The sequence below is a fragment of the Nocardiopsis baichengensis YIM 90130 genome (genome assembly GCF_000341205.1).
GTDB lineage: Bacteria > Actinomycetota > Actinomycetes > Streptosporangiales > Streptosporangiaceae > Nocardiopsis_A > Nocardiopsis_A halophila.
This window is the reverse complement of record NZ_ANAS01000005.1, coordinates 394,803-506,329: the sequence shown is the minus strand read 5'-3', so window position 1 is coordinate 506,329 and position 111,527 is coordinate 394,803. Positions and strand designations below refer to the sequence as shown.

110 protein-coding genes (1 of these 110 only partly in view) are annotated in these 111,527 nt (G+C 73.9%); 59 read left to right on the top strand and 51 right to left on the bottom strand.

Annotation, left to right across the window (positions count from 1 at the left end; all coding sequences use genetic code 11):
- On the bottom strand, positions 1-1,554 hold the 5' portion of the coding sequence (locus tag C892_RS0105915; protein ID WP_017556471.1) for a cation:proton antiporter domain-containing protein. The gene continues 459 nt to the left of window position 1, outside the view; the window shows 1,554 of its 2,013 coding nt (coding positions 1-1,554); it begins with the start codon at positions 1,552-1,554; the stop codon falls past the left edge of the window.
- A gap of 120 nt (positions 1,555-1,674) precedes the next feature.
- Here C892_RS0105915 and C892_RS0105910 point away from each other — a divergent pair, with 120 nt between their 5' ends.
- A complete protein-coding gene (locus tag C892_RS0105910; RefSeq protein ID WP_017539839.1) occupies positions 1,675-2,148 on the top strand; it encodes a DUF4442 domain-containing protein in 474 nt (157 codons plus the stop codon).
- Positions 2,149-2,292: 144 nt separating this feature from the next.
- Positions 2,293-3,468: a DNA polymerase III subunit beta gene (gene dnaN, locus C892_RS0105905; protein WP_026124159.1), complete on the top strand. Its 1,176-nt coding sequence runs from the start codon at positions 2,293-2,295 to the stop codon at positions 3,466-3,468.
- A gap of 230 nt (positions 3,469-3,698) precedes the next feature.
- Here dnaN and rpmB read toward each other — a convergent pair whose 3' ends face one another.
- The 4 genes from rpmB to C892_RS0105885 all read right to left on the bottom strand — a co-directional run bounded on the left by rpmB (position 3,699) and on the right by C892_RS0105885 (position 6,603).
- On the bottom strand, positions 3,699-3,923 hold the full coding sequence (gene rpmB / locus C892_RS0105900; protein ID WP_017539837.1) for a 50S ribosomal protein L28: 225 nt from the start codon (positions 3,921-3,923) through the stop codon (positions 3,699-3,701).
- A gap of 569 nt (positions 3,924-4,492) precedes the next feature.
- On the bottom strand, positions 4,493-4,918 hold the full coding sequence (locus C892_RS0105895; RefSeq protein WP_017556469.1) for a PPOX class F420-dependent oxidoreductase: 426 nt from the start codon (positions 4,916-4,918) through the stop codon (positions 4,493-4,495).
- Positions 4,919-5,175: 257 nt separating this feature from the next.
- Entirely contained in the window at positions 5,176-5,985 is an 810-nt protein-coding gene (locus tag C892_RS0105890) for a DUF2786 domain-containing protein (protein ID WP_051060484.1), read from the bottom strand.
- 204 nt (positions 5,986-6,189) lie between these two features.
- Positions 6,190-6,603 (bottom strand): hypothetical protein, encoded by a 414-nt coding sequence (locus C892_RS0105885; protein WP_017556468.1) that lies wholly within the window; start codon positions 6,601-6,603, stop codon positions 6,190-6,192.
- A gap of 234 nt (positions 6,604-6,837) precedes the next feature.
- Here C892_RS0105885 and C892_RS0105880 point away from each other — a divergent pair, with 234 nt between their 5' ends.
- A complete protein-coding gene (locus C892_RS0105880) occupies positions 6,838-7,644 on the top strand; it encodes a PhzF family protein (RefSeq protein WP_017556467.1) in 807 nt (268 codons plus the stop codon).
- Here the strand turns inward: C892_RS0105880 and C892_RS32555 are convergent.
- Positions 7,621-8,481 (bottom strand): NUDIX hydrolase, encoded by an 861-nt coding sequence (locus C892_RS32555; protein ID WP_017556466.1) that lies wholly within the window; start codon positions 8,479-8,481, stop codon positions 7,621-7,623. The two genes, C892_RS0105880 and C892_RS32555, sit on opposite strands and share 24 nt — an antisense overlap.
- A gap of 132 nt (positions 8,482-8,613) precedes the next feature.
- Here C892_RS32555 and C892_RS0105870 point away from each other — a divergent pair, with 132 nt between their 5' ends.
- Positions 8,614-9,957: a hypothetical protein gene (locus C892_RS0105870; RefSeq protein ID WP_017556465.1), complete on the top strand. Its 1,344-nt coding sequence runs from the start codon at positions 8,614-8,616 to the stop codon at positions 9,955-9,957.
- Between the two features lie 18 nt (positions 9,958-9,975).
- Here the strand turns inward: C892_RS0105870 and C892_RS0105865 are convergent, their stop codons facing one another.
- The 4 genes from C892_RS0105865 to C892_RS0105850 form a co-directional block, all read right to left on the bottom strand.
- On the bottom strand, positions 9,976-10,638 hold the full coding sequence (locus tag C892_RS0105865) for a GntR family transcriptional regulator (protein WP_026124157.1): 663 nt from the start codon (positions 10,636-10,638) through the stop codon (positions 9,976-9,978).
- Positions 10,639-10,732: 94 nt separating this feature from the next.
- Positions 10,733-11,476 (bottom strand): maleate cis-trans isomerase family protein, encoded by a 744-nt coding sequence (locus tag C892_RS0105860; protein ID WP_017539827.1) that lies wholly within the window; start codon positions 11,474-11,476, stop codon positions 10,733-10,735.
- Complete coding sequence (locus C892_RS0105855; RefSeq protein WP_017556464.1) at positions 11,473-12,435, bottom strand: maleate cis-trans isomerase family protein; 963 nt, start codon at positions 12,433-12,435, stop codon at positions 11,473-11,475. The genes C892_RS0105860 and C892_RS0105855 overlap by 4 nt, the downstream gene beginning before the upstream one ends.
- A gap of 77 nt (positions 12,436-12,512) precedes the next feature.
- Positions 12,513-12,995 (bottom strand): DUF3830 family protein, encoded by a 483-nt coding sequence (locus C892_RS0105850; RefSeq protein WP_204366442.1) that lies wholly within the window; start codon positions 12,993-12,995, stop codon positions 12,513-12,515.
- A 332-nt stretch (positions 12,996-13,327) separates the two neighbouring features.
- Between C892_RS0105850 and C892_RS0105845 the strand changes: the two genes are divergently transcribed.
- From C892_RS0105845 to C892_RS0105830, 4 genes are all read left to right on the top strand, one after another.
- A complete protein-coding gene (locus C892_RS0105845; RefSeq protein ID WP_017556463.1) occupies positions 13,328-14,332 on the top strand; it encodes a D-2-hydroxyacid dehydrogenase in 1,005 nt (334 codons plus the stop codon).
- 29 nt (positions 14,333-14,361) lie between these two features.
- Positions 14,362-15,789, top strand: a complete 1,428-nt coding sequence (locus tag C892_RS0105840; RefSeq protein ID WP_017556462.1) for an amidase — start codon at positions 14,362-14,364, stop codon at positions 15,787-15,789.
- 273 nt (positions 15,790-16,062) lie between these two features.
- Positions 16,063-16,737 carry a response regulator gene (locus tag C892_RS0105835; RefSeq protein WP_017539822.1) on the top strand — a complete coding sequence of 225 codons (675 nt, stop codon included), beginning with the start codon at positions 16,063-16,065 and terminating at the stop codon, positions 16,735-16,737.
- 53 nt (positions 16,738-16,790) lie between these two features.
- On the top strand, positions 16,791-17,150 hold the full coding sequence (locus C892_RS0105830; RefSeq protein ID WP_017556461.1) for a VOC family protein: 360 nt from the start codon (positions 16,791-16,793) through the stop codon (positions 17,148-17,150).
- Here C892_RS0105830 and C892_RS0105825 read toward each other — a convergent pair.
- Positions 17,090-18,865: a sensor histidine kinase gene (locus C892_RS0105825; protein WP_017556460.1), complete on the bottom strand. Its 1,776-nt coding sequence runs from the start codon at positions 18,863-18,865 to the stop codon at positions 17,090-17,092. The two genes, C892_RS0105830 and C892_RS0105825, sit on opposite strands and share 61 nt — an antisense overlap.
- Positions 18,866-19,116: 251 nt before the next feature.
- Here C892_RS0105825 and C892_RS0105820 point away from each other — a divergent pair, with 251 nt between their 5' ends.
- The gene (locus C892_RS0105820; RefSeq protein WP_026124156.1) at positions 19,117-20,304 is read left to right on the top strand and encodes a hypothetical protein; all 1,188 of its coding nucleotides are present in this window, start codon (positions 19,117-19,119) and stop codon (positions 20,302-20,304) included.
- Between the two features lie 359 nt (positions 20,305-20,663).
- A complete protein-coding gene (locus C892_RS0105815; RefSeq protein ID WP_017539818.1) occupies positions 20,664-21,566 on the top strand; it encodes a hypothetical protein in 903 nt (300 codons plus the stop codon).
- A 459-nt stretch (positions 21,567-22,025) separates the two neighbouring features.
- On the opposite strand, the gene C892_RS0105810 is transcribed toward C892_RS0105815, so the two are convergent.
- The 11 genes from C892_RS0105810 to C892_RS0105760 form a co-directional block, all read right to left on the bottom strand.
- Positions 22,026-23,354 carry a L,D-transpeptidase gene (locus C892_RS0105810; RefSeq protein ID WP_017556459.1) on the bottom strand — a complete coding sequence of 443 codons (1,329 nt, stop codon included), beginning with the start codon at positions 23,352-23,354 and terminating at the stop codon, positions 22,026-22,028.
- 198 nt (positions 23,355-23,552) lie between these two features.
- Positions 23,553-24,896: an LCP family protein gene (locus C892_RS0105805; RefSeq protein WP_017556458.1), complete on the bottom strand. Its 1,344-nt coding sequence runs from the start codon at positions 24,894-24,896 to the stop codon at positions 23,553-23,555.
- A gap of 284 nt (positions 24,897-25,180) precedes the next feature.
- Complete coding sequence (locus tag C892_RS0105800) at positions 25,181-25,420, bottom strand: GlsB/YeaQ/YmgE family stress response membrane protein (protein ID WP_040685311.1); 240 nt, start codon at positions 25,418-25,420, stop codon at positions 25,181-25,183.
- Positions 25,421-25,809: 389 nt separating this feature from the next.
- The gene (locus C892_RS0105795; protein WP_017556456.1) at positions 25,810-26,820 is read right to left on the bottom strand and encodes an ArsR/SmtB family transcription factor; all 1,011 of its coding nucleotides are present in this window, start codon (positions 26,818-26,820) and stop codon (positions 25,810-25,812) included.
- A gap of 140 nt (positions 26,821-26,960) precedes the next feature.
- A complete protein-coding gene (locus C892_RS28630) occupies positions 26,961-27,698 on the bottom strand; it encodes a hypothetical protein (RefSeq protein WP_040685271.1) in 738 nt (245 codons plus the stop codon).
- A 172-nt stretch (positions 27,699-27,870) separates the two neighbouring features.
- Positions 27,871-29,460, bottom strand: a complete 1,590-nt coding sequence (locus C892_RS0105785) for a monocarboxylic acid transporter (protein WP_017556455.1) — start codon at positions 29,458-29,460, stop codon at positions 27,871-27,873.
- A complete protein-coding gene (locus C892_RS0105780; protein ID WP_017556454.1) occupies positions 29,457-29,837 on the bottom strand; it encodes a DUF485 domain-containing protein in 381 nt (126 codons plus the stop codon). The genes C892_RS0105785 and C892_RS0105780 overlap by 4 nt, the downstream gene beginning before the upstream one ends.
- A 166-nt stretch (positions 29,838-30,003) precedes the next feature.
- Positions 30,004-31,689, bottom strand: coding sequence for a sodium/solute symporter (locus tag C892_RS0105775; RefSeq protein ID WP_017556453.1), 1,686 nt, complete (start codon positions 31,687-31,689; stop codon positions 30,004-30,006).
- Positions 31,689-32,039: a hypothetical protein gene (locus C892_RS0105770; protein WP_017539810.1), complete on the bottom strand. Its 351-nt coding sequence runs from the start codon at positions 32,037-32,039 to the stop codon at positions 31,689-31,691. The genes C892_RS0105775 and C892_RS0105770 overlap by 1 nt, the downstream gene beginning before the upstream one ends.
- Positions 32,039-32,851 (bottom strand): LytR/AlgR family response regulator transcription factor, encoded by an 813-nt coding sequence (locus C892_RS0105765; protein WP_017556452.1) that lies wholly within the window; start codon positions 32,849-32,851, stop codon positions 32,039-32,041. Before C892_RS0105765 ends, C892_RS0105770 begins: the two co-directional genes overlap by 1 nt.
- Positions 32,848-33,894, bottom strand: coding sequence for a sensor histidine kinase (locus C892_RS0105760; protein WP_017539808.1), 1,047 nt, complete (start codon positions 33,892-33,894; stop codon positions 32,848-32,850). The genes C892_RS0105765 and C892_RS0105760 overlap by 4 nt, the downstream gene beginning before the upstream one ends.
- A gap of 91 nt (positions 33,895-33,985) precedes the next feature.
- Between C892_RS0105760 and C892_RS0105755 the strand changes: the two genes are divergently transcribed.
- The 8 genes from C892_RS0105755 to C892_RS0105720 all read left to right on the top strand — a co-directional run bounded on the left by C892_RS0105755 (position 33,986) and on the right by C892_RS0105720 (position 40,676).
- On the top strand, positions 33,986-34,477 hold the full coding sequence (locus tag C892_RS0105755) for a GNAT family N-acetyltransferase (RefSeq protein WP_017556451.1): 492 nt from the start codon (positions 33,986-33,988) through the stop codon (positions 34,475-34,477).
- A 220-nt stretch (positions 34,478-34,697) separates the two neighbouring features.
- A complete protein-coding gene (locus C892_RS0105750) occupies positions 34,698-35,459 on the top strand; it encodes a DeoR/GlpR family DNA-binding transcription regulator (protein WP_017539806.1) in 762 nt (253 codons plus the stop codon).
- Positions 35,456-36,403 (top strand): 1-phosphofructokinase family hexose kinase, encoded by a 948-nt coding sequence (locus tag C892_RS0105745; protein ID WP_017556450.1) that lies wholly within the window; start codon positions 35,456-35,458, stop codon positions 36,401-36,403. The genes C892_RS0105750 and C892_RS0105745 overlap by 4 nt, the downstream gene beginning before the upstream one ends.
- 3 nt (positions 36,404-36,406) lie before the next feature.
- Entirely contained in the window at positions 36,407-36,952 is a 546-nt protein-coding gene (locus C892_RS0105740; protein ID WP_017556449.1) for a PTS sugar transporter subunit IIA, read from the top strand.
- Complete coding sequence (locus C892_RS0105735) at positions 36,949-38,442, top strand: PTS fructose transporter subunit IIC (protein WP_017556448.1); 1,494 nt, start codon at positions 36,949-36,951, stop codon at positions 38,440-38,442. Before C892_RS0105740 ends, C892_RS0105735 begins: the two co-directional genes overlap by 4 nt.
- 187 nt (positions 38,443-38,629) lie before the next feature.
- Positions 38,630-38,914 carry an HPr family phosphocarrier protein gene (locus tag C892_RS0105730; RefSeq protein ID WP_017539803.1) on the top strand — a complete coding sequence of 95 codons (285 nt, stop codon included), beginning with the start codon at positions 38,630-38,632 and terminating at the stop codon, positions 38,912-38,914.
- Between the two features lie 93 nt (positions 38,915-39,007).
- The gene (locus tag C892_RS0105725) at positions 39,008-39,775 is read left to right on the top strand and encodes a sporulation protein (protein WP_017556447.1); all 768 of its coding nucleotides are present in this window, start codon (positions 39,008-39,010) and stop codon (positions 39,773-39,775) included.
- Between the two features lie 100 nt (positions 39,776-39,875).
- On the top strand, positions 39,876-40,676 hold the full coding sequence (locus C892_RS0105720) for a sporulation protein (protein WP_017556446.1): 801 nt from the start codon (positions 39,876-39,878) through the stop codon (positions 40,674-40,676).
- A 54-nt stretch (positions 40,677-40,730) separates the two neighbouring features.
- Here C892_RS0105720 and C892_RS0105715 read toward each other — a convergent pair whose 3' ends face one another.
- On the bottom strand, positions 40,731-44,411 hold the full coding sequence (locus C892_RS0105715) for an AAA family ATPase (RefSeq protein ID WP_017556445.1): 3,681 nt from the start codon (positions 44,409-44,411) through the stop codon (positions 40,731-40,733).
- 167 nt (positions 44,412-44,578) lie between these two features.
- On the opposite strand from C892_RS0105715, the gene C892_RS0105710 reads away from it, so the two are divergent.
- The 3 genes from C892_RS0105710 to C892_RS0105700 all read left to right on the top strand — a co-directional run bounded on the left by C892_RS0105710 (position 44,579) and on the right by C892_RS0105700 (position 45,811).
- Positions 44,579-45,178, top strand: coding sequence for a DUF2975 domain-containing protein (locus tag C892_RS0105710; RefSeq protein WP_026124154.1), 600 nt, complete (start codon positions 44,579-44,581; stop codon positions 45,176-45,178).
- Position 45,179: 1 nt separating this feature from the next.
- Positions 45,180-45,401 (top strand): helix-turn-helix domain-containing protein, encoded by a 222-nt coding sequence (locus C892_RS0105705; RefSeq protein ID WP_017539799.1) that lies wholly within the window; start codon positions 45,180-45,182, stop codon positions 45,399-45,401.
- Between the two features lie 155 nt (positions 45,402-45,556).
- Positions 45,557-45,811, top strand: a complete 255-nt coding sequence (locus C892_RS0105700) for a hypothetical protein (RefSeq protein ID WP_017556443.1) — start codon at positions 45,557-45,559, stop codon at positions 45,809-45,811.
- 88 nt (positions 45,812-45,899) lie between these two features.
- Here C892_RS0105700 and serB read toward each other — a convergent pair whose 3' ends face one another.
- From serB to C892_RS0105685, 3 genes are all read right to left on the bottom strand, one after another.
- A complete protein-coding gene (gene serB, locus C892_RS0105695; RefSeq protein WP_026124153.1) occupies positions 45,900-47,138 on the bottom strand; it encodes a phosphoserine phosphatase SerB in 1,239 nt (412 codons plus the stop codon).
- A 122-nt stretch (positions 47,139-47,260) separates the two neighbouring features.
- Positions 47,261-47,869 (bottom strand): DUF1707 SHOCT-like domain-containing protein, encoded by a 609-nt coding sequence (locus C892_RS0105690; RefSeq protein WP_017556441.1) that lies wholly within the window; start codon positions 47,867-47,869, stop codon positions 47,261-47,263.
- Positions 47,870-47,934: 65 nt separating this feature from the next.
- Complete coding sequence (locus tag C892_RS0105685; protein WP_017556440.1) at positions 47,935-48,552, bottom strand: DUF1707 SHOCT-like domain-containing protein; 618 nt, start codon at positions 48,550-48,552, stop codon at positions 47,935-47,937.
- A 137-nt stretch (positions 48,553-48,689) separates the two neighbouring features.
- Here C892_RS0105685 and C892_RS0105680 point away from each other — a divergent pair, with 137 nt between their 5' ends.
- Together C892_RS0105680 and C892_RS0105675 are read left to right on the top strand one after the other, a co-directional pair.
- Positions 48,690-49,475: an ABC transporter ATP-binding protein gene (locus C892_RS0105680; RefSeq protein ID WP_017539794.1), complete on the top strand. Its 786-nt coding sequence runs from the start codon at positions 48,690-48,692 to the stop codon at positions 49,473-49,475.
- A 242-nt stretch (positions 49,476-49,717) separates the two neighbouring features.
- Entirely contained in the window at positions 49,718-50,668 is a 951-nt protein-coding gene (locus C892_RS0105675; RefSeq protein ID WP_017539793.1) for an SPFH domain-containing protein, read from the top strand.
- 166 nt (positions 50,669-50,834) lie between these two features.
- Here the strand turns inward: C892_RS0105675 and C892_RS0105670 are convergent, their stop codons facing one another.
- Positions 50,835-51,128, bottom strand: coding sequence for a WhiB family transcriptional regulator (locus C892_RS0105670; protein WP_017539792.1), 294 nt, complete (start codon positions 51,126-51,128; stop codon positions 50,835-50,837).
- Between the two features lie 490 nt (positions 51,129-51,618).
- Here C892_RS0105670 and C892_RS0105665 point away from each other — a divergent pair, with 490 nt between their 5' ends.
- Positions 51,619-52,374: a sulfite exporter TauE/SafE family protein gene (locus tag C892_RS0105665; RefSeq protein ID WP_017556439.1), complete on the top strand. Its 756-nt coding sequence runs from the start codon at positions 51,619-51,621 to the stop codon at positions 52,372-52,374.
- Between the two features lie 45 nt (positions 52,375-52,419).
- On the opposite strand, the gene C892_RS0105660 is transcribed toward C892_RS0105665, so the two are convergent.
- On the bottom strand, positions 52,420-53,046 hold the full coding sequence (locus C892_RS0105660) for an HD domain-containing protein (RefSeq protein ID WP_026124152.1): 627 nt from the start codon (positions 53,044-53,046) through the stop codon (positions 52,420-52,422).
- Positions 53,047-53,171: 125 nt separating this feature from the next.
- Here C892_RS0105660 and C892_RS0105655 point away from each other — a divergent pair, with 125 nt between their 5' ends.
- Both C892_RS0105655 and C892_RS0105650 read left to right on the top strand, forming a co-directional pair.
- Complete coding sequence (locus tag C892_RS0105655) at positions 53,172-54,551, top strand: FAD-dependent oxidoreductase (RefSeq protein WP_026124151.1); 1,380 nt, start codon at positions 53,172-53,174, stop codon at positions 54,549-54,551.
- A gap of 118 nt (positions 54,552-54,669) precedes the next feature.
- Positions 54,670-55,302: a VOC family protein gene (locus tag C892_RS0105650; RefSeq protein WP_017556437.1), complete on the top strand. Its 633-nt coding sequence runs from the start codon at positions 54,670-54,672 to the stop codon at positions 55,300-55,302.
- A gap of 33 nt (positions 55,303-55,335) precedes the next feature.
- On the opposite strand, the gene C892_RS0105645 is transcribed toward C892_RS0105650, so the two are convergent.
- Together C892_RS0105645 and C892_RS0105640 are read right to left on the bottom strand one after the other, a co-directional pair.
- Positions 55,336-56,211 carry an alpha/beta hydrolase family protein gene (locus C892_RS0105645; protein ID WP_017556436.1) on the bottom strand — a complete coding sequence of 292 codons (876 nt, stop codon included), beginning with the start codon at positions 56,209-56,211 and terminating at the stop codon, positions 55,336-55,338.
- 16 nt (positions 56,212-56,227) lie between these two features.
- A complete protein-coding gene (locus C892_RS0105640) occupies positions 56,228-56,794 on the bottom strand; it encodes a TetR/AcrR family transcriptional regulator (RefSeq protein ID WP_017539786.1) in 567 nt (188 codons plus the stop codon).
- 232 nt (positions 56,795-57,026) lie between these two features.
- On the opposite strand from C892_RS0105640, the gene C892_RS0105635 reads away from it, so the two are divergent.
- Both C892_RS0105635 and C892_RS0105630 read left to right on the top strand, forming a co-directional pair.
- Complete coding sequence (locus tag C892_RS0105635) at positions 57,027-58,415, top strand: GH1 family beta-glucosidase (protein ID WP_017556435.1); 1,389 nt, start codon at positions 57,027-57,029, stop codon at positions 58,413-58,415.
- On the top strand, positions 58,379-59,977 hold the full coding sequence (locus C892_RS0105630) for an aldehyde dehydrogenase (NADP(+)) (RefSeq protein WP_275041810.1): 1,599 nt from the start codon (positions 58,379-58,381) through the stop codon (positions 59,975-59,977). Before C892_RS0105635 ends, C892_RS0105630 begins: the two co-directional genes overlap by 37 nt.
- A 226-nt stretch (positions 59,978-60,203) precedes the next feature.
- Here C892_RS0105630 and C892_RS0105625 read toward each other — a convergent pair whose 3' ends face one another.
- Both C892_RS0105625 and C892_RS0105620 read right to left on the bottom strand, forming a co-directional pair.
- Positions 60,204-60,518, bottom strand: a complete 315-nt coding sequence (locus C892_RS0105625) for a nucleoside triphosphate pyrophosphohydrolase (RefSeq protein ID WP_239647270.1) — start codon at positions 60,516-60,518, stop codon at positions 60,204-60,206.
- A gap of 784 nt (positions 60,519-61,302) precedes the next feature.
- Positions 61,303-61,818, bottom strand: coding sequence for an ATP-binding protein (locus tag C892_RS0105620; protein WP_017556433.1), 516 nt, complete (start codon positions 61,816-61,818; stop codon positions 61,303-61,305).
- A gap of 192 nt (positions 61,819-62,010) precedes the next feature.
- Here C892_RS0105620 and C892_RS0105615 point away from each other — a divergent pair, with 192 nt between their 5' ends.
- The 5 genes from C892_RS0105615 to C892_RS0105595 all read left to right on the top strand — a co-directional run bounded on the left by C892_RS0105615 (position 62,011) and on the right by C892_RS0105595 (position 66,267).
- The gene (locus C892_RS0105615; protein WP_017556432.1) at positions 62,011-62,844 is read left to right on the top strand and encodes a helix-turn-helix domain-containing protein; all 834 of its coding nucleotides are present in this window, start codon (positions 62,011-62,013) and stop codon (positions 62,842-62,844) included.
- 27 nt (positions 62,845-62,871) lie between these two features.
- Positions 62,872-63,063, top strand: a complete 192-nt coding sequence (locus tag C892_RS0105610) for a DUF397 domain-containing protein (protein ID WP_017556431.1) — start codon at positions 62,872-62,874, stop codon at positions 63,061-63,063.
- A 150-nt stretch (positions 63,064-63,213) separates the two neighbouring features.
- The gene (locus C892_RS0105605) at positions 63,214-64,218 is read left to right on the top strand and encodes a protein-L-isoaspartate O-methyltransferase family protein (protein WP_017556430.1); all 1,005 of its coding nucleotides are present in this window, start codon (positions 63,214-63,216) and stop codon (positions 64,216-64,218) included.
- Between the two features lie 124 nt (positions 64,219-64,342).
- On the top strand, positions 64,343-64,990 hold the full coding sequence (locus tag C892_RS0105600; protein WP_017556429.1) for a dihydrofolate reductase family protein: 648 nt from the start codon (positions 64,343-64,345) through the stop codon (positions 64,988-64,990).
- A gap of 332 nt (positions 64,991-65,322) precedes the next feature.
- The gene (locus C892_RS0105595) at positions 65,323-66,267 is read left to right on the top strand and encodes a fatty acid desaturase family protein (RefSeq protein WP_017556428.1); all 945 of its coding nucleotides are present in this window, start codon (positions 65,323-65,325) and stop codon (positions 66,265-66,267) included.
- A 48-nt stretch (positions 66,268-66,315) separates the two neighbouring features.
- Here C892_RS0105595 and C892_RS0105590 read toward each other — a convergent pair whose 3' ends face one another.
- From C892_RS0105590 to C892_RS0105575, 4 genes are all read right to left on the bottom strand, one after another.
- Complete coding sequence (locus C892_RS0105590; protein WP_017556427.1) at positions 66,316-67,509, bottom strand: iron-containing alcohol dehydrogenase; 1,194 nt, start codon at positions 67,507-67,509, stop codon at positions 66,316-66,318.
- Positions 67,506-67,733 carry a hypothetical protein gene (locus C892_RS0105585; RefSeq protein ID WP_017556426.1) on the bottom strand — a complete coding sequence of 76 codons (228 nt, stop codon included), beginning with the start codon at positions 67,731-67,733 and terminating at the stop codon, positions 67,506-67,508. The genes C892_RS0105590 and C892_RS0105585 overlap by 4 nt, the downstream gene beginning before the upstream one ends.
- A gap of 73 nt (positions 67,734-67,806) precedes the next feature.
- Positions 67,807-68,982 (bottom strand): hypothetical protein, encoded by a 1,176-nt coding sequence (locus C892_RS0105580; protein WP_017556425.1) that lies wholly within the window; start codon positions 68,980-68,982, stop codon positions 67,807-67,809.
- Positions 68,983-69,216: 234 nt separating this feature from the next.
- Positions 69,217-69,813: a dihydrofolate reductase family protein gene (locus C892_RS0105575; protein ID WP_017556424.1), complete on the bottom strand. Its 597-nt coding sequence runs from the start codon at positions 69,811-69,813 to the stop codon at positions 69,217-69,219.
- A gap of 184 nt (positions 69,814-69,997) precedes the next feature.
- Between C892_RS0105575 and C892_RS0105570 the strand changes: the two genes are divergently transcribed.
- The gene (locus C892_RS0105570; protein ID WP_017556423.1) at positions 69,998-70,612 is read left to right on the top strand and encodes a dihydrofolate reductase family protein; all 615 of its coding nucleotides are present in this window, start codon (positions 69,998-70,000) and stop codon (positions 70,610-70,612) included.
- Positions 70,613-70,710: 98 nt separating this feature from the next.
- Here the strand turns inward: C892_RS0105570 and C892_RS0105565 are convergent, their stop codons facing one another.
- The gene (locus C892_RS0105565; RefSeq protein WP_017556422.1) at positions 70,711-72,093 is read right to left on the bottom strand and encodes a choice-of-anchor A family protein; all 1,383 of its coding nucleotides are present in this window, start codon (positions 72,091-72,093) and stop codon (positions 70,711-70,713) included.
- 586 nt (positions 72,094-72,679) lie between these two features.
- Between C892_RS0105565 and add the strand changes: the two genes are divergently transcribed.
- Positions 72,680-73,738, top strand: a complete 1,059-nt coding sequence (gene add / locus C892_RS0105560; RefSeq protein WP_017556421.1) for an adenosine deaminase — start codon at positions 72,680-72,682, stop codon at positions 73,736-73,738.
- Between the two features lie 35 nt (positions 73,739-73,773).
- On the opposite strand, the gene C892_RS0105555 is transcribed toward add, so the two are convergent.
- The gene (locus C892_RS0105555; protein ID WP_017556420.1) at positions 73,774-74,859 is read right to left on the bottom strand and encodes a CapA family protein; all 1,086 of its coding nucleotides are present in this window, start codon (positions 74,857-74,859) and stop codon (positions 73,774-73,776) included.
- 311 nt (positions 74,860-75,170) lie between these two features.
- Between C892_RS0105555 and C892_RS0105550 the strand changes: the two genes are divergently transcribed.
- From C892_RS0105550 to C892_RS0105535, 4 genes are all read left to right on the top strand, one after another.
- On the top strand, positions 75,171-75,626 hold the full coding sequence (locus C892_RS0105550) for a Fur family transcriptional regulator (protein WP_051060482.1): 456 nt from the start codon (positions 75,171-75,173) through the stop codon (positions 75,624-75,626).
- Between the two features lie 82 nt (positions 75,627-75,708).
- Positions 75,709-77,157 carry a catalase gene (locus C892_RS0105545; RefSeq protein WP_017556418.1) on the top strand — a complete coding sequence of 483 codons (1,449 nt, stop codon included), beginning with the start codon at positions 75,709-75,711 and terminating at the stop codon, positions 77,155-77,157.
- A gap of 537 nt (positions 77,158-77,694) precedes the next feature.
- Positions 77,695-78,816, top strand: a complete 1,122-nt coding sequence (locus C892_RS0105540) for a chaplin family protein (protein ID WP_017556417.1) — start codon at positions 77,695-77,697, stop codon at positions 78,814-78,816.
- A gap of 121 nt (positions 78,817-78,937) precedes the next feature.
- Positions 78,938-79,816 carry an SURF1 family cytochrome oxidase biogenesis protein gene (locus C892_RS0105535; protein ID WP_338040831.1) on the top strand — a complete coding sequence of 293 codons (879 nt, stop codon included), beginning with the start codon at positions 78,938-78,940 and terminating at the stop codon, positions 79,814-79,816.
- A gap of 24 nt (positions 79,817-79,840) precedes the next feature.
- On the opposite strand, the gene C892_RS0105530 is transcribed toward C892_RS0105535, so the two are convergent.
- Complete coding sequence (locus tag C892_RS0105530; RefSeq protein ID WP_017556415.1) at positions 79,841-81,448, bottom strand: OmpA family protein; 1,608 nt, start codon at positions 81,446-81,448, stop codon at positions 79,841-79,843.
- Between the two features lie 247 nt (positions 81,449-81,695).
- Between C892_RS0105530 and C892_RS0105525 the strand changes: the two genes are divergently transcribed.
- Genes C892_RS0105525 through C892_RS0105510 form a run of 4 tightly spaced genes read left to right on the top strand, consistent with a single transcriptional unit; the run spans position 81,696 to position 85,746 of the window.
- Entirely contained in the window at positions 81,696-82,304 is a 609-nt protein-coding gene (locus C892_RS0105525; RefSeq protein ID WP_026124147.1) for a TetR/AcrR family transcriptional regulator, read from the top strand.
- Positions 82,305-82,347: 43 nt separating this feature from the next.
- Positions 82,348-84,639 carry an ATP-binding cassette domain-containing protein gene (locus C892_RS0105520; protein WP_017556414.1) on the top strand — a complete coding sequence of 764 codons (2,292 nt, stop codon included), beginning with the start codon at positions 82,348-82,350 and terminating at the stop codon, positions 84,637-84,639.
- 10 nt (positions 84,640-84,649) lie between these two features.
- Positions 84,650-85,462, top strand: a complete 813-nt coding sequence (locus C892_RS0105515) for a class I SAM-dependent methyltransferase (protein ID WP_017556413.1) — start codon at positions 84,650-84,652, stop codon at positions 85,460-85,462.
- 32 nt (positions 85,463-85,494) lie between these two features.
- A complete protein-coding gene (locus C892_RS0105510) occupies positions 85,495-85,746 on the top strand; it encodes a Smr/MutS family protein (RefSeq protein ID WP_017539753.1) in 252 nt (83 codons plus the stop codon).
- A gap of 132 nt (positions 85,747-85,878) precedes the next feature.
- On the opposite strand, the gene C892_RS0105505 is transcribed toward C892_RS0105510, so the two are convergent.
- Complete coding sequence (locus C892_RS0105505; protein WP_017556412.1) at positions 85,879-86,289, bottom strand: type II toxin-antitoxin system VapC family toxin; 411 nt, start codon at positions 86,287-86,289, stop codon at positions 85,879-85,881.
- Complete coding sequence (locus tag C892_RS0105500; protein ID WP_017556411.1) at positions 86,286-86,519, bottom strand: FitA-like ribbon-helix-helix domain-containing protein; 234 nt, start codon at positions 86,517-86,519, stop codon at positions 86,286-86,288. The genes C892_RS0105505 and C892_RS0105500 overlap by 4 nt, the downstream gene beginning before the upstream one ends.
- 223 nt (positions 86,520-86,742) lie before the next feature.
- Here C892_RS0105500 and C892_RS0105495 point away from each other — a divergent pair, with 223 nt between their 5' ends.
- Positions 86,743-87,069, top strand: a complete 327-nt coding sequence (locus tag C892_RS0105495) for a hypothetical protein (RefSeq protein ID WP_017556410.1) — start codon at positions 86,743-86,745, stop codon at positions 87,067-87,069.
- Positions 87,066-87,551 (top strand): hypothetical protein, encoded by a 486-nt coding sequence (locus C892_RS0105490; protein ID WP_017556409.1) that lies wholly within the window; start codon positions 87,066-87,068, stop codon positions 87,549-87,551. Before C892_RS0105495 ends, C892_RS0105490 begins: the two co-directional genes overlap by 4 nt.
- 30 nt (positions 87,552-87,581) lie before the next feature.
- On the opposite strand, the gene C892_RS0105485 is transcribed toward C892_RS0105490, so the two are convergent.
- A complete protein-coding gene (locus C892_RS0105485; RefSeq protein ID WP_239647269.1) occupies positions 87,582-88,445 on the bottom strand; it encodes an alpha/beta fold hydrolase in 864 nt (287 codons plus the stop codon).
- Positions 88,446-88,567: 122 nt separating this feature from the next.
- On the opposite strand from C892_RS0105485, the gene C892_RS0105480 reads away from it, so the two are divergent.
- Together C892_RS0105480 and C892_RS0105475 are read left to right on the top strand one after the other, a co-directional pair.
- Positions 88,568-89,521 carry a GlxA family transcriptional regulator gene (locus C892_RS0105480; protein WP_017556407.1) on the top strand — a complete coding sequence of 318 codons (954 nt, stop codon included), beginning with the start codon at positions 88,568-88,570 and terminating at the stop codon, positions 89,519-89,521.
- Positions 89,522-89,900: 379 nt separating this feature from the next.
- Positions 89,901-91,127 (top strand): MFS transporter, encoded by a 1,227-nt coding sequence (locus C892_RS0105475; protein ID WP_017556406.1) that lies wholly within the window; start codon positions 89,901-89,903, stop codon positions 91,125-91,127.
- An 18-nt stretch (positions 91,128-91,145) separates the two neighbouring features.
- On the opposite strand, the gene C892_RS0105470 is transcribed toward C892_RS0105475, so the two are convergent.
- The 3 genes from C892_RS0105470 to C892_RS0105460 all read right to left on the bottom strand — a co-directional run bounded on the left by C892_RS0105470 (position 91,146) and on the right by C892_RS0105460 (position 95,328).
- A complete protein-coding gene (locus C892_RS0105470; protein ID WP_017556405.1) occupies positions 91,146-92,036 on the bottom strand; it encodes an amidohydrolase family protein in 891 nt (296 codons plus the stop codon).
- Between the two features lie 80 nt (positions 92,037-92,116).
- Positions 92,117-94,657 carry an FtsX-like permease family protein gene (locus C892_RS0105465; RefSeq protein ID WP_017556404.1) on the bottom strand — a complete coding sequence of 847 codons (2,541 nt, stop codon included), beginning with the start codon at positions 94,655-94,657 and terminating at the stop codon, positions 92,117-92,119.
- Complete coding sequence (locus tag C892_RS0105460) at positions 94,654-95,328, bottom strand: phosphatase PAP2 family protein (RefSeq protein ID WP_017556403.1); 675 nt, start codon at positions 95,326-95,328, stop codon at positions 94,654-94,656. Before C892_RS0105460 ends, C892_RS0105465 begins: the two co-directional genes overlap by 4 nt.
- Before the next feature lie 256 nt (positions 95,329-95,584).
- Here C892_RS0105460 and C892_RS0105455 point away from each other — a divergent pair, with 256 nt between their 5' ends.
- The 5 genes from C892_RS0105455 to C892_RS0105435 all read left to right on the top strand — a co-directional run bounded on the left by C892_RS0105455 (position 95,585) and on the right by C892_RS0105435 (position 101,302).
- Positions 95,585-97,018 (top strand): sensor histidine kinase, encoded by a 1,434-nt coding sequence (locus C892_RS0105455; protein ID WP_239647268.1) that lies wholly within the window; start codon positions 95,585-95,587, stop codon positions 97,016-97,018.
- Entirely contained in the window at positions 97,015-97,674 is a 660-nt protein-coding gene (locus C892_RS0105450) for a response regulator (protein ID WP_017556401.1), read from the top strand. The genes C892_RS0105455 and C892_RS0105450 overlap by 4 nt, the downstream gene beginning before the upstream one ends.
- A gap of 90 nt (positions 97,675-97,764) precedes the next feature.
- Positions 97,765-98,367, top strand: a complete 603-nt coding sequence (locus tag C892_RS0105445) for a DM13 domain-containing protein (protein WP_239647267.1) — start codon at positions 97,765-97,767, stop codon at positions 98,365-98,367.
- Between the two features lie 221 nt (positions 98,368-98,588).
- Entirely contained in the window at positions 98,589-100,199 is a 1,611-nt protein-coding gene (locus C892_RS29935; protein ID WP_051060474.1) for a sigma-70 family RNA polymerase sigma factor, read from the top strand.
- 446 nt (positions 100,200-100,645) lie between these two features.
- Entirely contained in the window at positions 100,646-101,302 is a 657-nt protein-coding gene (locus tag C892_RS0105435) for a VOC family protein (protein ID WP_017556399.1), read from the top strand.
- 462 nt (positions 101,303-101,764) lie between these two features.
- Here the strand turns inward: C892_RS0105435 and C892_RS0105420 are convergent, their stop codons facing one another.
- From C892_RS0105420 to C892_RS0105405, 4 genes are all read right to left on the bottom strand, one after another.
- Entirely contained in the window at positions 101,765-102,754 is a 990-nt protein-coding gene (locus tag C892_RS0105420; RefSeq protein ID WP_017556397.1) for an ABC-2 transporter permease, read from the bottom strand.
- Positions 102,755-102,878: 124 nt separating this feature from the next.
- Entirely contained in the window at positions 102,879-103,349 is a 471-nt protein-coding gene (locus C892_RS0105415; RefSeq protein ID WP_239647280.1) for a Clp protease N-terminal domain-containing protein, read from the bottom strand.
- A 177-nt stretch (positions 103,350-103,526) separates the two neighbouring features.
- On the bottom strand, positions 103,527-104,216 hold the full coding sequence (locus C892_RS0105410) for a class I SAM-dependent methyltransferase (RefSeq protein ID WP_026124145.1): 690 nt from the start codon (positions 104,214-104,216) through the stop codon (positions 103,527-103,529).
- A 24-nt stretch (positions 104,217-104,240) separates the two neighbouring features.
- On the bottom strand, positions 104,241-105,212 hold the full coding sequence (locus C892_RS0105405; protein ID WP_017556394.1) for a LipP1 family hormone-sensitive lipase: 972 nt from the start codon (positions 105,210-105,212) through the stop codon (positions 104,241-104,243).
- A gap of 71 nt (positions 105,213-105,283) precedes the next feature.
- Here C892_RS0105405 and C892_RS0105400 point away from each other — a divergent pair, with 71 nt between their 5' ends.
- Positions 105,284-106,114 (top strand): SDR family NAD(P)-dependent oxidoreductase, encoded by an 831-nt coding sequence (locus C892_RS0105400; RefSeq protein ID WP_017539723.1) that lies wholly within the window; start codon positions 105,284-105,286, stop codon positions 106,112-106,114.
- Here the strand turns inward: C892_RS0105400 and C892_RS0105395 are convergent.
- Positions 106,078-106,893, bottom strand: a complete 816-nt coding sequence (locus C892_RS0105395; RefSeq protein WP_017556393.1) for a GNAT family N-acetyltransferase — start codon at positions 106,891-106,893, stop codon at positions 106,078-106,080. The genes C892_RS0105400 and C892_RS0105395 overlap by 37 nt on opposite strands.
- Before the next feature lie 84 nt (positions 106,894-106,977).
- On the opposite strand from C892_RS0105395, the gene C892_RS0105390 reads away from it, so the two are divergent.
- The 4 genes from C892_RS0105390 (at position 106,978) to C892_RS0105375 (ending at position 110,005) form a co-directional block, all read left to right on the top strand.
- Positions 106,978-107,241 (top strand): phosphoribosyl-ATP diphosphatase, encoded by a 264-nt coding sequence (locus C892_RS0105390; protein ID WP_017539721.1) that lies wholly within the window; start codon positions 106,978-106,980, stop codon positions 107,239-107,241.
- Between the two features lie 64 nt (positions 107,242-107,305).
- The gene (gene hisG / locus C892_RS0105385) at positions 107,306-108,160 is read left to right on the top strand and encodes an ATP phosphoribosyltransferase (protein WP_017539720.1); all 855 of its coding nucleotides are present in this window, start codon (positions 107,306-107,308) and stop codon (positions 108,158-108,160) included.
- Positions 108,161-108,358: 198 nt separating this feature from the next.
- On the top strand, positions 108,359-109,057 hold the full coding sequence (locus C892_RS0105380; protein ID WP_017556392.1) for a spermidine synthase family protein: 699 nt from the start codon (positions 108,359-108,361) through the stop codon (positions 109,055-109,057).
- A gap of 168 nt (positions 109,058-109,225) precedes the next feature.
- Complete coding sequence (locus C892_RS0105375; protein WP_017556391.1) at positions 109,226-110,005, top strand: SDR family NAD(P)-dependent oxidoreductase; 780 nt, start codon at positions 109,226-109,228, stop codon at positions 110,003-110,005.
- 85 nt (positions 110,006-110,090) lie between these two features.
- On the opposite strand, the gene trxA is transcribed toward C892_RS0105375, so the two are convergent.
- On the bottom strand, positions 110,091-110,468 hold the full coding sequence (gene trxA / locus C892_RS0105370; protein WP_017539717.1) for a thioredoxin: 378 nt from the start codon (positions 110,466-110,468) through the stop codon (positions 110,091-110,093).
- A 264-nt stretch (positions 110,469-110,732) separates the two neighbouring features.
- Here trxA and C892_RS0105365 point away from each other — a divergent pair, with 264 nt between their 5' ends.
- A complete protein-coding gene (locus tag C892_RS0105365; protein WP_017556390.1) occupies positions 110,733-111,146 on the top strand; it encodes a YidH family protein in 414 nt (137 codons plus the stop codon).
- The gene (locus tag C892_RS0105360; protein ID WP_017556389.1) at positions 111,143-111,496 is read left to right on the top strand and encodes a DUF202 domain-containing protein; all 354 of its coding nucleotides are present in this window, start codon (positions 111,143-111,145) and stop codon (positions 111,494-111,496) included. The genes C892_RS0105365 and C892_RS0105360 overlap by 4 nt, the downstream gene beginning before the upstream one ends.
- Positions 111,497-111,527: the final 31 nt, after the last annotated feature.

Sequence of the window (111,527 nt, the reverse complement as noted above, 5' to 3'; positions counted from 1 at the left end):
GATGGGGGCGTCGGGGGCGGCGCGGGCGATCACTGCGGCGATGGCGGCCGCCTCCTCCCCGTCGTTCTCGCAGATCAGCACGAGCCGGGCGGAGCGCAGCCCCGCCTGTTCCAGCACGTTGCGCTTGACCGGGTCGCCGCGCACCACGCGGTACCCGGCGGCCTCGGCCTCGGCCGCCAGGTCCGGGCCCAGGGTGGTCACCGACACCGGGACCCCGCGCGCCCGCAGGGCGGCCGCCACCTCCCGGGCGACCGGACCCCAGCCGGAGATCAGCACCGGGTCCTCCTCGGCGCAGGCCGCGGGGTCCTTCCTCGCCGCCGGGGACGGGGCCGGAGCGGCGCCGCGGCGCGGGCCCAGCGCCCGGCCCAGGCGGTCGCCGAGCGCGGCCAGCGCCGGGGTCGCCACCATCAGCACCACCGTCACCGAGATGAGCACCTGCTCTCCGCGGTCGCCCAGCGCGGCGAAGTCCAGTCCTGCGTCGTGCCCGGCCCGCTGCAGCACGAAGGAGAACTCGCCGATCTGGGCCAGCATGAGCCCGCCCGCGACCGCCGTGGGCGCGCCGAGGCGCAGCGCCGCCAGGGCGACGGCCCCGGTGACCGCCTTGACGGCGACCACGCCCAGGGCGATCAGCCCGATCAGCCACCACAGCTCGGCCAGTGCGCGCAGGTCCAGCAGCATCCCGATGGAGACGAAGAACAGCGCGCTGAAGACGATCTGCAGCGGCAGCACCTCGCCCAGCGCGTGCTGGCCGTGCCGGGACTCGCTGACCACCAGCCCGGCCAGGAAGGCCCCCAGCGCCACGCTCACCCCGGCCAGCGAGGTCACGAACGCGGTGCCGATGCCCAGCGCCACCACGGTGAGCAGGAAGACCTCCGGCGAGCAGGCCCGGGCCACCGCCTCCAGCAGGCGCGGCATCACCTTGCGGGCCACCACCAGCACCACCGCCAGCACGGCGGCCGCCGTGCCCAGCGCCCGGGCGATCTCCCCCGGGCCGCCGCCCTCTCCGGCCAGCAGCGGCAGGAACAGCACCATGAGCACCACGGCCAGGTCCTGGAAGATCAGTACCGCCACCCCGGCCTGGCCGACCGGACGGGTGGTGTCCCCGCGCGAGGCCAGGACCTTGAGCACGATCGCCGTGGAGGAGAGCGCGACCAGCAGCCCGGTGAAGACCGCGGCCCGCCAGCCGGCGCCGAACAGGGCGGCGGCGCCGGCGGTGACGCCCACCGCCAGGGCGACCTGGAGCCCGCCGCCGACCAGGACGTAGCGCTTGATGGCGGCCAGCCGCTCCAGGGAGAACTCGATGCCGATGGTGTAGAGCAGCAGGATGACCCCGATGTCGGCGGCGTCCTCCACCACCCGGGTGCTGTCCACCAGGCCCAGCTGGTGCGGGCCGATCAGGACCCCGGCCAGCAGGAACCCCACGATGGGCACCACCCGCAGCCGGGTGGAGGCGTATCCGATGCCCGCCGCCGCGCACAGCAGCACGGTCAGCGGCATCAGGTACTCGGGCACGCTCTCGCCCGCCGCCAGGTGCATGGTGAACCCCCCGTCCACAGGTCCGGGCGTACGGCGCCCGGAACCGCACCGACATTAAGCCCTGGAGCGGGCGCCGGGGCAAGGAGGTGCGCCGGGGGACTGGCCCCCGGGTATTACTCGCAAGTAACATCTGGGTCCATGACACCGAGCAACGCCGAGACGGCGGAGACGATCAAGGCCGGATTCCTGGCCAGCGTGCCCTTCGTGCGCACCCTGGGGCTGCGCTTCGAGGAGCTGGAGCCCGGCCGCTGCGTGATGCGGCTGCCCGAGGAGCCCGCGCACCACAACCACATCGGCGGCCCGCACGCCGGCGCGATGTTCACCCTGGCCGAGTCGGCCTCCGGGGCCATCATCCTGAGCACCTTCGGCGACCAGCTGGACCGGGCCGTGCCGCTGCCCACCACCGCCACCAGCACCTACGAGAAGATCGCGATGGGCGAGATGACCGCCGAGGCCCGGCTCGGGCGCCCGCGCGAGGAGGTCGTCGCCGAGCTGGACGCCGGCGGGCGCCCGGAGTTCCCCGTCGAGGTCGAGCTGCGCACCGCGGACGGCACGGTGACCGGCCACGTCACCGTCGTGTGGACGCTCAAGCCCGACCGCAAGGGGGAGTGAGCCGGCCGCGGCACGCTTCCGCGGAACGCCCGGGGGAACGACCCGGGGCGAGGGCGCGGCCGGGGGACTGTCGGCGCCGCCGAGTACGGTGACGGCAGTTCCGGCCCGGCGCGGGCCGTGAGGCGACTCCCAGGAGGTCTGCCGGTGAGGTTGCGAGCCGACCGAGACGCGTTCGCCGACGCCGTGGCCTGGACGGCCCGGGCCCTTCCGCTGCGGCCCGCGATGCCGGTGCTGGCGGGCATGCGCATGGAGGCCGCCGCGGGCGGGCTGCGGCTGTCCGGTTTCGACTACGAGGTCTCGGCCCGGGCGCGGGTGGAGGCCGAGGTCGAGCAGGAGGGGGCGGTCCTGGTCTCCGGCCGGCTGCTGGCCGAGATCGCCCGGAGCCTGCCCGCCCGCCCGGTGCAGGTGGAGGCCGACGGCGGCCGGGCGCTGATCACCTGCGGCCCGGCCCGGTTCACCCTGGTCACCCTGCCGCTGGAGGACCACCCGCTGCTGCCCGAGATGCCGCCGCCGGCGGGCACGCTGCCCGGCGAGGCGTTCGCGGCGGCGGTGCGCCAGGTGGTCCCGGCCGCCGGGCGGGACGACACCCTGCCCATGCTCACCGGGGTGCACCTGGACTTCGGGGCCGACACCCTCGCGCTGGCCGCCACCGACCGGTACCGGATCGCCGTGCGCCGCATGCCGTGGCGGTCCGAGCACCCGGACGCCCCCGCGTCGGCGCTGGTCCCCGCGCGCACCCTGAGCGACCTGGCCCGCACCCTGGACCCGGCCGCCGAGGTGGGGGTGTTCCTCACGGGGCGGGGCGCCTCGGGCGGCGAGGGGATGATCGGCTTCGAGAGCGGCGGCCGGAGCAGCACCACCCGCCTCATCGACAGCGACTTCGTCCCCTATGAGAAGCGCTTCGGGGCCGAGCCCTCGGCCCGCGCCGAGGTGCCGCTCGCGCCGTTCGTCGAGGCGGTCAAGCGGGTCGCCCTGGTGGCGGACCGCTCGTCACCGGTCCGCATCTCCTTCGCGCCGGACCGGGCCGGTTCCGGGGCCGAGGCGGTGCTGGAGGCCGGCTCGGGCGAGGACGCCCAGGCCGCCGAGGCGCTGGCGGTGGACTACACGGGCGAGCCGATGCGCGTCGCCTTCGCGCCCGGCTACCTGCTCGACGGCCTGGCCGGGGTCACCACCGCGCGGGCGCGCATGGACATGACCGGGCCCACCCGGCCCGTGGTGATCAGCGACGTGCCGGAGGCCCCTGAGGCCCCTGAGGCCCCTGAGGCGGAGCGCCGACTGCCGGAGTTCCGCTACCTGGTGATGCCGCTGCGCGTGGCCTGAGCCACGGCGCAGCGGCCTCCCGGGGCCTCCCCGGAGACGACTTCGGCCCCCTTGGGCGACTCGACGAGTCGCCCAAGGGGGCCGAAGCTCAGCGGACGGCACGGCCTCGCTCGGGACGGTGGGCCCGGGGAGCCGATCGCCCCACGTGTCCCCGCGCCGGGATTCCGGCTGCCGGTGGCGTCCGCCGCGATGATCAGGCTGAGGAGATCAGGGGCGGCACGACCGGGAGGTCACGCGGAGCGGCGAGCGACCTTGCCGCTCTTCAGGCACGACGTGCAGACCTTGAGGCGCTGAGGGGCGCCGTCGACAACGGTCCGGACCGTCTGGATGTTCGGAAGGATCATGCGGTTCGAACGGCCCTTGATCCGGCGGTGCATCGCATTCTTACCGAGCCGCGAAACCCGCCGGCCGAAGGTCGGGCCCTTCTCGCACACGTCGCAACGCTTGGACATCATTCACTCCGTATCGGTATGCATCCCTGATGAATCGGCTCCGGCCCGGGCCGGAACTCAGCGATCCGGGTATGTCGACTCGACGTTACTCCGAGCCAAGGCGACTACTCACGCGTGAGTCTGGTCGACAAGGCCGCTGCCGTACCGGACGTCCCCTGCAGGATCGTCCAGCATAGCGTCAGCGAGACCAGGCCCGCGCAGCTCCCGCCTCAACCGACGCTCCAGGTGGCCGATACAGAGTATGCTAGTGGGGCCTGCTCCGGTGCCAAGCCAGAGCTCATCGGCCCTAGCGTACCACCGAGCCGGGCGCACCCCCGCATCGCAGGCCGGACCCCGGAAGGCGCAGGCGGTCCCGCCCCGCGCACCCCGGAGTGGAAGTGTGAGGGAGATCGCATTCCGGTCCGCCGTTCTTCCCCCGCGATCTCCGAGCGCGATTCCCCGCTTCTGCGGCCGGGGCGAAGAAAAAGGCGGGTCGGATTATCGGAATCCGATCTCCGCCTCTGTGGAGAAGACCCGGAAGACCGCCCGGCATTCGTCGGCCGGTGCCCGCGGCGGATTCCTCCGGCCGCCCCTCAGTCGGGGCACCCCTCGTTGCTGGTGATCTCCTCGCGGTCGAAGGGGACGAGTTCGTAGTGGAGGGTGCGGTAGCGCATCAGGCGGTGGGTCGCGGGGACCGCCCAGCGCTGGAGCATCGGGTGGCGGCGGCCCAGGATCAGCGCCGCGTGCCGTGCCTCGGCCTCGTCGAGCAGGCGGACGCGTCCGCGGATCGGCTTGCCGCGGGGTTCGCCGCGGAAGGAGCTGGGGCGCAGGTCCGCGACGGGGTTGCTGCGGAGCCGCTTGGCCTTGCCGGAGTCCTCCCAGGTGCGGAAGATGATCCGTCCGCCGTCGACGGCGATGCTGACCGGGGTGTCCACGCCGGTCACGCCGTCGGACCGGTAGGTGGTGAGCAGCGCCGTCTTGTGGCCGCGGAACGGTTTGAGGAGCGTGGCCGTGTTCATCGAGGATGACTCTCCTTGGGTCCGTTCGTGTACCGACCACCTTCCCAAGGAGGTGACCTGAATCACCCTTCGCCGCGCCTGGAATCGCGCAGGGCGGAGGCGGCCGAGGCCGTCCCGGTTCGGCCTGAAACGGACGCGAAGCGAGGTTTATCCACAGCGTTGTGTGGTTAGGGGTGCCGCTCCCGGCCCCTATTTACCGGTGCACACGGCCTTGTCCACAGAAACCGGACAACCTGTGGACAACTTCGGCGAACGCCTCAGTCGCTCTCGGGCAGGGACGAGGTCCCGCCGCCTCCGACCGCGGTCTCCATCCCCAGCTGGGCGCTGCGCCCCCGCAGGTACCCGGCGCGCGCCCCGGCCTTGTGGTGGGTGCGCTCCGGGCGGGTCGGCTTGAGCTCGGGGAAGCGCTGCTGGAAGTCCTCCTTGACCCGGTCGACGTCGCTGCGCAGCACCAGCTCCGCGCCGGTCGCCCCGTCGCCCTCGGAACCGGAGGAGGAGCCCGCGCCCCCGCCGGGCGCCGACTCCTCGGCCAGCCGGGCGCGGAACTCGCGGATGCGCTCGGCCACCGCGTAGCCGTAGGCGCGGACGAACGAGCGGTAGAACCGGGTCCGCTCGGTGGCCAGCGTCGACCGGTCCAGGTTGCGCAGCTCGCGCAGGTCGGCGATGTGGTTGCGGGCGGTGAACCGGGCCGAGGCCTCCATCTGCAGGGTGATGGAGGGCAGCAGGACCCGCAGCGAGTCCAGCGCCGAGACGGTTCCGACGATGATCAGGGTGCGCTCGGTGTTGGCGGAGGTGTTGCCGCGCACGGCCGACTGGCAGCCGAAGGCCGCGGCGATCCCGGCCAGCGCCTTGACGCGGGCCTTGCCGTGGCCCCCCGCTCCGGAGACGGGGAAGTCGAGCCGGGAGACCGACTCGGCGTCCTCACCGCGCTGGGCGCGGGCCTCGGCCTCGGCGATGGCGTGCCGGGTCATCAGCTCGGCGGCCTTGGCGGTGAAGGCCTGGCTCTCGGCGTCGGTCACCGACGGGTCCTCGGCCTGGCGCAACAGGTTGCGGACCCGCTCGACCATCTTCTGGCGGGCGTCCTCGGGCTTGTCGGTGGTCAAGAGGCTCCTCTCAGCGGCCTCTACCGAGGTTACCGGCGCCGGGCGGGCGCGGGGGCGCCCGTCCACAGCCTGTGGGGAACGCTCCGCGCGAACGCGGCCTGCGCGAACGGGGTGCCCACGCGTGCCGGGGCCGGGGCGTACCCGCGCCCCGGCCCCGGCACGGCCCGGTTACCGGTTGCCGCCGCCGGCCACGGTGCCGATCAGCCCGAGGACGACCCACAGCAGGGCGACGGTGCCCAGGCCCGCGAAGATCGCCGGGAAGAACCCGCCGGCGAACAGGGTGACCAGCGCGATACCCGCGCCGCCCGCGAGGGCCGGCACCCCCGCGAACTTCCACGGGTACTGCCCGGCCCAGCGTCGCGCCCGCCGGTCGCCCTTGCCGCTGATCAGGGCGACGGCCCCGCCGACCAGGGCGAAGAAGAAGATCCCGGTGGTCAGGCCCGAGCCGACCGCCCCCGACCCCAGGTTGAGCAAGAGGGAGATGGCGCCGGTGGTGGCCCCGGCTCCCAGGGCCCACCCCCAGGGCCAGATCATCGTCGCCGAGGCGACGGGAGTGAATGCGTTGCCGCGCTCCAGCGTCATGACTGCTCCTCGCTCGGCGGTGGACCGCCGTACCAGTACCTCTGTCGTCCAGCATGCCCGGGAACGGCCCACCGGCCATCAGGGCCCGTCCCTGACTTACCCCTGAGCCGCCGTGTCCGCACGTACCCGTGGCGCCGGACCGCAGTCGGCCTCAAGGTGGGGAACGAACGGGGGCCCGTCCGAGTGCCCGCCCGAGTGCCCCGCGATCCTCCCGGCCGGAGTAACGTGCCGCCCATGACCCGGTTCCGTGTCGTGGACGCCTTCACCGATCAGCCCTTCTCCGGGAACCCGGCCGCCGTGATCGCGGTGGACGGGCCCCTGGACGAGGGCTGGGCCCAGCGGGCGGCCGCCGAGTTCAACCTGTCCGAGACGGCCTTCCTCACCCCGCACGGCGGGCCCGGGGCCGACTTCGGCCTGCGCTGGTTCACCCCGTCGGTGGAGGTGGCGCTGTGCGGCCACGCCACCCTCGCCGCCGCGCACGCCCTGTTCCAGGACGGGGCGCAGGGGCCGCTGCGCTTCTCCACCCGGTGGAGCGGGGTGCTCACCGTCGAGCGGCGGGACGGGCGGCTGTGGATGGACTTCCCCGCCAACCCGCCGCAGGAGGCCCCCGCCCCGCACGGCCTGGCCGACGCCCTGGGCGCCCGCATCGAGCGCGCGGGCACCGCCGGCACCGGCGACCTCATGGTGGAGCTGGCCGACGAGCGGACCGTGCGCGGGCTCGACCCGGTGCCCGCCCGGATGAGCGGCCACGCCGAACGGGGCGTGATCGCCACGGCGCGCGCCGACGAGGGCCGCCCCTACGCCTTCGTCTCCCGCTTCTTCGCGACCGACGTCGGCGTGGAAGAGGACCCGGTGACCGGGAGCGCGCACACCGTGCTCGCGCCCTACTGGGCCGAAAGGCTCGGCGGCACCGCCTTCTCGGCCCTGCAGTGCTCCGCGCGCGGCGGGCGGGTCGAGGTCGAGCTTCCGGCGGGGGCGCCCGGGCGGGTGCTCATCGGCGGCTCGGCGGTCACGGTCTCAGAGGGCCACCTGCTGGCCTGACCCGGGCGCGGGCGCGGGCGCGCCGGTGCGCTCCAGCAGCCACTCCGGGGGCGCCGTTCCGGGGCCCCCGGCGCCGGCGACCGTGAGCACCGCGCTCCCGGCGCCGCCGTCCGCGCCGTGCTCGCCCTCCGCGGCGATCCGCACCCCGGGCGCCGGGTCCACCGGAACCGCGGTCTCCAGCCGCACCCGCGGGAACCACCGGTCCAGCGCGGGCAGCCCGAGCCCGCGGGGCAGCTCCGCGGCCGGCAGGCCGTCGCGGGCCAGCCCGGCCAGCGCGTCCCGCAGTGCGGCCGTGCGTTCGGGGGTGGCCGCCGCCCCGGCCCGCTCCAGCACGGGCCCCGCCCGCACCACCAGGTCCAGCCGGGCGGGCAGCGCCGCGCACAGCCGCGGCCAGGTCTGGCCGAAGGCCGGCAGCAGCGGCAGCCCGGGCACCTCCTCCAGCCGGACCCAGCGCACCGCCTCGCTCTCGGCGTTGCCGGGGGCGTACTCCCCCGCGCGCGGCGCGGAGGCCAGCACCGTGTCGTAGTGCCAGAGGGACGACCCGGCCCGGTGCACTCCGGTCACCTCGATCGCGTCCAGCTCCCCGGCGACCTCCTCGCCGAACTCGCGCAGCGCCGCGTCGACGGCGCTCTCCCCGCTGTCCAGGGCGCCGCCGGGCAGGCCCCAGGTGCCGCCCTGGTGGGTCCAGGCCGCGCGGTGCTGCAGCAGTACGCACCGCCCGCCGCGCGGGTCGGGCGCGTGCAGCAGCAGCCCCGCCGCGCCGTACCGCCCCCACCGGCGGGTGCCGTCCGGCATCTCGACCCAGCCGTCGCCGTCGCCCTTGGCCCCTGCGGTCATCCGCGCCTCCCGTCGCCGTCAACGCCGTCTCCCCTGTTCCTACCGCACGCGGGGCGGGCCGCGCGGCCGACTCCGGCCATGGGCCCCGCGGTGAGGTGCCGCGTCACCGGGCCCGGATAGGATTCTCCGGCCATGAGAAGACCGGCCGCTTTCGCCGCGCGACTGCCCCTGTACACCCTCGACCTCGTGAGGCGGTACTGGGCTCCGCTGCTGTGCGTCTGGCTGGTCGGCGACATCGCCTACCGGCTGCTCCTGCGCGGGATGGCCGCGGCCGCGGCCATCGAGCCCATGCTGGGCTACCTCGCACTGGGCCTGCTGCTGCTGGTGCAGCTGGCGACCTACATCGTCATGTTCCACCTGCTGCGCCCGGCGCTTCCCACGGTGGACGCCGAGTACCGGCGGGTGCGCGCGGGGGTGCTGCGCAGGACCGCCGAGCGCGGCAACGCGGTCCTGGCCGAGCGCACCATCGTGGACGCCATCGCGATGGCGATCCTGCCGTTCCTGATCTTCTACAGCGCCTGGGACCTCTACGTCGAGGAGTACCGCAAGCTCACCATCGCCTCGGTGAACCAGGACGGCCTGGACGTCCTGCTGGACATGGGCGCCATCGACAAGCTCGGCCCGATGGTGCTCATCGCCCTCGCCGCGTTCGGGCTCAGGGCGCTGTGCGAGCACTTCTACAACAAGAACGACGGCAAGGTGCTGGGGCTGGCCACCGCCCTGTTCGAGGCCACCTGGATGTTCCTGGGCACCTTCACGGTGGTGGCGGCCTTCACCGACTTCTGGAAGTGGGCCAAGGCGCGCGCCGCCTGGGCGGCCGTGCAGAACCAGATCGACGGGGCGGTGGGCTGGGCCGGCGCGCAGCTCGGGGTCGACCTGCAGGACCTGCTGCTGCAGGCCTACCGGACGATGGGCAGCACCTGGGCGATCTTCAAGGACGGGTTCCTCCAGCCCCTGGTCTGGCTGACCATCACGGCGGTCGTCTTCGGCGCCCAGATGGACCGCTACAGCGGCCTGTTCCGCGGCAACGGCAGGACCGCGCGCCTGGAGCGGGCGCTGACCTCGGCCAAGGGGCCGATCGCCGCGGTGCGCGGGTGGCTGCGCAAGGACGCCGGGGACAAGTACATCCCCTTCATCAACGCCTTCAAGTTCATCCTGAGCGTCAGCCCGGTCTTCTACCTGTCCTTCTCGCTGTACTACGTGCTCGTCCTGCTGGGCACCGAATGGCTCGAACGGGGCGTTTACCTGTTCCTGGGCCCCGCCGACTGGCACCTGTGGTTCCCCTGGCTGGAGCCCGTTGGCGTGGTGAGCCGCCTGCTCCAGGACCTGCTGCGGATCTGCCTGCTCGCGGCCGCCTTCGAGCTGATCCTGTTCAAGGTGGGCGGGGAGAGCACCGGACGGCGGGCGCGCCGGGCGGCGCGCCCGCCGTCCGCCCCGGCGCCCCCGGCGCCTCCCCCCTCCGCGCCGGTGCGCTGAGACCGGTGCGCCGAGGGGTCAGGAGCCGCCGTTCACCCGCTCGACGGTGTCGAGCATGTGCGCCGAGATCAGCTCCAGCAGCAGCTCCTCGTCGCCGTCGGCGATGGCGTCCAGCAGCTTGCGGTGCTCCTCGACGAGCTCGTCCGGCTCGGGGTAGGTGCGCTGCATCACCGTCAGGCACATCCGCGTCTCCACCAGCAGCGTCTGGGCCATGCGCTCCAGCCGGGAGTTGCCCGAGCAGCTGACCAGCGCCTGGTGGAAGGCCTGGTCGGCGTCGCTCATCGCGGCCCGGTCGCCGGTGGCGGCCGCCTCCTCCAGCGCGGCCAGCGCCGCGGTGAGGCGGGCCAGCGCCTCGCCCCGGTTGCCCCGCATGATCAGCTCGCACGAGGTCCGCTCGACCGCGAGCCGGGCCACGTAGACGTCGCGCACGTCCTCAGGGGCCAGCTCGCGTACGAACAGGCCCCGGTGCCGCTCGCTGCGCAGCAGCCCCTCCTGGACCAGCCGCTGCATGGCCTCGCGCAGCGGCCCGCGGCTGACGCCCAGGCGGTTGGCCAGGTCGGTCTCGCCCAGCTGGTCGCCGGGGGACAGGGAGCCGTACATGATCGCCTCGCGCAGCTGGTCGGCGATCAGCTCGGAGGTCGATCTCCTCGGCACGGGATGGAGTTGTCCTGGGGAGGTCATGGCATGTGTTCACCTCGCTCGGGGGTGCGGCCGCCCGGCGGGCGGCCGCACCTGTGCGCACGTTCCGTGCGTCGCACCTTACGTCCGCTGCACCTTATGTCCGCTGTGCGGCCGCTTCGGCCGCTCCGACCCGGAACAGCCGGCCCAGGCCCTCGCGCGGGGCGGTGTCGCCGGCCAGGCGCAGTCCCTGCCACACGCTCACCTGGTTGGCGGTCAGCACCGTCTTGCCGAGCCGCTCCTCCAGGGCGTCCAGCACACCGGCGGTGTGCAGTGCGGTGTCGGGCACCAGCACCGCCTCGGCGTCCGGGTGGTCGCCGGCGGCGGCGAACTCCAGCACCTCGGCCGGCGGCAGGGTGCCCACCTCGGCCGCGGTGACGATGCCCCGCCCCGCCCAGGCCTCCACCGCGATCCCGGCCTGCCCCAGGAACGCGGCGAACCGCTCGGCGACGTCGTCGGGGTAGGTCGCCGCGACGGCGACCCGGGAGTGCCCCAGCGCGCGCACCGCGTCGACGAACGCGAACGAGGTGCTGGAGGAGGGGCAGCCGGCCTCCCGGCCCACCGCCTCGGCCTGCTCGGCGGCACCCTCCCAGCCGAAGACGAAGCTTCCGCTGGTACAGGCCCACACCGCCGAGTCGGCGCCCAGGGCGCGCAGCTCGCGCGCGCCCTCGGCCAGCACCTCCCCCGAGCCGACGTCCAGAAGCGCGTCCACCCGGTGGGCGTCCTCGCGCATGAGGGTGTGCACCACGCGCAGCTCGGTCCCGGGCCCGAGCATCCCGGCGAACACCGGGTAGTCGTCCTCGGCGCTGTGGCCGGGGTAGAGGAATCCCGCGATGGTCATGTCCGTGCCGACCGCCTCTCCGTGCTGGGCGTGCCCCGTCCGCCGCCGACCGCCGGGCGCTCGCGCGGTGCCGTCGCCTCCACCAGGTGCTGTCCGGCGCCGACCGGGTGCCGGCCGACCGCCTTCAGCGCGGCCCACATGGTCACCTGGTTGGCCGCCAGCACCGGCTTGCCCAGCATGCGCTCCAGCGGCGCGATGATGTCGTAGGTCAGAACGTTGGTGCAGCTGATGTAGACCGCCTCGGCCTCGGGCCGGTCCGCGCTGCGCACCGCCTCGACCACCTCGGCGTAGGAGACCCTCCAGATGTGGTCGAGCAGCCCCAGCCCCACCGCCGAGACCGCGTCGGCGCCGTGCTCGCCGAGGAAGGCCACCAGGCGCTCGGTGACGCTGTCCACGTACGGGGTGACCACGGCGATCCGGCGGGCCCCGACGGCCTCCAGCGCCTCGACGGTCGCACCGGAGGTGGTGACCGCCGCGGGCGCGCCGGCGTCCAGGATGGCCTGGCGCAGCCGCCGCTGCCCCTGGGCCCCGTGCACGAAGCTGCCCGAGGCGCACGCGTACCCCACGACCAGGGGCTCGGGCGCCAGCAGGTCGCGGGTGGCGCGCGCCGCGCCCTCGCCGTCGCTGAGCGCCGAGGCCTGGTCGACGGTCACCGGCACGGGCACGAACGGCAGCCGGGTGACGTACAGGGAGACGTCGTCGGGGGCCCAGCGCCACAGCTCGCGGTCGAGCGCGAAGTCGTAGGGGGCGATCACGCCCACCCCCGACTGGGACGGGGTCTCGGCCACCGCCGAGATCTCCACCAGCCCCTCCGCCGTCCTGCGGTCGGGCAGGAAGCCCCGCTCGCCCAGCAGCGACAGCGACGCGTTCCTCTCGGCCTCGGGGCCGCGCGCCGCATCGGGCGGCCCTCCGCGCCCGCCTCCGCAGTCCGGGCCACCGGTGCTGTGATCGGTCCGCATTGGTCACTCACCTCCTTCTCTCTTCTCTCCGCATCTCGGATCCGGCCGCGGTCCCCTCGCCGGTCCCAGGGGGCCGCTCAGCGCTCCAGCCGGCGGTAGACGAGCCGCTCCCCGGCGCCGCCCGACCGCCACACGTCGTTGCAGGCCTCGGCCATTCGGTCCAGGCCCTCGACGATGCCCGCGAACACGTTCCCGGGGACCCAGCCGACGTCCCCGTTGAGCAGCAGGTTGTTGCGCCCGTAGAAGATCGCCAGGTCGATCACGCCCGGGAGGTCGTCGATGCCCTTCTCCTCCTTGAAGCGGCGGTCGAGCATGCCGCCGTTGAAGGAGAAGTAGACGACGTCGCCGGGGATGGGGGTGACGGTCGGGTTCTCCTGGCCGGGCTCCTCCTCGGCGAAGCGCGGGACCATCGTGTACACCTCGTTGCGGGCGTACTTGGCGTGGTAGGCGTCGCCGCCCTGGGGGAGGGCGTTCCACACGGCCTGGCAGGTGCGGGGGGCGTCCTTGTCGTAGAGCTCGGCGACGCACTCCACGCCGCGCTTCTCCAGAGTGATGGACATGTACCGGGGCATCGAGGCATCGGCCCTTTCGTCGCGGTGGGTGCGGCGCGGGACCGGGGCCGCCGTGCTCAGTGCGGCCGCGGCTCCGGGACAGGTGGTCCATCATCCGCCGATTGTCGACAATCATACGATCGTGGCGCCCGGGACATCAATGACGGCGGGGGGCGGCGGGTCATCCGGGCGCCGCTTCGGGGGCCGGCCCGTCGATTGTTGACAATCCTAGGGGCGGTCCCTAGCGTTTCAAACGCTGCGCGGCACCCGTGATCGCCCACCGGAGCGGCCGGGTAGGGGAGCAGCGAGACGACCCGACCGTTGATTCCGGAGCCGCCCCCGTGTCCACAGCCGACCCCTCCGCGCCCGCCCTCGTCGTCCTGCACGGCGGGGAGACGCCCCCCGGCCGCGAGCGCATCGACCACCACCCCGGCCTGGCCGAGGTCCGCTACGCCACCGCCGAGCAGCTGCCCGAGGCACTGCCCGGAGCCCGGGTGCTGCTGGTGTGGGACCTGTTCACCGAGGCGCTGACCGACGCCTGGGACAAGGCCGACGCACTGGAGTGGGTGCACGCCGCCACCACCGGGGTGGACAACCTGATGTTCCCCGGGCTGGTCGAGAGCGAGGCGGTGGTGACCAACTCGCGCGGCGTCTTCGAGGGGCCCATCGCCGAGACCGTGCTCGGCCTGGTCCTGTCCTTCGCCAAGGACCTGCACGGCAGCCGCGACCTGCAGCACGCGCACACCTGGAGGTGGCGCGAGAGCGAGCGGATCGAGGGCCGCACCGCGCTGGTGGTGGGCACCGGGCCGATCGGCCGCGCCATCGCCCGCCTGCTGCGCGCCGCGGGCCTGGAGGTCACCGGCGCCGGGCGCACCCCCCGCACCGGCGACCCCGACTTCGGCACCGTGGTCGGTGCCGACCCCGCCGCCCCGGGCGGCATCGCCGAGGAGCTGGGCCGCACGGACTACGCCGTGGTCGCCGCGCCGCTCACCGACGCCACCCGGGGCCTGTTCGACGCCGGCCTGCTGGCCCGGATGAAGCCCACCGCCCGGCTGATCAACGTCGCGCGCGGCCCCATCGTCGTCGAGGAGGACCTGGTGCGCGCCCTGCGCGAGGGGACCATCGCCGGCGCCGCCCTGGACGTGTTCGCCACCGAGCCGCTGCCGGACTCCTCGCCGCTGTGGGACCTGCCCCAGGCGATCGTGCTGCCGCACATGTCCGGCGACGTCGTGGGCTGGAAGGACGACCTGGTCCGGGTCTTCCTGGACAACCTCGACCGCCGTCTGCGCGGCGAGGAGCTGCGCAACGTCGTGGACAAGGCGCGGGGGTACGTCCCGCACGGGTAGAGACGCGGGTAGAGACGGAAGGGACAGCCATGACGACCAGGCACGAGGGGGAGGCGGTGGACCGGGGCGCGCCCGCGGACCTGACCGCCGCCGACCTGCTGGAGGGGTACGCCCGAGGCGGCCCCACCCCGGTGGAGGCGGTGGAGTCGGTGCTGGCGCGCATCGACCGCGAGGACCCGGCGCTGAACGCCTTCTGCGCGGTCCACGCCGACGAGGCGCGCGAGCAGGCCCGGGCCTCGGCCGAGCGGTGGGCGCGCGGGGAGCCGGCCGGCCCGCTGGACGGTGTGCCGGTCGCGGTCAAGGACGTGCACCTGATGCGCGGCCACCCCACCCGGCGCGGCTCGCACACGGCCGGCGCGCACGGCCCCTTCACCGAGGACTCGCCCGCGGTGGCCCGGCTGCGCGAGTCCGGGGCGGTGTTCACCGGCAAGACCACCACCCCCGAGATCGCCTGGAAGGGCGTGACGGACTCCCCGCTGACCGGCGTCACCCGCAACCCGTGGGACCTGTCGCGCACCCCCGGCGGGTCGAGCGGCGGCGCGGCGGCCGCGGTCGCCGCCGGCATGGGGCCGCTGGCGACCGGCACCGACGGCGGCGGGTCGGTGCGCATCCCGGCCTCCTTCACCGGCGTCTACGCGCTCAAGCCCACCTGGGGGCGGGTGCCGCACTACCCGGCCAGCGCCTTCGGCAGCCTCGCGCACACCGGGCCGATCACCCGCACCGTCACCGACGCCGCCCTGATGATGGACGTGATCAGCCGGCCCGACGCGCGGGACTGGGGCGCCATGCCGCCCCCGGCCGAGTCGTTCGCCGAGGCGGTGGCCGCCGCGGACGTGCGCGGCCTGCGCGTGGCCTACAGCCCGGCCCTGTGGGGGATCGGCGTCGACCCCGAGGTGGCCCGGCTGTGCGAGCGGGCGGCGGAGGCCTTCGAGGAGCTCGGCGCGCACGTGGAGCGCCAGGACCCGCCGATCGCCGACTGCCGCGAGGAGTTCGAGGTCCTCTGGTACAGCGGCGCGGCCAAGGCCATGGAGGGCACGTCCGAGGAGGACGCCGGGCGCGTCGACCCCGGGCTGCTGGAGATCGTCGAGCAGGGGCGGCGGTACAGCGCGGTGGACTACCTGCGCGCCACCGCGGTGCGGATGGCGCTGGGCGAGGCGATGGGGCTCTTCCACCAGCGCTACGACCTGCTGCTGACGCCCGCGATGCCGATCGCCGCCTTCGAGGCGGGCCTGGAGGTGCCCCCGGGCTCACAGGACCCGCGCTGGACCTCCTGGGCGGGGTTCAGCTACCCGTTCAACATGACCTCCCAGCCGGCGGCGAGCGTGCCGTGCGGGCTGACCGGCGACGGCCTGCCGGTGGGGCTGCAGATCGTCGGCCCCCGGCACGCCGACGGCCGCGTCCTCGCGGCGTCCCGCGCCTTCGAGGAGGCGCGCCCCTGGCCCTCGCTGGTGGTCTGAGCGCACAGGGCGCACAGGGCGCACCCGGCGCACACGGAGTCCCGGCCCCCGCGCGGCGGCCCCCTCAGGGGGGGCCGTGCGGGGGCCGACGTGTCCGGATCCGGTGCGTCCGGGCTGCCCCGGTCCGTAAGACTTGAGAGGTTCGGGACCTTGGGCCTTGCCCATTGATGCCCTTCGGCGGACGCGCGTCTCGGAGGGGGTAATACCGTCGTTTGCGTCGAATCCGCAGCGACGCGCGTCCGGGGCTCCCGGACGCTCCGGGGAGGGGAGCCTATGGCGCCGGGTGCCGCGACGAAACCGATCAAGGTGTTCCTCGTCGACGACCACGAGGTGGTGCGCAGGGGTGTGGCGGCGCTCCTGGACGGTGAGGAGGACATGAAGGTGGTCGGCGAGGCCGGCACCGCCGAGCAGGCCCTGGCCCGCATCCCCGCCGCCTCGCCGGACGTGGCCGTGCTGGACGTGCGCCTGCCCGGGGGCTCGGGCGTGGGCGTGTGCCGGGAGATCCGCTCGGACCGCCCCGAGATCGCCTGCCTGATGCTCACCTCCTTCGCCGACGACGAGGCGCTGTTCGAGGCCGTGATGGCGGGCGCCGCCGGGTACGTGCTCAAGCAGATCCACGGCGCCGACCTGGTGGGGGCGGTGCGCACGGTGGCCGGCGGCGGGTCCCTGCTGGACCCGGGCAGCACCGGGCGGGTGATGGAGCGCCTGCGCAGCAACCCGCCGCGCCCCGACCCGCTGGCCGAGCTGAGCCCCCAGGAGCGCCAGATCCTCGACCTGATCGGCGAGGGGCTGACCAACCGGCAGATCGGCGAGCGGCTCTACCTGGCGGAGAAGACCGTCAAGAACTACGTGTCGAGCCTGCTGTCCAAGCTCGACCTGAAGCGCCGCACCCAGGCGGCCGTCCTGGTCGCCGAGCTCCGCACCCGCGGGCGGTCGAGCTTCGAGTAGGCGCGGGCCGGCCCCGGTCGCGCGAGGAGCTGCGGGGCCGGTAGCCTCCCGCCATGCCCACTGCCGCCCTGGACCAGATCGTCGTCGATTCCGCCGCGCCGACGGACCTCGTCCGCTTCTGGGCCTGGCTCCTCGGGGCCGAGCAGGTCGACCGCGCCGACGGGTGGTCCTTCCTGCCCGCCGCAGCGGGGCGGCCGCGCATCTCCTTCCAGCCCGTTCCGGACCCCGCCGAGGGGCGGTTCCGGTTCCACCTGGACGTGCGGGTCGAGGACATCGCCGCGGTCGCGCGCGCGGCGCGGGAGAAGGGGGCCGCCGTCGAGGGGCCGGTCGTCACCGACGCGCAGGGAGCCTTTCAGCGCATGGCCGACCCCGAGGGGAACGTGTTCTGCCTGACCTCTCCCTCTTCGTCCTGAGGGGCGGGGGCCTGGTCCTCCTCGTCGGGCAGGGGCACGCTCCACCGCAGCAGGGTGCCGCCGGCCAGGCTGGGCTCGGCGCTGAACGTGCCGCCCAGGCTCGTTGCGCGCTCCTCCAGGTTGCGCAGCCCGCTGCGCCGCCCGCACGGCTCGATGCCCTTGCCGTTGTCGCTCACGTGCAGCGTGACGTGGGTGTCCACGTCCACCGACACGTGCACCTCGGTGGCGTGCGCGTGCCGCGCCACGTTGGACAGGGCCTCGCCCAGCACCGCCAGCAGCTGCTCGCCGACCTTCTCGGGCACCGAGGCGTCGATCGGCCCCTCCAGCCGCACGCCCGGCTGGCAGCCCAGTGACCGGGCCGCCCCCTCGGCCGCGTCCAGGATCCGCCCGCGCAGCGAGGTGTCGTTGCAGGCCGGCGGGGTCTGCAGGGCGAACACCGTGGAGCGGATCTCCCGGATGGTCTCGTCCAGGTCGTCGATGGTGTGCTGGATCCGGTCCCGCGCCTGCGGTGCCTCCACCAGCCGCAGCGTGCTCATCAGGGTCATCGCCGAGGCGAACATCCGCTGGATGACCACGTCGTGCAGGTCCTTGGCGATGCGGTCGCGGTCCTCCAGCACGACCAGCCGCTCGGCGTCCCGCCGGGCCTCGGCCAGTTCCAGGGCGACCGCCGCCTGCCCGGCGAAGGCGTCGATCATGTGCCGGGTCGTGGCGCCGAAGGGGGAGCTCACCCCCTTCTTGGCGAGCAGCAGCACGCCGCGGGTGCGGTCCGGGGTGCCCAGCGGTACCAGCAGCCCCGGGCCGAAGCCGCGGTGGGTGAGCATGGGGCAGTCGGCGTGCCGCAGGTCCGGGATGGTGACCGCCTCGCCGTGCCGGTACACCGCGCCGCACGCGGTCTGGGACACCGTCAGCGGCGTGCCCAGGATCTGCCCGGCCACCGGGCCGTCGGCGATCTGGGCGATGAGCTCGCGGCCGCGGGGGTCGGGCAGCAGCACCACGGCGATGTCGGCCCCGGCCATCTCCCGGGCGTTGCGGGCCAGCAGGCCCAGCACGTCGTGCGGGTCCTCGCCGGACAGCAGCCGGGTGGTGATGTCGGTGGAGGCCGACAGCCACCGCTCCCTGCGCCGGGTCTCCTCGTACAGCCGGGCGTTCTCGATCGCCACGCCGGCGGCGGTGGCCAGCGCGGTCACCACGGCCTCGTCGTCCTCGTCGAACTGGCCGGCGCCGCGCTTCTCGGTGAGGTAGAGGTTGCCGAACACCTCGTCGCGCACCTGGATCGGGACGCCCAGGAAGGACCGCATCGGCGGGTGGCCGTCGGGGAATCCGTGCCGCCCGGGGTGGCGGGACAGGTCGCCGAGGCGGAGCGCGCGCCGCTCGCGGGTGGGCACGGCCAGCAGCCCCTCGCCGTGCGGGAACCGGCTCACCCGGGCGGCCTGCTCCTCGGTCAGCCCCACCGGGATGAACTCGCTGAACCGGCCGTCCTCCCCGATGACCCCCAGACCGGCGTACCGGGCGTCCACCAGGTCGGCCGCGGCCTGGGTGAGCCGCCGCAGCACGGTGCCCAGGTCGAGCTCGCGGCCGATGGACAGCACGGCCTCAAGCAGCGAGTGCACGCGGTCGCGGCTGCTCAGCTCGGTCTGCAGCCGGGCGTTGAGCTCGGCGAGGAGCTCGTCCAGGCTGGTCCGAGGGCGCGGTGTTGCTTCGGGGAGTTCGGTCACGGGTCCTACCTCCGACCGTCACGCTGGCGTTGCGACTCGCTTCCCACCGTGAAAATTACCGGTATTCCGTGACGGAGCGTCCCCGCGGGAGGGATCGAGGACCCTTTCCGTGGCCGAACGGGAGGGAGAAAATCGGAGTTCTCGGTTGTCCGTATAGGGGGTCATGCTACGGTCGCTCCAGATCCGGGCGCCCCCCGCGGCCCTGGGTCCGTTCGACCGTCGTCCTTCCCTCCGCGAAACGAGGACCCGCGATGCGCCGCACGGAAAGGCCGGGACGCGCGAAGCGCGCGCTGGTCGCCGTGCGCTCGGGCGCCGGGGGAACCGCGCGCAGGGGTCTGATCGTCGCCGGTTTCGCGGCGGCCGCCTGGCTGGCGGGCTCCGTCGCGGCCTCGGCCGACGAGGGGCCCGGCAAGGGCGGTCCGGTGGGCCCCGTCGCCGGAGGCGGCGCCGGTGCGTCCGCCCCCGCGGTTCCGGGGGGCGGGGAAACGGCGCGGCAGGAGCCCGCGCCCGAGCCGAAGCCCGAGGCGCGGCCCGAGACCGCTTCGCAGGGGTCCACTCCGCAGAATTCCGCTCAGCAGGATTCCGCTCCGCAGGGCCGTTCTCCCCAGGGGGCCTCCGGCTCCGGCGACTCTGCCGGAAAGGCGGCCCCGAAGGCGGCCCCGAAGGAATCCCCGCAGGAGTCGTCGAAGCCGGCCTCGGACGAGACGTCCCGCCGGTCCGACCGCTCTGGCCGCTCCGACCGCTCCGGCGGCGAGCAGCGCGGGCCGGTCACCGGCACCGCCCGGTCGGCCGTCTCGGCGGTCGGCGGCGTCGCGGGACTCGGCTCCGGGGACGAGCGCGCCGACGGCGCCGAGGGCGCGGCCGCTGCCGCCCCCGGCAAGGGCCGGGGCGCGGGCCGCGGCGCCGACCGGCTCCTGAACGGCTTCATGGGGCACGGCGGACCCGGCGCCGCCTTCGGCGCCTCCGACGTGCCGGGCGTTCCAGGCAAGGCCTTCGGCCTGGCCCGGAACGCCGCGAACGGCACCGTCGGCGAGCGGTCCGGCACGGACACCGACGAGCCCGCCGACGACGGGAGCGCCGACACCGGCGGCGACGGCGGGGCCCAGGCCTCCGCCGACCGGCCGCGGACCGGGCCCGCCCGCCACCACGCACCCGGCGCCGCCGTCCCCGCACCGGGGGACGCGGGCGCCGCGGCCGCGGAGGACGCCGTCCCCGCCGCCGATGACACCGGGGCCGAGCGCGGCGCGCCCGCCGCCCACCAGGCCTCCCCGCTGGCCGTCGGCGCCTCGGCGTCCGGCGGTGCCCCGCCCGCCGTCGCGGGCTACCTTCCCGCGGCCGTCGCGCCGCGTCCCTCGGTCGGCCTTCCCGGCACCCCCGGCGCCCCCGCGGCGGCGGTGCCCCAGGACCCCGCCGACGAGCCCGGCGTCTCCCCGGACTAGCGCCGCCGTCCACCGGGCCGTGTCGCCCGAGCCGCCCGCGCCGCGTGCGCGGACGCTCCGCACACGGCGTCCCGGCGCCTTCCTCGGCACCGCACCGCCCTTCACGTCCCAGTGCCCGTGAGCCCTGGGGGCCGACGTGAGCTCCTCCCGCCGGGAGGGTTCACGCCGGCCGGCGGTCCGCCAGACCCGCCGGACGGCCCCGCCCCGAAGGATCCCCGCCCACCAGGCGCGGGAGCCCACGGACGGGGAGCCCGCACACCCCACCGTCCAGAAGTGGCCGCACCGCGCCGGAGGCCGGGCGCGAAGCGGCGATCCCCACTGCACATGCGATGACCACACGATCCGGGAAGGATCTCCCAATGTTCGAGTTCGCTCGGAACTCCGCGAAGGCCGTTCTGGTGGCGGCGGGCGCCGCCGGCTTCGCCGCTCTCGGCGCGGGGGCCGCGGCCGCCGCGCCCGCCCCGCAGGCGCTCTCCCCGCTGACCGACGCCGCCCCGCTGGTGGCCTCGGCCGCGCTGGCCCCGGTCACCGCCCCGCTGGCCGCGGGCGAGGTGCCCGACATGGCGCGCACCGCGCCCGCCCCCGACACCCGCAACCTGGCCCTGGCCGGGCACGACGCCTCCGGCGCGGGCGGCGCGGTGGACCAGGGGATGACCGCGCTCGACGGCGCCGTGGACCAGGCCCTGGGCCAGGGCGCGGCCGGCCCGCAGCGGCAGAGCGCGCCGCTGGCCGGCGGCGCCGGGCACCCCGCCAAGGGCGTCAACGGCCTGGTGCACGGCACGGCGAACAGCGTCCCCCGGGGCAACCCGGCACCCGGGGCCGGGGGCGCGGTGCGCGACACCGCGGACACCGTCACCGACATGGTCGTGGTGGCCGAACAGGACGACGTGCGCACCATGAGCGCCGAGCAGGGCGTCGCCGGCGGTCTGGCCGGGACGGCCGAGGGGCCGGTGCGCGAGGTGCTGCCGAACACCGCCGGGGAGCTGGACGCGATGTCCGAGGAGCCCCCGGTGTCGGTGGACGAGGGCGCCGTCGGCGACACCCTCGCGGGCGGCCTGCCCACCGAGGGCCTGGCCGCCGAGGAGCTGCCCGCCCCCGCGTCGCTGCCCGAGACGGGCCTGCCCACCGGGGCCGTTCCCTCCGACGGGCTGCCCTCGGACGCCCTGGCCACCGACAGCCTGAACGCCGACGTCACCGACGGCTTGGCCGTCGGCCCCGAGCTGCCCGGCACCGACGCTCTGCCGGAGGTGCCCCTGGGCTAGCTCCCCGAGGCCGTGCGTCCCGCGAGTCTCCGTCCACCGCGGGACGCACGACGGCCCTGGGCGGCGCGCGACCGGCCCCGGCGAGCGGGGCGTCCGGCGGGGTTGTGGGGACCCCCCGGACGGAGACGCCGGTGGCCAGGTCGCCCGTCCAGGGCCCCAGGTGCCGCCCGCGGTGTCCGCTGGGACCGCGGGCGGCACCGCTGTTTCCGGGGCCGTCCCGGGGCGACGGCGCGCAGTGGGGACCGGCTCCGGGGGCCCGTGCTTCCACCGGCCTGAGAAGGACCGCCGTAGTCCAGCGGTCACGCTCCGGCCCGCCTACCTGGAGAACGGGGCCCACCGCCCGGACCCGTTCCCGTGCCCCGACCGAGAAGGCGGGCCCGACCGGTCGGTTCCGGTCGGGCCCGCCTTCTCGCTCTCCGGCCTTCGTGCCCGGCTCCGATCAGGCTCGGGCGGGCGGGGTCAGGCCTCGCCCTCTTCGGCGGCCTGGTCCCCGTCCTTCTTCCCGGACTCCTCCGGGTCGGCGTGCGGGGAGCCGGGGGTGCCGGAGGACTCGGTGGAGGTGGGCTCGCCCAGCGCGCTGCCCTCGACCCACTCGTCCCAGCCCCGGACCCAGAAGCCCCAGCCGTTGTCGACCTCCATCTCGCGGCCGCTGTCGACGACGTCGATGGGGTCGCCCGGAAGGCTCTCGTCGTAGATCCACTTGGAGTCGGAGACCGCCATGTTCACGCAGCCGTGGCTGGTGTTGGCCTCGCCCAGCATCCCGTTCCAGGGAGCGCTGTGCAGGAACTCGCCGGAGTCGGAGATGCGGACCGCGTAGTCCACGACCTCCTCGTAGTAGTTCGGGTCCTCCGGGGAGACGCCGAGCGTGTCGTTGCTCATCCGGTAGTTCGTGTGCTTCTCCATCACCAGGTGCACGCCGCTGCGGGTGATGTAGCTGTGCTGGGTGTTCTGCCCCAGGCTGACCGGGAACTCCTTGAGCTTCTCCCCGTCGCGCTCCACGGTCATGTGGTGCGCGTCGTTGTCGATCTCGACGAGCTGCTCGCGGCCCACCTCGAACTCGATGCTGCTGTTCTCGATGCCGTACACCCCGTCGGAGGCCTGCACCCCCGCCAGGTTCAGGTCGACGGTGACCTTCTGGTCCGGCTCCCAGTACTCCTCGGTGCGGAACACCGCGCGCTTGTCGCCGAACCAGTTCCAGGCGCCCTGGGCCGGCTTCTCCGAGACCACGTCCATCGCGGCCTCGACCCGGTCCTTGTTCTCCACCGGCATGTCGAAGTCGATGACGATCGGCATGCCCACGCCCACCGTCTGCCCGTCCAGCAGGTTCCGCGCGCGGGTGTCGGTCTTGACCTCCAGCCGCTTCCCCTCGACCGAGGGCTCCACGGAGAAGCGGCTGACCGCCTCCGTCTCCTCGCCGTCGGCGTTCTCGGCCACCGCCGTCACGGTCACGTCCGTCCCGGGCGTCAGCGTCCAGTCGCTGGTCCAGGAGGCCTTGTCCTCATCGAGCGACCCGGTCATCGAGGTGTCGGGCTCGCCCTCGCCCTCCGGGGCGGCCTGCTCCACCACGACGTCGGTGATCTCGCCGTTCTCGGCGTCGACGGTGACCGGGGCGTCCGGGGCGACGGTCTCGGTCCCGTCCTCGGGGGCGATGGCGACTTCCGCCGCCTCGGCGGCGCCGGTCAGGTCGCCTTCGTCACCACCGGTGCAGGCGGTCGCGGCGAACACGGCGGCCGCGACGCCCAGCGCCGGCAGGCGGCGGGTCGACAGCAGGGCGGGGCGGGGAGTCACTGGGGGTCCTCCATGTCGTCGGTGCGGTACGGGGCGGATGCGGCGCGTGGGGAGTGCGCACTCCGTGCCCCGTTCGATCCCGCTTCGGGGGATTCGGTTCGGAAAAGTGCGGGAGACTACCGGGGGACATTCCACCAAAGCCGGGCGTCCCGCGCGGCGCCGGGGGCGCGGGCGACCGGATCCGGCCGCCCGCGGGCCTCACCGGCCGTCGTCGCCGGTGCCCTCGCCGAGCCCGTCCTCGCACGGGTTCGCGGTGGCGTCGCGGCCCTCGATGCCGTCCACCCCCTCGCCCCCGTCCTCCGAGGCGCCGTCGGGGCCGAGAGCGACCGGGGCGATATGGCCGCCGCCGTCGGCGGACGAGGGCTCGGCCCCCGGGGAGGGGGACGGCTCGGCGCCGGGGTCGGACGGGGAGGACGACGGGCCGTCCTCCGGCGCCTGGTCGGACTCCTGGTCGGGCTCCTGGTCGGGGTCGCGGTCCTCCTTGATGGCGGCGAACAGCTCGGCGGCCTCGTCCGTGCGCCAGACCACCCGGTTGGGGTCGCCGGGCGCCTGGGCCCAGGGCACGGTGTAGAAGCCGATCTCGTCGAGTTCGGACTCGCTCAGCGTGGAGGCGATCGAGACCATCTTGTCCAGGGACAGGTCCCGGTCGGTGGCGGTGTGCTCGGAGATCGAGCGCAGCAGCCCGTCCAGCCGCCCGGGGTCGGTCAGCACACCGCCCCCGGTCACCTCGGCGGCCAGCGCCCCGAGGAACATCTGCTGGCGGTCGATGCGCCCGATGTCGCCGCCGTCGCCGATCTCGTAGCGGGCGCGCACGAACGCCAGCGACTCCTCGCCGTCCAGCCGCTGCCGCCCGGCGTCCAGGTCGAGCTGGGCGCGCTCGTCCTGCATCGGTTCGGGGATGCACATCGGCACGCCGCCGATGGCGTCGACCATGTCCCGGAACCCGACGAAGTTCAGGTGCACGAAGTGGTCGATGCGCACGTCGGTCAGGGATTCGATGGTCTTGACCGCGCACGGCGGCCCGCCGTGGAACAGCGCCGCGTTGATCATGCCGTAGTAGCCCCGCGTCCCCTCGGCGTCGCCGTAGGCGTCGCACTGGGGCAGCTGCACCAGGGAGTCGCGCGGGAAGTTGACCACGGTGACCCGCCCGCCGGGCGAGATGTGCGCGAGCATCAGCGAGTCGGAGCGCTCGCCGACGAAGTCCTTGCCGCCGTAGGCGGCGTTCCCGTCCTCCCGGTCGTCGGACCCGATGAACAGGATGTTGGCATCGTCCCCGATCTTCTCCGGGCGCTCCTCCTCGTCGAGGGCGGCGTTCAGGTCGTGCTGGACCATGTCGGAGCGGAGCGAGTGGTAGTAGCCGTAGGCGGTGGCGGCTCCGGCGGCCAGGACCACGGCCAGGGCGGCGGCGGTCCAGCCGATCGCGCGGGCGAGCCCGCGGCGGCGGCCGCTCCTGGGCGGCGTGTCGGGCGGCGGCTCGGCCGCGGCCCCCGCGGGCGGATCGCCGGGGTCGCCCGGAGCGGGGCGGGTGGCGTCATCGGGCATCGGTGGGGATCTTCTCGACGGGAGCGATGGACGGAGGTCCGTGCGGTTCCGGCCACCATGCGGGGGAGAGAAGGGCCGACAGGACACGGGCGGACCACGGCGCGGTGGTGGGGATCGTCCTCCGCGGGTGAGCTGATTTTACGAGACGGGCGCCCTCAATTGCGCGTGGGGGATGCCCGTATTCGGAATCGTTGCCCGGAAACCCGGGGGAAATTCCGCGGGGCGCGTGCGGACCCGTTCGCGACCTCGGAACGGTCCGCCGCGCGCCCCGCGCGGGCCGCGGATCAGCCCCGCCGCGCGTACAGTCCGTCCGCGAGGTAGACCAGTGCGGCCGCCACGACGATCTGCACGATCAGGACGAGGAGGAGGTGGAGGGACAATAGCGAGGCGAGCCAGCCCCCCACGAACGCGGCGACGATCCCCAGGAGCACGGTGAGCCAGATGGACAGGTGCTGCTTGCCGGGGACGACCAGGCGGCCCAGGGCCCCGATGATGAGCCCGACGACGACGGCCTGAATGATCATCCAGATCAGTTCGAACACGGCGTTCCCCCTTCATCGCACCGGATGGACCGGCGGGGCGTGCGGCCCCGCAGGTATACCTATCCGCGTTCCGGGCTGTGAATGTGTGCCGAAGGGCGCTTTTGTCGTCCTTGGAAACACTGTGACCTGCACTTTTAGAGTCTGGTTGAAGGGTGTGGCGCTGAGGTGAGCCCGCTCGGCACCATAGGTGGGGCGTGACCGCGCCGAACCCGCCGCGCCGCACCGCGTGCAGGACGGGCACACGGGACGGCGCACGTGTTCGCCGGACCCGGCCGGGGGCAGGGATGGGGGTGCCCCCGGCCGGTCCATCCGACGGACCCACGCCGTGGAGCCCGCTGCGGACGTTCGACCGCGGCGGCTCCCGCGGCACCTCACGTGCGCCGCCCGGCTCCCAGCAGCTCGGCGCCGGCCGCGGTCAGGGTGTGCAGGACATGGTTGCGGTCCCGGGTGCTGACGATCAGGCCCGCCTCGCGGAGCACCCGGGTGTGGTGGCTGGCCGCGGCGGGCGAGATGTGCAGCCGCGCCGCCAGCTCGTTGGTGGTGGCCCCGTCGGCGACGACCGTCAGCGCCGCCGCCCGGGTGGCGCCGAGCAGGTTGCCCAGCGCCCGCTCCCCGCCCGAGGAGAGCACGTTCTGCCTGCGGGTGCGGTACACGCCGTTGTGCATCGGGTAGACGAGCACCGGCGGCAGCTCCGGGTCGGCCAGTGCCACCGGGTACTTCCAGCAGAAGTAGGACGGGATCAGGCGCAGCCCGCGTCCGCGCAGGGGCAGCTCGATGTCGTGGTCGCCGGGGTAGACCACGTGCAGTACCGGCTGTTCCCAGCGCATCAGCGGCTCGAAGCCGGCCAGCAGCCCGTGCACGCCGCCTTCGAGCAGGTCCCGCGAGCGCCGCACCCGGTCGGCGTCGACGTCGGCGTGCAGGTCGTCCCAGAACGGTTCCAGGGCGACGCGCCGGTACTCGCGCAGACTCTCGGCCAGCTCGCGGCGGGCCCGCCGGTCCCCGTCGGCCAGGGCGCGCGCCCACGAGCCCAGCCCGTCGCCCATGGCGGCCACGATGCCCAGCTGCGCCTCCAGCTCCCGGCGGGGCAGCCCCTCGATCGCCTCCAGGGCGGGCTCGAACCCGAACTGCCCCTCGTCGGGGGTGAGGAAGTCGGGGAAGTACATCGACTGCGGGGCGATGGGGATGAGCCGGTTCTTGAGGGCGGGGGTGAGCCCGGAGGCGGCGAGCCGTTCGCGGGCCTCGCCGTACCAGCGGTCGACGAGGTTGCGGCCGCGGCGGTTCTGCAGCCGGTGCAGGCTGAGCACGAGCTCCCACATGGGGTCGGCGCCGGGCGCGACCCGTGTCCGGGCCAGGTCCGCGTCGGTGAAGTGGATGCGCAGCATCGGTGGTCGGGTTCTCCGCGATGGCCGGGCGGGGTACGCCCATCGTTTCAGGTCGGAGCCCCGGCCACCATGCGGAGCAGGGCGGGGGCGGGTAAGGGGTCCGTCCGTGTTCGGTCAGCGGATCAGACGCCTGCGCCGCCTCACTCGTTCCAGAAGTCGCTCTCCTCGGGGTCCTTGGTGCGCGCCTTGGTACGCGGGCGGCGGCCCGGCTTGCGCGCGGACGAGCCGGACGAGGACGCCCCTGACGTGGAAGGGCCGGAGGAGGAGCCGGACGGGGACGATTCGGCGGACGCGTCCGGCGCCTCCGCCCCCTCCGGTGCCGACGGCCCGGACGGCGCCGTTTCGGACGCCCCGGAACCGGACGGGGAGGAGGCGCCGGAATCGGACGCCGGCGCGGCGGCCCGCGGCACGGCCCCGGAGCGGATGTTCAGCGCCTCGTCCTCCACGTCCAGCATCTTCTGCATGCCCTGTGGGGCGGCCGGGACCTTCTCGCCGCGGAAGTGGGAGCCCAGCACCTCCAGCGCGTGGTCGCAGAGCATCCGGCGGCCCTGCTCGGCGCGCTGGCCGCTGAGCTCCTGCAGCTCGGTCAGGTGGAGTTCGCGCAGCAGCCGCACCGCGTTGCGGATCCGCTCGCGGGTGCGGCGGTCGGCGATGGCCACGGCCAGCGTCTCGGCCTCGGCGAGCCCGGTGGTGGGGCCCTCGCCCAGCAGGGCGGCGTCCCGCTCGGCGATGAACAGGCCGGTCAGGCGGCGGATGGACTCGCGCGCGGTGGCCCGGGCCTCGCCCCGGTTGGCGTGGCGGGTCTGCAGCCAGGTGACGGTCGCGCTGCTGGCGAGGCTCACGGCGCCGCCGGTCAGCACGAGGAGGAATTCGTCCACGGCGTTCTCCAGGGGGAAGGGGGAGCGGGTGGTCCGGCAGCATTCGCGAGTCAGGGGCGGATTGTCAAGCTTCGTGGGCCCTTCCTGGGCCCCCGAAGCCGCGCCGAACCCCCCGGAACCGTTCCCCGCGGGGCGGGGGAGGGCCGCGCCGCGCCGCCCTCCCCCGCGGGCGTCAGTGCGCCACGGCCTTCTCGGCCCCCGCACCGGTGAGCGAGCGGACCTCCATCTCCGCCTGCTTCTCCGGGTCGGCCGGGTCCTTGGACAGCATCGTGCCCAGCCAGCCGAGCAGGAAGGACAGCGGGATGGAGACCAGCCCCGGGTTGCTCAGCGGGAACAGCGCGAAGTCCGCGCCGGGGATCATCGCCGTCTCGCTGCCGGACACCGCCGGGGAGAAGACGATCAGCACGATCGCGGCGCCCAGCCCGCCGTACATGCTCCACAGCGCGCCCGTGGTGTTGAACCGCCGCCAGAACAGCGTGTACAGGATGGTCGGCAGGTTGGCCGAGGCGGCCACCGCGAAGGCCAGCGCGACCAGGAAGGCCACGTTCTGGTCCTTGGCCAGGATGCCGCCGGCGATCGCGCAGGCGCCGATCACCAGCGCCGTCACCCGGGCCACCTTGACCTCGTTGACCGCGGACTCCTTGCCCTTGCGCAGCACGTTGACGTAGACGTCGTGGGCGAAGGACGCCGAGGCGGTGATCGTCAGGCCGGCCACCACCGCCAGGATGGTCGCGAAGGCCACCGCGGCGATGAACCCGAGCAGCAGCGGGCCGCCCAGGGCCAGCGCCAGCAGCGGCGCCGCCGCGTTCGCCCCGCCCGGAGCCGAGCTGATCTCCTCGGGCCCCACCAGGGCGCCGGCGCCGTACCCCAGCACCAGGGTGAACAGGTAGAACAGGCCGATCAGGGAGATCGCCCAGACCACCGAGCGGCGGGCCTCCTTGGCGGTGGGCACGGTGTAGAACCGCATCAGCACGTGCGGCAGGCCCGCCGTGCCCAGCACCAGGGCCAGCGCCAGGGAGATGAAGTCCAGCTGGGTCAGCAGGTTCTCGCCGTACTTGGCGCCGGGGGCGAGCAGGTCCTGGCCCGCGCCGTCCGGCCGCGCGGCCGCCCGGCCGAGCAGCTCGGACAGGTTGAAGCCGTACAGCGCCAGCACCCACACGGTCATCGCCAGCGCGCCGGCGATGAGCAGGCCCGCCTTGATGATCTGCACCCAGGTGGTGCCCTTCATGCCGCCGATGAGGACGTAGAGGATCATCACCACGCCCACCACGGCGATCACGATCGCCTGGCCGACCTCGCCCTCGATGCCCATGAGCAGGTTGACCAGGCTGCCGCCGCCGGCCATCTGGGCCAGCAGGTAGAAGAAGGACACCGCCAGGGTGGCCAGCGCGGCGGCGGCCCGCACCGGGCGCTGGCGCATCCGGAAGGCCAGCACGTCGCCCATGGTGAACTTGCCGGTGTTGCGCAGCAGCTCGGCCACGAGCAGCAGCGCGACCAGCCAGGCCACCAGGAACCCGATCGAGTACAGGAAGCCGTCGTAGCCGTTGATCGCGATGGCGCCGCAGATGCCCAGGAAGGAGGCGGCCGACAGGTAGTCGCCGGCGATCGCGAACCCGTTCTGCGGCCCGGTGAAGGAGCGCCCGGCGGCGTAGTAGTCCGCCGCGGTGCGGGTGTTGCGGCTGGCGCGGAACACGATGAACAGGGTCACCGCCACGAACAGCCCGAAGATGCTCATGTTGAGCACCGGGTTGATCTCGCTCATCGGTCCTCCTCCCGGTCCTGCTCCTGGCGCGCGGTCTCGTTCTCGAGGTGCTCGCGCAGCCGCCCGGCGACGGGGTCCAGCCGCCGGTTGGCGTAGCTCGCGTACAGGCCGGTGATGACGAACGTCGTCACGAACTGCAGCAGGCCGAAGACGATGCCGACGTTGACGTTGCCGGCCACCGGGGTGCTCATGAACCCGGGGGCGAACACGGCCAGCAGCACGTACAGCAGGTACCAGGCGATGAAGAACGCGGTCAGGGGGAACACGAAGACCTTGAGCCGCCGCCGGAGCTCGGTGAACTCGGGCCCCGACTGGACTTCGCGCCATCGGTCGTCGGGGGCGCCGCCGACGTCGCGCTCGATGCCGGTTCCGGTCACGCCACACCTCCAGGGGGAACGGGTGAATGTGCTCCACGCCACAGTAGGGAGCGGGGCATCCGCACGTAACCTGCCTGGGGAGGAACCGCGCGGGTGTGCGCCGAGCGGTCGGTGAGCGGTCGCCCCGGCGCGATGAGCGGCGGGGCCGGTTCCGGCCCCGCCCGTCTCAGCGCAGCGACGGCCCGCGGTGGTCGTCGTCCAGGTGCAGCCGGAGCACCGCCGTGCGCGCCCACGGCGGCGGGCGGCCCGCCAGCGACACCCCCGCCATCACGGCGAACGCCAGCGGGACCGTCCACGGCGCCGGCTGGGCGATGAGCACCCCCGCCCACCCCGGCAGGTCCGGCCCGAACAGGGCCGCGGCGATCGCCCCCGAGGAGGCGGCCAGCCCGGCCGCCACCCCCGCCAGCGCGCCCGCCGGGGTCAGCCGCGGCCACCAGATGCCCAGCACCAGCAGCGGGCAGAAGGTCGAGGCCGCCACGGTGAACCCCCAGGTGACCAGGATCCCCGCGTCGATCCCGGCGGAGGCCAGGGCGGGCAGCACCGCCACCGCGGCGGCCGCCAGCACCGCCGCCCGCAGCCGCCGCAGCCCGCCCGGCAGCAGGTCGTGCGCGACCGCGCCGGCGATCACCAGCAGCAGCCCCATCGAGGTGGCCAGGAAGGCGGCGAACGCCCCCGCGGTCAGCAGCGCCGTCAGGACCGTGCCCTGCCAGCCCTGGTCCAGTTGGGCGGGCAGTGCCACCACCGCGGTGTCGGTGGCCCCGGACAGGTACAGCTGCGGCACCAGCACCCGGGACAGGGCCCCGTAGACCCCCGGGAACAGGTAGAACACCCCCAGCAGCGCCACCGTGATGGCGGCGGTGCGGCGGGCCGAGCGGCCGTCCGGGCTGGTGTGGAAGCGCATGATGACGTGCGGCAGCCCCATGGTGCCCAGCACGGTCGCGGTCAGCACCGACAGCGTGGCCAGCAGCGGCGGGCCGTCGTCGGCCGCGCCCAGGAGCGGCCGGTGCCAGTCGGGGCCGCCGGGCGGGGCGCTGCCGAGCACCGACGGGACCCGGTCGCCCTCGTCGAACACCAGCGTGCGCCCCGCGCCCACGCGGTGCTCGCCGACCGCCGCCGTCCACCGGGTGCCGTCCCGCTCGGTGATCCCCACGGGTTCGTCCACCCGCAGCACCGCGTCGGTCTGGAAGGAGACCGCGGTGTCCCGCTCGAAGTGGGTGAACTCGGCCGGCTCCACCGCCTGGCCGCGCACCTCGGGCCCGGCCAGCGCCAGCAGCCACACCGCCGGGACGATGAACAGCACCAGCTTCAGGCAGAACTGGAAGGCCTGCACGTAGGTGGCGGCGCGCATGCCGCCCAGCGCCAGCGCGGTGGCCACCACCGCGCCGGCGGTCACCACCCCCACCCAGTAGGGGGTGGGGCTGACCGCGCTGAGCACCAGCCCGGCCGTGCGCAGCTGCGGCACCAGGTAGAGCCCGGCCACCACCAGCACCACCACCGCGCCCAGCCGCCGCAGCCCGGGCGAGCCCAGCCGGGCCTCGGCGAAGTCGGGCACGGTCAGCGCACCCGAGCGGCGCATCGGGGCGGCCACCAGCACCAGCATCGCCAGGTACCCGGCGGCGAACCCGACCGGGTACCACAGCGCGCCGGCGCCGTCCTTGAGCATCAGCCCGGCCACCCCCAGGAAGGAGGCGGCCGACAGGTACTCCCCCGACACCGCCGCCGAGTTGAGCAGCGGCGACACGCGCCGGGAGGCCACCAGGAAGTCGGAGGTGGTGCGCATGGCGGCCACCCCGCGCAGCCCGATCACCAGGGTGGCCAGCAGCAGCGGGGCCAGGGCGGCGAAGGCGACCATCAGCGTCCGCGCTCGATCCGCTCGGCGCGCCGCAGCTGCCAGAAGCCCACCGCGGCCATCGCCGGGTAGGGCAGCGCGCCGATCACCAGCCAGGAGGCGGGCACGCCCAGCACGCGGACCCCGTCCAGGTCGGGCCGGGCCCACAGCAGCACCGGGAGCCCGGCCAGCACCAGCGCGGTGAGCACCAGCGCGCACGCGGCCTGGCGGCGCTGGCGGCGCAGCAGCTCCGCGGCGCGCTCGGCGTCGCCCGGGTCCAGCCGGGCCACCCGCCAGCGCCCGCGGGCCCGGCCGCGGGCGTGCGCCAGGCGGGTCTGCGGGCTGGTGACGGCGGTGCGGCGGGGGCGGTCCATCAGCCGCGCCCGCCCAGCTCGCCGCTGCGCGCCGCCTGCAGCAGCCGCTCGCGCAGCTCGCGCGCGTGCCGGCGGCTCACCGGGACGTCGCCCACGTCGGTGTGGGCGAGCAGGCCGCCCGCCGAGTCGCTGCGCAGTTCGAGAACGGCGTCCAGGGCCACCAGGAAGCCGCGGTGCACCCGGGCGAACCCGTAGCCGCCCCAGTACTCCTCCAGCCGGGACAGCGGCATCCGCACCAGGTGGTCGGCGGTGCGGGTGTGCAGCCGCACGTAGTCGCCCTTGGCCTCGGCGTAGAGCACCTCGCCGCGGCGCACGTACCGGGTGCGGCCGGCGGTCTCCACCGGCAGCACCGGCAGCGGGTCGGGCTCGGGGCCGGCGTCCTCGCCGGGCGCGGGGGCGCCCCGCACGGCGCGCGCGACCTTGTCCAGGGCGTCGGCCAGCCGCTCGGCGCGCACCGGCTTGAGCAGGTAGTCGACGGCGCCGATGCCGTAGGCGGTGAGCGCGTGGCGCTCGTGGGCGGTGACGAACACGATCGCCGGGGGCTCGCTCAGCCGGGCCAGCAGCGAGCCCATCTCCAGGCCGTCCAGGCCGGGCATGGAGATGTCCAGGAAGACGGCGTCGAACCGCTCGGCCTGGATCTTCTTCAGCGCGCCGAGGGCGTCGTCGGCGGTGGCGGTCTCGGCCACGTCGGGCGAGGCCTCCAGCAGCCGGGCGAACTCCTCCAGCGCGGGGCGCACGTCGTCGACGGCCAGGACCCGCAGCCGTGCGGCGGGCCGGTGCGGACGGTGCGGGGGATGCGGGCGCGGGGTCACGGCAGCACCCCCGGCTGGAAGCGGGGGACCCGCACCACGACCCGGGTGCCGGCGCCTTCGGCGGTCTCCACCACCAGCCCGTACCAGGGGCCGTAGACGTGGCGCAGGCGGCGGTCGACGTTGGCCAGGCCCACGGCGTCGCCGTCCTCGCCCTCTTCGGAGAGCACCTCCCGCGCGCGCTCGGGCGGCATGCCGGGGCCGTCGTCCTCCACGCCGATGACGCAGTCGTTGCCCTCGGCCTCCCCGGAGACCTGCACCAGGCCGGTGCCCGTACCGGGTTCGACGCCGTGCCGTACCGCGTTCTCCACCAGGGGCTGGAGCACCAGGTAGGGGACGGCGACGCCGAGTACCTCGGGGGCCACCCGGACCTGGACGCGCAACCGGTCGCCCAGCAGCGCGCGCTGGAGGGCCAGGTAGGTCTCGATGGCGTGGAACTCTTCGGAGACGGTGGTGTAGTCGCCGTGCCGGGCGAGGCTGTAGCGGGTGTAGTCGGCGAAGTCGAGCATGAGGTCCTGGGCGCGGTCGGGGTCGGAGCGCACGAGCGAGGCGATCACGGTGAGCGCGTTGTAGACGAAGTGCGGGGAGATCTCGGCGCGCAGCGCGCGGAACTCGGCCTGGGCGGCGCGCTCGGCGGAGGCCTCCAGCCGGCCGCTCTCCAGCGCGCGGGCGACGAGCAGCGCCGCCTCCCGGACCGCCCGGGGGCCGACGTCGCCGTGCACCATCAGCGCCCCCGCGAGCTCGTCGTTGGCGTGCAGCGGTGCGGCCTGCAGGGGAGCGCTGCCGCGGGGCGCGCCCTCGCGCAGGACGGCGTCCAGCAGGGGAGCGGTGTCGGCGTGCTCGGCGGGCCGCCCGGACCAGACCGTCCGGCCGGACAGGTCGGACAGCGCCAGGCCGCGCGCGCCCAGCAGCCGGCGGAGCCGCCGTGCGGCGCCCCTGCTCCCGGGCCCGTTGAGCCCGTGTTTGAGGCGCTCGGACACGCTCCTGGCCGCGACGAGGGTGGCGGTCGACTGCGTGCGGTCGGGCCGGGCGAGGAGCGGAGGCATGGCCGTCTTCCAGCGTGGAGGGTGCAAAGTGACGTGGGACACGAAACGTCTACGGATTCTAGGCCTCGCCATCTGCGGAAGGGAGAGCGGGATGCGGATGAACTGGGTGATCGGCCCTGCCGACGTCGACGGCCCGGAGGCGGAGGCGGTGCTGCGCGAGTACTACCGCGACATCGTCGCCCGCTATTCCGGGCGTCCGGCGTCCGAGGCGGACATCGACGCCGCCCTGAAGGAGGAGCCGAGCGACGCCCTGGCCCCGCCCACCGGCCTGTTCCTCCTGGCCCGCAGGGGCGGCGGGGCGCCGGCCGCGGTGGGGTGCGTCGCCCTGCGCTGGTTCGACGGCGGGGTGGCCGAGGTCAAGCGCCTCTTCGTGCACCCGCGGGCGCGGGGCGAAGGGGGCGGGGCCGCGCTCCTGGCGGCGGCGGAGCGCGCGGCGGCCGGGCACGGGGCCGGCCTGGTGCGCCTGGACACCCGCAGCGACCTCGTGGAGGCGCGGAGGCTGTACGCGGCGAACGGCTACACGGAGGTCGCCCCCTTCAGCCAGGGGCCCTACGCCGACCACTGGTTCGCCAAGCGCCTGTAAGGCGTGTCCGGCGGCCCGCTCCGGTCGTCGTCCGAGCGACGACCGATGTCCGGGTGTGTGGGGTCGGCCTCCGATTCCGTCCGACCGCGCCCTGCCCCGTCCCCCTCGGGCGCCGCCCACCTGGGGAGAAACGGCGGCGGCCCGTGACGTCACTCTTGTGTTCGTGTGGGATGCATGCTTAAACTCACACATAACCACACGGAAACACAGGAGAAACCACATGTACGGGGAAGAGCGGCGCCGGGCGATCCTCGAACGCGCCCGCGAGGACGGGCGGGTGGAGGTGGCCGCGCTCGCCGAGGAGTTCGACGTCACCCACGAGACGGTGCGCCGCGACCTGACCGCGCTGGAGCGGGCCGGCGCCGTCCGCCGGGTGCACGGCGGCGCCATCCCCATCGAGCGCATCGGCTTCGAGCCCGCCCTCCCCCAGCGCGACGCCCTGATGGCCGCCGAGAAGGACCGCATCGCCGAGGCCGCCCTGGCCGAGCTGCCCGAGGAGGGCACCGTGCTGCTGGACGCCGGGTCCACCACCCGGCGCCTGGCCGAGCGCCTGCCCCCGGGGCGCGAGCTGACCGTGGTCACCAACTCCCTGCCGATCGCCGCGCTGGTCTCCTCCCGGCCCGGCATCACCCCGCTGCTCATCGGCGGCCGGGTGCGCCCCCGCACCCAGGCGGCCGTGGGCGGCTGGGCGCTGCGGGTGCTGGAGGAGGTCTACGTCGACGCCGCCTTCCTCGCCACCAACGGCGTCTCCGCCGAGCGCGGCCTGACCACCCCGGACACCTCCGAGGCCGAGGCCAAGCGGCGGATGGTGCGCGCCGCGCGCCGCGTGGTGCTGCTGGCCGACCGCACCAAGGTGGGCGACGACCGGTTCGCCCGCTTCGCCGACCTCTCCGAGGTCGACTGCCTGGTCACCGACGCCGGGCTGGACGCCCGCCTGGCCGAGGAGCTGGGCGCCGCCGGGCCGCGGGTGGTGCTGGCGTGATCACCACCGTCACCGCCAACCCCAGCGTCGACCGGACGCTGGAGGTCCGTGCGCTGCTGCCCGGCGAGGTGCTGCGCGCCCGCGCCTGGTCCACCGACCCCGGCGGCAAGGGCGTGAACGTCTCCCGCGCCCTGCACCGCAACGGCGCGGCCACCACCGCCCTGCTCCCGCTGGGCGGCGCGCCCGGGGCCGAGCTCGCCGCGCTCCTGGCCGAGCAGGGCGTGCCCTGCGAGCGCGTCGAGGTGGCCGCCCCCACCCGCAGCAACGTCACGCTGACCGACGCCGCCGGCACCACCACCAAGATCAACATGCCGGGCGCCCCGCTCACCGGCGCCGAGACCCGCGCCCTGGTGGAGGCCGCCGACGCGCTGCTGGCCGCGGGCCCCCGCTGGCTGGTGGCCGCCGGGAGCCTGCCCGAGGGCGCCCCGGCCGACCTGTACGCCCGGCTGGCCCGCGCCGCGGCCCGGGCCGGGGTGCGCGTCGCGGTGGACACCTCGGGCCCGGCGCTGCGCGCCGCCGTCGAGGGCGGCGGCCTGGACCTGGTCACGCCCAACGACGCCGAGCTGGCCGAGCTGGCCGGCGAGGAGCTCGCCACCGTCGGCGACGCGGTGGCCGCCGCCCGCCGCGCGCTGGCCCCCGGCAACGGCGCGGTGCTGCTCACCCTCGGGCGGCACGGCGCCCTGCTGGTCGACCACGGGGCCAGCGCCTGGGCCGGCGGGCCCGCGCTCGCCCCGCGCAGCAGCGTGGGCGCCGGCGACTGCGCCCTGGCCGGCTACCTGGCGGCCTCCGGCACGCCGCACGAGCGGCTGGCCGCCGCCGTCGCCTGGGGCCGCGCCGCGGCGGCGCTGCCCGGAAGCACCGTCCCCGGACCCGGCGACCTGCACCCCGAGCAGGTGCGCGTCGTCGCCGACCCCGCACCCGAACTGCTCATCAAGGAGCTGTGAGCCATGGCGCTGTTCCGCAGGCGCACCCGCGTCCCCGAGCCGTCCGCGCCCGATACCACCGCGCCCGATACCGCCGCGCCCGGTCCGCCCGGCGCCGCTCCCCCGCTCACCACCGAGGAGACCGTCCGCACCGGGATGCGCCCCGCCGACCGGCACGCGGCGGTGCGCGAGCTCGCCGCCGCGCTGCACGCCGCCGGCCGCGTCACCGACCTGGAGGGCTTCCTGGCCGACGTCGCCGCGCGCGAGGAGCAGATGCCCACCGGCATGCCCGGACGCGTCGGCCTGCCGCACGCCCGCTCCGCCCATGTCGGCGCCCCGTCGCTGGCCGTGGGGACCGTCCCGGGCGGTGTGGACTGGGGCGGCCCCGACGGGGACGCCACCCTGCTCTTCCTCATCGCCGCCCCGGAGGGCGGGGGAGAGGCGCACATGACCGTCCTGGCCTCGCTGGCCCGCCGCCTCATGCACGAGGGGTTCCGCTCCTCGCTGCTGGAGGCCCCGGACGCCGCCGCGGTGGCCGAGATCGTGAACAGGGAGGTGTCGGCGCCATGAGGTTCGTCGCCGTCACGTCGTGCCCCACGGGCATCGCGCACACCTACATGGCGGCCGAGGCGCTGGAGCAGGCCGCCGCCCGCGCCGGGCACGAGATCCGGGTCGAGACCCAGGGGGCCGCGGGCTCGCCCCCGCTGTCGGCCGAGGAGGTCGCCGCCGCGGACGCGGTCGTCTTCGCCGCCGACCTGGAGGTCCGCGACCGGGACCGGTTCGCCGGCAAGCCCTTCGTCGACGTGGGGGTCAAGGCGCCGATCAGCGACGCCGACGCGGTGCTGGAGCGGGCGGTGGCCGCCGCCCGCGAGGCGCCGGCCTCCCCCGGGCCCGCCGGGGCGGCCGAGGCGGCCGGGGCGGGACCCGCCCCGGCCACCAAGGTCACCTCCGGCGCCGGGGCTGGCACCCGCGTCCGCCAGTGGCTGATGACCGGGGTGTCGTACATGATCCCGTTCGTCGCGGCCGGCGGCATCCTCATCGCGCTGGCCTTCATGGTCGGCGGCTACGGCATCGCCGACGCCGAGCCCTCCGAGGTCGTCGACGGCTTCGACCCGCTGTCCGCGCACGCCTGGGGCGCGCTGCTCTTCCTCACCGGATCGGCGGTCTTCGGCTTCCTGGTCCCGGTGCTGGCCGGGTTCATCGCCTACGCCATCGCCGACCGCCCCGGGCTGGTGCCCGGGTTCCTGGGCGGAGCGGCGGCGCTGACCGTGGAGGCCGGCTTCCTGGGCGGCCTGGTGGCCGGGTTCCTGGCCGGGTTCGTCGCGCTCGGGCTGACCCGCCTCAAGGTCCCCTCGGCGATCCGGAGCATCATGCCGGTGGTGGTGACCCCCCTGGTCGCCTCGTTCGTCACCGGCCTGGCGATGTTCGTGGTCCTGGGGCGGCCGCTGGCGGCGCTCATGGGGGCGCTGACCGACTGGCTCGGCTCGCTGACCGGCGGCAGCCTCCTGCTGCTGGGGGCGTTGCTCGGCGCCATGATGGCCTTCGACATGGGCGGTCCGCTGAACAAGACCGCCTACACCTTCGCCACCGCCGGGCTCACCGCCGTCGGCGCCGGCGCGTCGGGGGACCACGTGGAGTTCACCGTCATGGCGGCGGTGATGGCGGCCGGGATGGTGCCGCCCCTGGGCCTGGCCCTGGCCACGGTGGTGCGCCGGCGGCTCTTCAGCCGGGCCGAGCAGGAGAACGGCAAGGCGGCCTGGGTGCTCGGGGCCTCCTTCATCACCGAGGGCGCCATCCCCTTCGCCGCGGCCGACCCGCTGCGCGTCATCCCCGCCATCATGGCCGGATCGGCCGTCACCGGGGCGCTGACCGCCGGGTTCGGCGCCACCCTGCGCGCCCCGCACGGCGGCATCTGGGTGACCCCGCTGATCGGCCACCCGCTGCTGTTCCTGGCCGCGCTGGCCGTCGGCACCGCCGTGACCGCGGGCGCCGTCGTCGTCCTGAAGAGCATCGGCCGCCGCCCCGCCGAGGAGCCCGCCGCCCAGGCCGCCGCGGTCTGACCGCGTTTCCGGCACCGGTCCCGGACGGACGTGATCCTGTGGGCCCCTGCCGGCGTCCCCGCACGTATCCGGAGGATCCGCCCGCAGGCCGTCTGTCCGCCTCTGTCCCCGATCCCGCGTCCCCGAGCCCGCGCCCCCGAGCCCGTCACCACCGACCCCCGCCGTCCGCGCCCCCTGAGGAGGCCCCATGCCCAGCACCGACGTCGCCATCGGATCCCCGGTCGGCCTGCACGCCCGACCGGCGAGCCTGTTCGTCCAGGCGGCCGCCGCCACCGGCCTGCCCGTGACCATCGCCAAGGACGGCGGCGCGCCGGTCGACGCCCGCAGCCTGCTGGCGGTCATGGCCCTGGGCGCCCGCCACGGCGACACCGTCACCCTGGCCGCCGAGGGCGAGGGCGCCGAGGCCGCCGTCGCCGACCTGGCGAAGATGCTCGCGAGCGACCTGGACGCCGAGGGCGCGCCCTCCTCCTGAGGCGGCCCGGGCCGTGCGGGAACGGCCGCCGCCGGGGGGTGCGTCAGAACAGTGCCACAGACTGCGGCGCACCCCTCCGGAAAGGCGGCGAAGGTGGTCGGACGCGTTCTCGCTCAGCTCGGCGTCGTCGATCCGGTGAAGGTCTCCCTGATCCCCGACACACTCGACGTGCGACCCGGCGGAGAGGTCCAGGGCCGGATCGAGCTGGTCGGGGGACAGGCGAAGGCCCGTGTGAGAGCCCTGCATCTGTGCCTGGCCACCCGCGCCTGGGACTGGGACGCGGAGAGCGGCTGGCGGCTCGCCCATGAGAGGTGGGGAACGCTGCAGGTGGACGGGGGCTTCACTCTCGCGCCCCGGGAGCGGCGCACCGTTCCCTTCATGTACCGGCTCCCCCTCCAGGCGCAGCTCACCCGGGCCTGGGGCGAGAAGCTTCCCCGGTCCGGGTTCGGCCTGGTCGCCAGGGCGATCATCGCCTGGGCCCGGGATTCCGAGGACAGGGCGGAACTGGCCGTCCACCCCCTCCCGGTCCAGCAGGCCGTCCTGGACGCCCTGCGCGGCCTCGGCCTGTACCCGACCGGGGGCGAGTGTTGGCACGGACGCCTGGACCGGCGGTACCAGGAGTCCGACGTCTACCAGGTGATCGAGGTCGAGCCCGGCCCTGAGAGCGCGGTCCGCGCCAAGGCGGCGGAGCTGTCCTTCCTGTCCGGCCCCGACGGCACCTTGGTGCACCTGAAGGTCTACAGGGGCCGCCTGCTCCCGGGCCGGAGGGAGGTGTTCCGCCTGTCCCATCCGGGCGGCGCACCCATCGCCGCCCGCACCGCCCAAAGGGTCGCCGACCGGGTGCGCGCGTGGATCGCCTGATCCGCGGGCCCTCCGGGGCGGTCCGTCCGGGCCACCGGGAACTCCGCACACCGTCCGGGCGTCCCATGAGCGCGAGCGCGATCCCACCCGGAAGGACGACATGGTCTTCAAACGCCTCCTGGCCGCGACCGGCATCATCGGCGGCCCCACGATCGACACGGTCCTGGCCCGGCCCGACGTCCGCCCCGGTGAGCGGGTCCAGGGCCACATCGACCTGGTGGGAGGCGAGGCCGAGGCCGACGTCAACCGCATCGACCTGGAACTGCGCACCCGCGCCGAGGTGGAGACCGACGAGGGCGAGCGCCTGAGGACGGTCGACGCCGGCGCCTTCGGGGTGACCGGCCCCTTCGTCCTCGCCCCCGGTGAGCGGCGGCGCATCCCGTTCGAGTACCCGCTGAGCGTGCAGGCCCCGCTCACCGCCGCCTGGGGCGCCCCGATGCCCGGCTCGGAGCTCGGCCTGCGCACCCACGTGGACATCGGCGGCGCGCTGGACGGGACCGACCTCGACCCGCTGCTCGTGCACCCGCTTCCGCCCCAGCAGGCCGTCCTCGACGTGCTCAGGGAGCTGGGCTTCGCGTTCTTCAAGAGCGACATCGAGCGCGGCCACATCAAGGGGACGCGGCCGGAGCTGCCCTACTACCAGGAGATCGAGTTCCGGCCCGGGCCCGCCTACGCCGACCGGATGAAGGAGCTGGAGCTGACCTTCGTCGCCGACGAACGCGGCGTCCGGGTGGTCATCGAGGCCGACAAGCGCGGCGGCCTGCTCACCGAGTCGGTGGACCGCATCGGCGGCTTCCACCTCCCCTACGAGGGCGGGGTCGACGTCCGGGCGATGGTGCAGCAGCAGATCGATGCCCTGGTCAGCCGCCGGTCGGGCCTGATGGGCGACCTGTTCGGCTGATCTGGCCGGGCCGGCGCGGCCGGGCCGCCGCCGGAGCGGGGGCCCGGCCGCGCGTCACAGGTACATGCCCGTGCGGCGCTCGGCCGCGCGGTCGGGCGGCTGTGCGGGCACGTCCTCGGCGGTGAGTTCGCGCAGCACGCCGGCGTCGCCCAGGTCGCCCCCGGCGATGCGGGACGCCTGGTTGCGGGCGGTCAGCTCGAACACCGCCTGCGCCAGCCGCGCGTTGGCCGGGGCGGCCGCGCCCCGGTCGGCCGCCCGTGCCCGGGCCAGCAGGTCCCGTGCGGCCGCGGCGGCCCCCGCCGCCACCCGGAACCCGGCCAGGTGCGCCCGGTCGGTGAAGACCGCCACCAGCTCCTCCACGGCCAGGTCGGGGAAGCGCAGCCGGCGGGTGAACAGCGCCCCGAGCCCGGGGCGCGCGTCCAGCAGGGCGGGCAGCTCGCCCGGGTCGCCGGAGGCGATCACCAGCAGGTCGCTGCGGTGCTCGCGGACCAGCCGGACCAGCGCCTCGGCCGCCTCCTCGGCCGCGGCCCCCGAGGAGGGGCGGGGCAGCACGGTGTGCGCGTCCTCGATGAGCAGCACGCCCCCGGCCGCGGCCCGCACCGCGCTCTGCACCAGGGCCGTGCTCTGCCCGGGCAGCGTGCCGACCAGGCCCTCCCGGTCCACCGGCGCCACGTGGCCCGAGGAGAGCAGGCCGCGCCGGGCGCACACCGCCCCGGCCAGCTCGGCCACGGTGGTGCGGCCGGTGCCCGGGGCGCCCAGGAAGACCATGTGGTCGACGGCGCCCGGGGCGGTGATCCCGGCCCGGCGCCGGGCCTGCTCCACCCGCGCCCGCGCGTCCAGCGCGCGCAGCTCCCGCTTGGCGGGCTCCTGGCCCACCAGGCGGTCCAGCCGCACCAGGGGGTCGGTCGGCGGGACGGCGCCCACGCGTGCCCCGACGGTGGCGGGGATGTCGGCGGGCAACAGCTCGCGCAGCTCCTCGGGCGGCCGCTCGGCCCCGTCGGTGATCCGCTCGGCCTGCAGCGCGGTGGCCCGCTCCAGCAGGTTGCGCACCAGCCGCGCGTTGCCGAACGCCCCGTCGCGCGGGGCGTTCGACAGCAGCCGCCGCACCCGCTCCCCCGTGCCCTCGCCCACGGTGAACCCCGCCTCGGCGGCCATGTGCGCGAAGATCTCGGTGAGCTCCTCGTCGGTGTAGTCGGCGAAGCCGACATGGCGCGGGAAGCGCGAGGCCACCCCCGGGTTGGAGGCCAGGAAGCGCTCCATCTCCTTCTCGTATCCGGCCACGACCACCACCAGGTCCTCCCGGTGGTCCTCCATGAGCTTGAGCAGGGTGGAGACGGCCTCGGGGCCGAAGTCGTTGCCCGAGTCGGACTGGCTCAGCGCGTAGGCCTCGTCGATGAACAGCACCCCGCCCAGGGCGCGGCGCACCGCCTGCTCCACCTTGGGGGCGGTCTGCCCGATGTACTCGCCGACGAGGTCGGCGCGGCCCACCTCCACCAGGTGGCCGGAGGGCAGCAGGCCCAGGTCGGCGTAGATCGTGCCGAGCATGCGGGCCACGGTCGTCTTGGCGGTTCCCGGGCTGCCGGTGAAGACCATGTGCCGGGCGGGCGCCTGCACGGCCGCGCCCGCCTCGGCCCGGAGCCGGTCGGCCCGGGCCTCGGCCGCGTACAGCCGGACCTCGCGTTTGACCGACTCCAGCCCGACCAGGCCGTCCAGGGCGGCCACCGGGTCCCCGCCGTCCCCGCCGCCCGCAGTGCGCGCGTGCGGTGCGGGCCCGGCGGCGGCCGTGTCCGGGACGTCCTCGGCCGACAGGACGGTCCGCGGTCCGGGGTCCCCTCCGCCCTGTTCGGACCGGCGCCGCGCGTGCCGGGCCAGCGCGCGGTCGAGCAGGGCGCGGGCGGCGTGCGCACCGGCCGTGCCGGGGCCGCCGCCGCTGCGCCGCAGCACCTGTTCGGCCTTGGCGCGGGCCCCGGGGTCCAGCTCGGCCCGCTGCTCCCCGGCCATGGCCTCCATGATCCGGGCCAGTTGCGCCCCGGTGGGGCGGGGCAGGGCGAGGCGGCGCGGGAAGCGGGCCGCCAGCCGGGGGTTGGCGCTCAGGAAGCGGCCCATCCGCTCCTCGGTGTCGGCCAGCACCACGACCAGGTCGCGGGGGTGCTCGTCCATCTGCCGGATCAGGGCGTTGACCGCGTCGTAGCCCAGGCTGCGGGCGGCGTCGGACTCGGTCAGGGCCGAGGCGTCGTCGATGAGCAGCACCGCGCCCAGCGCTCCCTTGACCACCTGGCCGACCTGGGCCGTGACCTGGCCGGCGTAGTCGGCGAGCAGCTCGGCGCGGTCGGTCTCCACCACCCGGCCGCTGCGCAGCCGGCCGGTCTCGGCGTAGAGCCCGGCCAGGATCCGCGCGACGGCGGACTTGCCGGACCCGGGGCCGCCGGTCAGGACCAGGTGCCGGGCGGGGGCGGCCGTCCGCAGGCCCGCGTGCTCGCGCATCCGCTCCGCCTCCGCCTCGGCGTGCACCGTGCGCAGCTCCCGCTTGACCTGCTCCAGGCCGACGAGGGCGTCCAGCTCCTCCAGGGCGCCGCGGGGGCGCTCGGGCGCCCCTCCGGGCCCCGTGGCCGCTCCGTCCCCGGACCCCTCCGATCCCGGGACCGCGGGCACGGAGGCGATACGGCGCGGGGGCGCGCAGAACCGGCGCACGTCGAGCTGGAACCCGAAGACGGGCAGCGGTGTGCCGGAGGCCGGCTTGGCCAGCAGGTCGTCGTCGCCGGAGGCGAGCGCGACCGCGCACCGGGTGCCCATGTCGAGCCAGGTGCGGCAGGCGTCGAACGCCCCGGCCGCGGCCGCCTCCCACAGCCAGGTGCGGGCGCCGCGCTTGAACGCCTCGGCGTCGTGGTCCCCCTTGAGCCGGGCGAACCGCTCGGCCTGCTCGAGGTAGTCGTCGCGGTCCAGCACGGCGGAGGCGACCGGCGGCAGCCCGGGCAGGTCCAGGCCCAGGGCCATGGTGGTGACCATCTCCTCCAGGTCGGGGACCCCGTGGGCGATGGACCGCAGCGACTCGTGCGCCTCGGCGAAGTGCTCCCAGGCCCAGGGCAGGAACCGCTCGGGCGGGGCGAACTCGGGTACGGCCGGGAACTCGTGCTCGGTGAGGTCGGCGGCCCAGGCGCGGCGCACCTCGCGGGGCGGGGCGGTCAGGTCGAAGCGGTGCGGCCCGGGGGTGCCGGCGCGGCGGTCGAGCAGGCGCAGCAGTGCGGTGCGGCGGGGCTCCCAGGGGGCGACGCCCTCGACCGCGTCCAGGACGTCGCGGAGCAGGGCCAGCACGGCCTCCCGGGACTCGGGGGTCCCGGCGACCTCCATCAGGCCGTAGAACGGCGGGATCTCCAGGGTGTCGAAGATCCATCGCACGGGGTCGGTGTCGGGGGTGACCCCGCGGATGTGGTCGCGCATCAGCAGCGACGGCAGGCAGGAGTGGCTGCCGGCGTTGATCCGCAGTGCGCCGGAGACGTAGATCAGCGCGTCCAGCACGTCGCCGGCGAGGCGCCGGCGCCGCGCCTCGGGGGTGCCGCGCGGCGAGTCCGGGGGGAACTCCAGGCCGCGCTGGTCGGACATGACCAGGGAGAGCAGGGAGGAGAGCTCGGGGACGAGGTCGTCGGGCACCTGCCATGGCCCGTACTCGTACACGTCCAGCACCGGCTCGTCGCTGAGCAGGGGCTCCAGGTGCTCGGGCAGGCGGATCGCCGGCAAACGCGCTCCTTCGCGGTGGAAGTGGGGGGGTGGCGGTGCAGGCACGGGGCCGCGCACCGTTCGTGAGCTTACGTACCGCTTCGGACGTCGGAGCGGGGTTGACGGTTGCTTATCGTTTATCGATAATATCGAAAAACGATAGGTTCTCACTGGAGGAGGTGGTCCGCGTGCGATGGGACCGCAACGACGGGCGTGCACTGATGGCGGTGCTGTGGGTGGCCGCCGTCCTGATGGGCGGACTGGCGGTGGCGCTCCCGATCGCCCGCATGGCGGGGCTCGGCGTGTCCGAGGTGCGGATCCCGGTCGAGCTCGACCGTGCCGTGTCGGCGCCGGCCGGGCTGTCGGGGGACGGCATCGCGGTCGAAGGGACCCGGGAGGCGGCCCTGGTCGTCACCGACCCGTCACTGGGGCAGCGCCTGCTGACCGAGGGGCCGACGCTCCTGTCCGGGGCGCTGGCCCTGGCGGTGCTGGTGCTCGTGATCCGCATGGCCGCCACGCTGCGCGACGGCGACGCCTTCGCGCCCGCCAACCCCCGGCGGCTGCAGATGGTGGCCGGACTGGTGCTGGCCGGAACCGTCGCGGTGCCGCTGGTGCGGGCGCTGGCCGTCGACCGGCTCTCCGCCCAGGCCCCCGCGGTCTCCGAGGCGGTCGTCTTCGGGTTCGGGGTATCGCTGACGCCGCTGGTGGCCGGGCTCGTGATCGCCGCGCTGTCCGAGGCGTTCCGCCAGGGCGTGAAGCTGCGCGAGGACACCGAGGGGTTGATCTGAGGTGCCGCCGGAGGAACCCGGGCGGATCACCGTCCACCTCGACCGGCTGCTGGAGGAGCGCGGCATGACGGTGACCGAGCTGGCGGAACGGGTAGGGGTGACACCGGTCAACCTGTCGGTGCTGAAGAACGGCCGCGCCAAGGCCGTCCGCTTCTCCACGCTCTCGGCCCTCTGCCGTGAGCTGGGATGCCGCCCGGGTGACCTGCTCGACTACGAGAACTGACCCGAAGACACGGGCACAACAGGAATTGATTCCCGGAAAAGAGGCTGCTCAAACCGGAGGCACGTCCTCTTTGCTCCAATGTTTACGGTTCCGTTTCCGGGAAAAAATCACCTCGCCCTCGGAAAAGCGGGCACCCGGTGAGAAAAGAGGAGACGATGCCGACACTGCAGCCGGCCATGAAGGCCATCCGCCTCGTCGTCCCCGAACGCGAGGAGTTCGCGCCCATCCGCGATCTCGACGGCACCGTGACCCGGGTCGCCGCTCCCAAGGGCAGCTACCGCTACCGGCGCGGAGACGCGTCCTTCGAGTTCGAGACCACCGGCCGGACGGAGGTCTCCGACGGCGTCCGCGTCGAGGTCTTCACCGCCCACCGCGCCGACGTCCGCACGCCCCTCGCCCGGGAAGCCTGAGATACGCCGACGGGGCCGCCCGTCGCGCCCCGTCCGGGGCGGTGCGGGCGGCCCCGTCGGCGCATCGCCGTCGAGGGCGGGCGGCCGGCTACCGGGCGTCGGCGGACTCCGGGGCGCCGCTCTGCCGGTCGGCCGCCTCCACCTCCTCGCGGGAGATGCCCAGCAGGAACAGGATGGTGTCCAGGTAGGGGACGCTCACCGAGGTGTCGGCCTGCTCGCGCACCACCGGCTTGGCGTTGAAGGCCACGCCCAGCCCGGCGGTGCGCAGCATGTCCAGGTCGTTGGCGCCGTCGCCGATGGCCACCGTCCGCGACAGCGGCACCCCGGCCTCGGCGGCGAACCCGCGCAGCGCCTCGGCCTTGCCCCGCCGGTCGATCACCGGACCGACCAGGCCGCCGGTGAGCTTGCCGTCGACGACCTCCAGCGTGTTGGCGGCCGAGTAGTCCAGCCCGAGCCGGTCCACCAGGGCATCGGTGATCTGTGTGAACCCGCCGCTGACGATGGCGAACTCATAGCCCAGGCGCTTGAGGGTGCGCACCAGCGTGCGGGCCCCGGCGGTCAGGACCAGGCGCTCGCGCACCGCGTCCAGGGCGGTGGCGTCCAGCCCCTTGAGCAGCGCCACCCGGCGCCGCAGCGACTCCTCGAAGTCGAGCTCGCCGCGCATCGCCTCCTCGGTGACGCGGGCGACCTCCTCGGCGCAGCCCGCGTGCTCGGCGAGCAGCTCGATGACCTCGCCCTGGATCAGGGTGGAGTCGACGTCCATCACGATCAGGTGCTTGGCGCGCCGGTGCAGCCCGGACGGCTGCAGGGCCACGTCGATCTGCTGGGTGGCGGCCTCCATCGCCAGGTCGCCGCGGAGCGTCTCCGGGTCGGCCCCCGAGACCTCCAGCTCGATGGAGGTGACCGGGTAGCTCGCCAGGCGCTCGATGCGCTCGATGTTGGCCCCCGCGCGGGCGATGCAGGAGGCGATCGCCCCCAGCGCCCCGGGGCGCAGCGGGTCGGCCAGGACGGTCATGTGCAGGCGGTCGTCGGCGGACACGGTCACCCGGCCGTTGCCGGGCGTGAACTCGGCCTCCATCTCCAGATCGATGGAGGTCTTCTCGACGGCGCTGCGGACCTCGTCGAAGACGCGGTCCCCGCTGACGCCGGGGGCGACGCCCTCGTCGACGGCGAGGAGGGCGCCCAGGACGAGCCGGCCCCCGATCACGACCTGCTCCAGGTCGACGAGGGTCACCGGGAAAACGGAGAGGGTGGACAGGAGTCGTGCGCTCACACCGGGGCGGTCGTGCCCGGTCACCGTTACCAGGAGAGTGGAATGCTCGTTCATCGCGTGAACAACGGTACTCGCCCTGCTCTTGGGCGTTGATGGCAGGGCGGTGAGGTTGAATCACGAGTTCACCCGGCGTCCACCGGGGCGTCGCCCTGCCAGGGGTTCTGTCCCGGGCGGTCCTAGGCCTTCTTCTTGCGCTTCGGCTTCTTGGCCTTGACCTCGATCCCGCCGAACATGCAGGTGCCCGTGAGGCGGATCACCGGGGCGTTGGGGTCGGTCACCGCGTCGGTACCGTTGAGCGAGGTCCCCCCGAAGATCGCCGTGGTGGTGTTCACCACACGGACGCCGTGCGGGACGGTGATCTCCAGGCCGCCGAAGAGCACCGCGCACTGCACGGTGATCTCGCGGCGGGCCAGTACCGCCTCCCGGAAGTCCAGCTCGATCCCGCCGAACATCGCCGAGACGTTGGTGCGGGGCTCCACCAGCCAGCGGCCCTTGCGCTCGGCCCCGCCGAACACCGCCACGATGTTCTCCCGGCCCTGGCTCTGCGAGAGCAGCCGCTGGGCCTCGGGCGAGGAGTAGTCGGGCGCCCGGCCCCCCTCCGCGCTCGGCAGCGGCAGGTCCCGGGTGACCTCGGCCAGCTCGCCCACGGTCTTGGCCCGGTAGAGGGCGTCCAGCCGCTCGGAGTGCTCGGCCTGGTCCAGGCGCCCCTCGGCCAGCCCCTCGCGGAGCCGCTCGGCCACCTGCTCGCGGTCGGCGTCCGAGGCGCGCATCTTCTCCGGCTCCATGGCCGCGGCCCTCCCCTGCGTCTGCGGTGCGTCCGTCGAATATGCCATGCCGGTCCCCGGCCCGTTCAGGAGTGCCCGCCGACGGCGCGCGTCGTGACCGAGACCGAGCCCAGGAACACCAGCCCGCTCACGACCACCGTCGGCGCGCCGGGCGCCGCGGGGGCGGCCCCGTCGAGCTCCACCGAGCCCAGGACGGTGTTGGCCCTGTTCTCCACCCGTACCCCCGGCGGGACGACCAGCTCGACGCTGCCGAGCAGGACGGCGCACTGCAGCACCACCCGGGGGCCGGCCATCACCGCCTCGCGCATGTCCAGCTCGATGCTGCCGAGCACGGTCGAGGCGTTGGTGCGGGGCTCCACCAGCCAGCGGCCCTTGCGCTCGGCCGAGGCCAGCAGCGCCACGATGTTCTCCGAGCCGACGGAGGCCGACGGGTCGGGCCCGGACGGCCCGGGCCGCACGGACGGCGCGGACACCGGGCCGCCGGCCGCGGGCAGGTCCGCGGTCAGCGCGGTGAGCTCGCCCATGGTCCTGGCGCCGAAGGCGGTGTCCAGGCGCTCGGTGTACTCGTCGTGGTCCAGGCGGCCGTCGCCCAGGGCCTCCCCCAGGAGCCGGGCGGTGTGCTCGCGGTCGGCGTCCGAGGCGCGCAGCGTGGGAGCGGTCGCGGGGGCGGCGTCGTCGTTCATGACCACGAGTATCGTCCGTGGGGGGCCGACGGGGGATCCGGAACCGACCCTGGGGTTCCCCTGAGAGGCGGCCCCGGCCGACCCTGACCGGGGCGGCGCGGGGCCCGAGCGCACGGTGCACAGGACTGAGGAGAGCAATGGACGGCCAGGTGCTGCGGATGATCGGGGCGGGGGTGCGCCGGGACGGCGCCGACCTGCTGACCGGCGTCGACTGGACGGTCGAGGAGGACGAGCGCTGGGTCGTCCTGGGCCCCAACGGGGCGGGCAAGACGACGCTGCTGGCGCTGGCCGCCGCCGAGCAGCGGGCCACCGAGGGGCGCGTGCGGGTGCTGGGCGAGCCGGTGGAGGAGGCCGACGCCGCCGAGCTGCGCTCGATGGTGGGCTATGCCGGCTCGTCGGTGGCCAACCGGACCCCGGACGCCTCCGTCGTGCTCGACCTGGTGATCAGCGCCGCCTACGGGCTGCTGGGCCGGTTCGGCGAGGAGTACCAGACCCCCGACTTCGGGCGGGCCCGCGCGCTGCTGTCCCAGTGGGGCGTGCTGGAGCTGGAGGGCCGCCGCTTCGGCACCCTGTCGGAGGGGGAGCGCAAGCGGGTGCTGATCGCGCGCTCGCTGATGGCCGACCCCGAGCTGCTCCTCCTGGACGAGCCCGCGGCCGGGCTGGACCTGGGCGGCCGGGAGGACCTGCTGCGCCGCCTGACCCGGCTGGCCGACAGCCTGGAGGCGCCCGCCCTGGCGGTGGTCTCGCACCACGTCGAGGAGATCCCCCCGGGGTTCACCCACGGGCTGCTGCTGCGCGAGGGGCGCATCGTGGACTCCGGGCCGCTGGAGGAGGTCATGACCGCCGACACCCTCGGTGAGACCTTCGGGCTGCCGCTGAAGGTGGAGCGCGACGGGGACCGGTGGAGCGCCCGGGCCGTGTGAGGGGCCGGGGGCCGCCGGGAACGGCGGTGCCGAATGCGGTTCGTGGTCAATCGCCCCATCCGGTCGGCCGCAATGGATCGGCCGAGGAATTCCCTGCGCCCGTCCTGTCCGCATACGGCCAGGTCGGGCGTGTTTGTGCGCTGGTGATCGTCCTTCTTCGCAAAGCAGCGGCACAGGTCGGGATTTATGATCGCGGCGAAGCCCCCCGACCGCCCCGCAGAGGAGAGCCGGAGCCGCCCCCGATGCTTGCCATTGTCCTCATCCTCCTGGTCTTCGTGGCGATCCTGCTCGTCATCGGATGGCGCAGCGTCTGCATCGTCCCGCAATCGGTGGTCTACGTGGTCGAGCGGTTCGGCCGCCACCACCGGGACCTGACGTCGGGATTCAACATCGTCATCCCGTTCGTCGACCACATCCGCGAGCGCATCGACATGCGCATCCAGGTGGTCAGCTTTCCGCCGCAGGCGGCCATCACCCACGACAACCTGTCGGTGAACGTGGACACCGCCGTCTACGTCAAGGTGACCAACCCCTACAACGCCACCTACAAGGTCGCCAACTTCATCCAGGCGGTCGAGCAGCTGGCCTCGGCGACGCTGCGCAATGTGATCGGCGGCATGGACCTGGAGCAGACCCTGACCTCCCGGGACCAGATCAACCGCGAGCTGCGCTCGGTGCTGGACGAGGCCACCGAGGAGTGGGGGATCGAGGTCAGCCGCGTGGAGCTGAAGGCCATCGAGCCGCCGGAGTCGGTGCAGGAGGCGATGGAGAAGCAGATGCGCGCCGACCGCGACAAGCGGGCCGAGATCCTCACCGCGGAGGGCCTGAAGCAGTCGGCGATCCTGCGGGCCGAGGGGGAGCAGTCGGCCGCGGTGCTCAAGGCCAAGGGCGATGCCGAGGCCGAGATGATCAACGCCAAGGCCGAGTCCGATTCGCGGACCCTGCGGGCGCGCGGTGAGGCCGACGCCATCCAGATGGTGTTCAAGGCGCTGCGCACCGGCGAGGTCGACAAGGACATGCTCGCCTACAGCTACCTGCAGAAGCTCCCGGAGATCGCCCAGGGCGACGCCAACAAGGTGTGGATCGTTCCCTCGGAGATCTCCAAGGCGATGGAGGGCATCGGGGACGCGTTCGGACGGCTCCGCCCCGAGGGCGGCGCGGACCCGGGCGCGGAGGGCCGCAGAGGCGGATGACCCCTGGGGCGCGGGCCGTCGGCCCGCGCGGGGGGAGACAAGGTGCGCCGCCGGCCAGGGGGGTCGGCGGCTCCCTCGTGCTCGTCGGTTCCGTGTTCGTTCCGTGCGTGTTCGCGGTCCCCGGGAGGCGGTCCCCCGCCGCCGAGGTCCCGTCAGGGGGTGCGGGTCACCTCGCGCCCGCCTCGGAGCGCTCGTAGCGGCGGCGGGCGCTGTCGAGCAGGTCCCACCAGGACGAGACGTCCGGTCGGCGGCGCAGCAGCGCGCGGCGCTCGCGTTCGGTCATGCCGCCCCAGACGCCGTACTCGACCCGGTTGTCGAGCGCTTCGGCCAGGCATTCGGTGCGCACCGGGCAGCCCCGGCAGATGAGCTTGGCGCGGTTCTGGGCGGCGCCCTGGACGAACAGGGCGTCGGGGTCGGTATCGCGGCAGTTCGCCTGCAGACTGAGATCAGCGGTCCACATGTTGCCCCACTCCCAAGATCAGACATGTGTCGTGCGGTCACACCGGCGGGCGCGGCGCCGGCGACGCGGGGAAAGGGCGGACGGGCCGACAGGGCGTGCGAACCCCGGACCGGTGTGCACACCGGCCCCTCCCGGGGATCGGGCCCTTTTCGGCGCGCGGTGCCCCTCCTCACCGCTGAGGTCGAAACTACGGACCGTGGCGGGGAACCGACAGGCCCCATTCGGCCCATTTCTGAAATAGTCCGTGTGGGTCATAGCCAGATCACCGATGAGTCACCTCGGGTCGGCACATTGTGACGGTCCGCAACCCCCTCCGTAGGGTGGGTCGCCCGCGAGTGAGCGAGGTCACTCCAGGTGAGAGGGGTTTCGGGCGCCCGCGTCGGCGGCGGATGCGGGGGGTGGGCGGCGGGCCGGCGGTCACGATGTGTAGATTGTATGCAGTCCGCATGCGATGGTGCGGGCGCGCACCGCATCCGAACGAAGGTCACCGATGGACGTCTGGGAAGCCCTCGCCATCCTGGCGGCGGGGTTCGGCGCGGGTGCCGTCAACGCGGTCGTGGGCTCCGGGACGCTCTTCACCTTCCCGGTGCTCCTCGCGCTCGGCTACCCCCCGATCACCGCGACCGTCTCCAACACGATCGGGCTGGCCCCCGGTTCGCTCAGCGGCGCCTACGGCTACCGCAGGGAGCTGGCCGGCCAGCGCGGCAGGGTGCTCCGCCTGGGCGTGATGTCCCTGCTCGGGGCGCTCGGCGGCGGCGTGCTGCTGATCAACCTTCCGACCGAGGTGTTCGAGCGGATCGTGCCGGTGCTCATCGGCGCGGCCTGCCTGCTGATCATCCTGCAGCCGCGGATCTCGGCCTGGGCCCGTGCGCGCCGCCCCGCCCGGCCCGACGGCGGCCGGCTTCTGCCCTTCGGCGTGCTCGGCGCCGGCGTCTACGCCGGATACTTCGCCGCAGCCCAGGGCATCGTGCTGATGAGCCTGCTCGGTACGGCCATCGACGACGACGTCCAGCGGCTCAACGCGCTGAAGAACTGCCTGGCCTTCACCGTCAACGCCACCGCCGCGGTGTTCTACATGGTCTTCGCCTCGCCCGCCTGGGAGGCGGTGGCGCTCATCGCCTTGGGGTCGGTCCTGGGAGGGTACGCCGGGGCCAGCCTGGGGCGGCGCCTCAAGCCGGTGGCGCTGCGCGGACTGATCGTGGCCGTGGGGCTCAGCGCCGCCGTGCAGCTGCTGGTCGACTGGTAGGGGCGGACCGGGGGAGGCGGCGGTCCCGCCTCCCCCGGCCGGGCCTCACCCGCGGGAGAAGTACCCCCGCCGGTCGGCGTCGTCGATCAGCGCCGAGGCGTAGGAGCCCAGCGCCTCCGACCCCTCGGCGATGATCTTGACCTTCTCGGCCACCTGAGCGCGCGTCACGCCGTAGCGCACCCACGTCCCGCCCTCGGTGTGCCAGTTCGCCAGCATCGGCGCCAGGCGGTCGATCGCCTTGGCGAACCGGGCGTCGGGGGTGCGCCGGGCCTCGAACTCGTCCCACAGGGCGCGGGTGTGCCGCGCCTGGTCCTCGGGCAGCAGCGCGAAGATGCGGTCGGCCGCGGCCCGCTCGCGCTCGGCCTGGGTGCTCTGCTCCTCGGGGGCGAAGATGAAGGTGTCGCCGGCGTCGATCTCCACGATGTCGTGCAGCACCAGCATCTCCACGACGCGGTCGATGTCGGCCCCCTCGGGCGCGTACTCGGCGAACACGCGGGCGGCGAGCGCCAGGTGCCAGGAGTGCTCGGCGTCGTTCTCCCTCCGGGAGCCGTCGACCAGCATGTTCCGCCGCAGAATGCGCTTGAGCTTGTCCGTCTCCAGGAAGAACCGGAGCTGGGACGTGAGCCGTTCGTGGTCGACCCCGCCGGCGAACACCGGTGCCGGTTCCGTCACGTAAGTCGCCCTCCTCGATGATGTCGGATGGACTCGGGGGATAGCCTCGGACGCCCGGCGCCGCTCGGGATGGTCCCATGGAACGGGCGCGGGCTGACGTAGCGGAGACCACGGGGGGAGCCGGCATGGAGCGACGGGTGAACGCACGGACACGACTCCTCGTCGTCGGAGGCGACGCGGCGGGCATGAGCGCGGCCTCGCAGGCACGCCGCCGGATCGGTCCCGACGGCCTGGAGGTCATCGCCTTCGAGCGCGGCGCCCACACGTCCTATTCCGCATGCGGCATCCCCTACCTGGTCGGGAAAACCGTAGCCGGTCCCGAGGACCTGGTGGCCCGGGACCCCGCGACTTTCCGGCGGGACCAGGCGATCGACGTGCGGACCGGAACCGAGGTGCGCGCGCTGGACCTGGACCGGCGCACGGCCGAGGCGGTCGGCCCGGACGGCCGCGTGTACACCGAGCCGTTCGACCACCTGATGGTGGCCACCGGGGCCGTCCCCGTACGCCCTGGCCTGCCCGGGGACGAGACCGAGGGCGTGTTCGGGGTGCAGACCCTGGACGACGGCATCGCGGTCACGGCCTACCTGGAGGAGCGGCGGCCCAAGCGCGCGGTGGTCGTAGGAGGCGGGTACATCGGCCTGGAGATGGCCGAGGCGTTCGCCATGCGGGGGCTCGAGGTGACGGTCATCACGTCGGGCGCCGAGCCGATGTCCACCCTCGACCCCGACATGGGCGCACTGGTGCACGGTGCGATGGCGGAGATGGGCATCGACGTGCGCACCGGGGAGCGGGCGAGCGCCATCGAGGCCGAGGGAGGCCGGGTCGCGGCGGTCGTGACGCCGGAGAAGACCTACCCCGCCGACATCGTCGTCCTGGGGCTGGGCGTGCGTCCCGGCAGCGACCTCGCCCGGGAGGCCGGACTGGAGATCGGCCCTACGGGCGGCATCGTCGTGGACGCCAGGATGCGCACCTCGCACGAAGGGGTGTGGGCCGCGGGGGACTGCGTGGAGAGCTTCCACCGGATCAGCAGGAGGCCGGTGGCGATCGCCCTCGGGACGCACGCCAACAAGCAGGGGCGTGTGGCGGGCATCAACATCGGCGGCGGCTATGCGCGCTTCGAGGGCGTTCTGGGGACCGCCATCACGAAGGTGTGCGACCTGGAGGTGGCCCGCACGGGCCTGAACGAGGCCGAGGCCGAGGCGGCGGGGTTCGCGTTCGAGGAGGTGACCATGGAGTCCACGACCCGCGCGGGCTACTACCCGGGGGCCACCTGGATGACGGTCAAGCTCCTCGCCGAGCGCCGCAGCGGCCGCCTGCTGGGCGGACAGATCGTGGGACGGGAGAACTCCGGCAAGCGCGTGGACGTGCTGGCCACGGCGCTCTGGAACGGGATGGACGTGGAGGACGTCGCCGGGATGGACCTGGGCTACGCCCCGCCCTTCTCCCCGGTGTGGGACCCGGTCCTGATCGCGGCCAGGAAGTTGGCCGAACGCATCGGCCACTGAGGGGTGCGGAACACCGGGGGAGACGGCCCCGCGGTCGGCTGCGGACCCCGCCTCAGGGAGGGCAGGGCGAAGCGGTCAGGAATCGAGAAGCGCCGGTCACGGGCCCGAACCTAGCATTGTGACCATGGCGAACATCGAGTACATCACCCTGGGAGCGGCCGATCCCGCGGCCGCGGAGCGCTTCTACAAGGACGCCTTCGGCCTTGAGGGCGGCCAGGTCCGTGTCCAGCTCTCTGAGGAGCCGTCCTCGGGCTTTCGCGGGTACACCCTGTCCATCGGGGCGTCCCAGCCCGCGGACGTCGACAGCCTCCTCGGCGCCGCCGTCGATGCGGGGGCCGAGGTCCTCAAGCCCGCCGCCAAGTCCTTCTGGGGCTACGGAGGCGTGGTCCGGGCCCCGGACGGTGCGGTCTGGAAGGTCGCGAGCTCATCGAAGAAGAACACCGGCCCTGTCAGCCGGCGGGTCGACGACATCGTGCTGCTGCTGGGCGTCGCCGACGTGGCCGCGAGCAAGCGGTTCTACGCCGGGCAGGGCTTCCCGGTGGCCAGGAGCTTCGGGCGGACCTACGCCGAGTTCGACGCGGAGGGCGGCGTGTTCACCCTGGCGCTGTACCGGCGCCGGGCCCTCGCCAAGGACCTCGGCGTGGACGCCGACGGCGGCGGGTCGCACCGGATCACGGTCCACAGCGGGGCCGGGGCCTTCACCGACCCGGACGGCTTCGTCTGGCAGGACGCGGCCGCTCCCCGGCCGTGACGGTTCCCCCGTGCGCGGCCGCCCGGACGGCGCCTACCCCTCGGACAGGTGGCGGTGGAACCACTCGGTCAGGGCCCGGTCGGCCAGCACCCCGCCCGGGGTGGGAGGTCCGGGCTGGAGGCCGGGCTCAGGGCCCAGGGTGTGCGCCAGGTCCGGCACGACCGCATGGCGCACCCGGTCGGGGCCGGTGTACGGGGCGAGGGCCGAGCAGAGCCCGCGCCCGTGGTCCGGCGGCACCACCTCGTCCTGGCCGCCGCTGACCACCAGCACCGGCGGGACGGGGCTGCGGGCCGCCATGTCGGCGGCGCGCCCGGCCACGTCCAGCCGCAGCGCCGCGTCGCGCGCCGGCTCGCTCCAGGCGTAGGGGACGCCGGTCCGGCGCTCACGCGCCGCGATCACCCGCTGCGGCGCGGTCACCGGGTTCACCACCCCCGCCGCGGCCACCGGCAGGTCGGTCTCGGCCAGCGCCAGCAGCGCCGCCGTGCCGCCGGCGCCCACCCCCATCAGCCCCACCGGGCCGTCGACCACCGGGAACCGCCCGGCCAGCTCGGCGGCGGCCGCGTGCAGTTCGGCGCAGGCCTGCTCCACCACCGGGGCGTACAGCCGCAGCAGGTAGTCGGCGCGTCCCAGGTCGTTGACGGCGGCCACGCCGCCCTCGGGCAGGCGGGCGCCGAACAGCGGCAGCCCCAGATACATCCGCCAGGCCGGCAGCGAGGCCATCGGCAGCGTCCCGGCCAGGGCCGTCTCGCCGCGCGGCGGCTCGAACGCGTGCAGCGCCAGCACCATCGGCGCGCGGGGGCCGCCGATCGCGGGCGGGACCGCGAGGAAGGGGACGCCGGCCGCGGTCCCGGTCACCGGACCCGGTGCCGGGCCCGCCGCCGGTCCGACGTCGGTTTCGGTGTGCGTCAACGAGGGCTCCTCGGTGTCAGGCGAAGTGCCGGCCCAGGTAGCAGCGGAGCATGAGCTTCGCTTCGGCGATGAGCGCCGGGTCGCCGTCGGGGTCGGCGCGGAAGGCCAGCTTGAGCACCGCGTCGGCGGCCTCCACGGCGACGGTGACGGCGCGGTCCAGGTGCTCGCCCTCCTCGGCCCCGGCCACGGTGGTGAGCAGCTCGCGCAGGCGCGCGGCGATCACGCCGTTGTTGTCGGAGGAGGTGTCGAGCAGGCGGACGTCGACGATGTCGCCGAAGTGCAGGCTGCGGAAGCCCGGGACGGTGCGGTGCATGTCCAGGTACTCGTCGATGATGACATCGACGGCCTCGCTCCAGTGATCGAACCCCCCGTTCTTGAGGCGGTCGGCCACGCGGGAGCTGAACATGTCCAGGTAGCGCAGCACCAGGGCCTGGGTGATCGCCCTCTTGTCCGGGAAGAACTGGTAGACCGAGCCGATCGCGACGCCGGCCCGTTCGGCGATGCGCGTGGTGGAGAGTCCGCCGTACCCGCCCTCGTCCAGGAGTTCGGCGCAGGCATCCAGCATGCGCTGGACGCGGGCCATGCTCCGCTGCTGTGCGGGCCGTCGGCGCAGCGGGGCGCTGGCGAGCGCGGGCTCGACGGCGATGGAACTGCGGGAAGTAGTCATCACCTCCCTATGATGCCTTTCCGGAATCAAATGGTTCCCGTAATATTCCGGGTTCGTGCCCTGCGAATGCGGGGACGGTGAATTGGCCGAATCCGGCCCCGCCGGGCGGGTGTCACCCCCTCCCGGGGCTGGTAGAAGGGGTGGTCCGGTGAGTGCAGGCGTCCCCGAGGGGGTCCCCGAGTTCCCGCCCGGATTCCTGTGGGGCGCGGCGACCTCCTCCCACCAGGTCGAAGGGGGCGCCGACGAGCGCGGCCGGTCGGTCTGGGACGCCTTCGCCGAGGAGCCCGGCCGGATCGCCGACGGCTCTACCGGCGCCGTCGCCTGCGACCACTACCACCGCTCGGCCGAGGACACGGAGTTGTTGCGGCGGCTCGGGGTAAGCGCTTACCGTTTCTCCATGGCCTGGCCCCGGATCGTTCCCGAGGGGCGCGGCCGAGTGAGCACGGCCGGGTTGGACTTCTACGACCGGCTCATCGACGGCCTGCTCGAAGCGGGCATCGAGCCGGTCCCCACGCTGTACCACTGGGACCTCCCCCTGCCCCTCGAAGAGCGCGGAGGGTGGCTCGCCCGTCGGACCGCGGACCTGTTCGCCGACTACGCCCAAGTGGCGGTGGACCGCTTCGGCGACCGCGTCCTCCGGTGGATCACCCTCAACGAACCGTTCATCCACATGGCACTGGGGTACGCGTTCGGTGTGCACGCTCCGGGAAAGGCGCTCATGACCGGCGCGCTCCCCGCTGGGCACCACCAGCTGCTGGCGCACGCGCGCGCTTCGGCGGTGCTGCGGGAGGCGGGCCGCAGGGTGCTGCTTACCGACAACCTCACGCCCGTGGAGCCGCTGAGGGACGAGGACGACGGGGACAGGGCGGCGGCCGACGCCTACGACGCCCTGCACAACCGCATGTTCCTCGACCCGATCCTGTTGGGGGCCTATCCGGACCTCGGGGCCTATGCGGCGGCAGGCGCGGGCCCTCTGGAGGAGGCGGTCCTGCCCGGGGACCTCGACGAGATCGAAGGGTCGGTGGACGCCCTGGGCGTCAACTACTACAACCCGACCGTGGTCGCGGCGCCCGGCCCGGACGACGGCGGACTGCCGTTCGCCCTGCCGCCCTACACCGACCGCCACCCGGGGACGCCGACCACCGCGTTCGGCTGGCCGGTGGTGCCCCGCGGGCTGTACGACCTCCTGACCGGACTGCGCCGGAGCTACGGTGACCGGCTCCCTCCGGTCTTCATCACCGAGAACGGGTGCTCCCGCGACGACGCCCCCGACGACGAGGGGCGCGTCGCCGACGCGGAGCGCTGCTCCTACATGGACGGGCACCTGCGCGCGCTGGCGGACGCCGTCGCCTCCGGGATCGACGCGCGGGGCTACTTCGCCTGGTCGCTCATGGACAACTTCGAGTGGGCGGAGGGCTACACCCAGCGCTTCGGCTTGGTGCACGTCGACTTCGACACCGGGGAGCGCACCCCCAAGGACTCCTACGCCTGGTACCGGGCGTGGATCGCAGGCCAGAACAGGGACTCCCCGCGTTGATCTCGGGGAAGCCGGGCTTGTACCGGCCGGTATTACCCCGACTTCCCCGAGATCAACGCGGGACACGAGCAGTACGAGCAGAGCAACCCGACCCGAAGGAACCAGTCATGACGGGGATCCCCGAGGACACCACCGAGGCCGCGCTCGACCGGGTGATGGAGGCGGCGGCCGCGGCGGCCCCGGACTTCGCCGCGATGCGCCCGGCCGACCGCGCCGCGGTGCTGCGGTCGGCCGCCGACGCGCTCGACGAGGCGGCCGAGGAGCTGGTGCCCATCGCGATGGAGGAGAGCCGGCTGCCCGAGGCGCGCTGCCGGAACGAGCTGGGGCGCACCACCTTCCAGCTGCGCCTGTTCGCCGACCACGTGGAGGAGGGGCGCTACCTGGAGGCCGCGGTCGACCGGCCCGACGGGCAGTGGGGCATGGGGCCGCGGCCGGACGTGCGGCGGATGCTGGTCCCGGTGGGGCCGGTGGTGGTGTTCGGCGCGAGCAACTTCCCCTTCGCCTTCAGCACGGCGGGCGGCGACACCGCGTCGGCGCTGGCGGCCGGGTGCCCCGTCGTCGTCAAGGCGCACCCGGGGCACCCGCGACTGGCCCGCCGCACCGGGGAGGTCGTGGGCGGGGCCCTCGCCAAGTCGGGGGCGCCGGAGGGCGCCTTCGCGGTGGTGTACGGGCAGGAGACGGGGCGCAGGGCGGTGCTGCACCCGCGGACGCGGGCGGTGGGCTTCACCGGGTCGATCCCGGGCGGGCGGGCGCTGTTCGACCTGGCGGCGTCGCGGCCCGACCCGATCCCGTTCTACGGCGAGCTGGGCAGCGTGAACCCGGTGTTCGTCACCCGGGCGGCGATGCGGGAGCGCGGCGGGGAGATCCTGGAGGGCTACGGGGGGTCGTTCACGCTGGGGGCGGGGCAGTTCTGCACCAAGCCGGGCGTGCTGCTGGTCCCGGCGGGCGCTCCGCTGGACCCGCTGGTGGCGGACGTCCGGGGGCGCGCGGCGGCGGAGCTGCTGAACGACCGGGTGGCGTCCGGCTTCGCCTCCGGCCTGGAGCGGCTGCGGGACCGGGACGACGTCGAGGTCCTGGTCGAGGGCGAGGACGGGCCGGAGGGGTGGACGCCGTCGCTGCTGCGGACCACCGTCGACGCCCTGCTGGCCGACCCGGAGGGGCTGCTGGAGGAGTGCTTCGGCCCGGCGTCCCTGGTGGTGACCTACGAGGACGAGGAGCGGCTGCTGGAGGTCGCCGAGCGGCTCCAGGGGCAGCTCACCTCCACCGTGCAGGGGGAGGAGACGGACGCGATCGCGCCGAGGCTGCTGGCGTCGCTGGCCGAGCACGCCGGGAGGGTGCTGTGGAACGGGTGGCCGACGGGGGTGTCGGTGACCTACGCGATGCACCACGGCGGGCCGTACCCGGCGTCGACGTCCCTGCACACGTCGGTGGGGACGACGGCGATCCGCCGCTTCCTGCGCCCGGTCGCCTACCAGGGCGTCCCGAACGCCCTGCTCCCTGAGCCCCTGAAGGACGAGAACCCCCTGAACATCCCCCGCCTGCTCGACGGAGCCCCGGAGTAGCCGGCCGCATGCGCCGGGGGCGGGGAGGCCTCCCCGCCCCCGGCGCTCGCCACTGGGGCCATTGCCCGGGGCTCGGCGATCGATCGTGGTGAATTCACCACTCCAGGACACCGATAGTGGCGATTCCACCACTATCGATGCACGGAGGGCCGCGCTTCTTTTGGAGCGGCCCCACGGATGCCGCAGCGCACTCGGCGGCGATGGCTCCCGCCAGATGGTTCGGGAGTCAGCGATTCCCATGCCAGATCAGGCGTTGCCCGAACGTTCCGCAGTCAGCGGCCTTCTGCCGCCGTACCCGTTCCAGCTCCGAGGCGTCGACGCCGTGCAACCGTGCAAGGGCATGGACCACCTCCAGAACATCGGCGAGTTCTTCGACGGCGTCCGCCGACTCGTCGGCCTCCAAGTACTCGGAGACCTCCTCGCCGAGCTTCGCTCGCAGCTCGTGCTCGTACTCGCCCTGATCGGCGACCGTGATCACGGGGGTGAGTCCGTCACCGGCGATGATCTCGGGGATGCGGTCCCGGACCAGCTTCTTCGGCAACCACGCCTCCATCTGAGAGCGCCCCGGCCCAGGTGCCCCCGAACCGATATGTCGACCGCACCTTACCGAGCGGTGCTGACATGCGCCTGCCGAGTTCCCCGGCGCCATCACCCCAGGAGGCCTAGGAGATAGGCGGTGACGAGCATCCCCAGGACCGTGCAGGCCTGGCGGGCGCTCTCGATGGAGGTGTACTGCGGGAGATGAGGACGGGAGCGCCGAAGGCGCTGTCTCCAAGAGGGCTTCCTCTTCTTCGCGGGCGCACCGGAAGGGGCTTGAGAAGGTCGGGCGTCTCGCAGCCCTGGTGGAGTAGCCCTCCTCACGGAGACGCGATCGGCATGAGGCTCTGCGTGGTCCTGGGGACCGAGTTCGTTCTGGAGGCGGGCGAGCCAGGGCGGAAGGGGCCGCTGGTCGTCGTCGTGATCGTGGGCGGGCAGGCGCAGGAGCGCGGACGGCCTGTGTTCAGAGGGCGGTCGCATCTGGGCGTAGGGGCGGGCACGGTTGAAGCGTCGGCCTTTGGGAGCGGCCAGGACGGATCGGATGTGCGGGTTGGGCTGGGTCGTGGGCCCTGTCGCGGCGGTCGCGGGGGCCTGGGGGGTGTTCATGGCACCGGTGGTTCCTTGCGTTCGGTCCGGTCGTTGTGGGTGAGGGGTGCTGCGGCCGCCCCTCCTTCTTTTCGTGGTGGGCGGGCCGGGGAGTGCGGTGCCGCCCCCTCGTCTCGCGGCGCCGTACTCGTCGACTCGCCGTGTTCTCCCTCCCGGGGCGGCCGCAGCGGTCTATGGGTGGTTCAGCCAGTGAAGATGAAGGCCTCCAAACCGCGGGGAACCCCGCCGGGGTCGACGGGCAGGTCGGCCCACACGCACAGGCCCAGGTTGAAACTGGGGTGGGGCAGGACGGGGAAGTAGCCCCATCGGCGGGCGATGGAGTCGATGAGGAGCAGTCCGCGCCGGCCCTCGGCCTCGGCCCAGTCGTCGGCGGTCCGGTCGGTGGGCACGGCGGGCCGGGCGGTGGTCCATCCGGAGTCGGTGACCTGCAGCCGGAGGGTGTCGGGGCGGTGCAGGCTCAGGCGGCGGACGACCTCGCCGCCCTCGGCTCCGGAGGCGGTGTAGGCCACGGCGTTGGCGAAGAGTTCGGAGCAGCACAGCTCGACGGTGGCCACGGCCTCCTCGGGGAAGCCCTTGAGGTCGGTGCGCACGTGGGCGCGCACGCGCGCGGCCTGGCAGAGCGTTCCGGGGTAGATGCGCGGCTCCCACCGGACGGGGCGGAAGGCGGGCGGGTGCGGAGCGCGGGATGAGGCGGACATGGAAGCCCCCACGGGTTTCGTGCGCCGCCGGTGGCGACGTCGGTACGACCAGTGAGCTTCAGCATGCTCATGTAAGCCGGAAAATACAACAGCCGGATTTAAACTCAGTCGCAATATGCTCGAATGAGAAGTTTGGGTGGCCGGAAGGTCGTTATGATCGCTGCACCTGGCGTACCAGCTCGGAGAGGCGCGATGTCGAACTCGATGCCGGTAAGGCGTCGGCACCTGATCATCCAGCTCAAGAAGCTGCGCACGGCGGCCGGTCTGTCGCAGCACGCCGTCTCGCACGAGATGGGGTGGGACCGGCAGAAGATCCTTCGCATCGAAGCGGGACGCTTCCAGCGGATCAACTCGGCTGACGTCATGGCCTTGTGCAAGCTGTACGGGGCGAGCGAAGACGCAACACGCGAACTGGTCGACATCGCGCTCCAGTCGCGTAAGCACAAGCCATGGTGGTTCCGCTATAAGGAAGTCTTCCCAGGGCCGTTCGTCAGTCTTGAGGCCGAGGCGACCCACATCCAGGACTTCACAATCGGCTTGATTCCGGGCTGGTTCCAGACACGGGAGTACATCGCGGCACTCATGGCCCGGTCAGCGGACGTCACGGAAGAAGAAGCAGCGCAGCGGATCGACTTCCGGGTGGAACGCCAGAGTGCGGTCCTGGACAGGGATGCGCCCCCGGCGATCTGGAGCATCATCGATGAGGCGGCTCTCCGACGCCTCGTCGGTGGGCCCGAGGTGATGAAGCGGCAGATCGCTCACCTCTACGAGCTGACCAAGCGGCGCAACATCAATATCCAGGTGCTTCCCTTCGATGCCGGCGCACATGCCGGGGGAACGGTGCCGTTCGTCATTCTCGGCTTCGAGGGAGGAACCGACACGGTCGTCTACATCGAGTCTCCGGGAGACGGCTTCTACATCGAAGCGGAGGACGAGATCGCCCGCCATAAGCTGGTCTTCGACCGCATCCAAGCCACCGCCTTGTCGGTCGAGGACTCCGCCGGACTCCTGTCCGACTTGGCCTGAGTGGAATCAGCGAAGCGAGGACCACCGATGGACCTGACCACCGCTGTGTGGCGCACGTCCAGTTACACCAATGCCAACAGCAACCACTGCGTCGAGGTCACCGACTCTCCTGGTGCCAGCGCCGTGCGCGACACGAAGCACCGCGGCCTCGGCGCCCTGCTCTTCGACTCCCCCGAGTGGCGGGCGTTCATCGACGCCGCCAAGCGGGACACCTTCTGACTCCCCCCACCTCCTTCCTCCCCTGCACTCCGTCGCCGGTGCGGCCGTCTGCGAGGACGGCCGCTCCTCGGCCGATCGTGAGCATGCTCGGCATCGGTCGTCGCCCCTTGCACGCCGCGATTCGTATCTGACTCCGATGGAGGAACCGGGATGGCTCACCCCTGCGATGCCGTCGACGCTGCCGTGGAAGCCGTGGACGAGGCCCATTACCGCGGTCGGGACGGGCGCGCGGTCGACCACACGACCCCTGTCGGCGTCATCGCTCGGCATCTCCGCGTGCTCGATGTGCGGCCGGGGATGCGCGTCCTGGAGATCGGGACCGGGTCGGGGATGTCCGCTGCGCTCCTGGCCGAGCTCGTCGGGCCCCACGGGGCCGTGGTCAGCATGGACATCCGCGGCCGGCTCGTCGAGCGTGCCGACGTGCTGCACCGGGAGGCCGGTTACACCGGCATCGTCTCCATCAGCGGCGACGGGATCGTCGGTGCACCCGAGCACGCGCCGTTCGACCGCATCGTCGCGTGGACCACCCCCGACCGCATCCCCCGGACGTGGGTCCGGCAGACGGTGGAAGGCGGCCGCGTCCTTCACCCCCTCGCGATGGCGGCCATGACCTACTCGACGGCGATGGTCTCCTTCACCGCGGCGAAGGGGCGCCCCACCGACCTGCGCCTGCACCGGGGCGCGTACGTTCGCATGGCCGAGCCGTACAACGAGCGCTTCGAAGCCGACGATGCCGCAGCGCGTGACACCGGGGCCGACGCCTACCTTTCGGCGCCATGGCTGCACGACCGACCCGAACAGGCCGCCGAGCTGCTCGACACCCTCGTCCACTCCTCCCTGTATGAGGCTGAGGAGGGCCTGGACTGGCCGACCACCGACCATGTGCGCACGTGGCTCATCGCCCGCAATCCGGAGGGCCTCGTCTCCGCCGGAGTGGGGAACCGGGTCGGATACGGGGTCGTCGACGGCGGCCACATCGCTGTGCTGGGGGTGCTCCCGGATGCCCGGGTCATGGCCGACGCCCCCGATTCACCTGCGTTGAAACGTCTGCGCGGCCTCCTGGACGAGTGGAAGCGAGCAGGAATGCCGGAGACGGAGGCCCTCTCCGTCGAGGCCGTGGCCGTGGAAGACGGGTGGCAGGCGGCGGTTCGTTGAATCGCCGCGGGCCGACAACCGTTCTTGTGCGGGTCCGGAGGCTCGGAGCGGCGATGAGTTTCCTTCTCCGGGGCAGTCCCAAGACCAGTCCCACCACTGTCACCGGAACCACGGGGAGGAACCCATGCCGCAGCTCCTGAAGGTCCAGAACTTCACCGTCACCAGTGACGGCGTCGCCGCCGGTGAGGACCAGAGCCTGGACAAGCCCTTCGGAAGCGACATCGACCCGCAGGCGCTCTTCGCCTGGGCCGGGGCCACGGCGAGTTGGCCCAACCGGACCGACCCCGGCGGCACCCGGGGCCTCGACGACTACTTCACCCGGGACTTCTCCCGGAACATCGGCGCCGAGATCATGGGGCGCAACAAGTTCGGCCCCCAGCGCGGCCCCTGGGAGGACCACGAGTGGCAGGGCTGGTGGGGGGACGAGCCCCCGTTCCGTACCCCGGTGTTCGTCATGACCCACCACCCGCGCCCCTCCTTCACCCTCTCCGACACCACGTTCCACTTCGTCGGCGGAGACCCGGCGACCGTCCTGGAGCAGGCGAAGGAGGCGGCGCAGGGCAAGGACGTCCGGCTGGGCGGCGGCGTCACCACCGTCCGGGAGTTCCTGGACGCCGACCTCGTCGACACCATGCACATCGCGGTCGCGCCGGTGAAGCTCGGGTCCGGCCTGCGCCTGTGGGAGTCCCCCGACGAGCTGCGCGACCGCTTCCACCTGGAGGTCGTCCCCAGCCCGAGCGGGGTGGTCCACCACCTCTTCTGGCGCAAGTGACGCACCCGCCGGCGCCCCCACGGGCCGACGCTCCCGCCGCAGCCGTGGGGCGAGGGCGGCGCCGGTAGCCGAGTGGGGGGCCGACGTACCCCTACTCAGGTACGAACGTCCTGACGTCGTGGTGGACCCTGCACCCCTGCGAATCGGCGTGTGCGCGCCATATCGCCTGACCCCCTCTTCCGCCTAGGTTTGTCATGTCATGAGGAGAACATCCGAAGACGGGGGAACAGGCCATGTCCGTGACCAGGACGGAATCGGAGCCGAGGGAAGGAGGGCAACGGAGGGGCAGCGACTTCGCCCGGCTCTCTCGACGGATCGAGCAGGCCGGACTGATGGAGCGCACGCCGCGGTACTTCGCCGTCCGGCTGAGCCTGATCGGTGCCGCCTATGCCGCGGCATGGGCCGCGTTCGCGCTGCTCGGCGACACCTGGTGGCAACTGGGGACCGCGGTCGTCCTCGCGGCGGTGTTCGGACAGGTCGGACTGGTCGCGCATGAGCTCGCGCACCGGCAGATCTTCGCCAAGAGGCGTCCGAGCGAGGCCGTCGGCCGCATCGTCGGCAACCTCGGCATCGGCCTGGGGTACGGCTGGTGGCAGGACAAGCACACCCGCCACCACGCCAACCCCAACCACGAGGACCTGGACCCCGACGTCCAGCCCGAGGTCTTCGTCTGGTCGCAGGACCAGGCGCGCGCCGCCTCCCGGATTCCCCGCCTCATCGGCCGCTCACAGGCCTTCCTCTTCTACCCGCTCCTCCTGCTGGAGGGCTTCAACCTGCACGTGGGCAGTGTGCGCGCGCTGTTCCGCCCGACGACCAAGCGCCGGGGGACCGAGGCGGTGCTGCTCGGCGCGCACTTCGTGCTCTACCTGGCGGCCGTGTTCACGGTGCTCGACCCGGTCAAGGCGGTCGTGTTCATCCTGGTCCAGCAGGGCCTGTTCGGGGTCTACCTCGGCTGCATCTTCGCGCCCAACCACAAGGGCATGCCCACCCTCAAGAAGGGCCAGAAGCTCGACTTCCTCCGCAAGCAGGTGCTGACCTCGCGCAACGTCCGGGGCGGCTGGTTCACCGACATCGCGCTGGGCGGTCTGAACTACCAGATCGAGCACCACCTCTTCCCGAGCATGCCCAGCCCCAACCTGCGCCGTGCCCAGCCCATCGTGCGGGAGTACTGCGAGGAGAACGGCATCTCCTACCACGAGACCGGCTTCCTCCGCTCCCATGTGGAGGCGATGGCCCACCTCCACCGCGCAGGCGCCCCCTTGCGCAAGGCCGTCTGAGCGGCACCGTCCGGAGGACGCCCCCGCCGCCGGGCGGGGGCGGACCGGTCAGAAGCCGACCCGCCGCAGCAGCTCCACGACGCCGCCGGGCCCGAGGGCCGCGACGTGCGGGTGGTGGCGCCAGAGCCGGTGAACCTCCCGGCCCCACGAGACCAGCTCCTCGTCCGGGTACGACCGCCCCCGAAGCCCGCCGGCCTCCTGAGCCGCTCTGCACACGTGCTCGAGCCGTTCCTCAACGGCCGCCGTGCGGCTGCGCAGTGCCTCCAGCCGTTCAGGAAGGCCGAAAGCGGGCTCTCCGGAGGCCGCGAGCTCCAAGAGCGTCGGCAGTGCGAGAGCGCTGAGCCGCCCCTTGGCGAACCCCGTGCGGGCCGCGACGGTGTTCTGCACGCACCACCACGCCGCCATCCTCGGAGCCCAGCGGCGGACGTGGTCGCCGGTGGCCGTCGCCACGCTGATCTCGGCCACGCGTAGGCGCTGCCGTGCGGTCGGCGCGTCACCCCCGGCGAGGTGGACGCCGATGCCGAGCAGTTCGTCGACCCAGGCGGCGGCCGCACGGTCGATCTCGTCCGTGCTGTCCTGCGTGATCAGGAACGGGCCCAGGACGCGGAACAGGATCTCGGCGAGCGACGAGAACCAGTCGGACCGGGACAGGGTGGCGCTGAACAGCGGGTCGATCAGTGCCTCGTTGGGGCGGAGCGTCTCCCCGGTCAGCAGCCGGCGGGACGTTCCGGCCTCGGGGGCCACGGCGACACGGTCGGTGACCTCCGCGGCCGACCCCGGCCGGGTGGGCACGGCGACCAGCGGCGGCCGGGTGCGGCACGGCCGCGGCTCGCGGAGCGCGAACAGGCCGCTCGGCCGGTGCCACAGCGCGCGGTCGAGCACCCAGGGCTCGTGGAAGGCGGTGCGCGCGAGCTTCGCCGAGTCGATGACGGAGCCCCCGCCCACGGCCACGAGCACCTCGGCGCCGCACCGGCGCATCCGGTCGTGGACGGTCCGGGCCCCGGCGACCGTGGCCGGTTCCTCCGGCGGGAGGACCGCGGTGTCCACCTGTACGCCGGCCTCGCGGACGCCTTCCACCGTGCGCCGCAGGTGGTCGGTGGCCTCGGCCGTCCCCGTGTCGCCCACGACCAGGGCACGGGTGCCGAGGAGCGTGCACCGGCGCCCGGTCTGCGCGCCGGCGCCGGCGGCCAGGACGCGTGTCTGGTCCTCCGAGGCGGCACCGGCAGGGTTCGCGGCCGTCACGAGGGGCCGTTCCGCCCCTGGTGCGCCGTTCGGCGGGCGTTCCAGGCGAGCTTGGCCAGCACCCCGACGAGGAGGACGCCGCCCCCGACGAGCGGGTACCAGGCCCACCCGGGCTCCGGGCCGCCCAGTCCGCTCAGCCCGATGGCGATGAGGATGACGCCGCTCAGTGCGACCGCGTACTCGCGCTTCCGCCATACGCGGGCCGCGAGAGTAGAGAGTTCCATGCCGCCTCCTCAGGGACGGTTGCGGTGGGTTCGCTGCGGTGCCCGCATCTGCGGCGGGAGGCGCGGGGCGGGGTCAGGTCGGGTACACGCAGGTCGCGCAGACCTGGTCGGACGAGGTGCAGCAGGCGTCGACCGCCGTGGGGCACGCGGTGATCGCGCACCCGATGCACATGAACCACCCGCTGCACCCGGCGCACAGCGCGCACCCGCCCAGACCGAGGACGCACTGCCAGGTCGCCTCCCAGTTGCACTGGCTGGTGAGGTGCTTCTCGCCGCACGTGTTGGCCGGTCCGCATGAGAGGTTGCAGCCTCCACAGGGGTCGTCGTTGAGCACGTTGAGGTCGTTGTCCTCCACGGGGGAGGGGACGTCGCCGTTGACGCTGTGCGCCACCGTGGAGAGCCTCGGATGGTCGTCGGTGGAGCCGTGCTCGACGTGGAGGCGGTGCACCTGGGTCTGCACGCCGTCCACGGGTTCGTTGAGCATGCGGACGTGCACGAGCACGTTCTGCTCGTGCTGGTAGAGCAGGACGCCGGTCTCGGTGATGCCGTCGCCGCGGTCGATCTCGACCCCGTAGGCCTCGAGCTCTCCGGCGGGCGGGGCCGTCCGGCCGGTGGCCTCGTCGGCCTCGCGGACCGGAACCTCGTCGATCGAGGCGGGGGCGGCCGCGCGCGGTCCCACCACGGAGCGGGTCTCGGCCACGTTGCCGAAGTCCCTCGTCTTCAGTCCCCGCCGGACGGCCTCGGCCAGGCGGTCACCGCCGAGCCGCCGGACGTCGCCGGAGTCGGCGTCGGTCATCGAGGCGCGCGGACCGGTGTCGGCCGCGGCGGCGCTTCCCGTCTTCATGAGCATCCCCAGCCCGACGAAGGAGCCCACCGCACCGCGCAGGAAGGCGCTGCGGCTGAGTCGGGACGTCTTGGCCCTGGTGTTGCTCAGAGCGTTCCCGCCCAGCGCGCCGAGGATGCGCCAGGTCGTCCCGGCGTCGAGGTGGCGTGCCAGGACGGGCGCGATCTGCCAGCCGACCCACGCCTCGACGGTCTCGTCGCCTTCGGTTCCGACCCGGACCAGGGTGGGGGCCCACGGCGCGCCGTCGCCGAGCGCTCTGCTGCGCCATTCCCGCATTCGCGGGGAGCGCAGTGATACGACCTCGATATGTGCGCCCGCCTCGCGCCGGATGGAGCGGGCGATATTGGAGCAGTCGATGCACGAGGCGTCGTAGCCGAGGAAGAGGAGGCCGTTCTTGTCCGTCATGTGTGCTCCTGTCCCAACGCGGTGTCCGCAGGTCGGGACAGTTTCGTCATCTCCTGCCCGGGCGCAACAAGGGCCCGTTGTATAACATTGCAATATAAATAGGGGTCAAACGCCTCATAGTGGAAATATCGCTAAGGCATCGCCCGCGGGGCCCACCGGGTCCGTTCCGTCCGGCAGGAAGGGGCGGCGCGGCCGGCCGATCATCGCACCCTCCCCTTCCCGCGTTCCGGTCCGCTACTTCTCGGCGGAGCGGCGGTAGGTGTTCGCCACGGTGCCCTTGTCGTTGTGGGTGGTCGACACCAGTTCGAACTTCCGCAGGCCTCCGTCCTCGGGGAAGACGCTCTTGCCGCCGCCGAGCACCACCGGCATCTGCAGCAGCCGCAGCTCGTCGACCAGGTCCTCGCTGATCAGGGCGCGTGCGAGGGTGGGGCTGCCCATGACGACCAGGTCGCCGCCGTCGGACTCGCGGAGCTTGCGGATGTGGGCCAGTGCCTCCGACCCGGGGATGCGGGTGGTGTTGTTCCAGGTCAGGTCGGAGTCGTTCAGGGTCTCGGTCACGACGAACTTCTTGATCGCGTTCATCGTGTCGGCGAACGGGTCGCCGGCGCGCCCTGGCCAGGCGGACGCCATGGTCTGCCAGGTGCGGCGCCCGTAGAGGAGTGCGTCGGCGTTCTCCAGCGCCCTGTCGAAGGCACCGCCGACGATCTCAGGGTCGAAGAAGTCGAAGGTCCACCCGCCGTGGGCGAAGCCGCCGTCGGTGTCCTCCTTGGGGCCGCCGGGGGCCTGGACCACTCCGTCGAGGCTGATGAATTCGATGACGAGGATGCGCATGGGGCTTGCCCTTCTCGTTGAGGTGTCGCCAATGATGACGGCGGCGCGGGGGAAAAGTCATCGCTCTTCCGGGCAAAGCCTCGGCGGGCGGTGCCGTGCAGCGCCGATGAGGGGGGCCGCCCCTGCGGGTCCTTAGGGGGAGACCGCCCGGAGCGGGCGGAACCGACCTGAGGAGGTACGGCCGATGAGCGCTGGGACGAGCAGAGTCGTCGTGGACATCTCCATGTCCTTGGAGGGGTACGTCACCGCTCCCGGGCCCGACATGGAGCATGGTCTGGGGCGCGGCGGCGAGGTCCTGCACGAGTGGGCGATGTCCGAGCGCACCGAGGCCGACGCGGCTCTGTTGGACGAGGCCGCCGCCACTGGTGCGGTCGTCATGGGGCGGCGCCTGTTCGATTTCGTCGATGGGCCCAACGGATGGCACGGCGATCTGGGATACGGGGGCGAGCGCGACCAGTCCTCCCAGCCGCCGTACTTCGTCGTCACCCGTAAGGCGCCCGAGACCCGGCGCCTTTCAGGGGACTTCACCTTCGTCACCTCAGGCATCGCCGACGCCGTCGCGCAGGCACGGGTCGCCGCCGACAGGAAGAACGTCGTGGTCATGGGCGGAGCGAGCGTGTGCGCCCAGGCGGTCGGTGCGGGGCTCGCCGACCGGCTCCGCGTCCACATCGCCCCGGTGCTTCTCGGAGGCGGGACCCCGCTCTTCGAGCACCTCGGTACCGGCCCGATCCCCCTTGAGGCCGAAGAGGTCGTGCAGACGCCGCGCGCGGTGCACGTCACCTACCGGGTCGGCAAGTAGGAGGAGACCCGGTCCTGGAGACGCAGAGGGCCGCCCCGGGACGTGTCCCGGGGCGGCCCCGTTCCTGCATTCCCACCGGCCTCTGCGGAGTGTGGGAGTCAGGCCTTCCGCCGCTTACGGGCGGCGACCAGGGCCGCGCCGCCGGCGCCGATCAGCGCGACCGCGCCGGCCACCAGAAGGCCCAGGTCGGACCCGGTGACGGGCAGGCCGCCGTCGGAGTCCGACCCCTCGGAACCGTCCGGCTTGTTCTGCTCGTCCGGGTTCCCCGGCTCGGCGGGCGTGCTCGGCTCGCCCGGCTCGTTCGGCTCCCCGGTCTCGTCGGGGGTCTCCGGCTCCTCGGTCTCGCCGGGCTCCGTCGGCTCGGGCTCGTTCGGCTCCTCGGAGCCGTCCGGCTCCTCCGGGGTCGGGGTCCCGGGCTCGCAGTCGAACTCCGGCGCACCGGTCCACGGGTAGTTGTGGCTCTCGTTGCCGGAGCCGTGCGTGGTGACGTCGCCGCCGAAGTACAGGCGGCCGTTGGTGCTGGCGGTGATGTCCGCCGAGGCCTCCGGGGCCAGGACCGAGCCCATGAAGGAGCCGCCGCTGCCGAGGCTCACCGAAGGCGCGTCGGTGAAGTTGTACAGGATGCGCGAGGCGGCCTCGCCGAACAGCGCGGACCCGTACCCGTCGACGCGCTCGCCCTTGTAGGAGGTGTACAGCGGGTCGATGGAGACGGCGTCGCCGCCCTCGACGTTGACCAGGACCGCCGCGTCCTCGGGGAGGGAGGCGCCGAAGACGAACTCCGAGGCGCCGTCGAGGTCGGCGGCGGCGATCTCGAAGACCTGGAGGCCTCCCCCGCCCGTGCTGGTGAAGGTGACCCGGGCGCCGCTGCGCTCGGCCGTCCCGGTCGGCTCCAGCGCGCCCAGCTCGCCGGACTGTGAGGACAGCGTCGCCGCGAACCCGTGGAAGGGCCCCAGCGCCTCCTGCGCGCCGATCCCGGTCCGCAGGTCGCCGCCGTTCGTCTCCAGGGTGCCGCGCTCGTCGAGCGCCCCGCCGACCCGGACGGCCCCGCCGCTGCCGGAACCGGAGGAGACGGCGTGCCCGACGTCGACGGTCGTCCCCTCGCCGACGGCCATGTCGCCGCCGACCGTGAGCATGGCCTGGCCGGGCGTGGGGTGGATGCCCGAGCCGACGCCGACGCGTCCGACGTTGTAGACGCCGCCGGACGCCTTGTCGAACTCGGCGTCGCCCTTGACCACGAGGAGGCCCTCGGCCTCCGCCGAGCCGCCGGTGGCGGTGTAGTCCCCGCCGGCGAAGAGCGCGACGTTGTTGTCGGTGAACGTCGGCTCGTTGCCGATCCCGGGCATCCCGCCGTCGGCGGGGCACTCCGGTGCGGGCTGCGCCGTCGCGGGCGCCGCCGTCGCCGCCCCGCTCCCGGCCAGGAGCAGGGCCGTCGAGACGGCCAGCGTTCCCGTGCCCCAGGACGCGAACTGCTTGAAGGTCATGTCTTCCTCAGACGCTCGGTCGAGCGCGCGGACCGTGCGGTCCCCGCGTGCGATGCGGACGGTGCGGGCCGGTGTAGGCCGGGGCGGCGGTGCCGCCGCGCACCCCTCCGACGGTGCGCCCTTCGGCCCGTTCGGCGTCGGTCGGCGGCGGCTCGGCCCTCACGCGGGGGAAGCGGCCCGGCCGCCCCGGTGCGGCCGCGGGGCCGGGAGCGATCGCGGGCACCGACGCCGCGCGGCCCCACTCGGGAAGGCCCTGCCCCGAGAAACGGGCAAGGTTCCTTCCTAATTCGGGTCGACCTTATCGAGTCCGGACGGATGCCACCAAGTCCGACGAACCGGGCGCCCTTCCCGGCGGTTCGGCGACGCCGCGACGCCGCGACGCCGGGCCGTAGCGCGGACGTGTGCCCCTGCCCCGGTGCGCGCGCCGTGTTCGACGTGAAACATCGGGTCACGCGGCCGCGGCCGCCGCCCAGGGGTACGTGTCCGCGGCGCCCGAGGGCCGCGTCCGCCGACCCTCCTGACGAACCCCCGTCAAGAACGCCCCGTCGCCGTTGGAAGCCCGCGGACCCGGGCGTACCGTTCCCGCATGGAGACGCACACCCCCGACGCCCACCGCCCCTTCGCGCCCCTCCCCGGTCCTGCCGAGGCCTTCATCCGCGACCTGCCCAAGGTCGAACTCCACGTGCACCTCGAAGGCTCCATGCGGCCCGCGACCCTGTTCGACCTCGCCCGCCGCAACGGGGTCGAGGGCATCCCCGGCACGCTGGAAGCGGTCCGCGACTGGTACGCCTTCACCGACTTCCCGCACTTCATCGACGTCTACCTGGCCTCCGTGGCGACCCTGCGCAGCGAGGACGACTTCGCGCTGCTGGCCGGCGACGTCGCCGACACGCTCGCCGCGCAGAACGTGCGCTATGCCGAGGTCCACGTCAGCCTCTACGCGCACCTGATGCGGGGCGTCGACGCGCGCACGGTCTTCTCCGGCATCGAGCGCGCACGCGTGCGGGCCGCCCGCGAGCACGGCATCGAGCTGCGGTGGATCCCCGACTTCCCCGGCGACTACGGGGTGGAGAGCGGGGAGGAGACCCTCGACGCCGTGCTCGCCCACGGCCCGGACAGTGTCATCGGGTTCGGCGTCGGCGGGATCGAGGTCCCGCGGACCCCCTTCGCCGACCTGTTCGCCGGCGCGCGCAAGGCCGGGCTGCGCAGCCTGCCCCACGCCGGCGAGGTCGGCGGCGTCGAGCGCGTCCGCGAGGCGCTCGACGACCTGGCGGCCGAGCGCCTCGGACACGGCATCCAGGCGATGGAGGACCCGGAGCTGGTGGCGCGCCTGCGCGACGAGCGCGTCCCGGTCGACGTGTCCCCCACCTCGAACCTGCGCACGCGCGCTGTCGAGAGCATCGCCGGCCACCCCCTGCCCCGAATGCTCGACGCAGGGCTGCTGGCCACGCTCAACAGCGACGACCCGCCGATGTTCGGAACCGACCTCACGGGGGAGTACCGGACCGCCCACCGGCTCGGACTGGACTTGCCGACCCTCGCGCTCCTAGCACGCAACGGGGTGGACGCGTCCTTTATGGACGGCACCCGAAAGACCGGCCTCAAGGCGGAGATCGACGAGGTCCTCGCGCGCTACACGGCCTGACCGCTCCCGCGGTCGCCCATCGCTCCGGGAGCACGTCACCCCGGAGGCACGGCCGACAGGTCCACAGGGCACGCTCCCCTGAGGCCCTCCCACTCGGAGAGGGCGGAGTCGGCGGCCTCGCCCTCATAGGGAACGGGCACCCCGCCCTGCAGTTGCGCGGGTGTCCACTCGTCGCCGATCACCCTGCCGTCCTGGAACCTCAGGGTGAGCACCCCGCTCTGGGCCGTCGGTCCGCTGTGGTTGTAGAAGACGAAGTTGCCCAGGCCGTAGTGGACATAGCCGCCGGGCATGTATCCGCCGGGGGACAGCACATGCGCATGCCCGCCCACGATCGCGTCGGCGCCCGCGTCCATGAGGGCCCGTGCCAGTTCCGAGGCGTGCGGGAGGGGGCAGTGGTCGCCCTCCAGTCCCCAGTGCAGGAACACCACGACGGTGTCCGCGTCCTCAGCGGCGTCGGAGACGGCGCTCAGCAGCCGGTCGCGCATCTCGGCCTTGGCGGAGGCCAGGCCCGGCTTGTCGCCGTCGGCGGTCCAGGACTCCATCAGGTGCCCGTCGAGCACGTCCGTCGCGCCGAGCAGGGCGACGGTGTCGCCGCCGAGCTCCACGGTGTGCGGGGCGTAGGCCTCCTCCTCGTCGCGGCCCGCCCCCACCACGGGGAAGTCGGCGTCCTCGGCGTTGGAGAGGGTGTCCTCCAGCCCGTCGGCGCCGTAGTCCATGCCGTGGTTGTTGGCGACGGTGGCCGCGTCCACGCCCGCGGCGTCCAGGGCGTCGAAGGCGGTCGCCGGGGCCCGGAACCGGAACTGCTTGGCGGGCGCGGGGGTCCCGCCCTCGGTGACGGCCGTCTCCAGGTTCACCATCGCCAGGTCCGCATCGGAGAGCGTGTCGGCGATCGGGCCCATCGCCGTGTCGGGATCGGAGTCCAGGCGGCCGCGGAGCATCCCCTCGAAATGGACGTCGCCGCCGAATGCGATGGAGTAGGGCTCCTTGGACGGCTCGGGCTCGGGTTCGGAAGAGGGGCTGCCGTCGCCGTCCTCGGCGCGTTCCAGGTCGCCGGTCGCGGGGCTGCACGACGCGGCGAGCGAGGCGGACAGGAGGAGAGCGGCTGCCGTCGTTCGCTTCATGGGCGGTCCACACCTCGGGGGTCGGTCGGGGCGGCGGGGTCCCGCGCCCGTCGTTCTCTGCCCGGTGGGACGGCTCCGGTCGGGGCGGGGTGTACGTCCGGATGCGGCCACCGGTGGTGTGGGAGAACCGTATGCGCGCAGTGATAAGACCGTTGCCGTCTGTGTCACACCGTGTTCAAGTCTTCATCCAAGGGTCTGTTGGCCGTGACCGTCTTACCTGGGCAGTAGCTGTTCGGGCGGCCCGCGCCCGGTTCTCTCTGGATGGGGTCAGTTTCTTGATCTATTCCAGATTGTGTCCTAGAGTGGCCGCCATGGACGACGCGAAGGGCCTCCGATCGGCCGGGCTGCGGGTGACCGCGGCGCGGCTGGCGATCCTTCAGGTGGTGCGCGAGGGGAACCACCTCCACGCCGAGCGGGTCGCCGCGGGCGTGCGCGGACGGGTCGGCCACGTGTCGACCCAGGCGGTCTACGACTCGCTGCACGCGCTCACCCGGGCCGGCCTGCTCCGGCACATCGAGCCGGCCGGCTCCCCGGCCCGCTACGAGGTCCGCGTCGGGGACAACCACCACCACCTGGTGTGCCGCTCCTGCGGGGCGGTCACCGACGTCGACTGCACCGTCGGCGAGGCCCCGTGCCTGGCCCCCTCGGACGCCCAGGGGTACGCGGTCGACGAGGCCGAGGTGGTGTTCTGGGGCGTCTGTCCGAAGTGCCGAGCGGAGGACGCGAGCCCGGAGCGGGCGCACGCGGGGGCGAGCCCTCCCGCGTGATCCGCACCGGCCTCCGCCGAGGCCGGCCACGGGGCGCCCGCGCCCCAACGAGGCCAACGTTGAACTTCGAAAGGTGTGAGCAGTGACCGCTCCCTACAGCACGGACGATGCCGGCCACCCGGTCCCGAGTGACGGCCTCTCCCAGTCGGTGGGCCCCAACGGCCCGCTGCTGCTCCAGGACCACTTCCTGATCCAGAAGATGGCCCACTTCAACCGCGAGCGGGTGCCCGAGCGGGTCGTGCACGCCAAGGGCGGCGGCGCCTTCGGTGAGCTGGAGGTCACCGAGGACGTCAGCAAGTACACCAAGGCGGACCTGTTCCAGAAGGGCAAGAAGACCCCGCTGCTCCTGCGCTTCTCCACCGTCGCCGGTGAGCTGGGCAGCGCCGACACCGCCCGCGACCCGCGCGGTTTCGCGATCAAGTTCTACACCGAGCACGGCAACTACGACATCGTCGGCAACAACACGCCGATCTTCTTCATCCGCGACCCCTCGAAGTTCTCGGACTTCATCCACTCGCAGAAGCGCCGCGCCGACAACCAGCTGCGCGACAACAACATGCAGTGGGACTTCTGGACCCTCAACCCCGAGTCGGCGCACCAGGTCTCGTTCCTGATGACCGACCGCGGGACGCCGCGCACCTGGCGGCACATGCACGGCTACGGCAGCCACACCTTCATGTGGTACAACGAGGCCGGCGAGCGGTTCTGGGTGAAGTACCACTTCAGGTCCGACCAGGGCGTGGAGAACCTCACCGCCGAGGAGGCCAAGCGCCTCGAGGCCGAGGACCCCGACTTCCACCGCCGCGACCTGTGGCAGGCCATCGAGCGCGGGGACAACCCCTCGTGGACCGTCAAGGTCCAGGTCATGCCCTTCGAGGACGCGAAGGACTACCGGTTCAACCCCTTCGACCTGACCAAGGTGTGGCCGCACGAGGACTACCCCGAGATCACGGTCGGGAAGTTCACCCTGAACCGGAACCCGAAGAACTACTTCGCCGAGATCGAGCAGGCCGCGTTCGAGCCCAGCAACCTCGTCCCGGGCATCGCCATGAGCCCCGACAAGATGCTGCAGGGCCGCCTGTTCTCCTACCCGGACACCCACCGCTACCGCATCGGCCCGAACTACAACCAGCTGCCGGTCAACGCCCCGGTCTCGCCGGTCCGCAGCTACAACCTCGACGGCCCGATGACCTACCAGAACCAGGCGGACCCGGTGTACGCCCCGAACACCGCCGGCGGCCCGACCGAGGCCCCGGAGCTGTACGCGGCCGAGGGCTTCGAGGTCGGCGGCGAGATGGTCCGCTCGGCCTATGAGCTGCACAAGGAGGACGACGACTTCTCCCAGGCCCGGACGCTGTGGGAGAAGGTCCTCACCGAGTCCGAGCGCACCAACATGGTGGGCAACATCGTCGGCCACGCCTCGGCCCCCGAGGTCACCGACGACATGAAGAAGCGCGTGGTCGAGTACTGGACCAACGTCCACCCCGACCTGGGCGCCGGAGTCGCCAAGGGCCTGGGCGTGCAGTCCTGACCCCGGCCGGCCCCGCCGGCCCACCGCTCCCGGTCGGTCCGACCCTGCACCTGGACCGGCAGGGCACGCCCCGGAGCGCGGACTTCGTCCGCGTTCCGGGGCATTTTCGTGTTTCGCGGGAAAATGGAGAAGAGATGCTTCCTGTCGGAATCGTCCGTCTCGGTGCGGGAGGTGCGCAGGAAACGGCGAGGTAAAAAACAGGGCGCGTTCCCGCTTTCGCGTGAGCCGAAAACCGCCCCCGTGTCCTGCGTATTGTTGCTCAGAGTAGTAACGGACATACGGTGTGCACACACGGCAACCTCGTGATTTTCTGAAAAGCCCCGGCGAGCGCAGGGCGCCTCCTCTAGCGTTGCCTGGCAACGGAACGGGCGGACCAGCCCGCCGTTCACGGCTCCGCATTCGCCCCGCACCCCGGGGCGCACCCCGAACGCACCGCGGAGCCCCGTCGTGTCGGCGGTTCACCGCACCCGCTCCCGAGTGCACTGCGGCATGGATTGTTCACTCTGTGTAGTTAATCGTGAAAGGCCATCCCTCGATATGCGCAAGCGGCTGACCACCACGACCACCCTCGCCCTGCTGACCGCCGGCTTCGCCGGCGCTCCGTTCGCCGCCGCGTGGGCCGACCCCGTGACCGACGGCTCCGGCGGCGTGGCCTCGGGCAACCAGATCAACGTCCCCGCCGACGTCGAGGCGGACATCTGCGGCAACGCGCTGTCGGTGCTGGGCATCTCCAAGGCGCAGTGCACCGAGGTCTCCAAGACCCTCTACGCCGCGAGCGACGAAGGCTCCGCGAGCCCGAAGACCGACGGCTCGGGGGGCGTGGCCTCGGGCAACCAGATCAACATCCCGGTGGACGCCGCTCTGGACGTGTGCGGCAACTCGGCCGCGGTCGGCGGCGTCTCCAAGGCGGACTGCACCAAGGTCGTGAAGGAACTCGCCGAGGAGTCCGACGGCTCCGCGAGCCCGAAGACCGACGGCTCGGGCGGCGTGGCCTCCGGAAACCAGATCAACATCCCCGTCGACGCCGCGATCAGCGTCTGCGGGAACTCGGTGGCGGTGCTGGGCACCTCCGAGTCCGAGTGCACCACCGTGATCAACTACATCACCTCCTCGCCCGACAACGAGGACGCGCCGGAGACCGACGGGTCCGGCGGCGTGGCCTCGGGCAACCAGATCAACATCCCCGTCGACGCGGCCGTGGAGATCTGCGGCAACGCCGTGTCCGTCCTGGGCGTGGCCAAGGCCGAGTGCATGGAGAAGGTCGGCCACGAGGACGGCGGCGACGGCGGCGACGGTTCCGACGGGGACGACGGTTCCGACGGCGGCGACGGCTCCGACGGGGACGACGGCTCCGACGGCGGCGACGGCGGCGACGGCGGGAAGGACGACGACAAGGACGAGCAGAAGGACGACGGCGGCGACGGCGGCAAGGACGACGACAAGGGCGAGGGCGGCGAGGACGACTCCTCGACCGGCGGCGGCCAGGACGGCGGCGACGAGAAGAAGGCCGCGGCCGAGGAGGACGACCTGCTGCCCGTGACCGGTACCGCGCTGGGCGGAATGGTGGCCGCGGCGGTCGCGGCCGTCGGCGCCGGCGCGGGCGCGATGGCGCTGGCCCGCAAGAAGCGCCGGGCGGCCGCCGCGCACGCCGCGGAGTAGAGGCGCAGGGCGAGGAGAGGAAGTAGAGGAAGAGGACGGGCCCCGCCGGGGACGGACCGCGCGCGGGCGCATACCCCGGGCCGCTGCAAGGCGGCCCGGGGTATCTCATAGCCTCGAAGACGTGCTCCGAGTCCTGTTGTCCAAGCGCATGCTGGCGTTCCACGCGCTGGTACTGGTCGTCGTCCCCTCCTTCATCTGGCTGGGGTTCTGGCAGCTGGACCGGTGGGAGGAGAAGTCGGCGGCGGCGCGGCTGCAGGAGGAGAACCTCGCCGCCGATCCGGTCCCGGTGGAGGAGCTGGACGCCGTCGGCGCCGAGATCGACCCGGACGACCGGTGGCGGCGGGTCACCGCGACCGGCACCTACGACCCCGGGAACGAGCTGCTGGTGCGCAACCGGGACGGCTCCCAGGGGGTCGGCCTGCACGTGCTCACCCCCCTGGTGACCGAGGACGGGGCGGCGCTGCTGGTCAACCGGGGGTGGATCCCGCAGCCGCCCACGTCGACCGCCGAGCCGGAGGTCCCGCCCGCCCCTGAGGGGGAGGTCACCGTCACCGCGCGGCTGCACTACAGCGAGACGCCGGAGAACACCGGCGTCCGGGACCGGGGCGGCCTGCCCGAAGGGCAGATCATGCTCATCGACGTCGATGAGCTCGCCGAGGACCTGCCCTATCCGGTCTATGGCGGCTACGGCGACCTCACCGAGCAGGACCCGCCGTCCGGCCCGTCCCCGGAGCATGTGGCGGCGCCGGAGACCAACACCGGGATGAACCTGTCGTACGCGGTGCAGTGGTGGGTGTTCACGGTCATCGCGATCGTCGGCTGGATCGTCCTGATGCGCCGGGAGGTCGGCGACGCGGAGCGCGCGGCGGGCGCGACCGGTACGGACGGGGCCGGGGACGGCGGAGGTGCCGTGGACACCGGCGCGGCCCCTCATGAGCCTCATGAGCCTCATGAGCCTCATGAGCCACAGGAGTCGGTCGGCCACGACGCCCCGGGGTGAACCCCGGGGAGGCCGCGCCGTCGGTCACTCGTCGATCGGAACCCCCGTCACTTGGCCGAAGATCCCCGCGTTCAGGGTGAGCTCGGTGACGTCCTCAGGCGGGGCCGTCAGGTAGAAGTACGCGTACTGCGTCGAGCCCGGCGCGACCGCGGGCGGCCACTCCACGGAGCTGACCCCGTGGTTGGTCGAGAGCGACGTGTCGCGCCGGACGGTCGGGTAGACCGTCCCGGTCTGCGGGTCCATCGCGGTGAAGGAGAAGCGCTGGGACCCGCCGAACGGGTTGCGCGTCGAGGGGAGTTCGTCGCCCTCGTGCGTCGTCTCGATGCGGCCCACGAGGAAGGCGCCGTCCCTGTAGAAGGGGTAGACGCGCATCGTCCAGTCGTGTCGGCGGTCGCCGTTGAACCGGTACTCCTCCTCCGCGGTCACCTCGGCGGCCGGCTCCTCGTCCGAGGCGTCCCGGAAGCCGGCGGGCCCGCCCGCGTCGGCCGGGTCGATCTCCAGCATCTCCTTCTCGGTGCCGGCCTCTTCCCGCGACTCGGAGGCGGCCTCCTCCTTGAAGGCGTAGGAGATCTCCACGCGCCGGTTCTGCGCGCGCGCCCAGGCGTCGTCGTCCCCGCCCTCACGCTCCACGGGATCGCTCGACCCCATGCCCTCGGTCTCGTACACGTAGTCCGCGCCCAGCTCCTCTTCCAGCACCGCCCGGACGGCCTCGGCGCGCTCTTCGGAGAGCTTGTCGTTGTAGTCGTCGTCGCCGATGCCGTCGGTGTGGCCGGTGACGGTGATCGGCGGCTTCTCGGGGTCGGCGCGCTCGCGGGTCTCCTCGATCACGTCCTTGAGGATCGAGCGCGCGTTCTCGGTCAGTTCGGCCTCGTCGAACGCGAAGAGCACGTCGGCGCGGAGGGCGACCGTCTCCTCCTCGGAGTCGCGTTCCCTGTCGCTGACCACGGTCTCGACCGGGGAGAGGATCTTGTCCGCGGCCCCGTCGTCGGGGGACGGGGCGCCCTCGGTGACGGGGACGGTGACGTGGTTCCCTTCGGCGGGCCAGCCGTCGCCGGCGTCCTCGGGCAGAGCGCTCGGGTACTCCTCCGGCTCGCCCTCGGTGACGGGGACCCCTGCGAACTCGCCGATGCCGCCGGGGGCCTCGACGGTGACCCGCTCAGGATCGCCCTCCAAGGGCGGGAGGTACACCGCCATCTCGTAGGTGACCCCGGGGTTCCACAACTGATCGCGGTCGAAGTCCTCGAGGTCGGGACCGATCTCCTCGTAGGGCGCGTAGCGCACCTGTCCCACCGGGTCGAGGATGCGGAACCATCGGGGGTCCATGGGATTGGTGGCGGAGCCGTCGGTGATCTCCCGGTCCTCGACGTTGGTGTACTCGACGGTGAGGCGGGTGCGGTCGTCGAGGCGGGCGACCTCCTTCACCTCCACGCGCGCGCGGAGGTACTTGTCCCAGCTGCCCGCATAGCCCTCGCGGACGAACCCGTCGTCCTCACCGGCGCCTTCCGAACCGGTGCCCTGCGGACCGCCCTCGGCTCCGCCCTCTCCGCCGAAGAGGCCGCAGCCGCCGACCATGAGCACCCCTGCGGACAGGGTGGACACGAGCGGGAGGAGGCGGGGAATGGGGCGCGGCATGTCGGGCTCCGTTCCGTGGGGAATGCGTCACCATTCGTAGACGCTCGGGGCCGCCGCTCGGTTCTGCCCGACTCTTCGGTGGCCGCATGCGGCGGCCGGCCGCCGATCGGACGCCCAGAGGTCCGGGACGTCCGCTTCGTTCGCCCTGCCAGGGGGAATGCAGCAGAGCACTTGCCCCGGACCGGCCCACATGCGCGCTGGCGCCGAATTAGAGTGTGCGCGTACCTGCTGCTGGAACGGAGGGGCCATGGGCGAATCGCGCGCTCCAGGGACGGTGAGGCCGGGAGGGCGGACCGCCCGGACGCGCGCGGCCGCTCTGCGTGCCGCCGTCGACATCCTGGTGGAGAAGGGCTTCTCCGGGCTCGACCTGGCCGAGGTCGCCGAGCGTGCGAAGGTGGGCCGCACCACCGTGTACCGCCGGTGGGGGACCGCGGCGGGGCTGGTCGCCGACCTGCTGTCCGACCTGGCCGTCCCCGCCCTGCCCCAGGGCGAGACCGGCAGCTTCGAGGGCGACCTGCGGGCCAACGCCCTTCGGGTGCGCGACCACCTGGTCCACCCGCGGCAGGGGCCGCTGTTCAAGGCCGTCGTCGCCGCGGCGACCTGCGACGCGCGCGCGGCCGAGGCGCTGCGCCGCCTCCAGCGGGTGCGGGTGGCCGACTGGGGGCCGTGCGTGGTCCGGGCCGCCGAGCGGGGTGAGGTGCCGCACGGCACCGACCCCGAGGAGGTGGCGCGCGCGGTGTCGGCACCGCTGTACCACCGCGTGCTGGCCGACTGCGGGCCGATCGGCCGGGAGGCGGCGGAGCGCGCCGCGCGGGCGGCGGCCGCGGCGGCGCGGGCGGGTGCGTACGTACGATGATGCGGTGACGAATGACCCGTTTGTCCGAGTCCGTGGTGCGCGGGTGCACAACCTGCGCTCCGTCGACGTCGCCGTGCCGCGCGACGCCCTGGCCGCGTTCACCGGGGTGTCCGGGTCGGGCAAGTCCTCGCTGGCCTTCGGCACCCTCTACGCCGAGGCGCAGCAGCGCTACCTGGAGTCGGTCGCCCCGTACGCCCGGCGCCTCCTGCAGCAGGTCGGCGCACCCGACGCGGACGCGATCACCGGCCTCCCGCCGGCGGTGGCCCTGAGCCAGCGCCGCGCCGCCCCCTCGGCGCGCTCGTCGGTGGGCACCATCGCGCTGCTGTCCAACTCGCTGCGGATGCTGATGTCCCGGGCGGGCGCGTACCCGCCGGGCGCGCCGCGCCTGGACTCCGACGCCTTCTCGCCCAACACCGCGGCCGGGGCGTGCCCGGGGTGCGAGGGCATGGGGGAGGTCCTGGACGCCACGGAGCGGTCCATGGTGCCCGACCCCTCGCTGAGCATCCGGGAGGGCGCGGTGGCGTGCTGGCCCGGAGGGTGGATGGGCAAGAACCTGCGGGAGATCCTGGAGTCGCTGGGGTACGACGTCGACGCCCCCTGGCGCGACCTTCCCCAGGACGCGCGCGACTGGATCCTGTTCACCGACGAGCAGCCGGTGGTCACCGTGCACCCCGTCCGGGAGGCGCACCGCATCCAGCGCCCCTACCAGGGCACGTTCTCCAGCGCGAAGCGCTTGGTGATGAAGGCCTACGCCGCCTCGAAGAGCGAGGCCCGCCGGGACAAGGCCGCACGGTTCCTCACGAAGTCGCCGTGCCCGGAGTGCGGAGGGCACAGGCTCCGTGCGGAGGCGCTCGCGGTGACCTTCGCCGGCCGCACCATGCCCGAGCTGGCGTCCCTTCCGCTGTCCGAGCTGGCCGACCTCCTCGACCCCTACGCGCGCGAGGGAGAAGGAGCGTCCGGTGTCCTGGCCGCCGACGTGGCCGCGCGGATCCGGGTGCTGGAACGCCTGGGGCTCGGCTACCTGAGCGTCGGACGGCCCGCACCGACGCTGTCCGCGGGGGAGCTGCAGCGCCTGCGCCTGGGGACCCAGCTGCGGTCCGGGCTCTTCGGCGTCGTCTACGTCCTCGATGAGCCGTCCGCCGGGCTGCACCCCGCCGACACCGAGGCGCTGATGGAGGTGCTGACCGGTCTGAAGGAGTCGGGCAACAGCGTCTTCCTCGTCGAGCACGACATGGACGTGGTGCGCCGGGCCGACTGGGTGGTGGACGTCGGTCCCGGCGCGGGGAGCCGGGGCGGCCGTGTGCTCTACAGCGGACCGGTGGACGGGCTGGCCGAGGCCGAGGAGTCGGCGACGCGCCCCTACCTGTTCTCCCGGAAGGGCGGTCGGACCCGCGGCCGAGCCCCGTCCGGCTGGCTGAAGCTGCGCGGGGTGCGCCGCAACAACCTGCGGGACCTGGACGCCGACGTTCCGCTGGGCGCGTTCACCGCCCTCACCGGGGTGTCCGGAGCCGGAAAGACGTCGCTTCTGCGCGAGCTGGCGGGCGGCGGCGAGGGCGTCGACCGGGTCGTGGAGGTCGACCAGCGGCCCATCGGGCGGACGCCGCGCTCCAACCCCGCGACCTACACGGGCATGTTCGACGCGGTGCGCAAGCTCTTCGCGTCGACGGACCGGGCACGGGAGCTGGGGTACGGGGCGGGGCGCTTCTCCTTCAACGTGGACGGCGGCCGGTGCGCCACGTGCCAGGGGGAGGGGTTCGTCTCCGTCGAACTGCTCTTCCTGCCCAGCAGCTATGCGCCGTGCCCGGAGTGCAAGGGCGCGCGCTACAACCCGGACACCCTCCAGGTCGCCTATGCGGGGAGGAACATCGCCCAGGTGCTGGAGATGACGGTGGAGGAGGCGGCGGGGTTCTTCTCCGACGTCCCGGCGGCGGCCCGTCCGCTCCGCGCCCTGGCCGAGGTCGGGGTCGGCTACCTCAGGCTCGGGCAGCCGGCCACCGAACTGTCGGGCGGGGAGGCGCAGCGGATCAAGCTGGCGTCCGAACTCCAGCGCGCGCGGCGAGGCCACACCCTCTATCTTCTGGACGAGCCCACCACCGGGCTCCATCCTCAGGACCGGGACCTGCTGGCGGAACGCCTGCACGAGCTGGTGGACGGCGGGGCGACGGTGGTCGTCGCGGAGCACGACATGGACGTCGCCGCGGGGGCGGACCACGTCATCGACCTCGGCCCGGGCGGCGGCGACGCCGGCGGGACCATCGTCGCTCAGGGGACACCGCGCGAAGTCGCCGAGTCCGCAACGGGAAGGACGGGCCCCTTCCTTCGCGGCCATCTGTGAGTATGGCGCCATGAGCGACGAGATGACCCGCGTGGCGCGACGCTCGACGGGTCCTGAGGAGAGTGCACGCGCGAACCGCATCTGGTGGGACGGGGCCGCCGACGAGTACCAGGACGAGCACGGGGACTTCCTGGGGGACAGCTCGTTCGTGTGGGGACCGGAGGGCCTTACCGAGGAGGAGGCACGGCTCCTCGGGCCGGCCGAGCGCCTGAAGGGGGCGCGCGTCCTGGAAGTGGGATGCGGCGCGGCACAATGCGCCCGCTGGCTCCGCGCCCAGGGGGCGCGCGTGGTCGGCGTGGACGTGGCGTTCCGGCAGCTCCAGCACTCCCACCGCATCGACGTGAACGAGGGGGCGCCCCCGGTCCCGGTGGCCCAGGCCGACGCCCAGCACCTCCCCTTCGCCGACGCGTCCTTCGAGATCGTGTGCTCGGCTTTCGGAGGCTTCCCCTTCGTCCCGGACGCCCGGGCGGCGGTCGCCGAGAGCGCGCGGGTTCTCAGGCCCGGAGGCCGGCTGGTGTTCTCGGTGACGCACCCCGCGCGGTGGATGTTCCCGGACGACCCCACACCGGCGGGGATGTCGGTCGTCCAGTCCTACTTCGACCGGAGGCCCTACGTCGAGGAGGACCCCTCCGGGCGGGCGGTGTACGTGGAGCACCACCACACCATGGGCGACTGGATCGGGGCGGTCGCCGGAGCCGGCCTGCGCCTGACCGGCCTCACCGAACCCGAGTGGCCCGAAGAGAACACCGCCGTCTGGGGAGGCTGGGGCCCCTACCGCGGCCGGTACGTCCCCGGCACCGCGATCTTCACCGCCGAGAAGTGACCCTTCCGCCGCCCCTGAGGAATCGAGGCAGCATGAAGCTCAAGCTGGACCTCCACGACATCTACAACAAGAACCGCGACATCGACCGGGCCTTGGCCGACATCATCGACGAGGCCCTGCGCAAGAAGGCCAAGTCGATAGAGATCATCCCGGGCAAGGGTTCGGGCCAACTGAAGAAGCGCGTCCTGAGATACCTCGACCAGAAAGAGGTCAAGGACAAATACCACCGCGTGGAGAAGGACGGCAAGAACTTCGGCCGCCTGTTCGTCCACTTCAAGCACTGACTTCGGCTCCACCGGCCTGTCTCGGGCCGGGCCGGGGGGCGACCGGGGCGGGGAAGGACATCGGCTCCCTTGAGCGCCGATGCGTCGGCTCCCCGAGGCAGGAGGGAACGAGTACTCACGCTCGTTCCTGCGTCAGTCCTGCTGCGGGTAGTAGAGAATCCGGGCTCGGTGACCTGCCGCCTTTTCGAGTTTTGCGTCGTCTGTAAGAAGCGGAAGCTCCAAGGCTTCTGCGAGTGCGACGTACATGGCGTCGTAGGCGGTGAGGTTGTCCCGCAGCTCGTGCGCGCGGAATTGGAGCTGCTGCATCGGATGGCGCGTGATGTGCAGCCCCTGATACCGGTCAAGCATCGTCCGTGCCCGCTGCTCCGTGATCCTCACGTTGGTCTTGCTCGTGATGGACAGCCCGCGAACCACGCTGGACACCTCTGCGTCGATCAGTGCGGGGGCGTGCACTCGGCGGGTGAGGCGACGGCGCAGCAGGTCGTCGTCCCTGCGGGCGGCCAGCAGCCTGATCACGATCGAACAGTCGACGACATAGCTCACCGGCGGCCGTCCGACCTGAACTCCCGGAGGTCCTCCTCCGTGTAGTCGATCGGTTCGTCCTGGGACAGGCGCGCCATGACTTCGTCGAGTTCCGGCAGGGACGCCTCTTCGAGGATCAATTCGCGAAGATAGGCCGCCAGTGACAGGCCTTTGCGAGCGGCTCTCGCCTTAAGGGTCTCCACCGCTTCGGCCGGGACGTCCCGGACCTGGACCACCGTCGTCTCAGCCATGAAACGAGTCTAGCATGCATAGTGCATGCGTCTTCGGGGTGGAGATGGCGGCGCCGTCGATCATCGGACGGCACCGGGGTGTGCGGCCGCCCCGGTCGGCGCCGGGTGGGGCGGGACGACCGCTGTGGGAGTGTGGGGCGCCTCTGGGATCTTTCGGGAGCGCCCCCTCGGGGGGTGCGGTCTCTCCCTGAACATGGCGTAATACGCGAATTACGCTGGTGGCATGTCCAAAGTTCGGATCAGCATCAGCCTCGAATCGGGCCAGGCCGATCGGATCAGGTCGCACGCGGAGCGTGGGGGGATGGACCTCTCGGCCTATCTGGTGAACGCCGCGACGCGGCAGATGGCCGAGACCGAGGCGGCCGAGGCCGAGTTCGCGGGCATCGACGCGCTGATCGCCGATGCCGAGGGGCGCGCGGGGGCCCACGCGTCTGCCGAGGTCGAGGACGATTCCCTGCCGGTGGACGATCGCCGTGCTGTCGATGAGGCGATGGGCCTGGTCTACGGTGCCGACGAGGCCGCTCCCCGTGGCCGTGGTGGGGTGGCGTGAGCATCCGCGTCCCCGTGTACGGCACGGGGATGCTCATCGGCCTGGCGGATCGCAAGGCGAAGGCCGTCCAGATGCACCAGGGGCTCGCCGGCACCCGGCATCGCGCCATCGTTCCAAGTCCCGTCCTGGCTCAGGTATGGCATCCCGATCCGGCGACGGTTCACACCATGAGCGCGGTCCCCAAGGAATGCACGGTGCCCCAGGCCCGCTCCTCACCGGCCGCGCTCCGCCCCACGGCGGCGGGCCAGGCCGAGTGCATCGCTTGCGCGACCGCTCCTGACACCACCGACTGGCGACGGATCGGGGCCGTGCTGGGCGAGGCGGACCCACCTGCAAAGAAGCGATCGGACACGGTGGACGCACTCGTCGCCTGGACTGCGGTGAAGCACCGAAGCGCGGTCGTGTTCACCAGCGACCCGCGGGACATCAGCGCCTATATCGAAGCGATCGGCGCCGAGGACGTGCACGTCCTCGCGGTATGAGGAGAGCAGCAGCGCCGTCGGTGGAAGCGCCTACGCGGTGAAGAACTCGATCAGCGCTCGCGCGACCTCGTCCGGGGCGTTCTCTGTGGGGATGTGGGCCGCCTCCGGGATGCGTACCAGGGTGGTCTCCGGGATCTCCGAGTCGAACCGTTCGGCGTACTCCACCCCCTGGAACCCGTCGTCCTCGCCCCACACCAGCAGCTTGGGAACCGGGGACGCGCGCAGGGCGGGGACCAGGTCGAGGGTGTACCTGCTGTCGGCCGCGCCTGCCAGGGCCATCCAGGAGCGGCGTACGCGTGCCTCGGTCCACGGGGCCAGGTAGTCGGCGATCAGCTCTTCGGTCGCGGCGCCTGCCAGGGCGGCCGTCACCACCCGCCGGCGTGCGGACAAGAACTCCTCCGAAGTGGTCGCCGCGGCCACCTCCGGGTCGCGGAACCTGGCCACCGCCGGCACCGGCCACGAGTCGTAGGTGACCGAGTTGACCAGGGCCAGCCGGGACACCCCCGACCCGCCGCGGGCCAGCAGGTGCTGGGCGACCGCGCCGCCGATGTCGTGGCCGGCCAGGGCGAACGGTCCGGAGATGTCCAGCGCCGAAGCGAACTCCTCCACGCGGTCGGCTAGGGCCGGGACCGACGCCGTCTCCAGGGTCAGCTCCCCGTCCGAGCGCCCCAGGCCCGGGAAGTCGAGCGCGAACGGCCGCAGGCCCGCCTCGGCGAGGTGCGGCAGCACCGGCCGCCAGACCCGGCTCCAGTACGTCCCGTGCAGCAGGAGCACCGGCGGGCCCTCCTGCCCGGCGGTGAGGTAGCTGACCACCGTGTCGCCGACGCGGACGGTCGACCGCCGCACGCGCGCCTCCGCACTCACCTGCGCGTCCGTCTTCGTGGATCCGTTCATGCGGCCACTGTGGCCGAGGTGCGGCCCCGCCGCCGAGAGTCCGGAAAGACACCTGTGGGTACTTTTCCGCCATGAGCCTTGATCGTCTGGAGGCACCGCATCGCGCGGGGGCACCGCATCGTGTGGTGGCGCTGCTCAGCCCGCCCCAGGCCCCCTTCGAGCTGGCCTGTGCCTCCGAGGTCTTCGGCACGGTCCCGCCGGACTCCCCGGCCCGCTACGGCTTCTCGGTCTGCGCCGAGCGCCCCGGCCCCCTGCCGACCACCGCCGGGTACGCGATCCACGTCGATTCCGGGTTGGAGGCCTTACAGGAGGCGGACACCGTGGTCGTGGCGGCCCGGAACCCGCCCGGCGCTCCGGTGGCCCCCGCCGTCGCCGACGCGCTGCGCGCCGCACACCGGCGCGGGGCGAGGATCGCCGCCATCTGCACGGGCGCGTTCGTCCTCGCCCAGGCCGGACTGCTCGACGGCCGGCGCGCCACCACCCATTGGCGCCGCGCCGCCCACCTCGCCTCCGCCTTCCCCCGAGTGCAGGTGGACCCGGACGTGCTCTTCGTGGACCACGGCGACGTGGCGACCAGCGCCGGCACCGGAGCCGGCATCGACCTGTGCCTGCACCTGGTCCGCACCGACCACGGCGCCGCCTACGCCGACCGGGTCGCGCGGGTCATGGTGCTTCCGCCGCACCGGGAGGGGAACCAGCGCCAGTACGCCGCCCGGCCGGCGCCGCCCCGGCCCGCCCCGCATCGGGCCGACGCTTCACTGGCGCCCCTGCTGGAGTGGGCCGAGGCCCGGATCGACGGCCGAGTGACCGTGGGCCGCCTGGCCGAATACGCGGGGGTGTCCGGGCGGACGCTCGCCCGCCGGTTCACCGAGCAGCTCGGCACGAGCCCGGGCCGGTGGCTGCTCGCGCGGCGCCTCGACGCGGCCCGCGCGCTATTGGAGGAGACCGACCTCCCGGTGGAGGCCGTCGCCGCCCGGGTCGGCCTCGCCTCCGCCGTCAACCTGCGCCGCCGCTTCCGCGCCAGGTTCGGCACGACCCCGGGCGCCTACCGCCGCGCCTTCGGGCGGGCCCGGTAGCCGGGGCGCCCCCGGTGGCGGCCTCCTCCACGCCGGTTCGCGTCGGCTCTTCCGGGTGTTCACCGGATCCTCTGTAGATCGGTCCGGTGGTCGGAAGCAGCCCCCCGCCGGGGTGTGGCGCCTCGCACGCCGCCTGTTCGTGTCGGCGTGGAACCGGCGCCCTGCAGGCGATCCGCCGCGGTGTGGTCCGGCGCTCTCCCCTCTGTGCGCGGGGTCATGCGCGCACCGGGACTTCTGAGGCGCCCGTCCGCCGTTGTGGGTGATTCGTGCGCCCGATGCCGCGCGGGCGATCCGCCTCCTCCCGGCGCACCTCTCTTCCCCATCCGTTCCCGGCCGCCCCCTGCCCGCGGTCGCGCATGTCCCAGCGAAGGAGGGCACCTTGCCCATCGCCCTGTGGGCGCTCACTCTGGGCGCTTTCGGTATCGGCACGACCGAGTTCGTCATCATGGGCCTCCTGCCCGAGGTCGCCGCGGACCTGGGGGTCTCCGTCCCCGACGCCGGCCACCTGATCTCCGGCTACGCCGTCGGCGTCGTCATCGGCGCCCCGCTGCTGGCGATCGCCGGTTCGCGGCTGCCGCGCAAGACCTTCCTCTTCGCCCTCCTCGGGCTCTTCGCCGCGGCCAACGCCCTGTCCGCGGTGGCGCCCGGGTACGAGGCGCTGCTGGGCTCCCGCTTCCTCGCCGGGCTGCCGCACGGCGCCTTCCTCGGGATCGGCTCGGTGGTCGCCGCCGACATGGTCCCCGGGCACCGGCGCGGCCAGGCGGTGGCCCGGGTCCTGATGGGCCTGACCCTGGCCAACGTCGCCGGCGTCCCCCTGGGCGCCCTGCTCGGCCAGCTGCTCGGCTGGCGCTGGGCCTTCGCCGGGGTGGCCGTCATCGGCGCGGTCGCGGCGCTGGTGCTGCGCGCCGCCCTGCCCGACCAGCCCCGCCCGGCCGCCGTCCCGGTCCGCCGGGAGCTGCGGGTGCTCGCCCGCCCGCAGGTGCTGCTCGCCTTCGCCGTGGTGGTCTTCGGCTTCGGCGGCAGCTTCGCCGCCTACAGCTACATCAGCCCGGTGCTGACCGACCTCACCGGCTTCGGTGCGACCGGCGTGTCCGTGGTGCTGGCGCTGTTCGGCGCGGGCACGACGGCGGGCGCCGTGGTCGGCGGACGGCTGGCCGACACCGCCCCCATGCCCACCCTGTACCTGTTCACCGGGGCGCTGGCGGCCTCCCTCGCGCTGTTCGCCGTCGCGGCGGGCGACCCCGTCCTGGCCCCGGTCGGCGTCTTCCTCATCGGCGCGACCGGCTTCGTGGCGGTCACGAGCCTGCAGACGATGATCCTGGAGAGGGCCCGGGAGGCCCCGGGGCTCGCCGCCGCCGGGATCCACTCGGCGTTCAACATCGCCAACGCCCTGGGGGCACTGCTCGGCGGGGCCGCGATCACCCTCGGCCTCGGCCTGACCGCTCCCGCGCTCGTGGGGGCGGCGCTGTCCGCCGTCGGCCTGGCGCTCGCCCTGGTGCTCGGCCTGTCCGACCGTCGGGCCACCGCGGTCCGGGACGAGGTGCCGGACGGCCTGTCCGAGGAGGTCCCGGGGGCCGTGGAGCCGGCACCCGCCGTCGTCGGCTGACCGCGGCGGGCCCAGGCCTCAGAGGGAGAAGAGGCGGGCCCCGTTGCCGTACAGGACCGCCCGCAGCCACCCGTCCCCCAGGCCGAGGCCTGCGAGCGACCGGAGCTGGTGGACATAGGGGTAGGGAATGTTCGGGAAGTCGGTGCCGAACAGGATCCGGTCCTCAAGCGCCTTCAGGCGCGGCACCTCCTCCGGAGGGAAGGGGGCCGAGCGCTCGGTGAAGTCGGTGAACACCATCGTCGTATCGAGGTGGACGCCGTCGTGCCGCTCGGCCAGGTCCAGGAACTCGGTGTACTCGGGCGACCCCGCGTGGGCGACGACGGCCGTCAGCCCGGGGTGGGCGCTCAGGACCTCGGCGAAGGGCCCCGGGCCGGTGAAGGCTCCTTCGAGAGGGCCCGACCCGCAGTGCACGATCACCGGGACCCTTGCATCGGCCAGCGCGCCCCACACCCCGTCGAGCAGCGGGTCGCGGGGGTCGTAGCCGCCCACCTGGAGGTGGGCCTTGAACACCTGGGCCCCTGAGGCGATGGCCTCGCCCACGTACTCAGCCGCCCCCGGTTCGGGATAGAAGGTGGCGCTGTGCAGGCAGTCGTCGTGCGCCGCGGCGAACTCGGAGGCCCAGCCGTTCAGCCACTGCGCCATCCCCGGCTTGTGGGGGTAGAGCAGCGACGTATAGCGCACCACCCCGAACCGCCTCAGGAGCGCGACCCGCTCGGCCTCCTCCTGCCGGTAGGTGATCGGCCAGACGCCGTCCCCCAGGGCGTCGAAGTACGCCCACACCTTGCGCATCACCCGGTGCGGCATGAAGTGCGTGTGCACGTCGATCAGCCCGGGAAGACCGAGGTCCTTCCAGAACGCCCGGACGTCGGCTTCTTCCTCGGCTGATGCGGCGTAGCTCACGCGGGCCACTGTACGGCCGCACATCCGACGAGCACCACGCGGGCGGCGATCGGCTCTGAAGCCGTATGCAGGACCTCCAGAAGCAGGCCTCACACCGCCCCCGGAGCGCCTGCGGCCAGGCCTCCGACCGGGGCCTTGGCCGCGCGGGATGCGGGAGCGAGGGACGCCAGCAGGCCGGCGGGGATGCCCGCGAGCAGCAGGACGGCCACCCGCGCCACGGGGACCGCGGGGACCATGTCGTCGAGCGCGGCTCCCGCCGCCGCCAGGCCGAACAGCACCCCCAGGGCGGCGCCGACCGCGGTCCCGGCCACGCCGACCAGGGCCGCCTCCGCCGCCACCAGGCCGCGCAGTTGGCCGCGGGTCAGCCCCAGCGCGCGCATCAGCGAGAACTCGCGCCCGCGCTCCAGGACCGACAGCGCCAGGGTGTTCGCGATGCCCAGGACGGCGATCACCACCGCGACCGCCAGCAGCCCCAGCACCACCACGAAGATCGCGTCGAACAGCCGCCCGTACTGGTCGCGCTGCTCGGCGGCGCTGAACACCTCCAGGCCCGGGTGGTCGGCGACCGCCGCGTCCACGGCCTCCCGCACCCGGTCGGCCGGGCTGCCGTCGGCGCCCACGACCAGCACGCCGAGGTCGGGCGCGTCCGGGAACAGCGACGCGAAGTCCTCGGGCGCCACGAACAGGCCGGCCATGCCGTCGTCGGTCATCACCGCCGCGACCGTCACGCGCAGAACGCCCTCCTTCCCGGCGACCTCGATCTCGTCGCCGGTTCCGACCCCCAGGCGTTCGGCCTCCTCGCGGTGGACGGCGACCCTGCCCGGCGCCACCTCGGAGAAGTCCCCCGCGACGGTGTCCAGCGACAGATCGGTGCCCAAGCGCGCTCCCGGGAAGGAGACGACCGGCGTCGGCTCACCCCCGGTCTCCGCGGCCGCACGCCTCTCCCGCATGACCCTGCCGATCGCGGGATCGTCCTCCAAGAACCGGGCCAGGCCCGACGGAAGCGCGCGCTCCGGCCCGTCCTGTCCGCCCCCCACGGGGCGAACGGCGTAGTCGGCCGGCATCTCCCGGGCCATCAGATGGCCGAGCGTGGACTCGATCGACGCGCTCGCCACCGCGTACCCCGACATCAGCGCCGCCCCCACGGCGAGCGCCGTCATCGCGGTCGCCGTGCGGTGCGGTGTGCGCAGCACCCCTTCCGCCGCCAGACCCGGCGCGGTGCCCATCCGCCGCATGGGCGCCCGCACCGCCGCCGCGAAGAGCCGCACCAGCCACGGTGCGGCCGCCACGGCGCCGAGGAAGGCCGCCATGCCCGACCCGGCCACGAGCGCCATCGGCAGCGGCCCCGGCTCCAGGGTCAGCCCGGCCCACACGCCCGCGCCCGACGCGGCGAACAGGGCCGCGGCCACCGCCGCCCGTGCCCGGGGCCCACGCGCGGACGTCCCGCCCCCGGAGTCCCCGCCGCTCTCCCGCAGCGCGGCCAGCGGTGCGGTGCGCATGGCCGCGACCGCCGGGCGCACCGCGGCCGCGACCGTCGTCAGCACCCCCGCACCCGCGCCCAGCGCGAGCGAGGACGGCCGCACCACCAGCGGCAGGCCCTCGGCGCCGGTGGTGCCGAAGAACGAGGCGGCCCCGGCCGAGCGGCCGGCCAGCTCCACCGCCGCCGCGGCCACGCCCACCCCCAGCGCCGCCCCCAGCGCCGAGGCCGCCAGGCCGACCACCAGCGCCTCGGCCAGCACCCCGCGCAGGACCTGCCCGCGATCGGCGCCCAGGCAGCGCAGCAGTGCGGTGCTCCGGCGCCGCTGCGCCACCAGGACCGCGTAGGTGTTGCCGATGACGAGCGCGGCGGTGAACAGCGCCACCACGGCGAACAGCACGAGGGCGGTGGTCACGCTGCGCGCCTGCACCCCGGCGTCCTCGGCGAGCACCTCCCCGTACGCGGCCCCGGTCATCGTGCGCGCGTGGGCGCCGAGCGCCTCCCGCACCGCCTCGGCGACCCGCGGCGGTGCCGCCCCGTCGGCGCCGAGCACCCGGACCTCGGCGAACCCCGGCGCCCCGGTGACCTCGGCGGCGGTGGCCGGGTCGAAGGCGATCGCGCCGTTGGCGGTGGCCGTGCGGTCGAGCCCGAAGTCGATCAGCCCGGTGACGGTGAACTCCCGTCGCCGCCCGTCCTCACCGGCGGCCGCCACCGTGTCGCCGACCTCCACCCCGGTGGTCCGGGCGGTCGCCGCCGAGAGCGCGGCCTCGTCGCCGGCGGCCGGTGCGCGGCCCTGCTCGACCCGCAGCCGCTCGGTGGCCCCGCCCGCGGAGACCGCCAGGGCCGGGGCGCCGCCGAGCGGCCGCCCGTCCGGGCCCAGGAGCACCGCTGAGCCCCGCACCGCGCCGTCGGCCTGCGCCACCTGCGGCAGCTCCCGGACCCGGTCGAGCACGTCCCGGGGGAGCGTGCCGCCGTCCTCGGCGGGGACGGCCACCGCGTCGAGCCGCTCCGCCCCGCCCATGGCGGAGTCGGCGAAGTGCGCCCGGACACCGTCGGTGAAGACCAGCGTGGCGGTGGCGAACATGGCCCCCAGGGCGATGGCCAGGGCGGTGGTCGCCAGGCGGGACACGGGGCCGGTACGGATGCGCCTCATCGGCGGGCCTCCTCGGGGCGCGGGGTGCGAGCGGCGTGGTGCCCGTCTCCGGGCGGTCCCCCGTCCTGGGCGCGGACCAGGAGCGGCCGCAGCCAGGCGACCTCGGACAGCCGCGCCACCTGGGCCCGGACCGGTCCGCGCGCCGCGACGGCGACCAGGGCGCCGACCGCCGCGCCGGTCAGCAGGCCGATGACGACGTCGTGCGGGTAGTGCACGCCCACGAACACCCGGGAGAAGGCCTCGGTGAGCGCCAGCGGCGCCGCCACCGCCGCCGACCAGCGCCAGGCGAGAAACGCCGCCGCCAGCGCCGCCCCTGCCACGGCCGCGTGGTTGCTCGGGAACGACCAGTCCCCGTGCGGCGGGCAGGCCGCGATCGCGACCGTGTCCGCCACCGCGCGGCACGGCCGGTCCTGCCGGACCACCGCCTTGGCGCCCTCGCTGACCAGGTAGCCGGCGACCGTCGCCGGCGGCGCGAGCATGGCCGCGGCCATGGCGTGCGCCCCTCGCCCGCGCGCCCTCCACCACAGCCCCAGGAAGAGCGCGGCGAAGCCCAGGAGCAGCAGGTCGGTGGCTGCTCCGGCGACGGCCTGCAGCCACTCCGGCGTGCTCTGGGCGAAGGAGGTGACGGCCCGGTACCCGTCGGTACTGATCTCGGGGATCTGGGTCGGCATGAAGCGGTGCGCTCTCTTTCTCCGTCGTGTCCTGCCTGCGTGTCCTGCCTGGCCGTGGGGCGTGCCGGGGGCCGTCCCGGCCGGGCGGTCGACCGGTCCCGCCGTCGGCCGACGCGCCCGCAGGCGCCCCGCAGGACTCCCTGTGGAGGACTAACGCTAGAAACCGTGCGCTGTGGGCACATCGCCCGATCGGGGGGAGGGGGGCGCCACTTTCGGGGGAGGCCGCGGTGCAGGTCCCAGGACTAAAGTTCAAAGAGTGAGAAGGGCAGGGGTGCGCGACGCCGCACTGTTGGTGCTGATGGCGGCCATGGCCGTCGCCACGGTGGCGACCACGCGTCCGGTCGGTTCGCTGCCGGCGGTCGCCCTGGGGCTGGCGGTGGTCGCGTTCGCCGCAGGGCGCCTGTCCGGGCACCGGTACGCCGTCCAGGGCGTGCTCGTCGCGGTGGTCGGTTGGGGGCTCATGCGCGCGCTCGTGTCGACGGCGCTCGGCGACGAACCCTGGTCGGGCATGGCCGAGGCGATCATCGCCCTGACGTTCGGCGCCTTCCCCTGGCTGACCGGAAGGTACCTGCGGCAGCGCGCCGAGCTCTTGGTGTCCGGCTGGGAGCGCGTGGCCTCGCTCGAACGCGAGCGCGACGCGGTCGCCGAGCAGGAGCGGCTGCGCGAGCGGACCCGTATCGCCGAAGAGATGCACGACTCCCTCGGGCACTCCCTGAGCCTGATCGCGGTCAGAGCCGGGGCCCTGGAGGTCGCCCCGGGGCTGACCGCGGAGGAGTACCGCGAGGGGGCCGGTGAGCTGAGAGCGCGCGCGTCGGAGGCGATCGGCCGCCTGCACGAGGTCATCGGGCTGCTGGAGCGGTCGCGCGCGGAGGGGAGCGCAGACGACGGACTCGCGGGCCTGGTCGACAGGGCGTGCTCTGCGGGGATGGACATCGACTGGGACGGAACCGAGCCCGAAGGCGACGGCCCGGCGTGCATGCTGGCGCACGCCGTGGTGCGCGAAGCCCTGACCAACGCCGCCAAGCACGCTCCGGGGGCCCGGGTCGCCGTCGAGGTGTCCGCCCTGGAGCGCAAGCGGGTCCTCTCCGTCCGGGTCCGCAACGGCCCCTCCGCCCCCGGCGGCCCGGCCTCTCCGAGCGGAGGGCGGGGGCTGCGCTCGCTCCGCGAGCGCGTGGAGCAGGTCGGGGGCGCACTGCGCGCCGGTCCCGGTGCGGACGGGTTCGCCGTCGAGGCCCGCCTGCCGGCCACCGCGGCCGCCGCGGCCACGGGGGCGCGCGGGCGTCCGGACCGCGCCCGCCGCGAGCTGATCGGTGCGGGGGCCGTCGTCGTCTCCGTGCTCGTGCCGCTTGTGGCGGGCTGGTACATCTTCGGCGACCACGTGGTCGCCGAAGCCGTCCTCGCGCCGGACCGCTTCGGCCGGCTGGAGATCGGTCAGGAGCAGGCGGACGCCGAGCGGCTGCTGCCCTCCACGGCCCTGCCCGCCGAGGTCTCGGTCCCCGAGGCCGAGAGGGTCCTGCCCGCGGTGGCCGAGGGCGAGTGCCGGTTCTACGGCTCGGAGACCGGCCGCGCCTGGTCCCCCGACTCCGCCTACCGGGTGTGCTTCTCTGGCGGGGAGGTGGTGTCGGCGTGCGTCTACGAGCGCCGCCCGGCGCCGTCGGAACCGCGCTGCAAGGAGGACGGGGACACGTGATCAGGGTGGTGCTCGCCGACGACGAGGCGCTCATCCGGACGGGGGTGCGGACGATCCTGTCGGCCGACCCGGGCATCGAGGTGGCCGGGGAGGCCGGGGACGCCGACGGGCTGGTGGAGCTGGCCGCGCGGGAGCGCCCCGACGTCGCCCTCGTCGACATCCAGATGCCGGGCGGCGGCGGCCTGGGGGCGGTGCGCGAGGTGCGCCGCGTCTCCCCCGGGACCGCGCTGGCCATGCTGACGACCTTCGGCCGCGAGGAGTACGTGGTGCGGGCGCTGAGCGACGGCGCCCACGGCTTCCTCCTCAAGGCCGGGGACCCGCGGGAGCTGATCGCCGGGGTCAAAGCGGTGGCGGCCGGCGGCGCCTTCCTCTCCCCGGCGATGGCCCGCGGCCTCGCCGGGCGGCTGCGGGAGCAGGACGGCGCCCCCGACCCCCGTGCCGCCGCGGCGGCACGCGCCGAGGCGCTGTCGCCGCGCGAGCGCGAGGTGCTGGCGCTGGTGGGGCAGGGGCTGTCCAACGCCGAGATCGCCCGTCGGCTCCATCTGGTGGAGGACACCGTGAAGACCCACGTGAGCTCGGTCTTCACCCGCCTGGGGGTGTCCAACCGGGTCCAGGCGGCCGTGCTGGCCTATGAGGCGGGACTGGTCCGCTCCTGAGCGGGGTCGCCTTTCCCTCCCCGGCTCCGAATGGGGGGAGCAGGCAATGGGCGGGGCGGTGCGCGTCCTGCAGGAGCAGGGGAGGGCGACATGGGCAAGTGGGCGCGGAGTCCGTTGGTGTGGGGCGCGGCGGTGGTCGCCGTCGCGGTGCTCGCGCTGGGGCTGTGGGCGTTCCAGCCGTGGAGGCTGTACACCAGCACGACCGTCGACGAGGCCCTTCCCTCGGCGGGGCCCTCGACCGAGCGGACCGGGGGCGCGGACGGGGCCGACACCGACGCGGAGGACGCCGGGAACGGGGAGGGCGGCGAGCAGGACGCCTCCGGAGAGGTGTCCCCGGAGGAGCCCTCCGAACCCGTCGTGCTGGCGGAAGGGGAGTTCGTCTCCCAGGAGCACGAGACGTCGGGAACGGCGCGTGTCCTGGAGCTGCCGGACGGCTCCCGTCATGTGCGCTTGGAGGATCTGGCCTCCAGCGACGGCCCCGACCTCTACGTCTGGCTGACCGACCAGGAGGCGGGCGGCGACTGGTCCAAGTACCGCGACGGCCGCTATGTCGACCTCGGAGCCCTCAAGGGGACGCACGGAAACGCCAACTACGAGATTCCTGAGGACGCCGACATCGATGGCATGACCAGCGTCGTCATCTGGTGCGACCGCTTCTCGGTCGCGTTCGGGTCGGCGCCGCTCGGCCTGTAGGCACCCCCGGCCTCGGCGAGCGGCGCACGGACATCGCAGGGGCCTCGGAGAAGAATTCCGGGGGCCACCTGGGAGAACGGCGTATCGGGGCGGTCGGCTCGGCGCAGGTCCGGCATATCCCATTACACTGAGCGCTTCCGCGACCACTCTATTCAACGGACCGTGTGGGCCCCACAATGGCCGAAGCCCGGACGAGCCGTGCCGAACAGGGGCGGGGTGCATTGACCGACACCGATCGCGGGCCCGAGCACGAGGCCGGGTCCGACGACGAGCTCGCCGCCGGACTCCGCGGAGGCGGACCGACCGGGACACAGGCCCTCGACGAGCTGTACCGGCGCCACTGGCGGCCGGTGCTCGCCTATGCCGCGACCTGCTGCCGCGACCCCCACACCGCCGAGGACCTGGCATCCGAGGCCTTCACCCGCACTCTGGAGGCGGTCCGGGCCGGCCGCGGCCCAGGCGCGGCCTGGCGCCCCTACCTGCTGGCGGTGGTGCGCCGCACCGCCGCCGACTGGGCGGGAACCGAGCGGCGCACAGAGCTCTCCCCCGACTTCGAGCTCTGGCTGGACCGGGCCCCGGAGGAGAGCGGCGAGGAGAGGGTGCTGCGCCTGGAGGACGGCGGGCTGGTGCGCCGGGCCTTCCACTCGCTTCCCGAGCGCTGGCAGGCGGTGCTGTGGCACACCGAGGTCGAGGAGGAGGCGGCCGACCGGGTGGCCCCGCTGCTGGGCATCGGCAGGAGCGGCGTGGGGTCGCTGGCCTCGCGCGCGCGGGAGGGACTGCGCGAGGCCTACCTGACCGCGCACGTCGCCGGGGCCGAGGGCGAGTGCCGCCGGTTCGCCCCGCTCATCGGCACGCAGGCGCGGCGCTCCGGCCGCCGGATCCGCCGCGACCTGGGGCGCCACCTGGCCGAATGCGAGCGCTGCCGGGCGGCCTTCACCGAGCTGAGCGGGCTGAGCCGGCGCATGCGCACGGTGCTGCCGACGGCGCTGCTGCTGTGGGCGGGGCCGTTCAGCGGCGTGGCCGGGCTGCAGGCCGGGCTGGCGGCCGGGGGCTCCGCGGCCTCCGGGGCGGCGCCGCTGGCCGCGGGCGCCGCGGCGGTCGGGGCCGCCGCGGTGATCGGCGGCGCGGCCGTGCTGGGCGGCGTGCCCGAGCCGGACCAGGGGACCGCCCGGGACACCGCGACCGCCGCGGTCCCGCAGGTGCCCCGGGAGACGGTGCAGGAGCCGCCGCCGGAGGCGCCCGAGCCCTCCGCCGGCGCGGAGCCCGGCCCCGTGCAGCAGGCCGAGGCCGAGGACGAGACCGCTCCGGAGGAGGAGCGGGACGAGCCCGGCGGGGAGGACGAGGAGGACCGCTCGGTGCGGGCGCAGAGCGACGACATCGGGCCGGGCGCCGGGGCGGCCCGCCTGATGAACGCCGGAACGGGCGCGTGCGTGCTGCCGGAGGGCGAACGCGTGGTCGTCGGCCCCTGCGCGGGAACCGAGGAGGAGGTGTGGGAGACCTTCGCCCTGACGCCCGGGGACGACCGCACGTGGCTGCGCAACGTCGATACGGGCGGCTGCCTGGGCTACGAGCCGGAGGCGCACGAGGGCGATGCGGTCAGCCACGAGCCCTGCCGCGCCGACCGGGAGGGGCAGATGTTCCGCTTCCTCATGCACCCCGACGGCAGCTACTACCTCGTCACGGAGGCGCAGGGGGCGTGGGGCGGGTACCTCCAGCTCGGTGTGGAGGAGTGGAGGGACTTCACCCCGCCGCCGGAGCAGGGGTCGCCGCTGGTGACGATCTACAACCACTACGACGCCTCCCGTCTGCGATTCCTCACCGCCGCCGAGTGAGGGCCGACGTGCGGTGGCGGGAGTGCGCTGAGCCGCTCCGGGAAAGTTAGGTAACGAAAAGATAAACCTGCGGGACGCGAGAGCGCGTGGGGACTCATTGAAGGGTGACCGCTGCGGCGGCGGTAACCCCGCTCGATCGCCGCCGCAGCGGCTTACCTCCCGTGGATCCCCTTAGGGCTGGCGACCGCAGCCCCCGCCGACCCGCCGCCCGGCCGGGGGCCGTGAGCGGGGTACCTGCTGCTCCGTCGCCGCCCTGCCTCCCGGACCGCGAGGGGCCCGGCGGCCGACCGGCGCCGCCGGGGAACCCCGGCCTTCGTCGTCGCCGTCCCCGACATCCCGGCGGCCTCCGGTCGTCCATCGAGAAGCGGTCACGGTCGTGGGCGGCCTCGGGCGGTCGTACGGACTCCCGGGGCGCGGTGAGGGGAGACGCGGGTCACAATGGGATCATGTCGCTGCCTCCCGGACTGGACCACATCGTCTACGCCGTCCCGGACCTGCCCGCGGCGGTCGCCGCGTTCACCCGGCTCACCGGGGTCGAACCCGGCCCCGGCGGGTCGCACCCCGGGTGGGGGACGCGCAACCGGCTCGTGGGGCTCGGCGGCGGGGCCTACCTGGAGCTGGTCGGCCCCGACCCGGCGCAGATCCCGCCCGCCGGGCCGCGCCCGTTCCGCGTCGACACCCTCTCCGCGCCCGGTGCCGTCACCTGGGCCGTGCGCCGCGACGGCCTGCCCGACCACGCCCGCCGGGCGCGCAGCGCCGGCTACGACCCGGGCCGCGTGCTCGCGATGAGCCGCCGCCGTCCCGACGGCCGCCTGCTGCGGTGGCGGCTCACCGACCCGCGGGGCGCCCACCCCAGCGGCGCGGTCCCCTTCCTCATCGACTGGGGCGACGCGCCGCACCCCGCCTCCTCCGGCCTTCCCAGGGTGCGCCTGGCCGGCCTCCGGGTGCAGGCGCCCGAGCCGGAGGCGGTCGTCGCGCCGCTGCACGCGGTCGGCGCCGGCGTGCGGGCCGAACCGGGCCCGGCCGGGCTGGTGGTCGCCCTGGACACCCCGCGCGGACGCGTCGAGCTCGGCCCCCCGCCCCGTCGGGGGAGCGGCGGATGAACGCCCCCGGACCGCCCGTCCCGGTGCACCCCTCCGGCTCCGCGCTGCGCACCCTGCTCGACGCGTTCGACGGTGGCGGGCCGGCGACGGCCGGAGGCCGCCGGGGATGATCCGATTGCGGCCGTGACCCCATCGGGTCTCCACTCGGTCACGGCGGGGTCCGTGTCCGGCGTTCCGATCGCAGGATTGTCGGATGGCACACCGTGGGCGGGCCGATGCCGTCGAGAGCGACGACGGTGCGGCCCGGCGCGCGGGACCAGCCTGCCACGACGCCGCGCTCGACCCTCCCTCGTGCCCGCGCGGCGACCCCCCTCGATGGAGTTGAGGCCGATATGACCTTCGTCCTGTTCGTTCTCCCCGTGCTCATCCTGGCGGCGGCGATAGGCGCCTACATCTATATGGGCAGGCAGGAGTGAGCGGAGTGGTGGGAGGAACGGCGCCGCCGGCCCCGCGTCCGCCCGCTCAGGCGGCGTGGGCCGGGGCCGTCCGGCGTCCGCCCGGGTGCCGGTGGCGCCAGGTCCAGAAGACGGCGCACCCCGCCAGCGCCCACGCGCCCAGTACCAGGAACGGGAGCGCGTGCTGGTGCCCCGGGAAGTAGATGGCGGTGTGCTGGGCGCTGATCGAGGCGCCCGGAGGGAGCCAGCGCCCGAGCTCGCCGAGCGGGTGCGGCAGCAGCGGCCAGGAGACCGCCCCGCCCGATGAGGGGTTGCCCAGGAGCACCATGACGCCCCAGGTCGGCAGCATCGCCCAGCGGCCGATCAGGGTGTTGAACATGGTGAAGACCATGCCCGAGGCGAACATGGTCAGCGACAGGACCGCCCACGACTCGGGGAACGGCAGGCGCAGCGCGCCGAGCCCCCAGTCCACCGTCGCGGCGATCGCGAAGCCGCCCAGGGCCGCGTAGCCGGCGGTGAAGGCGATGCGCACCGGCGGCGACAGTGCGGAGGCGTGCACGCTGAGCTGGATCGCGCCCACGAACCCGATGATCACGGCGGCCAGGGAGATGTAGAAGACGGCCAGCCCCTGCGGGTCGGTGGACTGGAGCGGCTTGAGGTCGTGCACGGGCACCCGGACGCCCAGGTCGTCGCCGACCTGCGGTGCGGTCTCGGTGAGCAGCCGTGCCACCGACGCTCCGGCCGCGCTCGCCACGCCCAGCTCCACCTCGTCGCCGCGGACCTGGAGCACCGCGAAGACCTCCTGCTCCTCCACGGCGCGGCGGGCGGCGTCCTCGTCGGGGAGGACGCGCAGGTCCAGTGAGGAGCCCAGCCGCTCGTCCATGGCCGACACGAAGGCGGTGCCGTGCTCCTCCGCCCCCGAGGAGAGCGCCTCGGCCTGTTCCGGGGACGGCGGCACCACTGCGGTGGGGATGTCCCGGGGTACGGGCGCGGCCATCGCGTAGGTGTAGGAGCCCGCGAAGAGCGCGGCGGCCGCGCTCAGGATGAGGACGAGCACGGTCGCGGGCAGTAGGGCGGAGCCGCGGAAGGCCCGCCAGGCCTCCGCCGCGCTCCGCCTGCGTCCGTGCGCGCCGGTCGGGCGGTCGGGCGGTCGGGCATGGGGTCACGGTAGACCCGCCCGGTCAGCGCGGCCGCTCCGACGCGCGGGCCAGGCGCTCAGCGGTGCCGCCGAGCGCCCCGGTGTCGACGCCGGCCTTCTCCAGGGCGCGGGCGGCCCCGCCGTCGGCGCGCAGGACCCCCAGCAGGACGTGGGCGCCGCCGATCCGCCGGTGGCCCAGGCCCGCGGCCTCGCGCAGCGACAGCTTCAGCGCCTTCTTCGCCCCCGTGGAGAAGGGGATGTGGTCGCCGAAGAGCCGGAACGCGCGGCCGGCGCGCGGGCGGCGCTCCGGGGCGGGGGCGGCCTGCGCCGCCGCGCGCAGGTCCGGTGCGGACGCGCCGTGCTCGCGCAGGGCGCGGGCGGCAGGGCCGTCCTGGGCGTCCATCAGGGCCAGCAGCAGGTGGACGGTGCCGATCCGGCCGTGGCCGAGGCCGCGGGCCTCCTCCTGGGCCCAGACGACGGCGTTCCGGGCGTCGTCGCCGAAGCGCTCGAACATGGTGCTCACCCTTCGAGTCGTCAACAAAACTTGACGGTCAACTTGTGTTGACGATAGGCGGCGCGTCCTGGTGTTGTCAATGAAAGTTGACGAGTTCGGGGCGGAAGAACGGGCGCGGGCCCTGGGCCCGCGCCCGTGCGCGGCGGCGGCCGCCCGGGGCGGCCGCCGGGCGGGACGTCAGTCCACGGGCTTGCGCAGGTGGTGGATCCAGGCCGGCGGGAAGTTCGCGATGACCTTCTCCGAGCCGGTGCCGTAGCGGTTGAGGTACTCCTCGACCACCCAGCCCGAGCGCGCCTGGCGCAGGTAGTCCTCGCGCGGGGCGATGACCGCCTTGACCTCCTTGGTGTACAGGTAGCCGAAGAACGACAGCCGCCCGCCCGGCTTGAGCACCTCGAAGTAGTGCTCGAATATCCCCCGCACCTCCCCGGCCGTGAAGTTGGCGAGGGGGAGGCCGGAGATGATCAGGTCGTACCCGCCCTCGCGGGAGACCTCCTCCACGGGCGCGGCGTGCACCCGCAGCCGCTCCCGGGCCGGAGCGAAGTCCGGGTCGGTGTCCACCAGGTCCTGAAGGTGGGCGGCCATCCCCGCGTTCGCCTCCACCAGGTCGGCGGTGTCCTCGGGGCCCATGTGGCGGGCGATCGCCCGGGAGACCGGGCCGGTCCCCGCCCCGCCCTCCAGGATCGCCAAGGGGGCGGGGCCGGGCCGTTCGGTCAGGTGGCGGGTGAGCGCGCCGGCCAGGGCGGGGCTGCTGGGCACGACCGACCCGGTCGCGCGGAACGTGCGCACCGCCTCCCGGAGGAAGAGACCGGCGTCGCGCAGCCGTGAGTCGAATCGGAGGGTGTGGGGAGGACTCTGTGTCGCTGCCATGCCTGCACGCTAGCGGGTGGGCGCCTAAGACGCCGGTGAAGCGGAGGGCCGTGTCGCAGCGAAGACCGAGCGCAGCGCGGCGGTCACCGCCCTCTCCGCGCGCTCGGCCGCCGGGAGGAAGGCCCCGAAGCCGAACATCCCGTGGAACCCGTCGTTCACCCGGACCGTGGTCGCCGGGACGCCGGCGGCGCAGAGCAGCCGCGCGTACTCCTCGCCCTCGTCGCGCAGCGGGTCGAAGTCCGCGGTCAGCACGAGCGCGGGCGGCAGCCCCTCCAGCCGTGCGGCGAGCGCGGGCGAGGCGTCGGGCTCGCGCTCCTGCCCGTCGGACAGGTACTGCTCGTTGAACCAGGCCATGGCCCGGCCGGTGAGGAAGTAGCCCTCGGCGTTGTCCGTGCGGGAGGGGTAGGCGCCGTCGCCGCTGGGACCGTACCCGGTGAAGTCGGTGACCGGGTAGATCAGCGCCTGGTGGCACAGCCGCGGGCCGCCGGCGTCGCGGGCCGCGCGGGCGGCCACGGTCGCCAGGTTGCCCCCGGCGCTGTCCCCGCACACCGCCAGCCGCGCCGGGTCGATGCCCAGCTCGGCGGCGTTGTCGGCGACCCAGCGCAGTGCGGCGACGGAGTCCTCGACCGCCGCCGGGTAGGGGTGCTCGGGGGCCAGCCGGTAGTCCACCGCCACGACGACCGCCCCGGCGCCGTCGGCCAGGATGCGGCAGATGTGGTCGTGGGACTCCAGGTCGCCCAGGACGAACCCGCCGCCGTGGAAGAAGACGATGCCCGGCGCCGGGGCGGCGGGGTCGGGCCGGTAGTGGCGCAGGGGGACCTCGCCCGCCGGTCCGGGCGCCGACAGGTCCCGCACCAGGGCCACCTCGGGCCCTTCGACGGGGGTGCGCTGCGCACGGGCCGCGCGCAGCTCCCGGGGGTCGGCACCGGGCCCGATCTCGGGCACGGCCGCGGTCATCATGTCGACGAAGCGACGGGTCTGGGGGGTCATCTCCATGGGCTACCTGACCTTTCCCGAATGCCGTTCTAGCGGTGTGACCTTAACCCGCGCGGGTAGCATGCGTCACCATGAGCGCCGGACCCCCTGCCAAGACCGCAGCCAAGACCGCGCTCGTCACCGGGGCCTCCTCCGGGATCGGCGAGCAGTTCGCCCGCGACCTGGCCGAACGGGGGTTCTCCCTCGTCCTGGTCGCGCGCCGCACCGAACGCCTGGAGGCGCTCGCCGCCGAGCTGGGCGACCGCTTCGGCACCCGGACCGAGGTGCTCGCCGCCGACCTGGGGGCGCCGGGCGGGACCGACGCCGTCGAGGAGCGCCTGCGCGCCGACGGGACCGGCCCCGACGCCCCGGTCGACCTGCTGGTGAACAACGCCGGCCGCGGCGACGGCGGGGAGTTCGCCGCACAGGACCCCGACGACGTCGACCACATGCTGGACGTGAACGTCCGGGCGGTGCTGCGGCTCACCCGCGCCGTGCTGCCGGTGCAGACGGCGCGCAGGGCGGCGGGCGAGCGCGGCCCCCTCCTGGGCGTGATCAACGTGTCGTCCATGGCGGGGGAGATGACCGTGAACCCGGGCGGGTCGGTCTACGCCGGGACGAAGAAGTTCGTGACCCTGTGGAGCGAGAGCGTGGCCCTGGAGGCGGCCCCGCACGGTGTCCACGTCACGGCGGTGCTGCCGGGCTTCGTCCGCACCGACATGACCCGCGCCGTGCAGGAGGGCGGCATGCCCGACGCGGCGTTCGTCCCCAAGGAGCGCATCACCCGCGACGCCCTGAAGGCCTGGGCCGCCGGACGCACGAGGGTCGTGCCCGGGGCGCAGTACAAGGCGGCGGACGGCCTTCTTCGGGCCGTCCCGCGCGTCCTCTACAGGGCGGTGGCCGGAAGGCGCACCGTGCTGTAGACGCCCGCCGTACGGAAGCCGAGCCGTTCATAGGAACGGACGGCCGGATTCCCCTCGGTCACGGCCAGGCCGACCTCCCGAACGCCCTGCCGGGCCAGCAGGGCGATCGCCCGGCGCATCAGCAGGCCGCCCAGGCCTGCGTACCGCGGGTCCGGGCGCCGGAACACTTCGCCGATCCAGGGCACCTCGTCGGGGCGGTCGTTGACCACCAGCACGGCGCCCACGCGCCCGTCCTCCTCGGCCGCCAAAGCGCTCACGTCCATCACCGGCCCCAGCGCGTTGCCGTCCAGGAGTTCGGACAGCAGGCCGAACTCCTCGGCCTCGCTGCGCGCGGGGTCGCGATCGGGGTGGCCCACGGGGAAGGCGGCCAGGAAGGCGTCGAACACCGCGCGCATCCGCTCCTCCCCCGCCTCGGACAGGTCCAGGGCGCCGGAGGCCAGGTCGACGAGGTGCAGGCCGGGGCCCGGACGCGCCTGCTCCCATTCCGGCGGGGGCGGATCGCCGGCCAGGTCGCGCCGCATCTCGCGGGCGCGGCGCACCGCGTGCCCGCCGCCCGCGCACAGCTCTTCGGCGAAACCGCCGTCGGCGGTGGCCACCGCCCACCCCGCCAGCCGCTCCAGCGCCGTCCGGGCCGCGCCGGGCCCGTGCGCGCGGGCCTCGGCCGCCAGGAGCGCGCCGGGCCGGGACCGGTCCGCGAAGCTCACCACCGCCGCGCCGCGGGCGTCGGTGAGCACCGTGCGCCCCGCCGTCTCCCCTGCCGTGCCCTCTGCCGTGTCCACCGCTCCACCGTAGAGGGGCCGCGGTCACGAGCGGGGTGCGGGTGCGCCTACCCTGGTGGGGCGAGTCGCCTGAGGAAAGTGATCATGAAGACCTTCGATGAGCTGTTCGCCGAGCTGTCCGAGAAGGCCCGCACCCGGCCCGAGGGGTCGGGCACGGTCGCGGCCCTGGACGCCGGCGTCCATGCCATCGGCAAGAAGGTCGTGGAGGAGGCGGCCGAGGTCTGGATGGCCGCCGAGTACGAGTCCGACGAGGCCGCGGCCGAAGAGGTCTCCCAGCTGCTCTACCACCTCCAGGTCCTGATGCTGGCGCGCGGGCTGCGCCTGGAGGACGTCTACCGCCATCTGTAGGCGGCCCCGGCCGCCCGCCCCGGACGCAGCAGACCGGCACCACGGACCCGAGGGGGAAGCCTCCATGCCCGACCAGCTCCGCATCGCCGTGCCCAACAAGGGCCAGCTCTCCGAACCGGCCAGCGCCATGCTGCGCGAGGCCGGGTACCGCCAGCGCAAGGACTCGCGCGACCTCGTCATGGTCGACCCGGACAACGGCGCCGAGTTCTTCTTCCTCCGCCCCAAGGACATCGCCGTCTACGTCGGCGAGGGCATCCTGCAGGCGGGCATCACCGGGCGCGACATGCTCCTGGACTCCCGCGCCCCGGTGGAGGAGGTCCTGCCGCTGGGCTTCGGCCACTCCACGTTCCGCTTCGCCGCCCCCGGCGGCGCCTCCATGAAGCTGGAGGACCTGGAGGGCCGGCGGGTGGCCACCTCCTTCGAGGGGCTGCTCACGCAGTACCTGGAGGGCAAGGGCGTGGGCGCCCGCGTCATCCACCTGGACGGGGCGGTGGAGAGCTCCATCCAGCTGGGCGTGGCCGACGCCGTCGCCGACGTCGTCTCCACCGGGACCACCCTGCGCAACGCCGGGCTGGAGATGTTCGGCGAGCCGATCCTGGAGTCCGAGGCGGTCCTCATCCGCCCGGAGGGCGCCGGGGAGGACCCGCTGGTGGAGCGGCTGGTGCGCCGCCTGCGCGGGGTCCTGGTCGCCCGCGACTACGTGATGATGGACTACGACGTGCACGCCGAGCACCTCGACGCGGCCGTCGCCCTGACCCCCGGCATGGAGGGGCCCACCGTCTCCCCGCTCCACCGCGAGGGCTGGGTGGCCGTGCGCGCCATGGTCCCCCGCCGCGCGGCCCAGCAGATCATGGACGACCTCTGGCACATCGGCGCCCGCGCCATCCTCGTCACCGACATCTACGCCTGCCGCCTCTGAGGAGCGCCGTTTCCCCGTCCTGAGGGCACCCGCCGGACCACGGGGCGGGTGCCTTCGGCGTTCCCGGACCGGTGCACCGGTCCGGAGCCCCGCCGGTGACGCCGTTCGGGGCGCCGTCGGACGGGCCGGACGGGGGACGTGCTTTGGTTGAATGGGGCCTCGGCCCTGTGCAGTCCCGATCGTCAGGAGGAAGCGGACGTGTCCCAGCCCCCGGATGCGGTGGCGGAGGTCGTGGACCGGGTGATCGGGGAGACCGGCGGTGAGCTGGTGCTCCGGCGGTCGGGTCCGGACTGGGAAGTGTTCAGTAACGGGGTCTTCCTCATGGACACCCGGGACGGCGCCTCTGAGCGGGCGATGGTGCGGGCCGCCCTGGAGCACCTGCCCGACGGGAGCGCGGGTGCCCGGGTGCTCATCGGCGGGCTGGGGGTCGGCTTCTCGGCGCGGGAGGCGCTGGACGATCGGCGGGTCGGACTCGTGCGCGTGGTCGAGCTGGAGCCGAAGGTCGTCGAGTGGCACTCCGGCCCCCTCGGGGAGGTCGCCGGGCGGCTGCCCGAGGAGTCGCGGTGCGACCTGGTCCGCGCGGACCTGGCCGAGTGGCTGGAGGAGGCCGCGCGCGCCGCCCGGGACGGCGGCGAGCGGTACGACGCGCTCTGCCTGGACACCGACAACGGCCCCGACTGGACCGTCCGGGAAGAGAACGGCCGCCTCTACGAGCCGGGGGCGATGGACCTGATCGCGTCGGTCACCGCCCCTGGAGGGGCGGTGGCGTTCTGGAGCGCCATGCGCTCCCCGGCCTTCGAGGGCATGCTGCGCGCCCGCTTCGGGGGCGTCCACACGGTCGAGGTGCCCGCGCGCGCGGGCGGGCCCGACGTCGTCTACCTCGTGCGAGTGGCATAACGCATACCGGCCGCCGACGCCCTTCGGGGGCGGGTGCGCCGTTCCGGACCCTGGTCTCATACCTAGCGCCTGCTCGATAATTCCCATATCGGGCACTAATATTCCTATTAGGAACACTGGTGGGACACTGCGCGGCCCTGGGGCAGGGCCGGGCGGAAGGAGGAGGCCATGGACGCCGAAGCGATCGGCCGCCGGTTCACCGGCAAGGCGGGGATCCTCACCGGGGCCGCGTCCGGCATCGGGCGGGCCGCCGCGCTGCGCCTGACCGCGGAGGGCGCGCGGCTGCTGCTCGTCGACCGCGACGAGGAGGGCCTGAAGGAGACCGTGCGCCTGGTCGGGGAGCAGGGCGGCCGCGCCGGCGGTGCGGCGTCGGCCTACGCGGCCGACATCGCCGACGAGGACGCGGTGCGCGGGGCCGTGGCCGCGGCCAAGGACCGCTACGGGGCCGTCGGCCTGCTGGTCAACGTGGCCGGCTTCCACAAGGTCGTGCCCCTGGAGGAGGTCACCCTCGACTACTGGAACCGGCAGTTCGCCGTGAACACGGCGGGCACCATGCTGTTCTGCCGCGAGGCCCTGCCGCACCTGGCGGAGGGCGGGGGCGTCATCGTGAACACCGCCTCGACCTCGGCCACCCACGCCCACCCGTACATGACCGCCTACGCCGCCTCCAAGGGCGCCGTGCTCGCCTTCACCCAGAGCCTGGCGGCCGAGGTGTGGGGGCGCGGGGTGCGGGTGCTGGCCGTCTCGCCCGGCGGCGTGGCCACGCCGCTGACCGAGGCCGTCTCCTTCCCCGAGGGCACCGACGGCGCGTACTACGCCCGGATCACCCCGCCGGCGGGGATGGGCCGGCCGGAGGAGATCGCCGCGGCGATCGCGTTCGCCGCCTCCGAGGACGGCGCCTACGTGCGCGGTGTGGAGCTGCGCGTCGACGGCGGCTCGCACGCCTGAGGGCGCCGCGGCCGCCCGGCGCGCAGGCGCCGCGCACACGCACAGGGGCGGGGTCCGCGGACCCCGCCCCCGCGCGCGTCGGCCCTCACGACGCCGTGCCGTCGGACTCCTGCTTGGCGATCTCCTTGCGGACCTCTTCCATGTCCAGCTCCCGCGCCTGCTTGATCAGGTCGTCGAGGCTCTCCTTGGGAAGGGCGCCGGGCTGGGCGTAGATCACCGTCTTGTCCCGGACCACCATCAGTGTGGGGATCGACTGGATGTCGAAGCTCGCGGCCAGTTCCTGCTGGTCCTCGGTGTCCACCTTGGCGAAGACCAGGTCCGGGTTCTCCTCCGAGGCCGTCTCGTAGACGGGGGCGAACTGCTTGCACGGCCCGCACCAGGAGGCCCAGAAGTCGATGAGGACGAAGTCGTTCTCCGTCAGCGTGTCGTTGAAGTTGTCCTTGGTGAGTTCGACGGTGGCCACTGCTTCTCCTGAACTTGCCGGGTGCACGTCGGTCCCTCGTAGAGCGGTCCTGCCCGAGGATTTGTTCCGCAAGCATGCCGTGATCAGCGGGATGAACGCGAACCGCGCCGCTGAGCGGGGCCGCTGCGCCCGTACCGCGCCGACCTGCGCCCGGCCTTTTCCCGACAAAACACCCGTTGCATACCGACTTGGGAGGAAAACCCGCAGGTCATTAAGGTCGTATGGAAGACGGGATCCGGCACGTCGGGAACGAACGGGGGGCATGTGGCGGGCACGCGGCCGAGCGGCGGCGGACGGCAGGGGGAGGACCCCGGCGACCCCGGCCGCGGACACGGGGACCGGTCCGGGCGCGAGTGCGAGCCGGACTACCGGTTCACCCTGGCCAACGAGCGCACCTTCCTGGCCTGGATCCGCACGGCGCTGGCGCTGGTCGCCGGGGCCGTGGCGGTGCTGCACCTGGTCCCGCTGGACTGGAGCGGCCCCGCCCGGCTGACCGTGGGGCTGGCGCTGACCGTCCTGGCCGTGGTGATCACCGCCTACGCGCCGATGCGCTGGCTCCAGGTCCAGCGGCTGATGCGCCGCGGGGCGCCGCTGCCGCTGAGCGCGCTCCCGGTGGTCACCACCGTCGGCGTGGCCCTGGTCTGCGGCGCCGTGCTGGTCGGGAACTTCTGGGGATGAGCGGACGCGACCCCGGACTCCAGCCCGAGCGCACCCTGCTCTCCTGGCAGCGCACGGTGATCGTGCTGGTGGCGGTCGCCCTTCTGTACGTGCGCGACCCCTTCCAGGACGGCGGCGAGCCCGGCCCCGGCGCGCTGGTGCGCGTCGCCGTGGCGCTGGTGCCGATCGGTGCCGCGGCCGTCGCGATGGTGCACGTCCGGCGCCGGTGGCGGGCCACCGGGCACGGGGCCCACGACGACGCCACCGGGCAGGCCCCGGCGCCGCTGGCGCGCGGGTGGGTCCGGGTCCTGGTCGGCGCCGCGACCGCGGTGTTCGCGGTCGCCGTGGCCGTGAGCGCGCTGACCGGGTAGCCGGGACCGTCCCCGGCGGGGCGGGGAGGCC

Bases quoted from the DNA above. Each gene is read 5' to 3' on its own strand.
- C892_RS0105910 (WP_017539839.1), top strand. From the start codon at position 1,675: ATGACACCGAGCAACGCCGAGACGGCGGAGACGATCAAGGCCGGATTC.
- rpmB (WP_017539837.1), bottom strand. From the start codon at position 3,923: ATGATGTCCAAGCGTTGCGACGTGTGCGAGAAGGGCCCGACCTTCGGC.
- C892_RS0105895 (WP_017556469.1), bottom strand. From the start codon at position 4,918: ATGAACACGGCCACGCTCCTCAAACCGTTCCGCGGCCACAAGACGGCG.
- C892_RS0105890 (WP_051060484.1), bottom strand. From the start codon at position 5,985: ATGGTCGAGCGGGTCCGCAACCTGTTGCGCCAGGCCGAGGACCCGTCG.
- C892_RS0105885 (WP_017556468.1), bottom strand. From the start codon at position 6,603: ATGACGCTGGAGCGCGGCAACGCATTCACTCCCGTCGCCTCGGCGACG.
- C892_RS0105880 (WP_017556467.1), top strand. From the start codon at position 6,838: ATGACCCGGTTCCGTGTCGTGGACGCCTTCACCGATCAGCCCTTCTCC.
- C892_RS32555 (WP_017556466.1), bottom strand. From the start codon at position 8,481: ATGACCGCAGGGGCCAAGGGCGACGGCGACGGCTGGGTCGAGATGCCG.
- C892_RS0105870 (WP_017556465.1), top strand. From the start codon at position 8,614: ATGAGAAGACCGGCCGCTTTCGCCGCGCGACTGCCCCTGTACACCCTC.
- C892_RS0105865 (WP_026124157.1), bottom strand. From the start codon at position 10,638: ATGACCTCCCCAGGACAACTCCATCCCGTGCCGAGGAGATCGACCTCC.
- C892_RS0105860 (WP_017539827.1), bottom strand. From the start codon at position 11,476: ATGACCATCGCGGGATTCCTCTACCCCGGCCACAGCGCCGAGGACGAC.
- C892_RS0105855 (WP_017556464.1), bottom strand. From the start codon at position 12,435: ATGCGGACCGATCACAGCACCGGTGGCCCGGACTGCGGAGGCGGGCGC.
- C892_RS0105850 (WP_204366442.1), bottom strand. From the start codon at position 12,995: ATGTCCATCACTCTGGAGAAGCGCGGCGTGGAGTGCGTCGCCGAGCTC.
- C892_RS0105840 (WP_017556462.1), top strand. From the start codon at position 14,362: ATGACGACCAGGCACGAGGGGGAGGCGGTGGACCGGGGCGCGCCCGCG.
- C892_RS0105835 (WP_017539822.1), top strand. From the start codon at position 16,063: ATGGCGCCGGGTGCCGCGACGAAACCGATCAAGGTGTTCCTCGTCGAC.
- C892_RS0105830 (WP_017556461.1), top strand. From the start codon at position 16,791: ATGCCCACTGCCGCCCTGGACCAGATCGTCGTCGATTCCGCCGCGCCG.
- C892_RS0105820 (WP_026124156.1), top strand. From the start codon at position 19,117: ATGCGCCGCACGGAAAGGCCGGGACGCGCGAAGCGCGCGCTGGTCGCC.
- C892_RS0105815 (WP_017539818.1), top strand. From the start codon at position 20,664: ATGTTCGAGTTCGCTCGGAACTCCGCGAAGGCCGTTCTGGTGGCGGCG.
- C892_RS0105805 (WP_017556458.1), bottom strand. From the start codon at position 24,896: ATGCCCGATGACGCCACCCGCCCCGCTCCGGGCGACCCCGGCGATCCG.
- C892_RS0105800 (WP_040685311.1), bottom strand. From the start codon at position 25,420: ATGATCATTCAGGCCGTCGTCGTCGGGCTCATCATCGGGGCCCTGGGC.
- C892_RS0105795 (WP_017556456.1), bottom strand. From the start codon at position 26,820: ATGCTGCGCATCCACTTCACCGACGCGGACCTGGCCCGGACACGGGTC.
- C892_RS0105785 (WP_017556455.1), bottom strand. From the start codon at position 29,460: ATGAGCGAGATCAACCCGGTGCTCAACATGAGCATCTTCGGGCTGTTC.
- C892_RS0105775 (WP_017556453.1), bottom strand. From the start codon at position 31,689: ATGGTCGCCTTCGCCGCCCTGGCCCCGCTGCTGCTGGCCACCCTGGTG.
- C892_RS0105770 (WP_017539810.1), bottom strand. From the start codon at position 32,039: ATGGACCGCCCCCGCCGCACCGCCGTCACCAGCCCGCAGACCCGCCTG.
- C892_RS0105760 (WP_017539808.1), bottom strand. From the start codon at position 33,894: ATGCCTCCGCTCCTCGCCCGGCCCGACCGCACGCAGTCGACCGCCACC.
- C892_RS0105755 (WP_017556451.1), top strand. From the start codon at position 33,986: ATGCGGATGAACTGGGTGATCGGCCCTGCCGACGTCGACGGCCCGGAG.
- C892_RS0105750 (WP_017539806.1), top strand. From the start codon at position 34,698: ATGTACGGGGAAGAGCGGCGCCGGGCGATCCTCGAACGCGCCCGCGAG.
- C892_RS0105740 (WP_017556449.1), top strand. From the start codon at position 36,407: ATGGCGCTGTTCCGCAGGCGCACCCGCGTCCCCGAGCCGTCCGCGCCC.
- C892_RS0105735 (WP_017556448.1), top strand. From the start codon at position 36,949: ATGAGGTTCGTCGCCGTCACGTCGTGCCCCACGGGCATCGCGCACACC.
- C892_RS0105730 (WP_017539803.1), top strand. From the start codon at position 38,630: ATGCCCAGCACCGACGTCGCCATCGGATCCCCGGTCGGCCTGCACGCC.
- C892_RS0105720 (WP_017556446.1), top strand. From the start codon at position 39,876: ATGGTCTTCAAACGCCTCCTGGCCGCGACCGGCATCATCGGCGGCCCC.
- C892_RS0105700 (WP_017556443.1), top strand. From the start codon at position 45,557: ATGCCGACACTGCAGCCGGCCATGAAGGCCATCCGCCTCGTCGTCCCC.
- serB (WP_026124153.1), bottom strand. From the start codon at position 47,138: ATGAACGAGCATTCCACTCTCCTGGTAACGGTGACCGGGCACGACCGC.
- C892_RS0105690 (WP_017556441.1), bottom strand. From the start codon at position 47,869: ATGGAGCCGGAGAAGATGCGCGCCTCGGACGCCGACCGCGAGCAGGTG.
- C892_RS0105685 (WP_017556440.1), bottom strand. From the start codon at position 48,552: ATGAACGACGACGCCGCCCCCGCGACCGCTCCCACGCTGCGCGCCTCG.
- C892_RS0105680 (WP_017539794.1), top strand. From the start codon at position 48,690: ATGGACGGCCAGGTGCTGCGGATGATCGGGGCGGGGGTGCGCCGGGAC.
- C892_RS0105675 (WP_017539793.1), top strand. From the start codon at position 49,718: ATGCTTGCCATTGTCCTCATCCTCCTGGTCTTCGTGGCGATCCTGCTC.
- C892_RS0105670 (WP_017539792.1), bottom strand. From the start codon at position 51,128: ATGTGGACCGCTGATCTCAGTCTGCAGGCGAACTGCCGCGATACCGAC.
- C892_RS0105665 (WP_017556439.1), top strand. From the start codon at position 51,619: ATGGACGTCTGGGAAGCCCTCGCCATCCTGGCGGCGGGGTTCGGCGCG.
- C892_RS0105655 (WP_026124151.1), top strand. From the start codon at position 53,172: ATGGAGCGACGGGTGAACGCACGGACACGACTCCTCGTCGTCGGAGGC.
- C892_RS0105640 (WP_017539786.1), bottom strand. From the start codon at position 56,794: ATGGCCCGCGTCCAGCGCATGCTGGATGCCTGCGCCGAACTCCTGGAC.
- C892_RS0105620 (WP_017556433.1), bottom strand. From the start codon at position 61,818: ATGTCCGCCTCATCCCGCGCTCCGCACCCGCCCGCCTTCCGCCCCGTC.
- C892_RS0105615 (WP_017556432.1), top strand. From the start codon at position 62,011: ATGTCGAACTCGATGCCGGTAAGGCGTCGGCACCTGATCATCCAGCTC.
- C892_RS0105610 (WP_017556431.1), top strand. From the start codon at position 62,872: ATGGACCTGACCACCGCTGTGTGGCGCACGTCCAGTTACACCAATGCC.
- C892_RS0105605 (WP_017556430.1), top strand. From the start codon at position 63,214: ATGGCTCACCCCTGCGATGCCGTCGACGCTGCCGTGGAAGCCGTGGAC.
- C892_RS0105600 (WP_017556429.1), top strand. From the start codon at position 64,343: ATGCCGCAGCTCCTGAAGGTCCAGAACTTCACCGTCACCAGTGACGGC.
- C892_RS0105595 (WP_017556428.1), top strand. From the start codon at position 65,323: ATGGAGCGCACGCCGCGGTACTTCGCCGTCCGGCTGAGCCTGATCGGT.
- C892_RS0105585 (WP_017556426.1), bottom strand. From the start codon at position 67,733: ATGGAACTCTCTACTCTCGCGGCCCGCGTATGGCGGAAGCGCGAGTAC.
- C892_RS0105580 (WP_017556425.1), bottom strand. From the start codon at position 68,982: ATGACGGACAAGAACGGCCTCCTCTTCCTCGGCTACGACGCCTCGTGC.
- C892_RS0105575 (WP_017556424.1), bottom strand. From the start codon at position 69,813: ATGCGCATCCTCGTCATCGAATTCATCAGCCTCGACGGAGTGGTCCAG.
- C892_RS0105570 (WP_017556423.1), top strand. From the start codon at position 69,998: ATGAGCGCTGGGACGAGCAGAGTCGTCGTGGACATCTCCATGTCCTTG.
- C892_RS0105565 (WP_017556422.1), bottom strand. From the start codon at position 72,093: ATGACCTTCAAGCAGTTCGCGTCCTGGGGCACGGGAACGCTGGCCGTC.
- add (WP_017556421.1), top strand. From the start codon at position 72,680: ATGGAGACGCACACCCCCGACGCCCACCGCCCCTTCGCGCCCCTCCCC.
- C892_RS0105555 (WP_017556420.1), bottom strand. From the start codon at position 74,859: ATGAAGCGAACGACGGCAGCCGCTCTCCTCCTGTCCGCCTCGCTCGCC.
- C892_RS0105550 (WP_051060482.1), top strand. From the start codon at position 75,171: ATGGACGACGCGAAGGGCCTCCGATCGGCCGGGCTGCGGGTGACCGCG.
- C892_RS0105540 (WP_017556417.1), top strand. From the start codon at position 77,695: ATGCGCAAGCGGCTGACCACCACGACCACCCTCGCCCTGCTGACCGCC.
- C892_RS0105530 (WP_017556415.1), bottom strand. From the start codon at position 81,448: ATGCCGCGCCCCATTCCCCGCCTCCTCCCGCTCGTGTCCACCCTGTCC.
- C892_RS0105525 (WP_026124147.1), top strand. From the start codon at position 81,696: ATGGGCGAATCGCGCGCTCCAGGGACGGTGAGGCCGGGAGGGCGGACC.
- C892_RS0105515 (WP_017556413.1), top strand. From the start codon at position 84,650: ATGAGCGACGAGATGACCCGCGTGGCGCGACGCTCGACGGGTCCTGAG.
- C892_RS0105510 (WP_017539753.1), top strand. From the start codon at position 85,495: ATGAAGCTCAAGCTGGACCTCCACGACATCTACAACAAGAACCGCGAC.
- C892_RS0105500 (WP_017556411.1), bottom strand. From the start codon at position 86,519: ATGGCTGAGACGACGGTGGTCCAGGTCCGGGACGTCCCGGCCGAAGCG.
- C892_RS0105495 (WP_017556410.1), top strand. From the start codon at position 86,743: ATGTCCAAAGTTCGGATCAGCATCAGCCTCGAATCGGGCCAGGCCGAT.
- C892_RS0105485 (WP_239647269.1), bottom strand. From the start codon at position 88,445: ATGAACGGATCCACGAAGACGGACGCGCAGGTGAGTGCGGAGGCGCGC.
- C892_RS0105465 (WP_017556404.1), bottom strand. From the start codon at position 94,657: ATGAGGCGCATCCGTACCGGCCCCGTGTCCCGCCTGGCGACCACCGCC.
- C892_RS0105460 (WP_017556403.1), bottom strand. From the start codon at position 95,328: ATGCCGACCCAGATCCCCGAGATCAGTACCGACGGGTACCGGGCCGTC.
- C892_RS0105445 (WP_239647267.1), top strand. From the start codon at position 97,765: ATGGGCAAGTGGGCGCGGAGTCCGTTGGTGTGGGGCGCGGCGGTGGTC.
- C892_RS0105435 (WP_017556399.1), top strand. From the start codon at position 100,646: ATGTCGCTGCCTCCCGGACTGGACCACATCGTCTACGCCGTCCCGGAC.
- C892_RS0105415 (WP_239647280.1), bottom strand. From the start codon at position 103,349: ATGTTCGAGCGCTTCGGCGACGACGCCCGGAACGCCGTCGTCTGGGCC.
- C892_RS0105410 (WP_026124145.1), bottom strand. From the start codon at position 104,216: ATGGCAGCGACACAGAGTCCTCCCCACACCCTCCGATTCGACTCACGG.
- C892_RS0105405 (WP_017556394.1), bottom strand. From the start codon at position 105,212: ATGGAGATGACCCCCCAGACCCGTCGCTTCGTCGACATGATGACCGCG.
- C892_RS0105400 (WP_017539723.1), top strand. From the start codon at position 105,284: ATGAGCGCCGGACCCCCTGCCAAGACCGCAGCCAAGACCGCGCTCGTC.
- C892_RS0105390 (WP_017539721.1), top strand. From the start codon at position 106,978: ATGAAGACCTTCGATGAGCTGTTCGCCGAGCTGTCCGAGAAGGCCCGC.
- hisG (WP_017539720.1), top strand. From the start codon at position 107,306: ATGCCCGACCAGCTCCGCATCGCCGTGCCCAACAAGGGCCAGCTCTCC.
- C892_RS0105375 (WP_017556391.1), top strand. From the start codon at position 109,226: ATGGACGCCGAAGCGATCGGCCGCCGGTTCACCGGCAAGGCGGGGATC.
- C892_RS0105360 (WP_017556389.1), top strand. From the start codon at position 111,143: ATGAGCGGACGCGACCCCGGACTCCAGCCCGAGCGCACCCTGCTCTCC.